The 115343-nt window shown below is 70.4% G+C and carries 102 protein-coding genes, 1 tRNA gene and 1 riboswitch (2 of these 104 cut by a window edge); of the genes, 65 read left to right on the forward strand and 38 right to left on the reverse strand.

The window, feature by feature from the left end; genetic code table 11:
- On the forward strand, window positions 1–346 hold the final stretch of the coding sequence (locus tag OWR29_RS31730) for a hypothetical protein (RefSeq protein ID WP_267567050.1). Its footprint begins 1562 nt before the window's first position; the window shows 346 of its 1908 coding nt (coding positions 1563–1908); its start codon lies off the left edge, out of view; its stop codon occupies window positions 344–346.
- 7 nt (window positions 347–353) lie between these two features.
- Here the strand turns inward: OWR29_RS31730 and OWR29_RS31735 are convergent, their stop codons facing one another.
- Window positions 354–1478, reverse strand: a complete 1125-nt coding sequence (locus OWR29_RS31735) for an NADH-quinone oxidoreductase subunit D (protein WP_267567051.1) — start codon at window positions 1476–1478, stop codon at window positions 354–356.
- 59 nt (window positions 1479–1537) lie between these two features.
- On the reverse strand, window positions 1538–2506 hold the full coding sequence (locus OWR29_RS31740; RefSeq protein ID WP_267567052.1) for an SAM-dependent methyltransferase: 969 nt from the start codon (window positions 2504–2506) through the stop codon (window positions 1538–1540).
- A 120-nt stretch (window positions 2507–2626) separates the two neighbouring features.
- Between OWR29_RS31740 and OWR29_RS31745 the strand changes: the two genes are divergently transcribed.
- The 11 genes from OWR29_RS31745 (at window position 2627) to OWR29_RS31795 (ending at window position 15705) form a co-directional block, all read left to right on the forward strand.
- Entirely contained in the window at window positions 2627–3484 is an 858-nt protein-coding gene (locus OWR29_RS31745; RefSeq protein WP_267567053.1) for a Rossmann-like and DUF2520 domain-containing protein, read from the forward strand.
- Window positions 3481–4305, forward strand: a complete 825-nt coding sequence (gene panC, locus OWR29_RS31750; RefSeq protein WP_267567054.1) for a pantoate--beta-alanine ligase — start codon at window positions 3481–3483, stop codon at window positions 4303–4305. Before OWR29_RS31745 ends, panC begins: the two co-directional genes overlap by 4 nt.
- Window positions 4305–4733: an aspartate 1-decarboxylase gene (gene panD / locus OWR29_RS31755; RefSeq protein ID WP_267567055.1), complete on the forward strand. Its 429-nt coding sequence runs from the start codon at window positions 4305–4307 to the stop codon at window positions 4731–4733. Before panC ends, panD begins: the two co-directional genes overlap by 1 nt.
- A 100-nt stretch (window positions 4734–4833) precedes the next feature.
- The gene (locus OWR29_RS31760; protein WP_267567056.1) at window positions 4834–5739 is read left to right on the forward strand and encodes a septum formation family protein; all 906 of its coding nucleotides are present in this window, start codon (window positions 4834–4836) and stop codon (window positions 5737–5739) included.
- A gap of 61 nt (window positions 5740–5800) precedes the next feature.
- Entirely contained in the window at window positions 5801–7453 is a 1653-nt protein-coding gene (locus OWR29_RS31765) for an L-aspartate oxidase (protein ID WP_267567057.1), read from the forward strand.
- Window positions 7454–7467: 14 nt separating this feature from the next.
- Entirely contained in the window at window positions 7468–8319 is an 852-nt protein-coding gene (gene nadC, locus OWR29_RS31770; protein ID WP_267567058.1) for a carboxylating nicotinate-nucleotide diphosphorylase, read from the forward strand.
- A 12-nt stretch (window positions 8320–8331) separates the two neighbouring features.
- The gene (locus OWR29_RS31775; protein WP_267567059.1) at window positions 8332–9090 is read left to right on the forward strand and encodes a type III pantothenate kinase; all 759 of its coding nucleotides are present in this window, start codon (window positions 8332–8334) and stop codon (window positions 9088–9090) included.
- A 93-nt stretch (window positions 9091–9183) separates the two neighbouring features.
- Window positions 9184–10692: a lysine--tRNA ligase gene (gene lysS, locus OWR29_RS31780; protein WP_267567060.1), complete on the forward strand. Its 1509-nt coding sequence runs from the start codon at window positions 9184–9186 to the stop codon at window positions 10690–10692.
- A 156-nt stretch (window positions 10693–10848) separates the two neighbouring features.
- Window positions 10849–11205 carry a histone-like nucleoid-structuring protein Lsr2 gene (locus tag OWR29_RS31785; protein WP_267567061.1) on the forward strand — a complete coding sequence of 119 codons (357 nt, stop codon included), beginning with the start codon at window positions 10849–10851 and terminating at the stop codon, window positions 11203–11205.
- A 376-nt stretch (window positions 11206–11581) separates the two neighbouring features.
- Window positions 11582–14104, forward strand: coding sequence for an ATP-dependent Clp protease ATP-binding subunit (locus OWR29_RS31790; RefSeq protein WP_267567062.1), 2523 nt, complete (start codon window positions 11582–11584; stop codon window positions 14102–14104).
- 1235 nt (window positions 14105–15339) lie between these two features.
- Window positions 15340–15705 carry a hypothetical protein gene (locus OWR29_RS31795; RefSeq protein ID WP_267567063.1) on the forward strand — a complete coding sequence of 122 codons (366 nt, stop codon included), beginning with the start codon at window positions 15340–15342 and terminating at the stop codon, window positions 15703–15705.
- Here the strand turns inward: OWR29_RS31795 and OWR29_RS31800 are convergent.
- The 3 genes from OWR29_RS31800 to OWR29_RS31810 all read right to left on the reverse strand — a co-directional run bounded on the left by OWR29_RS31800 (window position 15691) and on the right by OWR29_RS31810 (window position 20623).
- On the reverse strand, window positions 15691–17085 hold the full coding sequence (locus tag OWR29_RS31800; RefSeq protein WP_267567064.1) for a glycoside hydrolase family 43 protein: 1395 nt from the start codon (window positions 17083–17085) through the stop codon (window positions 15691–15693). The genes OWR29_RS31795 and OWR29_RS31800 overlap by 15 nt on opposite strands.
- A complete protein-coding gene (locus tag OWR29_RS31805; RefSeq protein WP_267567065.1) occupies window positions 17082–19580 on the reverse strand; it encodes an alpha-L-arabinofuranosidase family protein in 2499 nt (832 codons plus the stop codon). The genes OWR29_RS31800 and OWR29_RS31805 overlap by 4 nt, the downstream gene beginning before the upstream one ends.
- Window positions 19581–19726: 146 nt before the next feature.
- Window positions 19727–20623 carry an HhH-GPD family protein gene (locus OWR29_RS31810; RefSeq protein WP_267567066.1) on the reverse strand — a complete coding sequence of 299 codons (897 nt, stop codon included), beginning with the start codon at window positions 20621–20623 and terminating at the stop codon, window positions 19727–19729.
- Window positions 20624–20644: 21 nt separating this feature from the next.
- On the opposite strand from OWR29_RS31810, the gene OWR29_RS31815 reads away from it, so the two are divergent.
- The 4 genes from OWR29_RS31815 (at window position 20645) to OWR29_RS31830 (ending at window position 23101) form a co-directional block, all read left to right on the forward strand.
- The gene (locus OWR29_RS31815; protein WP_267567067.1) at window positions 20645–21148 is read left to right on the forward strand and encodes a glycine cleavage system transcriptional repressor; all 504 of its coding nucleotides are present in this window, start codon (window positions 20645–20647) and stop codon (window positions 21146–21148) included.
- Window positions 21145–21681 (forward strand): peptide deformylase, encoded by a 537-nt coding sequence (def, locus tag OWR29_RS31820; RefSeq protein ID WP_267567068.1) that lies wholly within the window; start codon window positions 21145–21147, stop codon window positions 21679–21681. The genes OWR29_RS31815 and def overlap by 4 nt, the downstream gene beginning before the upstream one ends.
- An 82-nt stretch (window positions 21682–21763) precedes the next feature.
- Window positions 21764–22582 (forward strand): adhesin, encoded by an 819-nt coding sequence (locus OWR29_RS31825; RefSeq protein WP_267567069.1) that lies wholly within the window; start codon window positions 21764–21766, stop codon window positions 22580–22582.
- Entirely contained in the window at window positions 22583–23101 is a 519-nt protein-coding gene (locus OWR29_RS31830) for a 2'-5' RNA ligase family protein (protein WP_267567070.1), read from the forward strand.
- A 93-nt stretch (window positions 23102–23194) separates the two neighbouring features.
- Here the strand turns inward: OWR29_RS31830 and OWR29_RS31835 are convergent, their stop codons facing one another.
- The 6 genes from OWR29_RS31835 to OWR29_RS31860 form a co-directional block, all read right to left on the reverse strand.
- Entirely contained in the window at window positions 23195–23812 is a 618-nt protein-coding gene (locus OWR29_RS31835) for a DUF6518 family protein (protein ID WP_267567071.1), read from the reverse strand.
- Window positions 23813–24300: 488 nt separating this feature from the next.
- Window positions 24301–24669, reverse strand: coding sequence for a hypothetical protein (locus tag OWR29_RS31840; protein ID WP_267567072.1), 369 nt, complete (start codon window positions 24667–24669; stop codon window positions 24301–24303).
- A gap of 32 nt (window positions 24670–24701) precedes the next feature.
- The gene (disA, locus tag OWR29_RS31845; RefSeq protein WP_267567073.1) at window positions 24702–25892 is read right to left on the reverse strand and encodes a DNA integrity scanning diadenylate cyclase DisA; all 1191 of its coding nucleotides are present in this window, start codon (window positions 25890–25892) and stop codon (window positions 24702–24704) included.
- Window positions 25893–25965: 73 nt separating this feature from the next.
- Window positions 25966–27384, reverse strand: coding sequence for a DNA repair protein RadA (radA, locus tag OWR29_RS31850; protein WP_267567074.1), 1419 nt, complete (start codon window positions 27382–27384; stop codon window positions 25966–25968).
- 31 nt (window positions 27385–27415) lie between these two features.
- Complete coding sequence (locus OWR29_RS31855) at window positions 27416–28153, reverse strand: hypothetical protein (protein ID WP_267567075.1); 738 nt, start codon at window positions 28151–28153, stop codon at window positions 27416–27418.
- Window positions 28154–28236: 83 nt separating this feature from the next.
- Window positions 28237–29064, reverse strand: coding sequence for a UbiA family prenyltransferase (locus OWR29_RS31860; protein ID WP_267567076.1), 828 nt, complete (start codon window positions 29062–29064; stop codon window positions 28237–28239).
- A gap of 46 nt (window positions 29065–29110) precedes the next feature.
- On the opposite strand from OWR29_RS31860, the gene OWR29_RS31865 reads away from it, so the two are divergent.
- From OWR29_RS31865 to OWR29_RS31880, 4 genes are read left to right on the forward strand one after another with little or no spacing between them, the layout of a single operon-like run.
- A complete protein-coding gene (locus OWR29_RS31865; protein ID WP_267567077.1) occupies window positions 29111–29836 on the forward strand; it encodes a methyltransferase domain-containing protein in 726 nt (241 codons plus the stop codon).
- Window positions 29833–30987, forward strand: coding sequence for an acyl-CoA dehydrogenase family protein (locus tag OWR29_RS31870; RefSeq protein ID WP_267567078.1), 1155 nt, complete (start codon window positions 29833–29835; stop codon window positions 30985–30987). The genes OWR29_RS31865 and OWR29_RS31870 overlap by 4 nt, the downstream gene beginning before the upstream one ends.
- 51 nt (window positions 30988–31038) lie before the next feature.
- On the forward strand, window positions 31039–32100 hold the full coding sequence (locus tag OWR29_RS31875; RefSeq protein WP_267567079.1) for a type III polyketide synthase: 1062 nt from the start codon (window positions 31039–31041) through the stop codon (window positions 32098–32100).
- Window positions 32097–32555, forward strand: coding sequence for a DUF6023 family protein (locus OWR29_RS31880; RefSeq protein ID WP_267567080.1), 459 nt, complete (start codon window positions 32097–32099; stop codon window positions 32553–32555). The genes OWR29_RS31875 and OWR29_RS31880 overlap by 4 nt, the downstream gene beginning before the upstream one ends.
- 12 nt (window positions 32556–32567) lie before the next feature.
- On the opposite strand, the gene OWR29_RS31885 is transcribed toward OWR29_RS31880, so the two are convergent.
- On the reverse strand, window positions 32568–33338 hold the full coding sequence (locus OWR29_RS31885; protein WP_267567081.1) for a hypothetical protein: 771 nt from the start codon (window positions 33336–33338) through the stop codon (window positions 32568–32570).
- A 335-nt stretch (window positions 33339–33673) separates the two neighbouring features.
- Between OWR29_RS31885 and OWR29_RS31890 the strand changes: the two genes are divergently transcribed.
- From OWR29_RS31890 to OWR29_RS31905, 4 genes are all read left to right on the forward strand, one after another.
- Window positions 33674–34159: a CarD family transcriptional regulator gene (locus OWR29_RS31890; RefSeq protein WP_030443670.1), complete on the forward strand. Its 486-nt coding sequence runs from the start codon at window positions 33674–33676 to the stop codon at window positions 34157–34159.
- Window positions 34160–34193: 34 nt separating this feature from the next.
- Window positions 34194–34886 (forward strand): 2-C-methyl-D-erythritol 4-phosphate cytidylyltransferase, encoded by a 693-nt coding sequence (gene ispD / locus OWR29_RS31895; protein WP_267567082.1) that lies wholly within the window; start codon window positions 34194–34196, stop codon window positions 34884–34886.
- A gap of 172 nt (window positions 34887–35058) precedes the next feature.
- Window positions 35059–35532, forward strand: coding sequence for a 2-C-methyl-D-erythritol 2,4-cyclodiphosphate synthase (ispF, locus tag OWR29_RS31900; RefSeq protein ID WP_267567083.1), 474 nt, complete (start codon window positions 35059–35061; stop codon window positions 35530–35532).
- Between the two features lie 197 nt (window positions 35533–35729).
- Window positions 35730–36905 (forward strand): tetratricopeptide repeat protein, encoded by a 1176-nt coding sequence (locus OWR29_RS31905; RefSeq protein ID WP_267567084.1) that lies wholly within the window; start codon window positions 35730–35732, stop codon window positions 36903–36905.
- A 6-nt stretch (window positions 36906–36911) separates the two neighbouring features.
- Here the strand turns inward: OWR29_RS31905 and OWR29_RS31910 are convergent, their stop codons facing one another.
- The 6 genes from OWR29_RS31910 to OWR29_RS31935 all read right to left on the reverse strand — a co-directional run bounded on the left by OWR29_RS31910 (window position 36912) and on the right by OWR29_RS31935 (window position 43516).
- Complete coding sequence (locus OWR29_RS31910; protein ID WP_267567085.1) at window positions 36912–37922, reverse strand: N-acetylglucosamine kinase; 1011 nt, start codon at window positions 37920–37922, stop codon at window positions 36912–36914.
- Complete coding sequence (locus tag OWR29_RS31915; RefSeq protein WP_267567086.1) at window positions 37919–39175, reverse strand: family 4 glycosyl hydrolase; 1257 nt, start codon at window positions 39173–39175, stop codon at window positions 37919–37921. Before OWR29_RS31915 ends, OWR29_RS31910 begins: the two co-directional genes overlap by 4 nt.
- A complete protein-coding gene (locus OWR29_RS31920; protein ID WP_267567087.1) occupies window positions 39172–40056 on the reverse strand; it encodes a carbohydrate ABC transporter permease in 885 nt (294 codons plus the stop codon). Before OWR29_RS31920 ends, OWR29_RS31915 begins: the two co-directional genes overlap by 4 nt.
- On the reverse strand, window positions 40053–40991 hold the full coding sequence (locus tag OWR29_RS31925) for a carbohydrate ABC transporter permease (protein WP_267567088.1): 939 nt from the start codon (window positions 40989–40991) through the stop codon (window positions 40053–40055). The genes OWR29_RS31920 and OWR29_RS31925 overlap by 4 nt, the downstream gene beginning before the upstream one ends.
- Before the next feature lie 5 nt (window positions 40992–40996).
- Entirely contained in the window at window positions 40997–42202 is a 1206-nt protein-coding gene (locus OWR29_RS31930) for an ABC transporter substrate-binding protein (RefSeq protein ID WP_267567089.1), read from the reverse strand.
- A 132-nt stretch (window positions 42203–42334) separates the two neighbouring features.
- Window positions 42335–43516 carry an ROK family transcriptional regulator gene (locus OWR29_RS31935; RefSeq protein ID WP_267567090.1) on the reverse strand — a complete coding sequence of 394 codons (1182 nt, stop codon included), beginning with the start codon at window positions 43514–43516 and terminating at the stop codon, window positions 42335–42337.
- 203 nt (window positions 43517–43719) lie between these two features.
- On the opposite strand from OWR29_RS31935, the gene OWR29_RS48075 reads away from it, so the two are divergent.
- Window positions 43720–44934, forward strand: a complete 1215-nt coding sequence (locus OWR29_RS48075) for a chitosanase (RefSeq protein WP_324291285.1) — start codon at window positions 43720–43722, stop codon at window positions 44932–44934.
- 712 nt (window positions 44935–45646) lie between these two features.
- Here OWR29_RS48075 and OWR29_RS31950 read toward each other — a convergent pair.
- Complete coding sequence (locus OWR29_RS31950) at window positions 45647–46303, reverse strand: ribonuclease FAU-1 family protein (RefSeq protein WP_267567091.1); 657 nt, start codon at window positions 46301–46303, stop codon at window positions 45647–45649.
- An 11-nt stretch (window positions 46304–46314) separates the two neighbouring features.
- Window positions 46315–47199 carry a GNAT family N-acetyltransferase gene (locus OWR29_RS31955; protein ID WP_267567092.1) on the reverse strand — a complete coding sequence of 295 codons (885 nt, stop codon included), beginning with the start codon at window positions 47197–47199 and terminating at the stop codon, window positions 46315–46317.
- A 42-nt stretch (window positions 47200–47241) separates the two neighbouring features.
- Between OWR29_RS31955 and OWR29_RS31960 the strand changes: the two genes are divergently transcribed.
- Window positions 47242–47910, forward strand: a complete 669-nt coding sequence (locus OWR29_RS31960) for a hypothetical protein (RefSeq protein WP_267567093.1) — start codon at window positions 47242–47244, stop codon at window positions 47908–47910.
- Here the strand turns inward: OWR29_RS31960 and OWR29_RS31965 are convergent.
- Window positions 47907–49064 carry a homogentisate 1,2-dioxygenase gene (locus OWR29_RS31965; RefSeq protein WP_267567094.1) on the reverse strand — a complete coding sequence of 386 codons (1158 nt, stop codon included), beginning with the start codon at window positions 49062–49064 and terminating at the stop codon, window positions 47907–47909. The genes OWR29_RS31960 and OWR29_RS31965 overlap by 4 nt on opposite strands.
- A 75-nt stretch (window positions 49065–49139) precedes the next feature.
- On the opposite strand from OWR29_RS31965, the gene OWR29_RS31970 reads away from it, so the two are divergent.
- The 4 genes from OWR29_RS31970 to OWR29_RS31985 are packed head-to-tail and all read left to right on the forward strand — an operon-like array spanning window position 49140 to window position 52612.
- Window positions 49140–49985: a hypothetical protein gene (locus OWR29_RS31970; RefSeq protein WP_267567095.1), complete on the forward strand. Its 846-nt coding sequence runs from the start codon at window positions 49140–49142 to the stop codon at window positions 49983–49985.
- Complete coding sequence (locus OWR29_RS31975) at window positions 49982–51079, forward strand: fumarylacetoacetate hydrolase family protein (protein ID WP_267567096.1); 1098 nt, start codon at window positions 49982–49984, stop codon at window positions 51077–51079. The genes OWR29_RS31970 and OWR29_RS31975 overlap by 4 nt, the downstream gene beginning before the upstream one ends.
- Window positions 51080–51112: 33 nt before the next feature.
- A complete protein-coding gene (locus OWR29_RS31980; protein ID WP_267567097.1) occupies window positions 51113–51571 on the forward strand; it encodes an SRPBCC family protein in 459 nt (152 codons plus the stop codon).
- A 33-nt stretch (window positions 51572–51604) separates the two neighbouring features.
- Complete coding sequence (locus OWR29_RS31985) at window positions 51605–52612, forward strand: outer membrane protein assembly factor BamB family protein (RefSeq protein WP_267567098.1); 1008 nt, start codon at window positions 51605–51607, stop codon at window positions 52610–52612.
- On the opposite strand, the gene OWR29_RS31990 is transcribed toward OWR29_RS31985, so the two are convergent.
- Complete coding sequence (locus tag OWR29_RS31990) at window positions 52596–53915, reverse strand: aspartate aminotransferase family protein (protein WP_267567099.1); 1320 nt, start codon at window positions 53913–53915, stop codon at window positions 52596–52598. The genes OWR29_RS31985 and OWR29_RS31990 overlap by 17 nt on opposite strands.
- A 75-nt stretch (window positions 53916–53990) precedes the next feature.
- On the opposite strand from OWR29_RS31990, the gene OWR29_RS31995 reads away from it, so the two are divergent.
- The 4 genes from OWR29_RS31995 to OWR29_RS32010 all read left to right on the forward strand — a co-directional run bounded on the left by OWR29_RS31995 (window position 53991) and on the right by OWR29_RS32010 (window position 57334).
- Window positions 53991–54875, forward strand: coding sequence for a LysR family transcriptional regulator (locus OWR29_RS31995; RefSeq protein ID WP_267567100.1), 885 nt, complete (start codon window positions 53991–53993; stop codon window positions 54873–54875).
- Between the two features lie 90 nt (window positions 54876–54965).
- On the forward strand, window positions 54966–55451 hold the full coding sequence (locus OWR29_RS32000; RefSeq protein WP_267567101.1) for a GNAT family N-acetyltransferase: 486 nt from the start codon (window positions 54966–54968) through the stop codon (window positions 55449–55451).
- 679 nt (window positions 55452–56130) lie between these two features.
- Window positions 56131–56505 carry a hypothetical protein gene (locus tag OWR29_RS32005; RefSeq protein ID WP_267567102.1) on the forward strand — a complete coding sequence of 125 codons (375 nt, stop codon included), beginning with the start codon at window positions 56131–56133 and terminating at the stop codon, window positions 56503–56505.
- Window positions 56506–56896: 391 nt separating this feature from the next.
- Window positions 56897–57334 (forward strand): hypothetical protein, encoded by a 438-nt coding sequence (locus OWR29_RS32010; RefSeq protein WP_267567103.1) that lies wholly within the window; start codon window positions 56897–56899, stop codon window positions 57332–57334.
- Between the two features lie 239 nt (window positions 57335–57573).
- On the opposite strand, the gene OWR29_RS32015 is transcribed toward OWR29_RS32010, so the two are convergent.
- Together OWR29_RS32015 and OWR29_RS32020 are read right to left on the reverse strand one after the other, a co-directional pair.
- A complete protein-coding gene (locus tag OWR29_RS32015; RefSeq protein ID WP_267567104.1) occupies window positions 57574–59241 on the reverse strand; it encodes a fumarate hydratase in 1668 nt (555 codons plus the stop codon).
- 70 nt (window positions 59242–59311) lie between these two features.
- A complete protein-coding gene (locus tag OWR29_RS32020; protein WP_267567105.1) occupies window positions 59312–60616 on the reverse strand; it encodes a PQQ-binding-like beta-propeller repeat protein in 1305 nt (434 codons plus the stop codon).
- Between the two features lie 207 nt (window positions 60617–60823).
- On the opposite strand from OWR29_RS32020, the gene hppD reads away from it, so the two are divergent.
- From hppD to hisC, 4 genes are read left to right on the forward strand one after another with little or no spacing between them, the layout of a single operon-like run.
- Entirely contained in the window at window positions 60824–61978 is a 1155-nt protein-coding gene (gene hppD / locus OWR29_RS32025) for a 4-hydroxyphenylpyruvate dioxygenase (protein WP_267567106.1), read from the forward strand.
- A 10-nt stretch (window positions 61979–61988) separates the two neighbouring features.
- Entirely contained in the window at window positions 61989–62576 is a 588-nt protein-coding gene (locus OWR29_RS32030) for an RDD family protein (protein WP_267567107.1), read from the forward strand.
- Window positions 62573–63679, forward strand: a complete 1107-nt coding sequence (locus tag OWR29_RS32035; RefSeq protein WP_267567108.1) for an RDD family protein — start codon at window positions 62573–62575, stop codon at window positions 63677–63679. Before OWR29_RS32030 ends, OWR29_RS32035 begins: the two co-directional genes overlap by 4 nt.
- Window positions 63680–63681: 2 nt before the next feature.
- Window positions 63682–64764, forward strand: a complete 1083-nt coding sequence (hisC, locus tag OWR29_RS32040; RefSeq protein WP_267567109.1) for a histidinol-phosphate transaminase — start codon at window positions 63682–63684, stop codon at window positions 64762–64764.
- On the opposite strand, the gene OWR29_RS32045 is transcribed toward hisC, so the two are convergent.
- A complete protein-coding gene (locus tag OWR29_RS32045) occupies window positions 64761–65978 on the reverse strand; it encodes an MFS transporter (RefSeq protein WP_267567110.1) in 1218 nt (405 codons plus the stop codon). The genes hisC and OWR29_RS32045 overlap by 4 nt on opposite strands.
- A gap of 51 nt (window positions 65979–66029) precedes the next feature.
- Here OWR29_RS32045 and OWR29_RS32050 point away from each other — a divergent pair, with 51 nt between their 5' ends.
- The 4 genes from OWR29_RS32050 to OWR29_RS32065 all read left to right on the forward strand — a co-directional run bounded on the left by OWR29_RS32050 (window position 66030) and on the right by OWR29_RS32065 (window position 68824).
- On the forward strand, window positions 66030–67139 hold the full coding sequence (locus tag OWR29_RS32050) for an ROK family protein (RefSeq protein WP_267567111.1): 1110 nt from the start codon (window positions 66030–66032) through the stop codon (window positions 67137–67139).
- A gap of 54 nt (window positions 67140–67193) precedes the next feature.
- Window positions 67194–67523: an ArsR/SmtB family transcription factor gene (locus OWR29_RS32055; RefSeq protein WP_267567112.1), complete on the forward strand. Its 330-nt coding sequence runs from the start codon at window positions 67194–67196 to the stop codon at window positions 67521–67523.
- Window positions 67523–68200, forward strand: a complete 678-nt coding sequence (locus OWR29_RS32060; protein WP_267567113.1) for a cation efflux transmembrane domain-containing protein — start codon at window positions 67523–67525, stop codon at window positions 68198–68200. Before OWR29_RS32055 ends, OWR29_RS32060 begins: the two co-directional genes overlap by 1 nt.
- 114 nt (window positions 68201–68314) lie before the next feature.
- Window positions 68315–68824 (forward strand): GNAT family N-acetyltransferase, encoded by a 510-nt coding sequence (locus tag OWR29_RS32065; RefSeq protein ID WP_267567114.1) that lies wholly within the window; start codon window positions 68315–68317, stop codon window positions 68822–68824.
- A 145-nt stretch (window positions 68825–68969) separates the two neighbouring features.
- Here the strand turns inward: OWR29_RS32065 and OWR29_RS32070 are convergent, their stop codons facing one another.
- The gene (locus tag OWR29_RS32070) at window positions 68970–69191 is read right to left on the reverse strand and encodes a hypothetical protein (RefSeq protein WP_267567115.1); all 222 of its coding nucleotides are present in this window, start codon (window positions 69189–69191) and stop codon (window positions 68970–68972) included.
- Window positions 69192–69601: 410 nt separating this feature from the next.
- On the opposite strand from OWR29_RS32070, the gene OWR29_RS32075 reads away from it, so the two are divergent.
- Window positions 69602–70789, forward strand: a complete 1188-nt coding sequence (locus tag OWR29_RS32075) for a M20 metallopeptidase family protein (RefSeq protein ID WP_267567116.1) — start codon at window positions 69602–69604, stop codon at window positions 70787–70789.
- Here OWR29_RS32075 and OWR29_RS32080 read toward each other — a convergent pair.
- Window positions 70756–71697, reverse strand: coding sequence for an NADP-dependent oxidoreductase (locus OWR29_RS32080; RefSeq protein WP_267567117.1), 942 nt, complete (start codon window positions 71695–71697; stop codon window positions 70756–70758). The genes OWR29_RS32075 and OWR29_RS32080 overlap by 34 nt on opposite strands.
- 85 nt (window positions 71698–71782) lie before the next feature.
- Between OWR29_RS32080 and OWR29_RS32085 the strand changes: the two genes are divergently transcribed.
- Window positions 71783–72679, forward strand: coding sequence for a LysR family transcriptional regulator (locus OWR29_RS32085; protein ID WP_267567118.1), 897 nt, complete (start codon window positions 71783–71785; stop codon window positions 72677–72679).
- On the opposite strand, the gene OWR29_RS32090 is transcribed toward OWR29_RS32085, so the two are convergent.
- Window positions 72664–73176: a hypothetical protein gene (locus OWR29_RS32090; protein ID WP_267567119.1), complete on the reverse strand. Its 513-nt coding sequence runs from the start codon at window positions 73174–73176 to the stop codon at window positions 72664–72666. The two genes, OWR29_RS32085 and OWR29_RS32090, sit on opposite strands and share 16 nt — an antisense overlap.
- Window positions 73177–73478: 302 nt before the next feature.
- Between OWR29_RS32090 and OWR29_RS32095 the strand changes: the two genes are divergently transcribed.
- From OWR29_RS32095 to OWR29_RS32115, 5 genes are all read left to right on the forward strand, one after another.
- Entirely contained in the window at window positions 73479–76481 is a 3003-nt protein-coding gene (locus OWR29_RS32095; RefSeq protein WP_267567120.1) for an AfsR/SARP family transcriptional regulator, read from the forward strand.
- Window positions 76482–76519: 38 nt separating this feature from the next.
- A complete protein-coding gene (locus OWR29_RS32100; protein ID WP_438872688.1) occupies window positions 76520–77875 on the forward strand; it encodes a class II fumarate hydratase in 1356 nt (451 codons plus the stop codon).
- Between the two features lie 29 nt (window positions 77876–77904).
- Window positions 77905–79317, forward strand: coding sequence for a cysteine--tRNA ligase (gene cysS / locus OWR29_RS32105; protein WP_267567122.1), 1413 nt, complete (start codon window positions 77905–77907; stop codon window positions 79315–79317).
- The gene (gene rlmB, locus OWR29_RS32110; RefSeq protein WP_267567123.1) at window positions 79317–80441 is read left to right on the forward strand and encodes a 23S rRNA (guanosine(2251)-2'-O)-methyltransferase RlmB; all 1125 of its coding nucleotides are present in this window, start codon (window positions 79317–79319) and stop codon (window positions 80439–80441) included. Before cysS ends, rlmB begins: the two co-directional genes overlap by 1 nt.
- Before the next feature lie 205 nt (window positions 80442–80646).
- Entirely contained in the window at window positions 80647–82503 is a 1857-nt protein-coding gene (locus tag OWR29_RS32115; protein ID WP_267567203.1) for a restriction endonuclease, read from the forward strand.
- Window positions 82504–82643: 140 nt separating this feature from the next.
- Here the strand turns inward: OWR29_RS32115 and OWR29_RS32120 are convergent.
- A tRNA-Thr gene (locus tag OWR29_RS32120) sits at window positions 82644–82717 on the reverse strand.
- A gap of 137 nt (window positions 82718–82854) precedes the next feature.
- On the opposite strand from OWR29_RS32120, the gene OWR29_RS32125 reads away from it, so the two are divergent.
- Window positions 82855–83940, forward strand: a complete 1086-nt coding sequence (locus OWR29_RS32125) for an ABC transporter ATP-binding protein (protein ID WP_267567124.1) — start codon at window positions 82855–82857, stop codon at window positions 83938–83940.
- A 58-nt stretch (window positions 83941–83998) separates the two neighbouring features.
- Here the strand turns inward: OWR29_RS32125 and OWR29_RS32130 are convergent, their stop codons facing one another.
- Window positions 83999–86905 (reverse strand): Hsp70 family protein, encoded by a 2907-nt coding sequence (locus tag OWR29_RS32130; protein ID WP_438872683.1) that lies wholly within the window; start codon window positions 86903–86905, stop codon window positions 83999–84001.
- A 47-nt stretch (window positions 86906–86952) separates the two neighbouring features.
- On the opposite strand from OWR29_RS32130, the gene OWR29_RS32135 reads away from it, so the two are divergent.
- The 3 genes from OWR29_RS32135 (at window position 86953) to OWR29_RS32145 (ending at window position 92053) form a co-directional block, all read left to right on the forward strand.
- Complete coding sequence (locus OWR29_RS32135) at window positions 86953–87375, forward strand: GNAT family N-acetyltransferase (protein ID WP_267567126.1); 423 nt, start codon at window positions 86953–86955, stop codon at window positions 87373–87375.
- A gap of 23 nt (window positions 87376–87398) precedes the next feature.
- Window positions 87399–88547 (forward strand): low temperature requirement protein A, encoded by a 1149-nt coding sequence (locus tag OWR29_RS32140; protein ID WP_267567127.1) that lies wholly within the window; start codon window positions 87399–87401, stop codon window positions 88545–88547.
- A 260-nt stretch (window positions 88548–88807) separates the two neighbouring features.
- A complete protein-coding gene (locus OWR29_RS32145) occupies window positions 88808–92053 on the forward strand; it encodes a S8 family serine peptidase (protein ID WP_438872684.1) in 3246 nt (1081 codons plus the stop codon).
- A 95-nt stretch (window positions 92054–92148) separates the two neighbouring features.
- Here the strand turns inward: OWR29_RS32145 and OWR29_RS32150 are convergent, their stop codons facing one another.
- On the reverse strand, window positions 92149–93249 hold the full coding sequence (locus OWR29_RS32150; protein ID WP_267567129.1) for a hypothetical protein: 1101 nt from the start codon (window positions 93247–93249) through the stop codon (window positions 92149–92151).
- A 114-nt stretch (window positions 93250–93363) separates the two neighbouring features.
- Here OWR29_RS32150 and OWR29_RS32155 point away from each other — a divergent pair, with 114 nt between their 5' ends.
- A complete protein-coding gene (locus OWR29_RS32155) occupies window positions 93364–95139 on the forward strand; it encodes a potassium channel family protein (protein ID WP_267567130.1) in 1776 nt (591 codons plus the stop codon).
- Here the strand turns inward: OWR29_RS32155 and OWR29_RS32160 are convergent.
- Entirely contained in the window at window positions 95116–96336 is a 1221-nt protein-coding gene (locus OWR29_RS32160; RefSeq protein WP_267567131.1) for a DUF4032 domain-containing protein, read from the reverse strand. The two genes, OWR29_RS32155 and OWR29_RS32160, sit on opposite strands and share 24 nt — an antisense overlap.
- A 120-nt stretch (window positions 96337–96456) precedes the next feature.
- On the opposite strand from OWR29_RS32160, the gene OWR29_RS32165 reads away from it, so the two are divergent.
- Both OWR29_RS32165 and OWR29_RS32170 read left to right on the forward strand, forming a co-directional pair.
- Window positions 96457–97875 (forward strand): trypsin-like serine peptidase, encoded by a 1419-nt coding sequence (locus tag OWR29_RS32165; protein ID WP_267567204.1) that lies wholly within the window; start codon window positions 96457–96459, stop codon window positions 97873–97875.
- 11 nt (window positions 97876–97886) lie between these two features.
- On the forward strand, window positions 97887–98609 hold the full coding sequence (locus OWR29_RS32170; protein ID WP_267567132.1) for a phosphatase PAP2 family protein: 723 nt from the start codon (window positions 97887–97889) through the stop codon (window positions 98607–98609).
- On the opposite strand, the gene nagA is transcribed toward OWR29_RS32170, so the two are convergent.
- Genes nagA through OWR29_RS32185 form a run of 3 tightly spaced genes read right to left on the reverse strand, consistent with a single transcriptional unit; the run spans window position 98572 to window position 101503 of the window.
- Window positions 98572–99663: an N-acetylglucosamine-6-phosphate deacetylase gene (nagA, locus tag OWR29_RS32175; RefSeq protein WP_267567133.1), complete on the reverse strand. Its 1092-nt coding sequence runs from the start codon at window positions 99661–99663 to the stop codon at window positions 98572–98574. The two genes, OWR29_RS32170 and nagA, sit on opposite strands and share 38 nt — an antisense overlap.
- On the reverse strand, window positions 99660–100583 hold the full coding sequence (locus tag OWR29_RS32180; protein WP_267567134.1) for an ROK family protein: 924 nt from the start codon (window positions 100581–100583) through the stop codon (window positions 99660–99662). Before OWR29_RS32180 ends, nagA begins: the two co-directional genes overlap by 4 nt.
- Window positions 100580–101503, reverse strand: coding sequence for an SIS domain-containing protein (locus OWR29_RS32185; protein WP_267567135.1), 924 nt, complete (start codon window positions 101501–101503; stop codon window positions 100580–100582). The genes OWR29_RS32180 and OWR29_RS32185 overlap by 4 nt, the downstream gene beginning before the upstream one ends.
- Before the next feature lie 186 nt (window positions 101504–101689).
- Between OWR29_RS32185 and OWR29_RS32190 the strand changes: the two genes are divergently transcribed.
- The 4 genes from OWR29_RS32190 to OWR29_RS32205 all read left to right on the forward strand — a co-directional run bounded on the left by OWR29_RS32190 (window position 101690) and on the right by OWR29_RS32205 (window position 104945).
- Window positions 101690–102475, forward strand: coding sequence for a DeoR/GlpR family DNA-binding transcription regulator (locus tag OWR29_RS32190; protein WP_267567136.1), 786 nt, complete (start codon window positions 101690–101692; stop codon window positions 102473–102475).
- Window positions 102476–102527: 52 nt separating this feature from the next.
- The gene (locus OWR29_RS32195) at window positions 102528–103517 is read left to right on the forward strand and encodes an ATP-binding cassette domain-containing protein (RefSeq protein ID WP_267567137.1); all 990 of its coding nucleotides are present in this window, start codon (window positions 102528–102530) and stop codon (window positions 103515–103517) included.
- The gene (locus tag OWR29_RS32200; protein WP_267567138.1) at window positions 103514–104524 is read left to right on the forward strand and encodes an ABC transporter permease subunit; all 1011 of its coding nucleotides are present in this window, start codon (window positions 103514–103516) and stop codon (window positions 104522–104524) included. Before OWR29_RS32195 ends, OWR29_RS32200 begins: the two co-directional genes overlap by 4 nt.
- A gap of 97 nt (window positions 104525–104621) precedes the next feature.
- The gene (locus OWR29_RS32205) at window positions 104622–104945 is read left to right on the forward strand and encodes a DUF3263 domain-containing protein (protein ID WP_267567139.1); all 324 of its coding nucleotides are present in this window, start codon (window positions 104622–104624) and stop codon (window positions 104943–104945) included.
- 18 nt (window positions 104946–104963) lie between these two features.
- Here the strand turns inward: OWR29_RS32205 and OWR29_RS32210 are convergent, their stop codons facing one another.
- The gene (locus OWR29_RS32210; protein ID WP_267567140.1) at window positions 104964–107168 is read right to left on the reverse strand and encodes an AAA family ATPase; all 2205 of its coding nucleotides are present in this window, start codon (window positions 107166–107168) and stop codon (window positions 104964–104966) included.
- 111 nt (window positions 107169–107279) lie between these two features.
- Here OWR29_RS32210 and OWR29_RS32215 point away from each other — a divergent pair, with 111 nt between their 5' ends.
- The 4 genes from OWR29_RS32215 (at window position 107280) to OWR29_RS32230 (ending at window position 113642) form a co-directional block, all read left to right on the forward strand.
- Window positions 107280–110030: an alpha/beta fold hydrolase gene (locus OWR29_RS32215; protein WP_267567141.1), complete on the forward strand. Its 2751-nt coding sequence runs from the start codon at window positions 107280–107282 to the stop codon at window positions 110028–110030.
- Window positions 110027–110896 carry an ABC transporter permease gene (locus OWR29_RS32220; protein WP_267567142.1) on the forward strand — a complete coding sequence of 290 codons (870 nt, stop codon included), beginning with the start codon at window positions 110027–110029 and terminating at the stop codon, window positions 110894–110896. Before OWR29_RS32215 ends, OWR29_RS32220 begins: the two co-directional genes overlap by 4 nt.
- Before the next feature lie 82 nt (window positions 110897–110978).
- Window positions 110979–111114: riboswitch (SAM riboswitch) on the forward strand.
- A 12-nt stretch (window positions 111115–111126) separates the two neighbouring features.
- A complete protein-coding gene (gene thrC, locus OWR29_RS32225; protein WP_267567143.1) occupies window positions 111127–112407 on the forward strand; it encodes a threonine synthase in 1281 nt (426 codons plus the stop codon).
- Between the two features lie 257 nt (window positions 112408–112664).
- Window positions 112665–113642, forward strand: a complete 978-nt coding sequence (locus tag OWR29_RS32230; protein WP_267567144.1) for a GNAT family N-acetyltransferase — start codon at window positions 112665–112667, stop codon at window positions 113640–113642.
- Here OWR29_RS32230 and OWR29_RS32235 read toward each other — a convergent pair.
- Both OWR29_RS32235 and OWR29_RS32240 read right to left on the reverse strand, forming a co-directional pair.
- Window positions 113581–114066 (reverse strand): hypothetical protein, encoded by a 486-nt coding sequence (locus tag OWR29_RS32235; RefSeq protein WP_267567145.1) that lies wholly within the window; start codon window positions 114064–114066, stop codon window positions 113581–113583. The two genes, OWR29_RS32230 and OWR29_RS32235, sit on opposite strands and share 62 nt — an antisense overlap.
- Window positions 114066–114575, reverse strand: a complete 510-nt coding sequence (locus OWR29_RS32240) for a GNAT family N-acetyltransferase (protein ID WP_267567146.1) — start codon at window positions 114573–114575, stop codon at window positions 114066–114068. The genes OWR29_RS32235 and OWR29_RS32240 overlap by 1 nt, the downstream gene beginning before the upstream one ends.
- A 96-nt stretch (window positions 114576–114671) precedes the next feature.
- Between OWR29_RS32240 and OWR29_RS32245 the strand changes: the two genes are divergently transcribed.
- On the forward strand, window positions 114672–115343 hold the 5' portion of the coding sequence (locus OWR29_RS32245) for a hypothetical protein (protein WP_267567147.1). It continues 246 nt past the right edge of the window; the window shows 672 of its 918 coding nt (coding positions 1–672); its start codon is at window positions 114672–114674; its stop codon lies off the right edge, out of view.

Raw genomic sequence — 115343 nt, forward strand, 5'->3', positions numbered from 1 at the left:
CAGCAACGGCTACGCCGCCCAGTCGCCCGCTGTCTACGGCACCCCGCCGGGCGGCAACACGTACGGCGCCGCCAGCACGTACGGCAGTTCGAACGACGACTTCGACTCCGATGAGTACAGCGGCTACGGCGCCCCCCGCTACGGCTCCGAGCAGGGCGACTACGGCTACGGCGACGCCGACGGCGGCTACGAGGCTCCCCGCGAGCCCGGCACCACCACCGGCGACCCCAACTACAAGGCCCGCCGCCACCGCCCGTCGGCCAACGACACCAACGTCGGCTCGCTCAGCGACTTCGCCCAGTACGGCGGCTACACGCCCGACCAGGACGGCTACGGCCGCCGCTGACCAGCCGTTACTTGTCGATGTCCCCGACCACGAAGAACATCGAGCCCAGAATGGCGATCAAGTCGGGCACCAGGCAGCCCGGGATCAGCGTCGACAGCGCCTGCACGTTGGCGTACGACGCCGTCCGCAGCTTCATGCGCCACGGCGTCTTCTCGCCCCGCGACACCAGGTAGTAGCCGTTGATGCCGAGCGGGTTCTCCGTCCAGGCGTAGGTGTGCCCCTCGGGCGCCTTGACCACCTTGGGCAGGCGCACGTTGACCGGCCCCGAGAGCTGGTCGACCCGGTCCAGGCACTGCTCGGCGAGGTCAAGTGACACGTACGTCTGATCGAGCAGCACCTCGAACCGGGAGTGACAGTCGCCTGCGCTCCGAGTCACCACCGGCACGTCCAATTGGTCGTACGCCAAATAGGGCTCGTCCCGGCGCAGGTCGAAGTCGAGCCCGCTGGCCCGCGCCACCGGCCCCGACGCCCCGAACGCCGCTGCCTGCTCGGCCGTAAGCACCCCGACCCCGACCGTGCGGGCCAGGAAGATCTCGTTGCGCCGGATCAGATTGTCCAGGTCGGGCAGTCGCGTGCGGACCGTCCGGATCGCCTCGCGCGCCCGCCCCGTCCATCCGGCCGGCACTTCTTCCTTGAGCCCGCCGACCCGGTTGAACATGTAGTGCATGCGGCCGCCGGAGACCTCTTCCATCACGGCCTGCAGGGTTTCGCGCTCGCGGAACGCGTAGAACATGGGCGTAATTGCGCCGATCTCGAGCGGGTACGAGCCCAGGAACATCAGGTGGTTGAGCACCCGGTTGAGCTCGGCCAGCACCATCCGCAGCCAGGTCGCGCGCTCGGGCACCTCGATGCCCATCAGCCGTTCGACGGCGAGCGCGACCCCCAGTTCGTTGGAGAAGGCGGAGAGCCAGTCGTGCCGGTTGGCCAGCATGATGATCTGCCGGTAGTCGCGCACCTCGAACAGCTTCTCGGCGCCGCGGTGCATGTAGCCGACGATCGGCTCGCAGCTGACCACCCGCTCGCCGTCGAGCGTGAGCTTGAGCCGCAGCACGCCGTGCGTCGAGGGGTGCTGCGGGCCGATGTTGAGCACCATGTCGGCCGTCTCGAGCCCGGCCCCGGTCCCGACCGTCATTTCCCGCGTGGGCGCAGCCTTCAGTCCGGTTAAGGGTGGTGGTGGGGTGGTTGGACGGGTCACAGCAGAATGCTCCCACGCTCGTCGAGGCCGATGCTGTGCAGCAGCCACCAGTGACCGCCCAGTCCGGACGGTTCGATCAGCTCGGCTTCGGCGCCGGCCGCGGCCAGCGCCCGCACGTATCCGGCCGGGTCGCTTCGCGCCAGATCGAGCGGTGGTCGTCCGCCGTCGATCCCGAGCGCTTTCAGCGCCTCCCGCTGCCGAATTAACACGTACGGCTCTCCCGCGGCCGCCGCGGCCGAGTCCACAGCCACGTGGGCCGTCACGTCACAAGATCCGTCCGGCACCGGTGTGACCTGCCGCCCCGCCCGGAACCCGGTCAGCGTCCCCAGCGCCGGCCGCTCGTCCCGCCGATGCCCGTAGTCGATCGCCAGCGCGCACCCCCGCCGCACCTGCCCAACCGCATCGGCCCAGGCGGCATCCCGCGGCCACCCGATCTCGGCCCGGCCCGGCTGCGGCCACCACCGCCGCAACCAGAACAAGTCGGCCGCGTCGACGAGCCCGCCCAGCGACTCCACGCCCGTGGACGGCTCGACCAGCACCTTCCGCAGCCGCCCCTCGTCATCCAGGTCGGCCACGTCCAGCGGCACATTGTCGAGCCATTCGGTGGCGATCAGCAGCCCGACGATCCCGTCCGGCAACTCCCGCTGCCACGCGATGCTCCCCGGCAGCCCGCTGGGCCGGGGCGCCACCTCGACCGCGGTGAGCCGGACCCGCTCGGGAAGTAGCGGCCGCAGCGCGGCAAGCAGCTCACCCCGCCCCGCACCCACGTCCACCAGGTCGAACACCTTCGGCCGGCCCAGAGCGGCGTCCACCCGTTCGATCAGCCGCAGCAGGGCCCCCGCGAACAACGGCGACGCGTGCGCACTCGTCCGGAAGTGATCGCCTGGCCCTTCGGCGGCGCGCACGAAGAAGCCCCCAGGCCCGTAGAGCCCCGCCTCCATCGCCACCCGCCACCCGGCTTTCACACCCGCAACCCTAGGCGCTGGAGCGGTGATGGGGTTGTTCACATGGTCTTGTCACGGGCATGTTTCGGCGGCGCATACTTGCGCTCGACCGGTACCCCTTCTTGAGGACTGGATCCTGATATGAGCGCATTGACCGTGGGCGTTGTCGGAGCGGGCCGGGTGGGCGCCGTCCTCGGCGCGGCCCTGACCGCCGCGGGCCACCGCGTGGTCGCCGCCGCGGCCGTGTCCGCGGCCTCGCGTGACCGGGCCGCCCGCCTGCTGCCGGGCGCGGCGATCCTGCCCGCCGACGAGGTCGCCCGGGCCGCCGATGACCTTCTCCTTCTTTCCGTGCCCGACGACGCGCTCGCGAGCGTCGTCTCCGGCCTTTCCGCCACCGGCGCGCTGCGAGCGGGACAAATCGTCGCCCACACCTCCGGCGCGCACGGGCTGGCCGTACTCGGTGACCTGCACGGCATGGCCCTGCACCCGGCGATGACCTTCACCGGCACCGACCACGACCTCGAGCGCCTGCCCGGCATCGCCTGGGGTGTCACCGCGACCGACCGCGCCTTCGCGGCCCGGCTCGTGGCCGACCTCGGCGGCATCCCGGAGTGGGTGGCCGAGGACGCCCGGCCGGTCTATCACGCGGCCCTCGCCCACGGCGCGAATCACCTGGTCACGCTCGTGAACGAGGCAGCCGACCTGCTGCGCGCGGCGGGCATCGCCGAGCCCTCGCGCATTCTGTCGCCGCTGCTGCACGCGGCGCTCGACAACGCTCTGCGGATGGGCGACGCGGCGCTGACCGGGCCGGTCTCGAGGGGCGACGCCGGCACCGTCGGCAAGCATCTCGACCGCATGCCGGCCGAGGCCGTGCCCGCGTACCTGGCCCTGGCCCGCCGCACCGCCGACCGGGCCATCGCCTCGGGCCGTCTGCGTCCGCAGGACGCGACATTGCTGCTTGACGTTCTGTCCCGCGCCGCGGTGGGGAGCCCTTCATGACGTACGTGATCCATACCCGCGCCGATTTGGCCGGAGTGCCCAAAAACGGGACGCGCGCCGTCGTCATGACCATGGGCGCACTCCACGCGGGTCACCGGCAGCTCATGCGCGAGGCCCGTCGGCGCGGCGATGAAGTGCTCGTCACGATCTTTGTGAACCCGCTGCAGTTCGGCCCGAACGAGGACTTCGACAGGTACCCCCGCACGCTGGAGGCCGACCTCGAGGCGTGCCGGGCCGAGGGCGTCGACATCGTGTTCGCGCCCAGCCGCGGCGAGATGTACCCCGGCGGCGCGCCCTCGATCACGATGAACGCCGGGCCGCTGGGCGAGATCCTGGAGGGCGCCAGCCGCCCCGGCCACTTCGCCGGCATGCTCACCGTCGTCCAGAAGCTGCTCATGCTGACCCGGGCCGACCTGGCGTTCTTCGGCGAGAAAGACTTCCAGCAGCTCGCCCTGATCCGCCGGATGGCCGCCGATCTCGAGCTCGGCGTCGAGATCGTGGGCGTTCCCACCGTACGCGAACCGGACGGCCTGGCCCTGTCGAGCCGCAACCGGTACTTGTCGGCCGGCGAACGCCGGTCGGCCCTCGCCCTGAGCCGGGCCCTGCGTGAGGGCGCCACCCACACCGAGGCCGCGTCCGCCCTGGCCGCGGCCCGCAAGATCCTGGCCGACGAGCCGGGAGTGCAGGTCGACTACCTGGAACTCACCGGCGCCGACCTCGGCCGCCCGGAACCCGGCCCGGCTCGCCTGCTCGTCGCCGCCCGCGTCGGCCGCACCCGCCTGATCGACAACGTCGCCCTGACTCTGGAAAAGGTCGCCTGATGGTCCGCACCATGCTCAAGTCCAAGATCCACCGGGCCACCGTGACCCAGGCCGACCTGCACTACGTCGGCTCGGTGACGATCGACCTCGACCTGCTCGAGGCGGCCGATCTGCTGCCCGGCGAGCAGGTCGCCATCGTCGACGTGACCAACGGGGCCCGCCTCGAGACGTACGTCATTCCGGGTGAGCGCGGCAGCGGCGTGATCGGCATCAACGGCGCCGCCGCCCATCTCGTGCACCCGGGCGACCTGGTCATTCTCATTTCGTACGGGCAGATGGACGACGCCGAGGCGCGGGAGTATCAGCCGAGGATCGTGCACGTCGACGCGGCCAACAAGATCATCGAGTTGGGCGCCGACCCGGCCGCGGCCGCCGACGGCATGCCCGGCGGCCTGGTTCGCGGCGACCGGACGTTGTCGGCGGCCTGAACCGTCGGAGTGGCGATTTCCTGAACGCCGCCGATCCCGTTTTCCGTCCCCATATGATCGGAAAACGGACATCGGCGGCGCGCGGGGAAGGCTTAAGTTCATGCGACACCGGCTCGGGCTCACCGCTGTCCTGGGTTTGGTGCTGCTCGTGGCGGGCTGCGGCAAGCCGGGCGGGGTCGACGGCGACCTGACCAACGGCTGGGGCGCGATGGCCCCCGCGACCGGCTTCGAGCCGAACGACGGCGCCTGCCACAACGCCAACTTCAACCCGGTCGGCCCGCGCGGCACCTATGAAGAGGTGGACTGCGCGGCCAAGCACCGGACCGAGACCGTGTACGTCGGCACGTACGAATCGCCCGCGGCCGACGCCGACGTCCCGCCGGCCGACGGTTCCGCGGGGGCCAAGGCCGCGTACTCGATCTGCGACCAGAAGACGACCACCTTCGCCGGCGGGCCCTGGCGCAACGCCCGCCTGTGGATCGGCGTGACCCGCCCGACCGAGGCGGCCTGGAACGGCGGCGCCCGCTGGTACCGGTGCGAGGTGCTCGAGCTCAACTCGGTCGAGGACGACGGCGGGCTGGTGCAGCGCGAGGGCAGCCTGCGCAACTCGCTGGCCGGCGGTGCCTCCGACATCCAGCTCGGCTGCTACGCGATCCAGCTCGACGGCAACGGCGCGATCGCCACCATGCCCGCGGTGAGCTGCACAGCCAAGCACAACGGGGAATTCGCCGGCGTCTGGTACGCCAAGGGCCTCGACTACCCCAAGGACGACGCCGGCTGGGCGAAGTTCCACGACGGGTGCCGCGACCTGATCGCCGATTATGTGGGCGTGCCCAAGGACGCCGACCTGCAATACCGTACGGGCGTGGTGTCCCTGCCGGGCGGCGCCGACGTCTGGGCCCTGGGCGATCGTGGTGTGCGTTGCTACCTGTGGCTGGAGGGCGTGGAGCTCACGTCCACGGTCAAGGGCAAGGGCACCAAGAGCCTGCCGGTGCAGTACAAGTAACGGTGACCACGAATGTCTACCCCGGCGCCGCAGTGTCGTACCGGCGGAGTGTACTGAGCGGATGTATCTCGCCGACCTTCCGGAGCTGCCTCGTCGGCTCGCCGCCGCCGACCCCGGCTGGAGCGAGACCACCGACGTGCTCGTCGTGGGTTCCGGGGTGGCCGGCTTGACCGCCGCGCTGCACCTGCGTGAGCAGGGCCTGCACGTCACCGTGGTCACCAAGGTCAACATCGACGACGGCTCGACCCGGTGGGCCCAGGGCGGCATCGCGGCGGTGCTCGACCCGCTCGACACCCCGGCCGCCCACGCCAACGACACCGAGATCGCGGGCGTCGGCCTGTGCGACCCCGAGGCGGTGCGCGTCCTGGTCGAAGAGGGGCCGGCCCGGGTCCGGGAACTGATCCGCCTCGGCGCCGCCTTCGACCGCAACGCCGACGGCTCGCTGATGCTCACCCGCGAGGGCGGCCACCGCGCCGACCGGATCGTGCACGCGGGCGGCGACGCGACCGGGGCCGAGGTGCAGCGGGCCCTGCACGAGGCGGTGCACCGCGACCCCTGGATCCGCCTGGTCGAGCACGCGCTCGTGCTCGACCTGCTGCGCGGGGCCGACGGCCGGGCCTGCGGCCTGACCCTGCACGTGCTCGGCGAGGGCAGCGAGGACGGCGTGGGCGCGATCCTGGCCCGCGCGGTCGTGCTGGCCACCGGCGGCATGGGCCAGATCTACTCGTCGACCACCAACCCGTCGGTCTCCACCGGCGACGGGGTCGCGCTGGCGCTGCGGGCCGGGGCCGAGGTCACCGACGTCGAGTTCGTGCAGTTCCACCCCACCTCGTTCGTCAGCGCCGGCGTCACCTCGGTCCAGCGTCCGCTGATCTCCGAGGCGCTGCGCGGCGAGGGCGCCCACCTGGTCGACGAGTCCGGCACTCGGTTCATGGTCGGTCAGCACGAGCTGGCCGAGCTGGCCCCGCGCGACGTGGTGGCCAAGGGCATCCACCGGGTGCTGCTGCGCACCGGGGCCGACCACGTCTACCTCGACGCCCGCCACCTGGGCGGCTCGTTCCTCGAGCAGCGCTTCCCGACCATCATGGCCTCGACCCGCGCGGCCGGCGTCGACCCGGCGACCGAGCTGATCCCGGTCGCCCCGGCCGCCCACTACGCGTCCGGCGGCGTCCGCACCGACCTGCACGGGCGTACGACGATCCCCGGTCTCTACGCCTGCGGCGAGGTCGCCTGCACGGGCGTGCACGGCGCCAACCGCCTGGCCAGCAATTCCCTGCTCGAGGGCCTGGTCTTCGCCAAGCGGATCGCCGACGACATCGCCCGCGAGCTGCCGCCGCAGGACGAGCCGGCGCCTGGCTCCCTGCTCGGCGCCAAGAGCGGCTGGGTCGTCGATCCCGACGTACGGGCCGAGCTGCAACGGGCGATGACCCGGGGTGCCGGGGTGCTGCGCTCGGCCGCCTCGCTCGAGGACACGGCCGGCGAACTGACCCGGCTGGGCGCGCGGCGCGATACCCCCCGCAACGCCACCTGGGAGGCGACGAACCTGCTGACCGTGGCGACGGTGCTGGTCGCGGCCGCCCGCACCCGCCGCGAGACCCGCGGCTGCCACTGGCGCGAGGACCACCCGGTTGCCGAGGACGAGTGGCGCGGCCACCTGGTGCACGCCCTCGATCACCAGGCCCGGTTGTCGCAGACCTTCGAAGAGATGGCCTGATCACAGGGGGATCCATGAACGAGCTGGACGTAGCCGAGGTCGAACTGATCGTCCGTACCGCGCTGGCCGAGGACCTCGGCTCGCCGCCGCACGACGTGACCAGCGAGGCCACCATCCCGGCCGATCAGGTCGACACGGCCGAGCTGGTGGCCCGGGCCGACGGCGTGGTGGCCGGCCTGCCGGTGGCCGCCGTGGTCTTCAACGACACCTCGGGCGGCGCCGACGTCTTCGAGCAGCGCGTGGCCGAGGGCGACCGGGTCACCCGGGGCGACGTGCTGGCCGTCGTCAGCGGGCCCACCCGGGCCCTGCTCACGGCCGAGCGTACGGCGCTGAACCTGCTCAGCCGCATGTCCGGGGTGGCCACCCACACCCGCCGCTGGGCCGACGCGCTGGCCGGCACCAAGGCCACCGTCCTCGACACCCGCAAGACCACGCCCGGCCTGCGCTACCTCGAGAAGTACGCGGTGCGCATCGGCGGCGGCACCAACAAGCGCATGGGCCTGTACGACGTGGCCATGATCAAGGACAACCACAAGCTGGCGGCCGGCAGCATCACCGCCGCCTACCGGCTGGTCCGCGAGAAGTTCCCCGAGGTGCCGGTCCAGGTCGAGGTCACCACCCTGGCCGAGGCGCGCGAGGCGGTCGAGGACGGCGCCACGTTCCTGCTCTGCGACAACATGACACCCGACCGCCTGCGTGAGGTCGTGGCCGAGGTCGGCGACCGCGCCGAGCTCGAGGCCACCGGCAACCTACGCTTGGAGACGGTCGCCGAATACGCCGCCACGGGCGTCAACTACCTGTCCGTCGGCGGTCTCACCCACTCGTCGCCCATTCTCGACATAGCCATGGACCTGCGCCCCCGGTAAGGAGCCCCCACCTTGCTGCTCTGCATCGACATCGGTAACACCAACACCGTCCTCGCCACGTTCGACGGCGACAAGCTGGTGCACAACTGGCGCATCAAGACCGACGCCCGGTCCACCGCGGACGAGCTCGGCCTGATGTTCCGGGGCCTGCTGGCCGGCGACGCGGTCGAGATCACCGGCGTCGCCGCCTGCTCGACCGTGCCGGCCGCCCTGCGCAGCCTGCGCACCATGCTGGCCCGCTACTACGGCGACCTGCCGAACGTGATCGTCGAGCCCGGGGTCAAGACCGGCGTCCAGCTGGCCATCGACAACCCCAAAGAGGTCGGGGCCGACCGGGTGGTCAACACGCTCGCCGCGCACGCCCTCTACGGCGGCCCGTCGATCGTCGTCGACTTCGGCACGACCACCAACTTCGACGTGATCAGCGAGCGGGGCGAGTTCCTGGGCGGCGCCTTCGCCCCGGGCATCGAGATCTCGTTCGACGCCCTGGCCGCCCGGGCCGCCCAGCTGCGCAAGGTCGAGCCGGCCAAGCCGCGCTCGGTGATCGGCAAGAACACCGTCGAGTGCCTGCAGTCCGGCATGTACTTCGGCTTCGCCGGTCAGGTCGACGGGATAGTCAGCCGCATGATCGACGAGATCGGCCCGGTGCAGGCCGTCATCGCCACCGGCGGCCTGGCCTGGCTGGTCAAGGACGAGTGCAAGACGATCACCGCCCACGAGCCGATGATCACGCTGATCGGGCTGCGGATGGTATATGAGCGGAACGTTTGAGAGCTCCATCGGGGTTTCTTTTATGTTTTCCGCCGCGGGCAGGCTCTGAGTAGGCTTTACGCGCCTTCATCCACTCTTACAGAGAGTCGTGCCGTGACCGAGCAGAATGTCGCCGTCCCTGATCCCGCCGAGGACCTTCCCGAGCAGATGCGGGTCCGCCGGTCGAAGCGGGACCGGATGCTCGCCGAAGGGGTGTCCCCCTATCCGGTGACCGTCCCTCGGACGGCGACGCTGAAGCAGGTGCGCGAGCAGTACGCCGACCTGCCCATGGACGCGGCCACCGGCGACCACGTGTCGATCACGGGCCGGGTGATCTTCGTGCGCAACGGCGGCAAGCTGTGCTTCGTCACGTTGCGCGACGGCGACGGGACCGAGCTGCAGGCCATGCTGTCGCTGGCCAAGGTGGGCGAGCCGAGCCTGACCGACTGGAAGCAGCTGGCCGACCTGGGCGACCTGATCTCGGTCACCGGTGAGGTCATCACCAGCCGCCGCGGCGAGCTGTCCGTCCTCGCCGATTCGTGGGCCATGAGCGCCAAGGCGTTGCGCCCGCTTCCGGTGGCCCACAAGCCGCTTTCCGAAGAGACGCGGGTCCGTCAGCGCTATGTCGATCTGATCGTCCGCCCGCAGGCCCGCGACACCGTTCGCACTCGGGCCACTGTCGTGCGCAGCCTTCGCGAGTCGCTGTTCCGGCGCAATTATCTCGAGGTGGAAACGCCAATGTTGCAGTTGCTGCACGGCGGCGCTGCGGCCCGGCCCTTTGTGACACACAGCAACGCCCTCGACACCGATCTCTATCTGCGGATCGCGCCGGAACTGTTTTTGAAGCGGGCCGTCGTGGGTGGCATCGATCGCGTCTTCGAGATCAACCGGAACTTCCGCAATGAGGGTATGGACTCGACCCACTCGCCGGAGTTCGCGATGCTCGAGGCCTACGAGGCGTACGCGGACTACAACGTCATGCAGCGGCAGGTGCGCGAGTGGATTCAGGAAGCCGCCATCGCGGTCGCCGGATCACACATCGTGACGCACTATGACGGTACCGAGTTGGACCTGAGTGGCGAGTGGACATCGGTAACGCTCTATGGCTCGCTCTCCGCGGCGCTCGGTGAGGAAGTCACTCCGTCCACCGATATCGCGCAACTGCTGCGTTATGCCGAAAAGCACGACCTTTCCGTCGACCCGAAGTGGGGCCCGGGCAAGCTCGTCGAAGAGCTGTTCGAGCACCTGGTGCAGCACACGCTGCAGGCGCCGACCTTCGTGCGGGACTATCCCGAGGAGACCGCGCCGCTGACCCGCGCGCACCGGGAAACGCCAGGTCTCACCGAGAAGTGGGATCTCTACGTGTCCGGCTTCGAACTGGCCACCGCCTATTCCGAGCTGGTCGACCCGGTCGTGCAGCGCGAACGGCTGGTGGCCCAGTCGTTGCTGGCGGCCGGCGGCGACCCCGAGGCGATGCAGCTGGACGAGGATTTCCTGCGCGCCATGGAGTACGGAATGCCGCCCACCGGTGGCATGGGAATGGGAATCGACCGTCTCTTGATGGCCCTCACCGGCCTGGGCATTCGCGAAACGATCCTCTTCCCGCTTGTGCGGCCGGAGTAAGCGTCGCGGGCCACTTCGGCGAGAAAGCGCACGACTAGTGGCCGGAACAAGCCCGTACCGGAAATGTTCTGACCGCCATTGACGCACGATGCCGCCTTGGCGTTATTGTCTGTGCGTTGCATTGGGGAGAACCTGTGTTCGGGAGGATAGTGGCGCGTGGCCAAGCAGATCATTCACAAGCTGGTCGATGACATCGACGGGGGCGACGCCGACGAGACGGTGAAGTTCGCTCTCGACGGCATTCAGTACGAGATCGACCTCTCGGAGAAGAACGCCACCAAATTGCGGGAGCTGTTCGACCCGTACGTCGACGCCGGCGCCAAGGTCGCCCGGGGCGGCGTTGTCGTGGGTGGCCGGGCCGCCCGCGGCCGGGGCGGCGCGACCGCCGACCGCGAGCAGAACAAGGCGATCCGGGAGTGGGCCAAGAAGGCCGGCAAGGACATCTCCGACCGGGGCCGGATCCCGCAGGAGATCGTGGACGAGTTCCACGCCAAGGGGCCGGGTCGTAACTGACCGGCCACCCCGAGCCCCCGGACAGACGCAGCCGGGCCCGTCGCACTTCGTGCGGCGGGCCTGCTGCTTTTCGCTCGATCTTCGGTGTCCCGCCGTAGGGTTATCCACAGGTAGAGACGACGTTGTCCACAGGCTGTGGATGCGCGTAACCGCGATTTCGCTGTCCGCGTAGCCGTTCCACTGGGGGAACAGCGGGTGAGCGTGCGAAGTTGGCTAAATCAACGTTGCGGAAGGTTTCGAGGGGCCGTGAGGGCCCAGCAAGACCACCCAGCGGCGATAGAGTTGTCAGTACGGGTATCACCGATGCCCGTGCGCTGGCCCCGCCTTGTTGGGACGAGCTCAGCATTGGCGCACGGCACGTGAGGAGCACGAGGGCATGTTCGAGCGGTTCACCGACCGAGCGCGACGGGTTGTCGTCCTGGCCCAAGAAGAGGCCCGGATGCTCAACCACAACTACATCGGGACCGAGCACATCCTGCTCGGCCTGATCCATGAGGGTGAGGGCGTCGCCGCCAAGGCTCTCGAGAGCCTGGGCATCTCTCTCGAGGGTGTGCGGCAGCAGGTCGAAGAGATCATCGGCCAGGGTCAGCAGGCGCCGAGCGGGCACATCCCGTTCACGCCCCGAGCCAAGAAGGTTCTCGAGCTGTCGCTGCGTGAGGCGCTGCAGCTCGGCCACAACTACATCGGCACCGAGCACATCCTGCTCGGCCTGATCCGCGAGGGCGAGGGCGTCGCCGCCCAGGTCCTCGTGAAGCTGGGGGCCGACCTCAACCGGGTCCGCCAGCAGGTCATCCAGCTGCTCTCGGGCTACCAGGGCAAGGAGCCGGCCGCGGCCGGCGCGGCGGCGGGCGAGGCCGCGCCGTCGACGTCCCTGGTCCTCGACCAGTTCGGGCGCAACCTGACCCAGGCCGCCCGCGAGGGCAAGCTCGACCCGGTCATCGGGCGCGAGAAGGAAATCGAGCGGGTCATGCAGGTGCTGTCCCGCCGCACCAAGAACAACCCGGTGCTCATCGGTGAGCCCGGCGTCGGCAAGACCGCTGTCGTCGAGGGGCTGTCCCAGTCGATCGTCAAGGGCGAGGTGCCCGAGACGCTCAAGGACAAGCAGCTCTACACGCTCGACCTCGGTGCGCTCGTCGCCGGTTCCCGCTACCGCGGTGACTTCGAGGAGCGCCTGAAGAAGGTGCTCAAAGAGATCCGCACCCGGGGCGACATCATCCTGTTCATCGACGAGATCCACACCCTGGTGGGTGCGGGTGCCGCCGAGGGCGCGATCGACGCGGCGAGCATCCTGAAGCCGATGCTGGCCCGCGGCGAGCTGCAGACCATCGGCGCCACCACCCTCGACGAGTACCGCAAGCACCTGGAGAAGGACGCCGCTCTCGAGCGCCGCTTCCAGCCCATCCAGGTCGGCGAGCCGTCGCTGGCGCACACCATCGAGATCCTCAAGGGTCTGCGCGACCGCTACGAGGCTCACCACCGGATCAGCATCACCGACGCCGCCCTGGTGGCCGCGGCGACGCTGGCCGACCGCTACATCTCCGACCGCTTCCTGCCGGACAAGGCGATCGACCTGATCGACGAGGCCGGCGCCCGGATGCGCATCCGCCGGATGACCGCGCCGCCAGACCTGCGTGACTTCGACGAGCGCATCGCCCAGGTGCGCCGCGACAAGGAGTCCGCGATCGACGCGCAGGACTTCGAGCGGGCCGCCCAGCTGCGCGACAAAGAGAAGCAGCTGCTGGGTCAGAAGGCGCAGCGTGAGAAGGAGTGGAAGGCGGGCGACCTCGACGTCGTGTCCGAGGTCGACGACGAGCAGATCGCCGAGGTCCTGGGCAACTGGACCGGCATCCCGGTCTACAAGCTGACCGAGGAAGAGACGTCCCGGCTGCTCCGCATGGAAGATGAGCTGCACAAGCGGGTCATCGGCCAGGAGGACGCGGTCAAGGCGGTCTCCAAGGCGATCCGGCGTACCCGGGCCGGCCTGAAGGACCCGAAGCGCCCGTCCGGCTCGTTCATCTTCGCCGGCCCGTCCGGTGTCGGTAAGACCGAGCTCAGCAAGGCGCTGGCCGAGTTCCTGTTCGGCTCGGAAGACGCGCTGATCCAGCTCGACATGTCCGAGTTCCACGACCGGTACACGGTGTCCCGCCTCGTCGGTGCCCCTCCCGGCTACGTCGGCTACGACGAGGGTGGCCAGCTGACCGAGAAGGTGCGACGCAAGCCGTTCTCCGTGGTCCTCTTCGACGAGATCGAAAAGGCCCACCCGGACGTCTTCAACACGCTCCTTCAGATCCTCGAGGATGGTCGCCTGACCGACGGTCAGGGCCGCATCGTGGACTTCAAGAACACGGTCATCATCCTGACCACCAACCTCGGCACGAGGGACGTGGCCAAGGCGGTGTCGCTGGGCTTCCAGGCCTCGGAAGACGTCGAGAGCAACTACGACCGGATGAAGGTCAAGGTCAACGACGAGCTGAAGCAGCACTTCCGCCCGGAGTTCCTGAACCGCATCGACGACACGATCGTCTTCCACCAGCTCCGCCAGGACGAGATCCTGCAGATCGTCGACATCTTCACGTCGCGCATCGAGTCCCAGCTCAAGAACAAAGACATGGGCCTCGAGCTGACCGACAACGCTAAGAAGTACCTGGCCAAGAAGGGCTTCGACCCGGTGCTGGGCGCGCGGCCGCTGCGTCGCACGATCCAGCGCGATCTCGAGGACACCCTGTCCGAGCAGATCCTGTTCAACGAGCTGCGGCCCGGTCAGATCGTGGTCGTGGACTGCGAGGGCGACCCGGAGAACATCGAGAAGTCGAAGCTCGTGTTCAAGGGTGCCGACCGCGGGGTTGCTGTTCCGGACGCTGTTCCGGCTGACCTCGGGGCTGCTACGACCGAGGAGTAAGCCTGTAGTTCGAAACGGCCCGGCGCGGTTTGCGCCGGGCCGTTTTGGCGTTCTGACGGGAGGTTGCGTCGGGGCTGCTCTGGCGTTCTGACGGTGTTTGCGGGGGGACGGTTTGGGGGCGGGGGATGGCCCCCTACGGGCGGTCAGGCTTGATCCCTGCGTGGGCCATCCCCCGCCCCCAAACCTCGGTTCGCTTGCGCTTGGCGCCGGGTCACTCTCACCTAACCCTGGAGACCAGTCACGCTCCGCCTCGGCTGACCGGCGTGCTTCCCGCGATGCCGCCCCCGCCCGGGCGCCACCGCGATGGCTCGATCGGATCCGCTGCCTCGTCCAACGCCGCGCGGGCCTCGCCTGGCACAGCCCCGCTAGGCGTGCCTGGTATCGCCGGCGTCGCCGTGCCTCGCCTGACATCGCTCCATCCGGCCCCGCCTCGCGTCGCGCCAGCCCGCCGGGCGGTGTCGCGCTTGACTGTGCCGTGCCATGCCTGGCCCAAGCCGGCGCCGTCGCGCCTTACCCGGCACAGCCTCGCTTCGCCGCGCCTAGCGTCACCTGCACTGGCGTGGCTCACCTGGCATAGCCTCGCTTTGCCCCACCCAGCGTCACCGCAGCGGCGTGCCTCGCCTGACACAGCCTCGGCTCGCCGCGCCCGGCGTCGCCTGCAGCGGCGTGGCTCAGCTGGCGCAGCCTCGTTTCGCCGCGCGCAGCGTCACCTGCAGCGGCGTGGCTCACCTGGCATAGCCTCGTTTCGCTGCGCGCAGCGTCACCTGCAGCGGCGTGGGTCACCTGGCATAGCCTCGGCTCGCCGCGCGCAGCGTCACCTGCAGCGGCGTGGCTCACCTGGCACAGCCTCGCTTCGCCGCGCTCGGCGTCACCTGCCTGCACCGCCGTGGCTCGTCTGGCAGCGTTCCACCCACCCGGCTGGCCTCGCGTCGCCGCGCCTCGCCCGAGGCCCGCCTATTTCCCGCTGTGCTGTGCGTCGCCGTGCCTGGCGTCGCCTGCACCGCTGTGTCTTAGTCAGCCGCCGGCCGTACGCCGGACAACGCGGGCATCGCATCGCATCGCCTCGTCCGCTACGCCCGACCACCCGCTCCCACCCAAGGCGGGCTGGCCCGTTCTGCCTGGCCGCACCGGACCGTGGCCGGTCGCCGTGCCTCGCATTCCGGTGAATCGCCTGGCATCGGCCAATCAGCCCGGCACCGCGACCACATCCACGTCCTTGATCCGGATGGGGAGCCTTGGCTTGCCATGCGTCGTGCGGCTTTGCCCTGGGCAGCCATGGGCTCGTCCCGCCCGGCTCGTCCACCTCGGCCCGGGCCCGTTTCACCAGCCTCGCGCGGGCCGGCCCGGGGCTCGTCCTACGCAGCTTCACCTGCCTCAGCCGGGTATGCGTCGCCTTGCTCAGCCCCACCATCGTCGCCCTGCTCGGCCCGACCATCGTCGCCCTGCTCAGCCTGGCCGTCGTCGGGCGTGGGTGGGGGTGGGGCAACGGCCCGGCTGGTGGGCAGCCGGGCCGTTGCGTGTCCCGGGGCGACTCCGGGACGGCCCGCGTCGGCGTCGGGGGGAACGCCGGCGTGGGCGGGGGGCCGTCAGCTCAGTCGTAGGACTGTTCCGGTTGAGCTGACGGAGACTGTGGAGCCGGAGATGTGCAGGTAGCCGCCGGGCTCTGCGCGTAGCTTGAGGCCGGTTCGGACGGGCTCGCGACGGAACTTGAGGGGGGTGGTGGCCAGGTGGAGGCCGGCTGCCCCGTCGGCGGCTATGAACTGGGTTGGGTGGTCTACGGAACGTAGGGCCTCGGTGCCGTCCGGTTGTTGGTCGAAGCGGAACTGGGTGGGGGCCAAGTCGTGTGGGGCGCGCTGCACGATGATCTTGCCGTCGGTTGTGTGGCGGATGTAGTCGTCGGGGCGGGTGGCGGGGGACAGGCGGATGATCGGGCCGCCGTCGCCTACCGGGACTCCGAAGAGGGGGGTGCCGTCGGGGTGCCAGTAGAGGCGTTGGACCCTCGCGTGGCGGTTGGGGTCGTAGAGGGGATCGCCGGTTATGTCGCGGTAGTCGCGGGCGTGGTACACCAGCACGTCGGTGCGGCCGTCCTCGGCGACGGTGAAGGAGTTGTGGCCGGGGCCGTAGCGTGAGGTTTCGGTGTTGGTGACGAAGATCGGGTCGGGGGTTTTGGTCCAGCTTTCGCGTCGTAGCAGGTCGGCGTCGGCGTTGGCGGTCAGCAGGCCCATGCAGTAACGCGCGTCGGTGGCGCTGGCCGAGAACGTCAGGAAGACGCGGCCGTTGCGGATCAGGACGGCTGGGCCCTCGTTGACGCGGAAGCCCTGGATCTCCCAGTCGCGGGTGGGGGTGGTGATCCGGGTCGGTTTGCTGGCCAGCGAGTAAGGGGTGCCCATGCGGGCGATGTAGAGGCTGGTGTTCACCGCGATCTCGGGCTCGCTCTGCGCCCACACCAGGTAGCGGCGGCCGCGGTGGGCGAAGGTGGTGGCGTCCAGCGTGAAGCCGTCCCATTCGGTCATCAGCTGGGTCTTGAGCTGCCAGCCGCTGGCGTCCAGGGGGTCGGCCAACGGTGATTCCAGTACGTACGTGCGGATGCGGAACACGTCGTCGGAGTCGCCGGCGGCGAAGTAGACGTACCACTTGCCGTCGATGCGGTGCAGTTCGGGCGCCCAGATGTGGCCGGCCATCTTGCCGGTCGCCGGGCGCCGCCAGATGACGGTCTCGGCGGCGGTCGTCAGCCCGGCCAGGGTCGTGGCGCCCCGCAACGCGATCCGGTCGTACTCGGGAACCGAGCCGGTGAAGTAGTACTTGCCGTTGGTGCGGGGCGTGATGAACGGGTCGGCCCGCTGGGTGACCAGGGGCTGGACGGTCGGCACGCCGTAGATTTCAGCGTCGGTGCGGGGCACCACGGCCTCGGCCGCGCCGGCGCCGGCCAGCCCGGCCACGCTCGCGCCGGCCGCGGTGGCCAGCAGGGTGCGCCTTCTCATCGGATCTCCAAACGCAGGAACGTCACGGAACTGGCCGGGAACTCGCGGGTGAAGGTCGAGCCCAACCCGCGGACGGTGCTGGTCACGGGCCGGATCGGCTCGGCCGAGCGGGTGTTCTGCTCGCCCGGGTCGCCACTGAGCACCGTCATGCGTCCGGTGGGAAGGACTTTGATCTTTCCCAGGTCGATTTTGGTGAGAGCGGGCGACGCGGAGGCGTTGACCACCTTGACGATCAGCTCGCGAGCCTTGGAGTCGCGGGTGACGACCTGGGCGAACGGCTCGGTGACGGCGTTGTCGTCGAAGCTGCCCCACACCTGGCCGTCGCGGATCAGGGTCACCTTCGTGCCCCGCACCTCGATCTTCAGGTCGTACGTCTGACCGGTGACGACCGTGTCCGGCCGGGTGAGCAGCTGTTCCTTGGCGGCGGCGGACCCGGTGGCCTTCTCGATCGCGCCCTGCGTGTTGTTCCAGCCGCCCAGATTCCACCAGTACCAGGTGCCCGAGTCCTTGATCCCGAACGGGATGAGGAAGCCCTCGTCGCCCGCGGTCTTGGTCGCCTTGACCGTGATGTCGTAGTCGGTCGCGGTGATGTTCGTGGCCGCCGCGACCATCGTGTCCTCGGCCGCGACGTCCGTCTGCGTGTAGGCGCCGTCGGTGACGGCCCACGTTCCCCGCCCGGTGAGAGGACTCCAGCCGTCCGCGTTGCCGTCGTTGAAGTCGTCGCTGAGCAGCACGGCGCCGTCGGGTGTGGTCACCTTCAGATCGTCGTAGCGAGCGGCCGTACGCCAGGTGGAGAGCCCGACCCGGCCGGTGATCGGCTGCGGCTGGACGACCCGGCCGCCGCTCACCTTGGTGGGCACCACGCGATCGCCGACGTTGGTCATGAACAGCTTCTGCATCTGGTAGCTGGTCGAGCCCCACGACTCGTCGTTGTCGAACCAGATCAGATCGGGCCGCCACTGCACGTTGTCGATGTTGGCGAACAGCGGCGCGTACGAGGCCATCTTGACCACGTCGGCGTTGCGCTCGAGCCCGGTCATGTAGGCCGCCTCGGCCAGCGAGTTGAAGAACTTGGCATCCTGCGACGCGTACTCGCCGAGGAAAACCTTCGGACCACTTCGGTCGTACGAGTCGTAGCGCTCGTTGTTCTGCAGGAACCAGTTCGGGCTGTTGTAGTAGTGCTCGTCGACCATCTCGGTGCCCGCGGCCCTGTTCTTGGCCCACAGGTTGTCGAACGTGACGCCCATGTCGTCCGGGCCGGAGTTGCTGATCACCGTGATGGCCGGGTACTTCGCCTTGATCGCGTCGCGGAACTTCAGGAAATTCGCGAAGTACTCGTCGGGCAGGTTCTCCTCGTTGCCGACCGCGACCATGGTCAGGCCGAACGGCTTCGGGTGGCCCATCTGCGCCCGCAGCTTGCCCCAGGTCGTCGTGACCGGCCCGTTGGCGAACTCGATCAGGTCGAGCGTGTCCTGGATGTGCCGCTGCAGCAGCGCCGGGTCGTCGGTGGCGCGGTTCTGCCCGCAGCCGGTGACCAGCGCCGGCACGACGGGCAGGGGGGCCGCGCCGATGTCCTCGCTGAACTGGAAGTACTCGTAGTAGCCGAGCCCGTAGCTCTGGTTGTAGCCCCAGAAGTTGGCGTTGGTGGCCCGCGTCTCGACCGGCCCGACCGTGTCCTTCCACTGGTACGAGCGCGCCCGCGGGAAGTTCGAGGCTTGGTCGTACGCGTAATGGCTGCCGGTGTTGACCAGGCATCCGCCCGGGAAGCGCACGAAGCCGGGGCGGAGGGCGGCCACTTTCTCGGCCAGATCCTTGCGCAGCCCGTGACCCTTGTACGTGTCCCGCGGGATCAGCGACACCATGTCGAGCCGGTGCGTGCCGCTTCCGGTGACCGACACCGACAACCGCCCGGTGTCGCTCGTGCTCGTGGCGCGCAGTGTGCCCGCGTACCGGGACCAGGTGTTGCTCTTGACGTTGATCTTCAGCGGCGTGGCCAGTGCGGTGCCGTCGGCGGTCGCCAGCGAGATCGTCAGCGCCGAGGCGGAGTCGCTGCGGGCCCAGACCGAGAAGTCGTACGCCGCGCCCCGCGAGACGGCGATGCCGCTGTTGTAGCCGGCGTTGGTCACGCCGCCCGGGCCGGTCAGCCGCAGGTAGGTGCGGTTGCGTTCGTTGAGGCGGGCGTCGTCGTCGACGGTCGCGGCGGCGCCGGTGGCCGTCCAGCCGGTCAGGCCGGTGTAGGAGCGGTTGTCGGTGGCGTTGAACTCGAAGGAGCGGTTGCGGACCAGCTCGGCGTAGAGCCCGCCGTCGGCCGCGTAGTTGATGTCCTCGAAGAAGACGCCGTACATCTCGTCGCCGATCGCCGCGCCGGCGGCGCCGGAGTCGACGGTGATCGTGTAATCGGGGTCGGCGGCGGCGACGGCCGGTGGGGCGACCGCCAAGGGAAGGGCGGCCAGGGCGGCAACGGCGCCGGCCGTGCGGGTTCGGAAGCGGGACACGCAGGTCCTCCTTGTTCGCGCGAACAACGAGGTATCCAGTGCATGGCCGGTGGCGCCATTACTGCACCTAGACGTAACTGTCCGCGTGAGACCGGTCGATGTTAGCGTTCACCATAGACGCAAGCCCGCGGAAAGTCAGGTGCCAATTACAGAGATTGCGGCGGTACGCGCGGAGCGTCCCCGGCGAGCACGAACACCTCCGCCGCGAGCGGCTCGACCAGCCCGTCCTCGACCAGCCCGGCCAGCGCTCGCGCCCGTTGCACGTCGTCGTTCCACACCAGATCGAGGCGCTGCCGCGGGACCGGGCCGGTGGCGTGCCGCAACACCTCCAGCAGCAGCCCGCGCACCTGACGGTCGGTTCCCGCGTACCGCTGCGGCTTGCGGCTCGGCCCCTCCAGCGCGGGCGAGCCGCTGAGCCGCCAGGCGCAGACCGCCTCGAACGGGCACTCGGGGCAGCGAGGCGAGCGGGCCACACAGACCAGGGCGCCCAGCTCCATGAACGCGATGCTGGCCCGCGCCGCCCGGGCCGGCTCCTCGGGCAGCAGGTCGGCCATGGCGACCAGGTCGGCCGCGGTGGTGGACGGACCCGCGTCGGGCTTGCCCTCGACGGCCCGGGACACCACGCGGCGGACGTTCGTGTCGACCACGGGGTGGCGCTGGCCGTACGCGAAGGTCGCCACCGCCCGGCCGGTGTAGGTGCCGACGCCCGGCAGCGCCAGCAGCTGCTCGAGGTCGGAGGGCACCTCACCGCCGTGCCGCTCGACCATCGCCACCGCGCAGGCGTGCAGCCGCATCGCCCGGCGGGGATAGCCGAGCCGGCCCCACATGCGGATCGCCTCGGACGGCGGGTCGGCGGCGAGGTCGGCGGGGGTGGGCCAGCGGGTCATCCAGGAGCGCCAGGCGGGCTCCACGCGTACGACCGGGGTCTGTTGAAGCATCACCTCGCTCACCAGGACCCCCCAGGGAGTGGTGTCGGGCTGCCGCCAGGGCAGATCGCGGGCGTTGTGGTCGAACCACGTGATGGCGTCATCGGCGAGAGTCATGGCAGGTCTTACTGTAAGCAGGTGCATGAGCTCGCCATCACCGTCATCGGTCCCGACCGGACCGGCATCGTCGCCGACGTGGCCGAGGCCCTGGCCGGCGTCGGGGCCAACCTGACCGACTCCACCATGACCCGCCTGCGCGGCCACTTCACGATGACCCTGATCTGCACGGGTCCCGCCGTGGACGAGGCGAGCGCCGCGCTGTCCTCCCTCGGCGACGTGGTCACCTCCGTGCGGTCGGTCGCCCCCGAGTTTGACAAATCGGACGGCGGTGATCCGTACGTCGTGAGTGTGCACGGCGCCGACCGGCTCGGCATCGTGTCCGCGGTGACCCGCGTGGTCGCCGCCGCGGGCGGAAACATCACCGATTTGAGTACGCGGCTGACCGGCGCCCTCTACGTGCTGATCGCCGAAGTGGACCTGCCGGCCGGCGTCTCCGACGAACTCGCCGAGCAGCTGGCGGTGGCCGCGGCCGAACTGGGCGTCGAGGTGACCCTGCGCCGCGCCGAGTCGGAGATCCTGTGACCGCGCCCGTGGCATGGGACGGGCCGCAGGGCAACGTCCTCCCGGTGGTCACCGCCCCGGCGACGGTGCTGAGCACGGTCGGCGACGAGGTCGACCCGGCCGACCCGGCGGTCGTGCAGCTCGCGGCCGACCTGGTCGCCACCATGCGGGTCTCGCCCGGGTGCGTCGGCCTGGCCGCGACCCAGGTCGGCGTGGGCGCCCAGATCTTCGCCGTCGACGTCACCGGCCACCCCAAGGCGGCCACCACGCACGGCACGTTCGTCCTCTGCAACGCCAAGATCATCGAGGCCAGCCGGTGGAAGGCCGGCCGCGAGGGCTGCATGTCCGTTCCCGACCTGACCGGCGACGTGAAACGGGCCGGCCGGATCGTGGTGTCGGCGGCCCTGCCCGGCAGCGGCGAGCCGGTCGAGATCACCACCGACGCGTTCGAGGCGCGGGCCCTGCAGCACGAGATCGATCACTGCGCCGGAAAGTTGTTCCTCGATCGGGTCGCCGGCGCGCACGCGATCTACCAGCGCAAGGTCTACTTGTAGCGATTTTTGCGAGTCGTTGTCGCATACGCCCCGGCGCGTCGCGTCCTCCCTCGCGGGCGCGCGGGTTTAACGTGTGCCCATCATGCGAGCGACGGTTGGTCCCCTTCCATCCGCCGTCTATTGGCGGCGTCGTGCGGTCGTGCTGGGCGCAGTGCTGCTCGGCATCATCGTGCTGTTCGTATCCTGCACCGGTGGCGGCGACGACGACTCCCGGAAGGGCCAGAGTCCGACGTCGGCCTCGACGCAGCTGCCCAGCTCCGAGCCGGAATCGCCCGGCCCGTCCTTCCTCGACGGTGTGCCTGGCGGCACCAACCCCTCCCTGCCCGCGCCCGGCGACCTGCAGACCCAGCCGCCCGGCAACGACGGTTCACAGGCGACGCTGCCTCCCACCGGCGGCACCGGAACCGGCACCGGCACCGGCACGGGAACAGGCACCGGAACGGGCACGGGCGCCAACCCGGGCACGGCGACCGGCCAGAACAACAACGTCAACGTCCCGGCCGACGGCTCCTGCGCCGACGGTGAGCTGGCCGTGACGCCGGTGCCGGCCTCGACCAACCTCAAGCGCGGCGCGCCCGTCCAGATAGAGCTCAAGGTCAAGAACGTCAGCCAGCGGACCTGCGCGCGCGATGTCGGCGCCGACCCGCAAGAGCTCTACATCGACCAGGGCGCCCACAAGTACTGGTCGTCCGACACGTGCAGCAACGCCAAGGGCGGCGACGTGCGCCAGCTGCCGGCCGGGCAGGAACTGACGTACAAGGTGACCTGGAACGGCCGCCAGTCGAGCACCTGCACCGGTGGCTCGCCGGCCGGCCCGAACCCGCCGCCCGGCCAGTTCGAGCTGCGGGCCCGCCTCGGCACCCTGGTCAGCAACCCGGTCACGCTGACCATCACGCAGTAGGTGGTCGCCGCCCTCGAGCTGTACCTGGACGTCGACGCCACCCGCCGGGTACGCACCCTGTGGCGCGCGTTGGAGGCCGAGGGCATCCCGACGATGGCCTCCCTGCTGCAACAGAAGCATCGCCCGCACGTGTCGCTGGCCGCCGCCCGCACTCTGGCCCCGGCGGCCGTGGCCGAAGCCCTGGACGGTCTGCCGGTCGGGCGCGGGCTGACCCTCGACCTCGACTTCGTCGGCCAGTTCGTCGGACGGGTGCTGTGGCTCGGTGTCACGCCGACGGCCGAGCTGCTGGACCACCATCGCCGGGTGCACGAGCGCCTGGACCAGGCCGGGGTCGAGGTGTGGGACCTCTACCGGCCGGGCCGCTGGGTGCCCCACTGCACGGTCTCGATGCGCGTGCCCAACCCGCACATGGCCACCGCCGTCCGGCGCTGCCTCGAAATCCTTCCGGTACGCGCGACGGTCACCGGCGCCGCCGTCACCGACCACGCCAACGACATCGACGAGCCCCTGCCGTTCTGAGCGACCGCGTCGGCGGCTGCAGTTTTTGCCGTAGCGTCGGCGCGCTGCTGCTGTCCGCGCGGCTTGCGATGGGCGGAGTCACCGCCGCTCGTATCAGCGGAACCCGGTGACCGACAGCAGGACGTAGCCGATCACGGTCAGCGGCAGGGCGTAGAGCAGGACCAGCCCTTGCCGCCGCCACGAGCGGCCGGCCAGCGGAATGAGCACCACACCGAGGAAGACCAGCACGGCCATGACGCCGATCTGGTCGGAGCCGTCGTACGACGGATCACCGACCCGCCGGGCGTTGATCACCGCCTCCGCGAACAGGACGGCGACGGGAACCGCCACGGCCACGGCCTGCCACCGCCCCGGCGTGCGAGCGAACACTCCGGCCGCGCCGAACACCAGCCCGGCGATGACGCCGAAGCCCATCCAGACGAATGCGTTCGTGTTGTAGAGGTTCGACCAGTCATCGTTCTGGATCAGCGCGGCCGCCAGGTAGTAGCTGGGCCCGGCGACGACCAGGCAGACGACCGCTGCCGCCAGGCTGACCGGCAGCGACCACCAGAAGCGCCAGGTGAGCAGGAACGCCACGACCGCCCAGACGGCCATCGAGTTGCCCAGCTCCCCGAACGGCGAGGGCACGTACTTGATCCAGACGAAGTCCAGCACCCCCAGCAACAGACCCGCCAGAGGCGCCACCCAGACCACGTTCCGATTCCCCGCCATGGCAGTTGATCTTAAGAATGTCCGCCCGTCTCCCACATCGAACCCAGGACAGACCAAGCCACCGGGCGATCAACCCAAAGGTGGACCCGGTGCCGGACGGAGCGGAAGCGGTCCGGCGCGAAGGACAGTCGCATGCTTGCTAACCAACCGGTTGGATTGCCGACCCGGCGGCGCAGCGCACGAGCTCGGCCGCGCGCTCGCGCAGCCAACCAACCAATTGGATTGCCGCCCGGGCGGCGCAGCGCAGCGCAAATGGGGGGCCGCCTGCTGGCGCAGCCAACCAACCGGTTGGATTGCCGACCGGGCGGCGCAGCGCAGCGCAAATGGGTGGGCCGCATGCTGGCGCAGCCAACAACCGGTTGGATTGCCGACCGGGCGGCGCGACGCGAAGATGGTCCGCACGCTCGCGCGGCCAACCAACCGGTTGGATCGCCGACCGGGCGGCGCGGCGGGGCGGGTTTGGTGGAGCGGTGCAACAGCGCGCGCGGTCAGACCGCAGCCGGCTGCGTCCGAACGGCGCGCAGCGTGCGGGGGAGGACAACTACGAGAGCCACGGCCAAGGCGCTGATCACCGCTTGGCCGATCCGCCCCGGCGTCACGCCGCCCGCATGGTCGACCACGTAGTTGGCGTAGCCGTTGGCCAATGCGTCAGTGATCAGGATGAACGCCCCCAGCACCAACCCCGCGGCCGGTCTGAACAGCAGAAGCACGACCGCCGCCGCGTCGAGCGCCGTGAGCGACACGAAATAGACCGCCAGCCAGCCCGGCATCGTGGGATATGGGTCGAGCCCGCCCACCGCCAGCTGCACGACATGAGCGCCCGTGCCGTAGGCGAAGACCACCAGCGCCGCCGTCATCACCACCGGGGCCGGGCCGGCCCAGGGCAGCCTCAGACGTACCGTTCCAGGATGGACGCCTCGGCCAGGCGGGACAGGCCCTCGCGGACGCCCCGGGCCCGCGCGTCGCCGACGCCGTCGACGGCCTGCAGGTCTTCGACCGTGGCGCCCAGCAGGCGCTGCAGGCTGCCGAAGTGGTCGACCAGGCGGTCGACGATCTGGGTGGGCAGGCGCGGCACCTTGGCCAGCAGGCGGAAGCCGCGCGGGGAGACGGCCGCGTCGAGCGAGTCGCTGGCGCCGGGATAGCCGATCGCCTTGGCCACGGCCACCAGGTCGATCATCTCGGTCGCGGTGAGCAGGTCGAGTTCGACCAGCGCCTCGTCCAGCGTGCGGGCCTTGCGGCCGGTGGGCAGATAGTCGCGAATGACCAGCGTGCGGTCGGAGTCGACGCCGGCCATCAACTCGTCGAGCTGGAGGGCCAGCAGGCGGCCGTCGGTGCCCAGCTCGACCACGTAGCCGGAGATCTCGTCGGCGATGCGGCGCACCATCTCGAGCCGCTGCACGACCGCGACGGCGTCACGCACAGTCACCAGGTCTTCGATCTCGAGCGCCGACAAAGTGCCGGAGACCTCGTCGAGCCGCAGCTTGTACCGCTCGAGGGTGGCCAGGGCCTGGTTGGCCCGGGACAGGATGGCGGCCGAGTCGTCGAGGACGTGGCGCTGCCCGTTCACGTACAGGCCGATGATGTGCATCGACTGGCTCACCGAGATGACCGGGAAGCCGGACTGCTTGGCCACCCGCTCGGCCGTGCGGTGGCGGGTGCCGGACTCTTCGGACGGGATCGCCGGGTCGGGCATGAGGTGGACGGCGGCCCGCACGATGCGGGTGCCGTCGCTCGACATGACCACGGCGCCGTCCATCTTGCACAGCTCACGCAGCCTGGTCGCGGAGAATTCGACGTCGAGCGGGAAGCCGCCGGTGCAGATGCTCTCGACGACGGCGTCGTGCCCGAGCACGATCAGCGCGCCGGTGCGCCCGCGCAGGATGCGTTCCAGCCCGTCGCGCAGCGCCGTTCCGGGCGCCATCAGGGCCAGATTGGCGCGGAGCGGATCGGCGCTCACCCCGCCGCCCGTGAGACCGGGACCGGCGCCGGTGGCTGCCGGACGGTGCACCGACCCGTTGACGCCGGGTCGTGGCGTCGGGCTGGCGGCGGCGGGTTTGGAACCATCGCGGTCGAGCGGCACCTGGACATTCTACGGACTGTCATCCACAGCAACGAGCCGTGGTTCGATGAATGCTCCGTAGCGTGATGAAACGTCACCGTCGGTCACCGCCGGAGGCGGCCGACGCCCGGGCCGCGGACTGCAGCGCCGAGCGCAGATCGCTCACTTCGATCACCTCGATGCCACGCGGAGCTTCGGGGGCGCAGCCGGGCGGCACGAGGGCCACCTTGAAGCCGAGCCGGGCCGCCTCGGCCAGCCGCCGGCCCACGGCGCCGACCCGCCGGATCTCGCCGGTGAGGCCGACCTCGCCGATCGCCACCAGGTGGGGCGCCATCGCCAGGTCGAGACCGCCGGAGGCCACGGCCAGCGCCATCGCGAGGTCGGCCGACGGCTCGATCAGCCGGATGCCGCCCACCGTGGCCGCGAAGACCTCACGGTTGTAGAGCTTGAGCTGCTTGGTGCGGCGTTCGAGCACGGCCAGCACCATGGCCAGCCGGGCGCTGTCGAGGCCCGACACCGTACGCCGGGGGGAACCTTGCACCTCGGCCCCGATCAGGGCCTGCACCTCGGTGACCAGCGCGCGCCGGCCTTCCATGGCCACGGTCACGCAGGTGCCCGGCACGGGCTCGTTGTAGCGGGTCAAGAAAAGGCCGGACGGGTCGGGCAGGCTGGCGATGCCGCTCTCGTTCATCTCGAAGCAGCCCACCTCGTCGGCCGCGCCGTACCGATTCTTCACGCCGCGCACCAGGCGTAGCGAGGAGTGCTTGTCGCCCTCGAAGTGCAGCACGACGTCGACCAGGTGCTCGAGGACGCGAGGGCCGGCGACCTGACCGTCCTTGGTGACGTGACCCACCAGCACGGTGGCGATGCCCCGCTCTTTGGCCACGCCGACCAGCGCCGCGGTGACCGCCCGGACCTGGGTGACGCCGCCCGAGACGCCCTCGGTGCCAGGGGCCGAGATCGTCTGCACCGAGTCGACGATCAGCAGGCCGGGCTTGACCGCGTCAAGGTGGCCCAGCACGGCGCCGAGATCGCTCTCGGAGGCCAGGTAGAGCTGGTCGTGCAGGGCGCCCAGACGCTCGGCCCGCAGGCGCACCTGGCTCACCGATTCTTCGCCGCTGACCACCAGGGACGGGGTGCCGGCGCCGGCCGCCCACTGCTGAGCCACATCGAGCAGCAGAGTGGACTTGCCCACACCGGGCTCGCCGGCCAGCAGCACCACCGCGCCCGGCACCAGGCCACCGCCCAGCACGCGGTCGAGTTCGCCCACATTGGTCGGCACGGCCTTGGCCGGGGCGGCACTGATCTGGGCGATGGGACGGGCCGGTTCGGCCGGCAGGCGGGAGCTGACGACCCGGCCGGCGCCGAGCGGAGTGCTCACCGTGGACTCGATGACCGAGCCCCACTCGCCGCACTCGGGGCAGCGGCCCAGCCACTTGGGCGGCTGGTGGCCGCAGGCGTCACAGACGTAGGCGGGGCGGGCGGCCTTGGCCGCCGTGCGGGACGATGTCACCCCGCAAAGCTAGCGGGGCGGTACGACATCTTTACTCGTTCTCCTCGCTGTCCACCGGCGCGCGGGAGGCCGGGGAAAGCGGGATGGCTACGGGGGCCAGCACCTCGAGCGGCTGCGAGTAGCCGCTGATCTCGAAGACCAGGCTCAGCGAGTTGCCGGGCTTGAGCTCGTCGCTCAGGGCGGCCGCGACCAGCTTCTGGTCGTCGTCGGGCAGGAACGTCGCGCTGCTCAGGGCCGGGATGGTGATGCGGGCCGGCTGCAGGGTAGCGGCGGCCGGAGCCGACGTCGGGGCGTTGCTGGGCTCGCTCGGCCGGCCCGACGGGTCGGGGATGCTGCCGGCCTGGTTGGGGTCGCCGGGTTGGGCCGACGAGCCGGACGGGCCGCCCGACGGCTCGGGGTTCGCGCTCGGCGACGCGGCGGCGGAGCCACCGGAGAGGCCGATCTGGCGGGCCGACACGACGCCCTCGGTCTCGTTCTGCAGCGGCTTGCTGCTGATCAGGATGGTGACCGGCTCGGTGGTCTGGTTGTACAGGCCGACCTCGATCGGGGCGTCGCCGTTGGCCGGGTAGCCCTCGGGGTCGCTGTAGATGACCTGGAGGTTGCGGATCTGCACGCGGCCGTCGGGGCTCTGCGTGCTCAGGCCCGAGACCGGCGCCTGCAGCAGGGCCGTCTCGGCGACCTGGCCGGCCGAGCAGGCGCCCAGCGCCAGCACGGCGACCGTCGCGGCACCCGCGGCCAGCGCCACGCGACGGGTTCCCAGCGAGCGCATCACGATCCTCCAAGCAGAGCTCGATACCTCGAACACGCTCAGCCTAGAGGTCGGCGATCGAGCGCGTGCGGCGACCCGTCCAATCACACCACCCGGCCGCTGAAGATGAGCAGCAGAACGTCGATGAGGGCGACCACGATCACGGCCCGGAACATGGCGACTCCGCGTCCCCGTGCGCGCGTGGTGGCGTACCACCCGAAAGGAAGGACCACGACGGCGGCCGCGGCGCCCGCCCAGCCGGCCCACGACGGCGGCCCGGGCGGCCCGAAGACCAGCGTGAGGGTGGCGCTCAGCAGAAGCAGCGCGGCCGCGACGGTGGAACCGGTGGCGCCGAGGCGGTGCGGAAGACCCCGTACGCCCGTGGCCGCGTCATCCGCGAGATCGGGCAGCACGTTCGCGAAGTGGGCCCCCGCCCCCAGCAGCGCTCCCGCCGCGACCAGCCACGCGGGCGGGGCCGGTCGGCCCGGCAACGCCACCACGACGAACGCCGGCAGCAGCCCGAACGCCACGATGTAGGGCACCACCGACAGCGCGGTCGACTTCAGCGGCCAGTCGTAGAGCAGCGCGAACACGCCCACCAGCGTGATCAGGATCGTCGGCCACAGCCCGAACGGCAGCCCCAGCAGCGGAATGGCCAGCGCGGCAACGAGCCCGGCGATGCCGACCGTACGCCGGGAGACCGCCCCCGAGGCGACCGGCTTGTCCGTCCGCCCGGTGACCCGGTCGCGGTCGGCGTCGAGCCAGTCGTTGACCCAGCCCACGGCCAGCTGGGTCGCCCCCACGGCCAGGAAGACGCCCAGGATCGACCAGCCCCGGTGACCGACCCCGATCGCCAGCAGAGTCATCGCCACGGTGACGGCCCCGCCGGGCTCCGGATGAGACGACTTGATCACTGCCAGCGCTCGGGACATGCGAGCAGTGTGGCGGGTGTGCCGTTGTCATGCCACGCTCGATCACATGCCGTCGATGCCGCGTAACGATCCGCGTCAGTACGACGACCTGGCCGGCGAGTGGTGGCGTCCCGGCGGCCACTTCGAACTGCTGCACTGGCTGGCCGCGGCCCGCGCGCGGCTGATCCCGCCGGCCGGTTCGGCCGGGGCCGTGCTCGTCGACGCCGGCTGCGGCGGCGGCCTGCTCGCGCCGCACGTGGCCGGAAAGGGTTACCGGCACATCGGGGTCGATCTGCGCTCGGTGGGGCTGAGCCAGGCGGCCGCCCGCGGCGTCGAACCGGTGCGCGGCGACGTGACGGCGCTGCCGCTGGCCACCGCCTCGGCCGACGTGGTGGCCGCCGGTGAGATCCTCGAGCACGTCACCGACCTGCCGGGCACCGTGGCCGAGCTGTGCCGGGTGCTCAAGCCGGGCGGCCTGTTGGTGCTCGACACCGTCAATGACAACCCGCTCAGCCGGTTCGTCACGGTCACGCTGGGCGAGCTGATCGGTCTGGCCCCGGTCGGGCTGCACGATCCGGCGCTGTTCGTCGACCCGCGCCGGCTGGCCGCGGAGTGCGCTTCCCATGGCGTACGGCTGGAAGTGCGCGGCGCCCGGCCGAGTGTTCCCGGGTTGATCCGCTGGCTGAGCCCGGGCGTGCAGCCCAACGGCCGGCCCCTCGGCAGCATCGTCCCCACCCGTTCCACCGCCGTGCTCTATCAGGGGCGCGGCCGCAAATCAGAGGAGCCCGCATGACCACGGAAGCCCGTCGGCTGGCGCCCCGGTTCGCGGCCCGTGCCGCCGCGCACGACCGGGACGGCAGCTTTCCCGCCGACGACTTCGCCGACCTGCGGGACGCGGGCCTGTTCGGGCTGATGGTGCCGGAAAGACTCGGCGGGCGGGGCGCCAGCTTCGCCCAGTACGCCGCGACCGCGTACGAGCTGGCCCGGGGCAACGGCGCGACCGCGCTGATCTTCAACATGCACGCCTCGGTGACCGGCGCCCTGGCCGGCGTCACCGACGAACTGGCCGACGCCCTGGGCCTGCCGCCCGAGGCGCTCGCGGCCCGGGACGACGCGCTGCGGGCGGCGGCCGAGGGCAAGTGGTACGCGGTGGCCATGAGCGAACGCGGCGCCGGCTCCCGGCTGTCGCAGCTCAGCACCTCGTACGAGGCGGTCGACGGGGGCTTCCACATCCGTGGGTCCAAGACGTTCTGCTCCGGGGCCGGGCACGCCGACGCCTATCTGGTCGCGGCGCGCAGCCTCGCCGACCCCTCCCAGGTCTCGCAGTTCCTCGTGCCCGCCGGCGAGGGCCTGCGGGTCGAACCCACGTGGGACGCGCTCGGCATGCGGGCCACCGGCTCTCACGACCTGCACGTCGACGTCACCGTGCCGGCCGGCGCGCTGCTGGGCGGGGTCGAGGGCCTGGCCCTGGTGGTGGCCCAGCTCGCCCCGCACTGGATGGTGGCCAGTTACGCCGCCGTGTACGTCGGGGTGGCCCGGGCCGCCGTGGACGCGGCGGTCGAGCACGTCAACGAGCGCAAGCTCGGCCACCTGCCGGCCATCCGGTCGCGGATCGGCCGGGCCGACGCCGCCGTCGCCGCCGCCCACCTGGCTGTTCTGGAGGCCGCCCGCCGGGTCGACGAGCAGCCCGGCGAGGCCGAGACGAACCGCTGGGTGTGGCGGGCCAAGCTGCTCGCCGGCACCACCGCGGCCGAGGTCGCCGCGTCGATGCTCGAGGCGGCCGGCACGTCGGCGATGCGCCGCGGCCACGCGCTGGAAAGGCTCTACCGGGACGCGAGAGCCGGATCACTACAGCCGGCGACCAGTGATGTGTGTGCGGACTGGCTCGGGGTAGACGCTCTTGGCGGCGACGCGGACTCGGAGGGCTCGGCACCGCGCTGGTGACAGGTTTCCACTTTTGGCAGGGGCGGCGGGGTTCAGGCCGGGGAGGCACAAATGAATCGCAACGCGACCATCGCAGGGCTGGGGACAGCGCTGCCGCCGCCTGCCGTGCAGGACGAGCTGTGGGAAGGCTTCTTCGCGCAGCACTACACCGACGCCAAGCGCGCGCTGGCCAAGCGGATCTTCACGAACTCCGGGGTGCGCACCCGGCAGGCGGCGGTCAGCCCGCTGATCGAGGACGTCTCGGAGTGGACCACCGAGCAGCGGATGCGCCGCTACCAGGTCGAGGCGGTGCCGCTGGGCAAAGAGGCGGTCGGCCGGGCGCTGACCGACGCCGGGATCCGGGCCGACGAGCTGGGGTTGTTCGCGGTCTGCTCGTGCACCGGGTACGCCACCCCGGGGCTGGACATTCTGCTCGCCCGTGACCTGGGCATGTCGCCGTCCGTGCAGCGGCTCTTCGTCGGGCACATGGGCTGCTACGCGGCGCTGCCCGGGCTGGGCACGGCGGCCGACTACGTGGTGGCCCGGGAACGCCCGGCCCTGCTGCTGTGCGCCGAGCTGACCAGCCTGCACCTGCAGCCGGCCAGCACCCGCACGGATCTGCAGCAGATCGTGTCGCACGCGTTGTTCTCGGACGCGGCCGCCGCGGTCGTCCTGACTCCCGAGGGTCCCGGGTACGCCGTACGGGATGTAGCCGCAGTCACCGACACCACCACGGCCGACCACATGACGTGGGAGGTGACCGACCTCGGCTTCCGGATGGGTCTGTCGCCGCGGGTGCCGGCCGTGCTCGAACTGCACGTCCGCAAGCTCGTCGACGACCTGCTGGGCCGGCACGGTCTGAGCATCGGCGACGTGGACGGCTGGGCGGTCCACCCCGGCGGTCCCAAGATCCTCGACGTGGTCCAGCAACAACTCGGTCTCGACGACGAGGCAATGGCCCCTTCGCGGGGTGTGCTTTCTTCGTACGGGAATTGCTCCTCACCCACCGTCCTGCTGGCGCTGGACGCGCTGCGCAGCCGCCCGATCCCGCCCCGCCGGGTGGTGATGCTGGCCTTCGGCCCGGGGCTCACGCTCTACGGAACGCTGCTCGAGGCCTCTACAGTCACAGCGTGACGGGTGAGCGGGCGCGAGGCGCCGTCCTGTACGCGACGGCCGGTCTGGTCGTCGCGGGCGGCGGCGTCTGGTGGTTCCTGTCGGCGCCCCCCGAACGCGGCAACGCCCAGATCAACGAGTGGCGGGCGGCGGTCGAACGCGAACTGCCCGACACCAGGAGCCAGGCCGACGCGGCCACGGCCGTGCTCGGGGCCGGAGCCGACCAGTCCTTCGAGGCGTCGGTCGAGACAGGCGAGTACCGGGTGTCGCTGATCTGCCGGGGCGGTCCCGAGACTGTCGTACGGGTCAGCCTGAGCCAGTACGGGCGGGATTCCGGGCTGGGGCTGCAGTGCTCCGACCAGCGCCCGCCCAACACCTTCAAGGTCGGCCTGGGCGACGTGGTGCGCCTGAACGTCGTGGTTAGCGACGACGGCCCGGTGGTGTTCCGCTACTCCGTCGAGCGCGTCTTCGACTGAGCTTTCAGCGCCTCAGAGCCGGGCCAGGTCGGACTTGAAGTCGTCGACCGACAGCGTGCGCGGGATGACCCGGACGATGTTGGTGCCGTGGTCGACCAGGACGGCGGCGGCCGTGGTGTCGGGGGCTTCCAGGCGCAGATGAGTGCGCAGGCTGCCGGCCGGATCGTTCAGCATGCGCACGGTCTTGCCGTTCGCCTGGGGCGTGGCGCCGGTGGGCGGGGTGCCCGCGGCCGACGCGGACGCGGTCGCCGCGGACACCGTGATCACGGCGATCTCGGGCCCGACGGCGTCGATCGTGTCGGAAATGAGCGCCGTGCAGGCGCAGCCGTCGACGAGCAGGATGACAGCCGGTAGCCGGCCCCGCAGCGGCACCATCTGACCGTCGGAGGCCACCAGCTCGAGCGCGGGCAGGGTGGACGCCCGCTCGGGCGTGGTGGAGGCCGTGCGCTGGGCGGCCGGCTGACGCGGCGGCCCGGGCCAGGCCGAAGCGAACAGGCTGGCCACGGTGACCAGCACGGCCAGCGAGATGATCAGCACCGGAGCGCGCAGCGTGGTGGCGGCGAAACGGCGCAGCCGGCGGACCGCGGGGCGGCGCAGCAGGCGTTGCCAGCGATTGGGCGGACCGGACAGCCGAAGCTCGGCCCGGATGGCGTCGACCTCGTCGGACAGCTCGGAAAGATCGTCCGGGATGACGATGACGCCCCACTCTTCGGGCAGGTCGGGCAGGTCGTCGGGCGAACCGCCATCCGACGACCATCCGCCGTTGTCGCTCGCACCAGCCATGACACACCCTCCCCCCAGGCCGACCAGTCGTTCTTCGGTCGGGGACCTCGAACCCCAGCCTTCCTCACGCGAGGCTCGACCGCCAGTAGTGCGCGCTTCCGGACCTTAGCGATAAGCTTGACCACACAAACGCCGTAGGTGCGAAATATCCGACTCCATCGGGAATGCCGTCACCAAGCCGTCACCGTGAGTTACTGAGGCAGCTCCGGGCGCTTCTGTCAAGCCGCAGAAACGCCCATCACAGGGCCTCTGAGCTGCACTAACAGTCACCGGCTGGGCGGGACATAGCTGCCTGAGCGTGTTACCCTAGACACAGCGAAAGGGGCTTCGAACCTATGGTTTTCAGTGTCGGCGAGACCGTTGTTTACCCCCACCACGGGGCCGCACTCATCGAGGCAATCGAAACAAGGGTCATCAAGGGCGAGGAAAAGCAGTATCTCGTGCTGCGAGTCGCTCAGGGCGATCTGACCGTGCGGGTGCCCGCTGAGAACGCCGAGATCGTCGGCGTGCGCGAAGTGGTTGGCGAGGAAGGCCTGGGCAAGGTCTTCGACGTCCTCCGCGCTCCGCACACCGAGGAGCCGACGAACTGGTCGCGGCGTTACAAGGCCAATCTCGAAAAGCTCGCTTCCGGTAACCCCCTCAAGGTTGCCGAGGTTGTTCGTGACCTCTGGCGTCGTGAGCGTGAGCGCGGCCTCTCGGCCGGCGAGAAGCGCATGCTCGCCAAGGCTCGCGACATCCTTGTCGGTGAGGTCGCTCTGGCGGAAAAGAGCACCAAGGACGAGGCCGAGGTTCTCCTCGACAAGGTCCTCACCGAGGCCTGATCAACACCCCCACCTCGAACAACAGGACCGCGACGTGACCGCGAAGCTCAATGCCCGCGGTGACGTCGCGGTCCTGGTTCCGGCGGCGGGTGCCGGCCTGCGGCTCGGCCCGGGCGGGCCCAAAGCGTTGCGCCTGCTCGCTGGTGAGCCGCTGCTCGTCCATGCGGTTCGCCGGGTGGCGGCCTCCCCGTCGGTCCATCTGATCGTGGTCGCCGCTCCCGCGACCGAGGTCGAGGCGGTGCGTTCTCTGTTGGCGCCGGTCGCGCCGGTCACCGTGGTGGCCGGCGGGGCCGAACGTCAGGAATCCGTCGCCCGGGCCCTGGCCGTCGTGCCGCCCGAGGTCGGCATCGTGCTCGTCCACGACGCCGCGCGCGCCCTCACCCCACCCGACGTGATCGAGTCGGTGGCGGCAGCCGTGCGCGGAGGCCTTCCGGCGGTCATCCCGGTGCTGCCCGTGGTCGACACCATCAAAGAGGTCGCGCCCGACGAAACCGTGCTGGGCACGGTCGACCGGTCGGTGCTGCGCAGCGTGCAGACCCCGCAGGGCTTCCGCCACAACGTGCTGGCCGAGGCCCACGCCGCCGCGGCCGACCCCCTCACCGACGACGCCGGCCTGGTCGAAAAGGCCGGCCTCCCCGTCACCTGCGTCCCGGGTTCCGAGCTGGCCATGAAGATCACCCGGCCGCTCGACCTGATCCTCGCCGAGGCCCTGCTCAAGCTTCCCTGAAGCCCGTTCGGCTCGAGAGCCTGTGGACAAGTTCTCTGGGCCGGCCGGTGGGCCTGTGGATGGCGCCCTTCGTTCGAGCGAGATTTCGCCTACTCTCCGCCCATGCCCTTGGGTGGGTGGGGGAGGCGGTGGCACACCGGAAGATCGAAAAGCGGGTCAGTAGCCTGGCTGGGTGATCAATCAGCGGGTCGGGATCGGGACTGATGTGCACGCCTTCGAGGCGGGGCGGGCCTGCTGGGTGGCTGGGCTGCTGTGGCCGGGCGAAGTGGGGCTGGCTGGGCATTCGGACGCCGATGTGGCTGCGCATGCTGCTTGCGATGCGCTTTTCGGGGCGTCGGGGCTGGGTGATCTCGGCAGCAACTTCGGCACGTCGCGGCCGGAGTGGGCGGGGGCGTCGGGGGTTGCGCTGCTGACCGAGACGGCTCGGCTGGTGCGGGCGGCGTCGTTCGAGATCGTGAACGTGTCGATCCAGGTGATCGGCAACCATCCCAAGATTGGTAAGCGGCGGGCCGAGGCGCAGGAAGTGCTGTCGGGCGCGGTCGGAGCGCCGGTCACGGTTTCCGGCACGACCACCGACGGGCTCGGGCTGACCGGCCGCGGCGAGGGCCTGGCCGCCACCGCCATCGCCCTGATCGCCCAAGCCTGAGCCGGGCCGAAGGCTGATCGCCCGAGCTTGAGCCGGGCCGAAGGCTGAGCGCCCAAACCTGAGACGGCCCGTGCCGGCCGCGGGCTTCGCGGCGGCGTCGCCCTGATCGTCCGCGTTTGCGGGGGCGGGAATGAAGCATCGGGTATCGGAGCAAGCCCCGGACCGCGGCGTTTCGTGGTACCGCCTACGCTCGAAGTGTGGCCGCGCCCCTGGAACCAGAGACCACCCCTGAGGAGTACCGCCAGCGTGCGCTGCTGCTCGCTGATCTTGGACGGTACGACGAGGCGGCGCAGGAGGTGGCGGCCGGCCTGACCGGCGCGCCCGAGGAACCGAGCCTGCTGGCCACTCTGGCCCGCATCCACCTGGCCGCCGAGCAGCCGGGGGAGGCGTTGCGGGCGGCCGACAAGGCGGTGGCGGCCGGGCCCGAGACGATCACCAACTTGGTCGTACGGGCCATGGCTCTCTCGGACAACCAGCGGTACGGCGACGCGGCCCGGGTCGCCAACGACATCCTGCGGCAGTGGCCGGCCGACGCCTACGCCCAGCGCACCGGGGCCGCCCTGCTCAGCGAGTCGCGGAACGGGCAGGAAGCGCTCAACGCCGCCTGGAACGCCGTCCGGGTGGCGCCCGACGAGGCCGAGGCTCACCTGGTTCTGGCGGTCGTGGCGGCTCGGCTCCGGCTCTTCGACCTGGCCCAACGGGCGTACGCGCAAGCTCTTGACCTGGATTCGGCGATCGGCGACGCCCAGCACGACATGGGCATCGTCCGGTTCGAGCGGCGGCGCTGGGCCAAGGCGCTCGAGTCGCTGGCCGACGAGGCGGCGCTGCCCGCCCAGACCGAGCCGGAACCGCGCGAAGATCAGGCGGGGGACTATCCCGAGCCGTTCCCGCGGGCCTATCAGGCGCCCGACCGGCCCGAACCGGAAGAGAAGCCCAAGCGCGGTTCGGGCAGCTGGACCGAGGAGCCCGTGATCAGCCGGCCGTCGGGTCCGGTGCTCGATCCTTCGGAGTCGTCGACCGAGGCCGTGCGGCGGGGTGTGCTGTACGGCGCCAACGCGGCCCTGATCACCGGGGTCATGGCCGGGTTCATGACGCTGACCAGCGAGGGCATCTCGCGGGTGTGGGCCGGACTGGTCGGGGTGCTGATCGTGCTCGGCGTGCTGGTCGCGTTGAAGCGGATGGTGCCCGAGCCGCTGGGGACCGCCCTGGGCCGGTTGCGGGCGCACAACCGGCCGCTGGCCGGCGCCACCTACATCGGTTTCGTCGCGCCGCTCGTCATGCTGGTCTACGCGCTGGTCGGCGGCGTCGTCTCACTCGTCGCCGCCATGGTCCTGGCCGCCATCGCCGAACTGTTGATCATCAGCCGCCGATAAGACCCGTCAGCTGACGATGAAGCCGATGGACGTGAGCGGCCGCGAAAGCGCAGCTCGCAACTTGGCCTCGACGTCGACCGGCGTACGGCCCAAAGCGTCCAGAGCCAATAACGCAGCCCCGGTGATCGGCGGATCCTCCGGCACGGAGATTTCCACCAGCGGAGCCTGTCGCCGAGCCCCCTCCACCACCTGACTGTGCAGCTGCGGGTGACGCGCCCTCAGCACGCTGCCGCCCAGCACCAGCGCGTGCGGCCGGTCGAGCAACCCCAGCCGCCCTGCCGCGACGCGATGCTGCCCCAGGATCTCCGCCGCCTGCCGCGTGATCAACGCGCCCGCCACCTCGTCCCCCGTGGCCGCCGCCACCTCGAACAGCAGGTGTGACAGCTGCGGAATCTCTTCCCGCGGGAGCTCGCCGAGATGCAGTCCGATGGAAACTTCCTCCACAGTGGCCCGCTCGAAATGTCCGGCCACCGCGGCACTCAACGCCGTCGGCTTCCCGCGCCCGTCCTCGCCCCGAGCGGCCAGCCGCAGCGTGTGGTCGGCCAGGTCGTGCCCGCCACCCCAGTCCCCGGAGATCGGGCCCAGAGCAACAAACCGCGCCGTACGCCCATCGGCTGCCCGCCCCACGCAGTTGTTCCCCGCCCCGCAGACCACGGTGACCGCGTCCGGCATCGACGTGCCCGATCGAAGCAAAGCGAAGCAGTCGTTGTCGACAATGGTGCGCTTCGCCCAGGCTTGCGCCGACAGTGCCTCCTGCAACGCCGCCACCTCAGCCGGCAGATCCGCGCCGGCCAGATACGCGGCGACCACGTCGATCACCTGGTCCGGTGCCAGCCCGGCCTGCGCGCGGGCCGCCTGAACCAGCTGGTCAAGCACCGTGACCGCGCCGGCCAAGCCGATGTTGTGCGGCGACGACGTACTCCCGCGAACCGACGCCAGCACCTCGCCGTCGTCGGTCCCGAGCACCACGTCGGTCTTGGAGTTGCCGCCGTCGATGGCCAGATAGAGCGCTCTCATCGCGCCCACGCGAGATGAGAGCGGCCACTGGCAATCAAGCGGTCGGTCAGCAGCGAGGCCTTGTCGTGCTGGCCGACGAGCGGGTGCGCGAGCAGCGCGTGGTACACCCTTTCTCGCCCGCCCCGAAGGGCGGCGTCCAGCGCCAGTTCCTCGTACCCCCAAACGTGCGCGACCAGACCGGCCAGGTCGGGTGGCAGGGGGTTGAGCGGCAGCACCTCGGGACCCTTCGTCGTGGCCCGCGCCGAGACCTCGATGACCGCGTCGTCCGGCAGAAACGGCAAAGTTCCTTCATTGCGTACGTTGACCGAGTGCACACCCTGGTCGTCGAACCCGTGCAGCGACGCGATGAGCCCGACCGCCGCCTCGGAGTAGTAGGCGCCACCCCGCTCGCCCAGCAGAGCCGGCTTTTCGACCAGCGCCACATCGCGGTACATCTCGAGCAGTGTCGCCTCGATCTCGGCCACCCGCTGCCCGCGCGTCGGCCCGTTCATCAGCTCGCGGACGTGCCGGTCGTGGGCGTAGAAGTACGACAGGTAGTACGAGGGAACGTTGCCCAGCGTGCGCAGCACCTGCTCCGGCAGGTCGACCTCGGCCGCCAGCTCCGAGAGGTGCGCATCGAGCAGACCGGGCAGCCGGTCGACGCCGTCCACAAAGGCCGCCCGCTCCCACGTCAGGTGGTTGAGGCCGACGTGTTCCAGGGTGACCGCCGACGGCTCCACCCCCAGGTGGGCGGCGAAGCGGCGCTGGAAGCCGATCGCCACGTTGCACAGCCCGACCGCCCGGTGGCCGGCGTCGAGCAGCGCGCGGGTGACGATGCCGACCGGGTTGGTGAAGTCGACGATCCAGGCGCCCGGCTTGGCCCGCTGCCTGATCCGCGACGCGACGTCGAGCACCACCGGCACCGTACGCAAGGCCTTGGCCAAGCCGCCGGCGCCGGTCGTTTCCTGACCCACGCAGCCGCATTCCAGCGGGAACGTCTCGTCGCCGATCCGGGCCTGCTGACCGCCGACCCGCAGCTGGATGACGGCCACGTCGGCGTCGGTCACGCCGGCGTCCAGGTCGCTGGTCCACCAGATCTTGGCCGGGTGCCCGTACTGCCGCAGGATGCGGGCCGAGAACGCACCCACCACCTCGAGCCGGTCGGCCGCCGGGTCGATCAGCACCAGCTCGGTGACCATCGACCCGAGCCGGGCGAACCCGTCGACCAGCTCCGGCGTGTAGGTGGATCCGCCACCGATGACAGCGATTTTCAACCCTTGAATCCCGTCAGTGTGATGCCCTGGACGAAGGCCCGCTGGGCGAAGAAGAAGATGACGATGAGCGGGGCCATGGCCAGCACCGTGGCCGCCGTGACGAGGTTCCAGTCGACGTGGTGGACACTGTGGAACGACGCCAGCCCGAGCGACAGTGTCCACGAGTTCTCGTTCTCGCTGGTGTAGAGCAGCGGGCCGTAATAGTCGTTCCAGCAGTAGAAGAACTGGAACAGCCCGGCCGCCGCGATTCCCGGGCGAGCCATCGGCAGCACGACCCTCAGCAACGTACGCCATTCGCCGCAGCCGTCGACCCGGGCCGCATCGAGGTATTCGCTCGGGATGGTCAGCAGGAACTGGCGCAGCAGGAAGATGCAGAACGCGTCGCCGAACAGCGCCGGGATGATCAGCGGCCACAGCGACCCGGTCAGGCCGGCGTTGGCCCACATCAGGTACAGCGGCACGGTGACCACCTGCGGCGGCAGCATCATCACGCAGATCACCAGCAGGAACAGCGCGTTGCTGCCGCGGAACTTCAACTTCGCCAGCGCGTACGCGGCAGGAACGCTCGACAGCAACACCAGCACAGTCGACGACACCGCGTAGACCACCGTGTTGAGCAGGTAGTGCGGCAGCGGGGTCACCTCGAAGACCCGGATGTAGTTCTCGGGGTGCCACGAGTTGGGCCAGTAGTCGGCGGTCAGCGCCTGGTCGCTGGTCATCAGCGAGAGCAGCACCAGGTAGACCACCGGCGTCACGAACATGACGCCCAGCGCGATCGCGATGCTGTGCTTGGCGATCCAGGCCAGCCGCCGCTGCCGCTTGATCTTCCGATCGGGCGGCGGCGCGGTCAGCACCGAGGGCGCGTCGAGGACGGCCGTCACGATTCCTCCCCACTGAATGCCTTGGCCCGGCGCAGCAGGATCAGCGTGACCCCCAGCGCGACCACGAAGAGCCCGATGGCCAGCGCGTTCGCGTAGCCGAGGGCGCTGTACCGGAAGCCGACGGTGTAGAGCCAGAGCGGGTACGTGAACGTCGAGCCCTCGGGGAAGCCGAAGTTCGACGAGATCCCGCCGCCGACGGTGGCCTGCCCGCTGGCGATCGAGCCGGCCACCGCGGCCTGGTCGAAGTACTGCAACGTGTAGATCACGCCGGTGACCGCCGCGAACAGCACCACCGGCCGGATCGTCGGCAGCGTGATCGACCGGAAGCGCTGCCAGGCGTTGGCGCCGTCCAGCGACGCGGCCTCGTAGAGGCTCGACGGCACGCCCAGCACGGCGGCCAGGAAGATCACCATCAGGTCGCCGATGGCCCAGAGGCCGAGCAGCACCAGCGACGGCTTGGCCCAGGCGGGCGAGTTGAACCAGAGCGGGCCCTCGATGCCGATCGCCGACAGGAAGTGGTTGACCGGTCCCGTACCCGGCTTGAGCAGGTAGACGAACGCGATGGTGGCGGCCACCGGCGGCACCAGAGCGGGCAGATAGAACAACGTACGGAAGAAGCCGGCACCCCGCCGCAGCTGAGTGAGCAGCATCGACAGGCCGATCGCCCCGATGATCCGCACCGGGACGAACACCACCACCATCCACAGTGTGTTGCGGATCGACTGCAGCAGGAACGGGTCGTCGGCCATCCGCCGGTAGTTGTCCAGCCCCACCCACTCCGGGACCGAGAGCAGGTCGAACTTCGTGAACGAGAAGTAGACCGCCGAACCCAGGGGGTACAGGAAGAACACCGCGATGCCGATCAGCGCCGGAGCCAGGAACGACAGCGTCGTCGCACCTTTTCTCACCCGTACGCCCATGGGTTTGGCACTCATGTCGGTCAGCCGCCCAGCGTCATCACGCTGTTGACCTGCTTGTCGGCGTCGGCCAGGCCCGCGTCGAGGTCCTTGACCTTGCCCGCCTGATAGCTGTTCAGGAACTGCCCGAACGTCTCCTGGTAGGCCGGGCCGGAGGCCGACGGCGGGGTGGTCGACGAGTTCGGGTTGTTGAAGATGTCGATGAACGTCTTGAAGTCGGCGTCCGAGTTCAGCCCCGGGTCGGCGATCGAGGCGGTCGTGGTCGGGATGTTCTTGAGCAGCCCGGACAGCTTGATGATCGCCTTGTCGTCGGTGGTCAGGTACTTGATCAGTTCCCAGGCCGCCTCGGGGTTCTTGGCGTTCTTGCTGATCCCGAGGATGTTGCCGGTGACGTAGCCGCCGCCGTAGTGGGCCGCGTCGCTCGTCGGGATGGGCGCCACGCCGTACTTCAGGTTCGGGCTCTGGTCCTTGACGAAGGCGAGGCGGTACTCGGCGTCGATGTTGATCGCCACCTGGCCCTTCTGGAACGCGTTGTCGGCGCTGTACTCGTCGCCCAGGCCGGCCCGGAACTTCTGCAGCTTGTCGTAGCCGTACCAGTCGACCAGCTGCTTCTGCCAGGTGATCAGCGTCTTCCAGGCCGGGTCGGTGCCGACCGCGGACTTGCCGTCGTCGGTCAGCCACTTGGCGCCCACGGCCGGGGCCAGGTGCGAGGCGGCGTTCTCGTAGAAGTCGTACAGCGGAAGGAAACCGACCGTCTTCAGCGAGCCGTCCGCGTTCTTCACGGTCAGCTTCTTCGCGTACTCGGTCAGCTCGTCCAGGGTCTTGGGCGGGCCGCTCAAGCCGGCCTTGGCGAACAGGTCCTTGTTGTAGAACATGCCGTACGCGTCGGCCAGGAACGGCATCGCGCAGCGCTTCCCGTCGAACTCGGTGTACGAGCGGGTGGTCGCGTTGAGCTTGTTCAGGTCCACTTTGTCGCGGTCGATGTACTGCTTGAGGTCGACCCAGGCGCCGGACGAGCAGAACTTGCCGACGATGTCGGTGGAGTACGAGAGTCCGACGTCGGGCCCGTTGCCGGCGCCGATGGCCTGGGTGACCTTGGAGTCGTCCTGGCCCGCCTTGACCGTCACCTTGATGTTCGGGTGGCTGCTCTCGAAGTCCTTGATCACCTGGGCGATGGCGTCGGCCTCGCGCTCGGTGAAGAAGTGCCACAACTCGACCGAGCCCGACACCTCCGTACCGGGGTCGGCGATCTTGTTCTCTTTAGGAGCGGGAGTGCAGCCGGTCGCCAGTAAAAGCGCCGTTCCTAGGGCAAAAAGGGCATGGGGTAGCCGTTTGTTCACTGTGGGCCTCTCAGATGGGGGTTAAGAGGAGCGGATCGAGTCGATGAGGGCTTCGTGCACCGCGGTGAGGCCGGCGTCGAGCGCGCCGAGCAGCACCGCGTCGTCGTCGATGGAAGTCACGGCGATCGAGCTCTCCAGCGGGGCCGCCCGGCGTACGGCGAAAGTCACCGCGGACAGCAGCGGCGCCCCACCGGCCTGGGCGATCGGGCCGGACAGCACCACCAGGTAGGGGTCGAGCACGGCGATCACGGCGGCCAGACCGATGACGATCCGGTCGGCCAGCGCGATCAGGAAGTCGCCGCCGTTGGCCGGGTCGGCCGCCGCGGCCCGGACCACCTCGGCCGGCGTACGCCCGGGAACGCCGCTGTCCCGGGCGAGCTCGAGGATGGCCGCGCCGCCGAACAGGTCTTGCAGGTCGAGCTTGCGGTGCGAGGAATCGGGTGAGTAGAGCGGCATGTAGCCGATCTCGCCGGCCCCGCCCCGCGCGCCGCGCATGAGCGTGCCGGCCATGTCGATGGCCAGACCAAGGCCCTCCTCGCCCAGCCACAGCAGGGCGAAACCCTCGGCGTCACGGCCCACGCCCCGCTGCCGCTCGGCGATGGCGGCCAGGTTGACGTCGTTGTCGACGCCCACGTGAGTGCCGAGCGCCGCCGCCAGCTGGGGGACCAGGCCCGTACGCCCGAAGCCGGGCACGTCGACGTGCCGGATGGTCTCGGAGTGCGGGTCGTACGAGCCGGCCACGCCGAACTGCACGTGCCGGATCCGATCGGCCGGGACGCCGGCCTCGTCGCTGAGCCGGGCCACCACCTCGACCAGGGCGGTCAGCGGGTCGGTGGTCAGGAAGTCGATGCGCGACTCGACCCGCCCGCGCACCTCGCCGGTGAGGTCGCACAGCGCGGCCACCACCGAGGGTGCGCCGCTGGCCCCGATGTCGCGCACCGAGACGGCGGCCGCATAAGCCGCGTCCGGGTTCGCGTTGTAGATCTCGGCGTTCGGACCGGGGCGGCCGCTGTTGTGGCCGACCACGTTGACCAGCCCGGCCTCGGTGAGCCGGCGCAGCACCTCGCTGATCGTGGGCGTGGACAGCGCCGTGAGCTTGCGCAGGTCGGCCCGCGTGAGCATGCCGGGGTCCAGCAGGTGAGCCAGCGCCGCGCTCTCGTTCATGGCGCGCAGCAGTTTTGACGAACCAGCCAGACGGGTCACGGCGGCTCCCGGTGCGAGACGGCGATAGGCAAACTGACTAACAGTTAGCCCGGACGGTAGGCGGACCGTAGACGGGTGTCAAGGGTCCGGACGACAGCCTAGAACAGTCCATCGAGACCTATTGATAAACCTTTTTAACAGTTGTAGCGTCTCTCCTCGTCGCGGCGATCCACCCCCACGAATCCCCCCTCTCGAGGAGCGCCATGATCCGCGCAAGGAGAGTCCTCTACGCCTCCGTCGCCCTGGCCGTCCCCGGCGCAGCCATCATCTACGGGCTGCTTCCGGCCAGCGCGGCCACGGCCGGACCGATCAAAGGCCTCGGCGGCAAATGTGTCGACGTAGCCGCCGCCAGCTCGGCCAACGGCACCGCCATCCAGCTCTACGACTGCAACAACACCGGCGCCCAGCAGTGGACCGTCGGCAACACCGACGGCAGCCTCCGGGCGCTCGGCAAATGCCTGGACGTCACCGCCGCGTCGACCACCAACGGCGCCAAGATCCAGCTGTACGACTGCAACGGCACCAACGCCCAGAAGTGGTCGGTGGCCGGCAGCACCCTGGTCAACGCGGGCAGCGGCAAATGCCTCGACGCGACCGGCAACACCAGCGCCAACGGCACCCGCCTGCAGATCTGGACGTGCTCCGGCACCGCCAACCAGAATTGGACCCTGCCCGGCGGCGGAACCACGCCCACCACCCCGCCGCCGACCAACCCGTCGGGGGTCAACTTGGACAACCCAGCCAAGAAAGACGTCGCCATGCAGCTCGTGTCGGCGGCCGAGAACTCGTCGCTCGATTGGCGGGCCCAGTTCCGCTACATCGAAGACATCAAGGACGGGCGCGGCTACACGGCCGGCATCATCGGCTTCTGCTCCGGAACCGGCGACATGCTCGAGCTGGTCGAGGCATACACGGCCGCGGTGCCGGGAAACGTGCTGGCCAAGTATCTTCCGGCGTTGCGCAACGTCAACGGAACGGCCTCACACGCGGGCCTGGACCCGAACTTCACCAACGACTGGCGTACGGCAGCAGCCGACAGCCGATTCCAGGCCGCACAAGAAGCAGAACGCGACCGCGTCTACTTCAACCCGTCAGTGCGAGACGGCAAGAACGACGGCGTGCGGGCGCTGGGCCAGTTCGCCTACTACGACGCGGCGGTCATGCACGGCTACGAAGGCATGCGGGCCATCCGGTCGCAGGCGTTGAAGCGGGCGAAGCCGCCGTCCCAGGGAGGGGACGAGCGCACCTGGCTCGGCGTGTTCCTGGATGAGCGGGTTATCGAAATGAAGAAGGAGGCGGCGCACGACGACACGACACGTGTCGATACAGCGCAGCGACGCTTCCTCAACAACGGGAATTTTGATCTGAACACGCCGTTGGATTTCGCTGTCTACGGGCAGAGCTTCCACATCGGATGAGATCTTTTGATCCGGGGATAATGGGCCGGGTCCGCTCTCTTTGGGCGGGCCCGGCCTTGCCCGTTAGAACCGCGGCTTTCTTACGCTTTGACGGCCGGGGACGAGGGCGATCACGCAAGCTTGAAAACCGTCTCTATGCTTTGCGTGATCGCCCTCGTCCCCGGCCTTGCCGGGGAATTGGCTGCGGCTTTTGTTGTGGTTGGTGCTTCTCTGATTGCATGGCTGGGCTGGGGAAATCCGTGCGGGATCTGGTCTGGCTGCCGCGATGGGGATGGAACTGGGACTTTTTCTTACTCGGGCCGGCCTTTGTGGTGGGTTGCGCGTTCGCACCGTGCCGGTTGCGGTCGCCTTCGGCTCCGTCGTAGCAAGGGCATTCCCTGCGGGTGGCATCGAGGTGGGTAAGGCAGAGAGTCGGCGTGCTTTAAAAGACACGTAGGCTCAGTGGGTGCGTTGGCCCCACAGCGACGTGAACGTGGCTGGGTTTGCCTTTCTTTTCCCGCAGTTGACCTTGGCTTGGGTGCTCTCCGGGCGACGGCAGTCGCCGCTCATCGTAAGGGTGAGAAGGACGCAAGCCGCCTTTTGCTTGCGTCCTTCTCACCCTTACGATTTGCTTTCGGCTGTCGTTGCCCGGAGAGCACCCAAGCCCCCTGGCGTCACCATCGCCAGGGAGCTCTCCAGCGATGCGCCGGGGTCTGGGGCAGAGCCCCAGGGTCTACCCACTTTCCCCGCGGGGGCGGTTCCAGCCAGTAGAAGGCAAAGCGGGCACGGCCCAAGCGCGGTCGGGGCGGAAGTCGAGCCACGTACCGTCGAAGGGAAAGGCGGCGGCCTCGATGTCTTTGGTGACGCGGTCGCCTTCGGCGCGGATTTCGGCTGCCTCTTCGGCTGTCCAGTAGTCGGGGTGGCCGACGCGCTCGAGGTATTCGTCTTCGTCTTTCCAGTGCCACTGGCGATCGGGCATGACCACGATGTCCAGGGCGTGGTCGAACGTGTCGATGCCGGCCAGCTCGCCGTCCCTCCACGGCACCGGTGGGGCTTCGAGGTTGACGTACCAGCGGTTCAAGGAGAAATCGGGGTTGAACATCCACCACACCGAGTGGGCGCGGCCGGGCCGGAACAAATGCAGCACGTGCAGGCCGGACCACGTCAGCGGGGCCAGGTGCCATTCGACGGTGTGCCGCATGTGGAACGGGATCTCACGGCGGTCGCGGCCGTCGGTGGTGCGGCGGAACAGCCATGGGGTGCCGATCGGTCGCCAGGTCAGCACGCCCCGCTCGTCCTCAGCGACGACTCGTTGCGGCATGACGGCGACGAGTTGGCCGCCGCCGCGGTAGTCCCGGTAGAGCAGGTCCTGTCCGACGGTGAAGGTCACGACCGCGAAGGCTATCGGCGGTAGGCAACAGTGCGGCCGGCGTCGCGGAAACCTATGCGGTGGTAGAGGGTGCGGGGGACCGGGTAGGCGTCGTCGCCGCGGGGGCAGACGACGGCCAGGGTGGCGCCGGCGTCGCGCATGGCGTGCAGGCAGGCGAGACTCACGGCGGCGCCGAGGCCGCGGCGGGCGTGGTGGGGGTCGGTGCCGACCGGCTCCAGCAAGGCGGACTGGTTGACGTCGTCGTACCAGCCGAGGGCCGAGGCGGCCAGGGTGCCGTCGGGGGCCTCGACGACCAGGTCCAGGTCGCGGCGGTAGGGCCACGTGTCGGCGATCTTCGCATAGCGTTCGGTGGTCATGCCGGACTCGCCGTCGCCGAGGTCCACCGGTGGCACCTGCAGCGAGCCGATCCACTTCGGACGCCACGCGGCCCGATGCACGGCCGCTCGGGCCGCGAGCTCGCCGGGTTCGACGGTGCGCACCCGGTAACCGCTGGGTAGCACCGGTTTCGGCAGGTGGCCGTCCAGATCCCGTACGCAATGTTGGAAGAACGGCTCGGCCGCCTCTTGATAGCCGGCCGCTCGCAGGGCGGCGATCAATTCGGCGTCGCTGTTCATGGCCGTGACCGTCTGCTCGACCTCGCCGGTAGTTGCGTGGAACCAATCGAGGACGGCGGGTAGGAGTTCGGGCGGGGCGTGCATGTCGAGGTGAGCCGGCGCCGTCAGCCTGGCCCAGGCTTCCACCTCGCCGTCCGAGCCGCGCCACAGCTTCACTGTGCGGTCGGGCAGGGACGGGGACTGCCAGGCCAGGTCGCCGATGTGCCAGTGGCTGTCGGGCGTCCACGTGCGCTGGACGGCTCGCTGCATGGCGGTCAGGTCGCTGTCCGGGGGAGTGGTCACAGGGGAATTGTGCCCGTTGCGGGGTGGGCTACCTTATCCGCCATGGTGGATCTTCTGATCGCTGTGGCCGCGGTCGTCGTGCTGATCGTGGTGGCCGTGGTGCTGGTGCGGGCGCGGCGATTGAGCCGGGCCGGCATCTCGGCCGCGCTGGCGGTGGCCGTGGTCGCGGCGGGGGCGTTCGCGGTTTCGCTCTATCGCAGCCAGACCACCTCGGACGAGCATGATCTGCCGCGGGTGATCGGGTCGACCGCGCCGGCCGAGCAGGGGCTGGGCACGGCGGTTCTCAAGATCCAAGTTCCCATGGGTACGGGTGACAAGTACCCGCAGGGGGCGGTGTGGCTGCAGCCCCCGCACCCGGGCACCGACGCGTACACCGGTGATGTCTCGCTGCTCTGTTCCACGCCCGGCAAGGACGAGAAGGTGCAGAACTGCACGGGCGGTGACCAGCGGATCTGGAGTGCCGAGCCACTCGAGGGCCGCGCGACGATCGGCGCGGCCAGCGGGGACCCGTTCGCCGACCCGGCCGCCTGCGCCGAGAGCAACGGCGTCAAGTATCAGGACGGCTACCTGCAGCTGACCGCCGGCCGCGCGTACTGCCTGCACAAGACGGGCGACGACGGCGAGGTGTTCGCCCTGCGCATCCCGTCGTTCCCGGCCGAGAAGCCCCTCCCGGCCAGGATCGACGTGGAGATGTCGGTGCTCAGCGCCTAGCGGTTCCAGGTCCAGGCGTACGCCGTGTCCTCCACGGCCACGGCGGCGTCGCACAGGTCGAGCGGGCGGAACGTGTCCACCATGACGGCCAGCTCGTCGAAGGCTTCGACACCCAGCGCCCGCTCGACCGCGCCGGGCTGGGGTCCGTGGGTGAAGCCGGACGGGTGCAGCGAGATCGAACCCTGCTCGATGCCGGAGCCGCGCCGGGCCTCGTAGTTGCCGCCGGTGTAGAACATCATCTCGTCGGAGTCGACGTTGTGGTGGTTGTACGGCACCGGGATGGCCAGCGGGTGGTAGTCGACCTTGCGCGGCACGAACGAGCAGACCACGAAGTTGGGGCCCTCGAACGTCTGGTGCACGGGCGGCGGCTGGTGCACCCGGCCGGTGATCGGCTCGAAGTCGTGGATCGAGAACGCCCACGGGTAGAGGCAGCCGTCCCACCCGACCACATCGAACGGGTGTTGCGCGTACACGTGCCTGGTCCACCCCGCCCGGTGCTTGACCAGCACTTCGACGTCGGTCTCGTCGACCAGCAGCGGTTCGGCCGGCCCGCGCAGGTCGCGCTCGCAGTACGGGGCGTGCTCGAGGAACTGGCCGCGCACCGAGAGGTAGCGCTTCGGCGGTCCGATGTGGCCGTTGGCCTCGATGGTGAGCAGGCGGGCCGGCCCGTCCTGGGGCACGATCCGGTGCACGACCGAGGTCGGGATGATCACGTAGTCGCCCGCGCCGGCCTCGAGCGCGCCGAAGCTGGTCTCGACGACGACGCGGCCGTCCTCGACGTACAGGCATTCGTCGCCGACGGCGTCGCGGTAGAGCGGGGACGGGCGGTCGGCCACCACGTAGCCGATCCGGACGTCGTCGTTGGCCAGCAGCGCGCGGCGGCCCAGCACCGCGTCCGCCGGGCCGGCGTCGAGCTTGTGGGTGCGCAGGTGACGGGGCTTGAGCGGGTGGTTGGCGGACCGGTTGAGGGCCGGAGTCTCGTACACCTCGGCCGAAGCGATAGCCGTGGGCGGGTGCCGGTGATAGAGCAGGGAGCTGTCGGACGAGAAGCCTTCCTGGCCCATCAGCTCTTCGGAATACAGCCCGCCGTCAGGCCGCCGGAACTGCGTGTGCCGCTTGTGGGGCACCTCGCCGGCGCTGCGGTAGTAGGGCATCGTTGCCACCCACCTTAATTACGACATTCTGGACGTGGTTGTCCGCTTCTCGAAGCGTCTATTAGGTTCGGATTCGTGTCAACGCTGGTGCCTCCGCTCTTCGCCGGGCTGGTGGACGACGCGTCCCTGCTGCCGCCGAGCCCCACCGGCGTCGCCGAGGCCGTCGCCAAGCACGACGAGCACCGTGCAGGCTGGTTCGCCGGGCTGCTCGGTCCCTTGCTCGTGCCCGCCTCGCTGATCGGCGCCGACCTGATCGCCCGTGACGTCCCGGTCGCCCTGGTCGGCGACGTCAGCGTGGGCGCGTTGCCGATCGCGGTGGACAAGCTCCGCGCGGCCGGCGGGCTGGTCATGCACATCGAGGCCGCGGTGGCGCGTCGCGGTGAAGACCCGCAACCGGGCCTGGCCGCGCTGCGGGCGCTGGCCGAGGGCGACGAAAACCTGGTCGTGTACGCCGAGATCCCGCTGAGCTGGGGCCTGCTGGGCGCGCTGGATACGGTGACCGAGGCGCGGGCCGCCGGTCTGCGGATGGCCCCTAAGTTCCGCGTCGGCGGGCTGGCCGCCGAACTCTTCCCGACCCCGGTCGAGCTGGCCGCCGTGCTGTGCGCCTGCCGCGACCGTGAGCTGCCGTTCCGGCTGGCCGCGGGCCTGCGCCACGCCATCCGGCACACCGACCCGGAAACCGGCTTCACCCATCACGGCTTCCTGAACGTGCTCACGGCGGCGATCAGCGCGCACGACGGCGGCGAGGTGGCCGAGGTGGCCGAGGTGCTGGCCGCGACCCATCCGGTGCCGCTGGTCGAGGCCTGCCGGGCCCGGCGGAGCGAGCCGCGGCCGCTGTTCACGGGATTCGGAGCGGTCGGCGTGGTCGAGCCGCTGACCGAGTTGGTGCGTCTCGGCTTGATCAACGGGGGATTCGAGTGAGCGGCTTCGGGTTGGACAATCTGCCTTACGGAGTGTTCAGCCCGCCCGCGGGTGAGCGGCGGATCGGCGTACGGCTGGGAACTGACGTCGTTGATCTTTCGAGCCTGGGCGGGCACCTGGCCGCGACCTCGCTCAACCCGCTCATGGCGGCCGGCCGCCGGGAGTGGCAGGCGGCGCGGGAGGCCGTGGTCGCGTACGTGACGGCCGGCCCGCCGCTGATCCCGCTGCGCGATGTCACTCTGCATCTGCCGTTCGAGGTCGCCGACTACACCGACTTCTACTCCTCCGAGCAGCACGCGCTGACCGTCTCCAAGATTCTGCGGCCCGAGTCGCCCGGCCTGTCGCCGCAGTGGAAGCACCTGCCGATCGGCTATCACGGCCGGTCGGCCACCGTGGTCGTCTCGGGCACCCCGATCCAGCGGCCGTCGGGCCAGACCGCCGCGGGGGTGTTCGGCCCGTCGCAGCGGCTCGACGTCGAGGCCGAGGTGGGTTTCGTGGTGGGCGTGCCCGGCCGGCGCATCGCCACCGCCGACTTCGCCGAGCACGTCTTCGGCGTCACGCTGGTCAACGACTGGTCGGCCCGTGACCTGCAGGCCTGGGAGTACCGCCCGCTCGGCCCGTTCCTGGCCAAGTCGTTCGCGACCTCGGTGTCGCCGTGGATCGTGCCGCTGGACGCGCTGGCCACCGTGCCCGCCGTCGCCCAAGATCCCGAACCGCTGGGCTATCTGCGGCCGCCCGGCCCCGGCTACGACCTGCGCCTGACCGTCGAGTGGAACGACACGCTGGTCAGCCGCCCGCCGTTCGCCTCCATGTACTGGACGGCGGCCCAGCAGCTGGCCCACCTGACCAGCAACGGCGCCTCCGTCCGTACGGGCGACCTCTACGCCTCGGGCACGGTGTCCGGGCCCGATCGGGACCAGGCCGGCTCGTTCCTCGAACTGACGTGGAACGGCGCCGAGCCGGTCAAACTGGCCGACGGATCGCTGCGCGGGTTCCTGGCCGACGGCGACCGCGTGCGCATCGGCGGCACGGCCCGGTCGGCGGCCGGCACCGAGATCTCGCTCGGCTCGGTTTCCGGGACCGTCGTGCCCTGAGTTCTGTCGTACGGTGTACCCGGGGGTGACGCTATGTCGACGGTCGTGGTGACCCGCCTGATCGACGCGCCGGTCGCGGCGGTCTGGCAGGTGTTCACCGATCTGAACCGGCGCCGCGAGTGGCTCACCGCCGTCACCCGGGTCGAGGTGCGCAGCCACGGGCCGTTCGGCGCGGGCACGGTGTGGCGCGAGACCCGCCGGATGGCCGACGGCGGCGAGGTCACCGAAGAGTTCCGGGTGCGCGAGTGCGAGATACCGGAGCGGTTCGTGGTCGCGTCGCCCGGGATCGGGGCCGACTACCGCATGACGTATTCGTTCGTGCCGGTCATGTCGGGCCGCCACCGCGGCGGCACGATGGTGACCGTGAAGCAGGACGGCTCGGCCACCGCGCCCGCCGCCCGCATCCTCGGGCTGATCTTCGGAGGGCTGGCCGCCGAGACGGCGGAAGGGGCGCTGCGGCGCGACCTCGACGATCTGGCCGCCGTCGCCTGAAAGAGGCTGCGCGGCCTGACATAGGCTGCCGGGGTGTCCCGGGTGCTGCTGCGATCGCTGGTGGCGCTGGTCCTGGTGGTCGCGGCCGGTCTGATCGGGTGGCGGGTGCTGAAGCCGGCCGAGGTGCTGTCGCCGGCGTCGGCGGCCTACCCGGCGGCGGCTTCGCGCGGGGCCGGGGTCACCGGGCGTACGAACATGGCGCCCTTGATTGTCGACAACCGCCTTCGTGTGTACGCGGGACAGCGGCAGGTTCGGGCGGACGCCCCGGTCGACGCCAAGAGCGTGAACACCGCCCGGTGGTCGCTGCGCAGGTGGCCGGCGCAGGTCTCGGGTGTGGTGGCCTCGGGAACGACGGTGATCAGCCGGTGGTCCGACGGTCAACTGATCGCGATCGACGGGCGTACGGGGGAAGAGGCCTGGCGCGTGGGCACGGAGTTGCCGGCGCCGGGGTACGAGGGGCATCGGACGGGAGCTTCCACCGTCTGGGCGCCTCCGGGGCTGCTGGTCGGCGACGGAGTTGTGCTGGTCAGCGGGGGTGGACGGCTGGCCGCGTACGAGGTGGCGAGCGGGGCCCGGCGCTGGGTGGCCGACGTGCCGTGCGCGGACGGGTTCACCACGGCGGGCGGGCAGGTGTTCTGCGGGGCCGGTGCGTACTCCCTGGCGAATGGTGCGGCTCTTACGACGTACCCCAATGGGCTTGTGCCTTTGACTTGCGAAGTTGGCCGGTCGGGCTGCGCGTATCTGCGTGGCCCGGACAACCGCATCTACCGGGCCGACGCGGCGAAACCGACTGCCCTGGACAAGTTGGTTGTGCCGAGTGGTGAGCAACTGCTCGGGATCTCGCGCGGACGGCTGGTGACGCTCACCGCCGACCGCCATCTGCGAGTCGGCGATGAGCAGGCCTTTCCGCTGGCCGTGGGCACCGAGAAGCGAGATTGGGAGCCCGGGCTCTGGCAGGTCACCGACGATTTCGTGGCGATCGAGCGGCTTAAAGGGAAAGACTATTTCACCCTGGACACCGTGATCATCGCGTCCCTGTGAAGCGGGGCGCGACGTCGCCGATTGCCTGATCAAGGATTTCCAGGCCGAGGTCGAGCTCGGTCTTCGACGAGGTCAGGGCGGGGGCGATCCGGAAGACGCCGCCCATGCCGGGCAGCTGGACCACGTTCATGTGCAGGCCCAGCTCGAGGCAGCGCCGGGTGACCGCCGCGCCCAGTTCGTCGGCCGGCTGCTTGGTCTGCTGGTCGAGCACCAGCTCGAGCCCCACCAGCAGGCCACGCCCGCGCACGTCACCGATCACGGCGTGCCGGGCCTGCAGCTCACGCAGGCCGTCGGCCAGGTGCGTGCCCAGCTCGGCGGCCTGGTGGTCGAGCTTGTCGGCCTCCAGGACGTCGAGGACCGTGTTGCCGACGGCGGCGACCAGCGGGTCGGAGACGTGCGTGGTGAAGAACAGGAAGCCGCGGTCGTGGGCGGTCTGCTCGATCTCGGGGGTGGTGATCACAGCGGCCAGCGGCAGGCCGGCGCCCAGCGTCTTGCTCAGCGTCAGAATGTCCGGCGTCACGGCGTCGCGCTCGAAGGCGTACCAGTCGCCTGTCCTGCACAGACCGGTCTGTGCTTCGTCGAGGATGAGCAGTCCGCCGCGCTCGTGGCACTTGTCGCGCAGCGCGGCCAGGTAGCCCGGCGGCGGGTCGAGCACCCCGCCCGAGCTGAGGATCGGCTCGACGATGACCGCGGCCAGGCTGCCTACCGACTGGGCGTCGAACAGCTCGAACGAGAAGTCCAGCTGCCGCTTCCAGTCGAGCTCGCCGTTCGCGTCGGTGAAGTCCGGCCGGTACGCGTTCGGAGTGGGGATGGCGAAGTTGCCGGGGGCGGCCGGGCCGTAGCCCTTGCGCCCCGAGCTGTACGTCGCGCTCGCCGCCGCCTGCGTCATGCCGTGCCACGAGCGGCCGAACGAGATCACCTCGTGCCCGCCCGTGACCAGCTTGGCCATCCGGATCGCAGCCTCGTTCGACTCGGCCCCCGTGGTCAGCAGCAGCACCTTGCTCAGCGGCTCCGGCAGCGACTCGGCCAGGCGGCGGGCCAGCTCGACGACCGGGCGGCTGAGCATGCCGCTGAACAGGTGGTCGAGGGTGGCGATCTGGCGCTGCACGGTCGCGACCACGGCCGGGTGCGAGTGCCCGAGGATCGCGCTCATCTGGCCCGACGTGAAGTCGAGCAGCCGGCGGCCGTCGGCGGTGAACACGAAGCTGCCCTCGGCGCGCTCGATGATCTCGGGGCTGAACCGACCGGCGCCGGAGTAGCGGACGAGGTGACGCTCGGCGTCGGACCAGAACGTATCTGTCATACCCCGACGCTAGGAGGTGCTCTAGCGTCAGGTCCATCTCGCATTTCCGCGCTCGCTGTTAAGGAGAGCCGCACAGTGACGCTCAATCCGTGGCGGCTGCGGTTGCTGGTCGACCTTTCCACGTACGGGACGGTCCGGGCCGTCGCCCAGCGCGGCAATCACAGTCCGTCGGCCGTCTCCCAGCAGCTCGCCACCCTCGAACGGGAAACGGGCACCGCGCTGCTGGAAAGAACGGGCCGTCGCGTACGGCTCACCGCGGCCGGGGTGCTGCTGGCCGGCCGGGCCCGCGAGATCCTGGCCGCCATGGACGCGGCCGAGGCGTCCCTGCGCGGCCTGACCGACGAGCCGGCCGGCACGGTGACGCTGGGCGCGTTCCAAAGCGCCGTGCCCGCCCTGGCCGAACCGGCCGTCGCCCGGCTGGCCGCCCGCCACCCCGACGTGACGGTGGTCCTGCTCGAGATGGAACCGCACGTCAGCATGCCCGCCCTGCGCCGCGGCGACGTCGACGTCATCGTCACCACCACCGACTTCGCCGGCGCCGAACTCGACCCGGCGGTCGACCTGGTGCCGCTGGCCGAGGACGAGATCGTGCTGGTCCTGCCGGTCGACCACCCGCTGGCGGCGCTGGACGCGGTGGGGCTGGAGGCGTGCACGGATCAGCGCTGGACGTTCGACGTGGCCGGCGCCTACATGTCCGAGCTGGCCACCCGGCTGTGCCGCGAGGCCGGCTTCGAGCCGACGGTGATCGGCCGCTTCAACAACTACATGCTGACGCTGCGGCACGTGGAAGCCGGGCGGTCGATCGCCTTGCTGCCCAGCCTGGCCGTCGACCCGCGCTACCGCGTGGTGACCCGCCCGCTCACGCCGTCGGTGACCCGTCGCATCACGGCGGCGGCGCGGCGCCCGTCCACGCCGAGGCCGGAAATAACTGCGGTGCTGACCGCCCTCCGCAGCCGGTAGCCTGAGTTGGTGGAATGCTTCGCCGCTGGGCGCACGCGTAGCTGAGGTTGATGCCCGTTCATATCGACCTCAGCCTCGAAAGGCATTCCCATGCACATCCGTACGTTCACCGAGAACGACCTGGACAACGTGATCGACCTGACGATCGAGACGTTCGGCCCGTTCTTCGAAGAATCCTTCCGCCCCTTGATGGGCGAGCTCATCTACACCAACCAGCACGCCGACTGGCGGGACGACTACCGCCGCGAAGTCCCTAAGCTGCACGACCCCGAGCAGCACAAGTACGTCGCAGTAGCCGAATCCGACAGCGGTGACCTGGCCGGCTATGTCGCGTGGAGCGTCGACCTGCCCCGCCGCAACGGCGAGATCAGCCACCTGGCCGTAGCCGCCACCCACCGCCGCCAGAGCCTGGGCGCCACCTTGTGCGAACACGCCTTCACCAACATGCGAACCCAAGGAGCCGAGGTAGTCATGATCAGCACCGGCGGCGATCCATTCCACGCGCCGGCGCGGGCTCTCTACGAAAGTCTCAAGTGCACAATGCTGCCGGTGTCCGTCTACTACCGACAGCTCTGACGGCTTGATGTGAGCAGGCGAGGGCCCGGCGCGGTGTCACCGGCCGGGCCTTCGCCCCGGCCACGGGCACAGATGGAACGGTAGGCCGCGCTGTCCGACGGCTGCTGCGAGAATGGCGTCGTCACGATGGCTCATGGCGTTGGACCAACGCGAGGCAGGCTGCGAGGTATTTAGCCTAAGCCGAGCTGAAGTCCTGAAGTCGGCGCTGCTGCCACGGGCATGAACTTGTAGGCGAGCTCCGAGCTCCGGCACCGGATGATGCCGAGTGTCGGCACTGCCAAGATCCCGCGTTCCGCGATGTTCGCGAGTGCTGCATCACTCCCTCCGCGAGAAGCGGCTCGAGTATCGACAGCAAGACCCTACGCAACGTGACGGGGCGTCGAGGAGAGGATGCGTCATGTCTGCGCAAGAGCCGCGTGTCCGATCCTGGCATGCGCGTGGCTGAAGGATAAACAGATACGCGATCGAAGCGCGTCATCGTCCAGACCTGCCGGTCAAGGGCTTTTAGCCAAGATACGAGGGGTCGCAGAGGAGACGCACCGCACTATGAGCAAAAGTGGATGATTTACGTACCTAGCGGACCGTCGACGAATCTCCCAGTCCTTAGGTGTCGCCTGCTTACGGTAGATCGGGCCGAGGGTCGGAGGCTCGACGGCAAGGCGGCCGAGTGAGATCGTTGATGGATGAGTACCGTGAAGCGGCTTTCATGATCCAGTGGTGGCTGGGCCTTGTGCTTGGCATTCTTGGCGGAGCCGTGGCAGATGGCACGAAGTATGGCGCCCTCATGATCAAATTGAAGAAGTTTCCGTTCAGCGGTCGAGGTCAGCGGTCACCGTTCATACTGGGCCTTGCTATCCGTTGGGCTTGCGCTGGCGTGCTTGCCGCCGTGGTGGCGCTTCAGAAGCATGTCGGTTTGTCGGATCAGCCGCTCGTGTTGTTCCTTATTGGCCTCGCAGCCCCTACGGTGGTGCAGCAAGCGACGCGCCTCGGACGTGCGATCGTTAGAGCAATCTTAAGCGAGTTCTTCGGAGGGGGCAGTTCCAGTGGAGCGTAGGGCGACCCCCCGTCGCTTCGGGGCACAGCTGTTCAATGCCGTAGCAGGTTACTGGGGCGAAGAGCGTGATCCGGTGTTGAGCGAGAGCGAGCAGCTCCCGGGCCACTTTTGCCAGGTTCTAGGCAGGACCTTGGCTGGCGACTGGGAATCCGGGAAGCCGAGTGATGCTTACTCGACCGACGGACCTAGGCGCGGCAGACCGAGAGGCTACGGCCCAGGCTCGCCTCCCCCTAAGTCAGCGCCGTTAGCTGACCTCTATACGTGGCTCAGAAGCCATCCGATCGACGATTTACTGGATGTGCGGACTCATACTGAAGCTCCGACGCAGACTTGCGGATGCACCGCGGTTCGGCACCGCACTTTCGAAAAGTTCGCCCAAAAAGTAGCATCCGTGGAGGACGCGGTCCACGAGGATGGGCACACCTCGGAGAAATCGAGCGCGGTTCAGAGTATTGATATTCTCGCGACGTTTCTTGAGGACGCGCTGCGTGGAAAGAAGCCGTGGTCGCACGACTTAACGGTCTTCCGTCGTCTGCTTAATGAAGCGCTCCAAAAGACGACGGATGGCGCTATCGCAGAAGACCAGCGGCAAGTACTTCTTGAGCTTGCAAACGATCTAAGAAATCTGGACTCTCTCCTTAACGACTTCACTGGTCAAGACTTGCGGCAAGCTAAGTTGGAGCGGCACCGCTTAGCGGGAATGCGGTGGGATGGTCAGACGCGGTGGCCAAAATCATGGCAGCGACGTATCGCTGAAAATTCTGACGAGGTGGCGCCAGGGGTATTTGTTGTCCGTGAAGACTTTCCACCATCTGGAGGTCATAGCTAGATTCGGAATAGGCTGACACGTCGTCCTGGCCGCCGGTGGACCGAGCATTTACGCCGTCATTCGAGTCGAGCCGTCAGTCAACCGTGCCCGCCTACGCCAGTGAATCGAAGTGATGGGCACCTCGCGTATCCACCGACCTTAGCCGAGTACGAAGTGCTCGCCGCCAATCGTCCGTCGCTCCACCACTAGTGATCACGCGTACTTGCGCACGTGTTAAAGCCTCTCCTAGTGGAGCGACATCAGGGGCGGCTGCCGATGCGGAGCAGGGGGTTGGGGCGGGTGACGTCGGCGAAGAAGTCGTTGCCCTTGTCGTCGACGACGATGAAGGCGGGGAAGTCCTCGACCTCGATCTTCCACACCGCTTCCATGCCCAGTTCGGGATACTCGAGCACCTCGACGTGGCGGATGCAGTCCTGGGCCAGGCGGGCCGCCGGGCCGCCGATCGAGCCCAGGTAGAAGCCGCCGTACGTGTTGCAGGCCTGGGTGACCTGGGCCGAGCGGTTGCCCTTGGCCAGCATGACCAGGGAGCCGCCGGCGGCCTGGAAGCGTTCGACGTACGAGTCCATCCGGCCGGCCGTGGTCGGGCCGAACGAGCCCGACGCGTATCCCTCGGGCGTCTTGGCCGGGCCGGCGTAGTAGACGGCGTGGTCGCGCAGGTACTGCGGCATCGGCTCGCCCGCGTCCAGGCGTTCGGCGATCTTGGCGTGGGCGATGTCGCGGGCCACGACGAGCGGGCCGGTCAGCGAGAGGCGGGTCTTGACCGGGTACTTGGAGAGTTCCTCGCGGATCTCGGCCATCGGGCGGTTGAGGTCGACCTTGACCATCGGCTCGCTGTCGAGGTCGACCTCGGGCAGGAAGCGGGCCGGGTCGGTCTCGAGCCGTTCCAGCCACACCCCGGACGGCGTGATCTTGGCCAGGGCCTGGCGGTCGGCCGAGCACGAGACGGCGATGGCGACCGGGCAGGACGCGCCGTGCCGGGGCAGGCGGATGACGCGTACGTCGTGGCAGAAGTAGCGGCCGCCGAACTGGGCGCCGATGCCGAAGTCGCGGGTCAGCTCGAGCACCGCCGCCTCGAGTTCGACGTCGCGGAAGCCGTGCGCGGACATCGTGCCGTGCCGGGGCAGGTTGTCCAGGTATTTGGCGCTGGCCAGCTTGGCCGTCTTGAGCGCGTACTCGGCGCTGGTGCCGCCGATGACCACGGCCAGGTGGTACGGCGGGCAGGCCGACGTGCCGATGAGCCGCAGCTTCTCGTCCAGGAACTCCATCATGCGGGCCGGGTTGAGCAGCGCCTTGGTCTCTTGGTAGAGGTACGACTTGTTGGCCGAGCCGCCGCCCTTGGCCATAAAGAGGAACTTGTACGCGTCCGGCGCGCCGCCCGGGTCTTCGGCGTACAGCTCGATCTGGGCCGGCAGGTTCGATCCGGTGTTCCGCTCGTCCCACATGGTGAGCGGCGCCAGCTGCGAGTACCGCAGGTTGAGCCGGGTGTACGCCTGGTAGACGCCCTGGGCGATGGCCTGCTCGTCAGTGCCGTCGGTGAGCACGTGCCGCCCGCGCTTGCCCATCACGATGGCCGTGCCCGTGTCCTGGCACATGGGCAGCACCCCGCCGGCCGCGATGTTCGCGTTGCGCAGCAGGTCGATGGCGACGAACCGGTCGTTGGCCGACGCCTTGGGGTCGTCGATGATCGCGCGCAGCTGGGCCAGGTGGGCCGGGCGCAGGTAGTGCGCGATGTCGTGCATCGCCTCGGCGGTGAGCTGGGCGATCGCGCCCGGTTCGACGGTGAGGAACCGGCGGCCGCCGGGGCCGTGCACGACGTCGACACCCTCGTCCGTGACCAGTCGGTATTCGGTCAGGTCGTCGCCGATGGGCAACAGCGGCGAGTACGAGAATGCGGCCCCTTTGCTCATGAGCGGCAAGCCTAGACAAGCCGCCCCGGCATCGGCGAACCGCTCCGCCTGTCCGCGCATACCAGTTCGGTCAAGCAAACGGGATATAGGCCATCTCACGCCCGGACACCGCGATCAGGCCACCCGGTCCGACGGCAAAAACTTCCGCGTCCGTACGCACGTCGGCCAGCACCCGCCCCGTCCCGGGTGACACGGCCACTATGCGCTCCGGTTTGCGACTCGTGATCACCGCGGCCGACTGGGTGAGCGCGGCCGCCCCGCCCTCGCCCACCGGCCGTGACCAGTTCGTCCGGCCCCGGCTGAAGCCGTAGCCGCGCAGTGTCCGGCCGTCGGCGCTGCGGATCACGGCGTGGCTGTCGTTGACCGCGAGCACGGTCTCACCCTTCGCCCCACGCCACAGCAGCCGGCCGTCGTGGGCCGCCAGCAGTTCCTGGCGGCCGGTGGGGTCGACGCCGAGCACCACGTCCTCACCCCCGGCCGGGTCGTGTTCCTGCTTGCAATTCGAGCCGTTGTCGGCCGTACGCAGATTGAGCCCGTCGCGCCGCCAGACCACCCCCGGCGCCGGTGGGTCGGTCGCCACCACGCCGTAGTAGCAGGTGCCGTCCTGTGCCGTTCCGGTCACCGTGAGCACTCGGCCGCCGGCGATCGCGATGCGCTGGTCGGCCGTGGGCTCGGCCACCTGCACGACCCGGCCGGTGGCGGTGTCGATCACCCGGACCTTGCCGTCGTCGGGCAGCCCGATCAGGCTCGGCATCAGCCGGGGCCGGGACACGTCGTCGTCGACCCGGTCGGCCGTGAGCGGGCGGGTGTCGGGCAGGTCGGGGTTGGCCGCGTTGAGCACGAAGCCGATGCCGCCGGTGTCCACGGTCCAGAGCGGCTTGCTGCCGCGCGGGGCCCACGCCGTGAGCTGGCATTCGCCGCCCTTGGCGCAGTGCAGGTCGAGCAGCGCGTCGCGGTAGGTCCAGACGGCGGTCGCTTCGGTGTCGGCCCGCAAAACGGCGCCGCTGCGCGGGTCGAGCACCTGGTAGCCCTTGGTCAGCAGCCGGCCGGTGGCCACCACCGCGTCGTTGCCGCTGCCCGAGACGGCGGCCCAGTCGGCGTCGTTGTCCCACAGCTTGATGCCGGCGGTGATCCCGTACGCCTCGACGGAGGTGCGGTATTCGACGACGACCGCGTCGCCGACCACCGAGACGCTTTGCGGGCTGCCGCCGATGCGCTGCTGCCAGCGGGCCGCGCCGCCCGCGATCGGCTCGCTGGTGTTGACCCAGCCCCACACCTTGGGCCAGGGGTTCCACACGCCGGTGGTGGCCAGCACGATCACGATCACGACCGCGACCAGCGCGTACCCCTTCCAGGGGCTGCCACCCGACGCCATGCGCGACACGCTAGCCAGGTCAATCACCCGGACGAAGGATCTTGATTCGCCCGTGTCGATACGATTTGCCGGATATAACGGACAGGCCGCTCTCGGCGTTGTGCAAGTTGCACCGGCCGACCGGCCGTCACGCAGCCGAGAAGGGCACGCTGCGCAGTTGCGCGGACACATGTTGAAACGGCCTGTGAGCTGCGACAACCTCGGTCAATGACGCAGACGATGGCACATGAGACCCGTACGGACGACGTCTTTCCCGTCAAGGGCGTCGACCACCTCAAGTTCCTCGTGGGCAACGCCAAGCAGGCGGCCCACTACTACTCCACGGCCTTCGGCATGACCTGCGTGGCCTACCGCGGGCCCGAGCAGGGCTACCGCGACCACGCCGAATACGTTCTGACCAGCGGCGGCGCCCGGTTCGTGGTGACCGGCGCGGTGCACGCGGGGGCGCCCGGCGCCGACCACGTGACCAAGCACGGCGACGGCATCCAGGACATCGCGCTCGAGGTGCCCGACGTCGACAAGGCGTACGCGCACGCCATCGCGGCCGGCGCCCGCAGCGTCGCCGAGCCGTACGACCTCAAGGACGAGCACGGCACCGTGCGCGTGGCCTCGATCGCGACGTACGGCGACACCGTGCACTCCCTGATCGACCGCTCCGGCTACGACGGCCCCTTCCTGCCCGGCTTCGTCAGCCGCGCGCCGATCGTCGACCGGCAGCCCGCCATCGACGCCGGCCTGCAGCCCAAGCGCTTCTTCCAGGCCGTCGACCACGTGGTCGGCAACGTCGAACTGGGCCGCATGGACGAGTGGGTCGAGTTCTACCGCCGGGTCATGGGCTTCACGAACATGGCCGAATTCATCGGCGACGACATCGCGACCGACTACTCGGCGCTGATGTCCAAGGTCGTGGCCGACGGCACCCGCAAGGTCAAGTTCCCGCTCAACGAGCCGGCCGTCTCGCAGCGCAAGTCGCAGATCGACGAGTACCTCGAGTTCTACGACGGCCCGGGCGCCCAGCACATCGCGGTGGCCACCAACGACATCATCGCCAGCGTCGACGCCATGCGCGCGGCCGGCGTGCAGTTCCTGGACACCCCCGACTCCTACTACGAGGACCCCGAGCTGCGGGCCCGGATCGGCAACGTGCGGGTGCCGATCGACGAGCTGCAGAGCCGCAAGATCCTGGTCGACCGGGACGAGGACGGCTACCTGCTGCAGATCTTCACCTCGCCCGTGCAGGACCGCCCGACGGTCTTCTTCGAGCTGATCGAGCGGCACGGTTCGCTCGGCTTCGGCAAGGGCAACTTCAAGGCGCTGTTCGAGGCGATCGAGCGGGAGCAGGAACGTCGCGGCAATCTGTGACACTGGTCGCGTGAATCAACCACCTGGGTACGGGCCGCCGCCGGGCTATCCGGCGGGGCCCGGTTACCTGCCGCCCCCGCCGCCTCCGCTGAGCCCGGCCGGGGTGCCGCTGGCGGGGTTCGACCAGCGACTGCTCGCGTACATGATCGATATCGCTCTGCTGTCCGCGGTGAGCTTCGTGGTGGCGATCCCGGCGGTCTTCGTGGTGCTGGGCCGGATCACCGAGGCTCAGCAGGATCAGCCGGTGGTCGATCTGAACGACTTCGTCAGCGACTACTTCATGCCGCTCCTGCTGCTGGAGATCGGGCTGTTCGCCCTGCTGCTGGTGCTTTATTACGTGTACGTCGTGGAATTCATGCACCGCACCGGCCAGACCGTAGGGAAGAAGGCCATGAAAATCCGGGTCGTGCCGATCGACCCGTCGCGGCGGCTCACCCGGGGCATGGCGGCCAAGCGCTACCTCATCGAATACGTCGTCGGCACCATCGTTCCGTTCTTCAGCTGGGTCGACGGACTGTGGCAACTCTGGGACAAGCCGTACCAGCAGACCCTGCACGACAAGTTCGCTCAGACGGTGGTCGTTAAGGTTCTTCCATGAGTTCGCTGCCCGCCGGTTGGTACAAAGACCCCGCCGAGCCCGATACCCAGCGTTACTGGGACGGGGAGGGATGGCTGGGCAAGGCCATCCCGGCCGACGCGGTGCCACCCGACGGGCCGCCGCCGGTCGAGGAAGAGCCGGCTCCGGCGCCCGACCCCACGGCCAACCCGCATTCGAGCGCGCCGCCGGCCGTGTCGCCGGCGCCGCAGGCACCCCCGGGCCCGCCGCCCGGCTGGGGCCCGCAGCCTCCGCCGCCGCCCGGCTGGCAGCCTCCCCCGGGATGGCAGCCCCCGCCGGGGTGGCAGCCTCCGCCCGGCCAGCAGCCTCCCGCGGGTTCGCAGCCTCAGCCCGGCACGCAGCAACCTCCGCCCGGCACGCAGCAGCCTCAGCCCGGCTGGCAGCAGCCGCCGGCGGGATGGCAGCCGCCTCCGGGATGGCAGCCGCCGCCCGGCTGGCAGCAGATGCCGCCCGGCATGCGCGCCGGCATGTATCCCCCGGTCCAGGCCCGGCCGCACGGGTTCGCGCTGGCCGGGCTCGGCCCGCGGCTGGTCGCCCGCCTGCTCGACATTCTGGCCGTGCTGCTGCTCAACGTCGTGATCAACGGCTGGTTCGCGTACCAGTGGGCCCGCGAGTTCGTGCCCATGTACCGGGCCACCCTCGACGAGATGGCCAACGGCGGCAGCGCCTGGGACGTGCAGGCCTCGGGCCGCATGGACGGGCTGCTCTGGGCCATGCTGATCATCGCCACCCTGCTGTGGCTGGCCTACGAGGCTCCGGCGATCGGCAGCAGCGGCCAGACGCTGGGCAAACGCGTCATGCGCATCAAGGTCGTGGCCGTCGAGGACACCAAGCCGCTCGGCTTCGGCCGCGCGTTCGGCCGGTGGGCCCGGCTCGGCCTGTGGACGCCGGCCTGGGGCTGCGCCGGCATCGGCTTCGTGCTGCAGCTCATCGACTGCGTGTCGCCGGTCTTCGACCAGCAGCTGCGCCAGGCCTTCCACGACAAGACGGCGCGCACGGTTGTGGTCGCGCTGCCGCCCGACGACCGCCAGCCTGTCGACGCCACCACCGGCGGCGGCAACGGCTCCACCGGAACAGGGGACTGAAGATGACCCGTCTCACCCGCGCCGACCTCGACGGCCTGCCCGCCTACGTTCCCGGCCGCAGCCTGGCCGACCTGACCCGTGAGCTGGGCATCGCCGAGGCGATCAAGCTGGCCAGCAACGAGGTCCCGTACGGCCCGCTGCCCGGCGTGGTCGAGGCGGTCACCGACGCGATGCTGCACTCGCACCGCTACCCCGACATGGGCGCGACGGCGCTGCGGGACGCGCTGGCCGAGCGGTTCGGGGTGGCCGTCGAGCGCATCGTGACCGGCTGCGGCTCGGTGGCGCTGGCCGAGATCCTGGTCAAGGCGACATGCCTGCCGGGCGACGAGATCGTCTATTCGTGGCGCTCGTTCGAGGCGTACCCGATCATCTCGGCCGGTGTGGGCGCGACCAGCGTCCGGGTGCCGAACACGGACGGGCACGGGCACGACCTCGACGCGATGGCGGCCGCGATCACCGACCGGACCAGGCTCGTCATCGTCTGCAACCCCAACAACCCGACGGGTACGAGCGTCCGGAAGGCCGACCTCGACCGGTTCCTCGCTTCGGTGCCCTCCGACGTCCTCGTGGTGCTCGACGAGGCGTACCGGGAACTGGTCACCGACCCCGACGTGCCGGACGGTCTCAAAACGTACGGCGATCGGCCCAACGTCCTCGTGCTGCGCACCATGAGCAAGGCGTGGGGGCTGGCCGGCCTGCGGATGGGCTACCTGGTGGCCCAGCCCGAGGTGGCCGCGGCCATCCGCAAGGTGCTCACCCCGTTCTCGACCAGCCTGGTGGCCCAGGCGGCGGCGATCGCGGCGCTGGCCCAGGAGGCGGAGGTGCGCCGCCGGTGCGCCCTGGTGGTGGCCGAGCGTGACCGGGTCACCGAGGCGCTGCGGGCCATGGGCGCGGACGTGCCGACGAGCCAGGCCAACTTCGTCTGGCTGCCGCTGGGCGACGGCGCGGCGGCGTTCGGCCAGGTGTGCGAGGGTCGTGGGGTCATCGTGCGACCGTTCCAGGGGGACGGCGTACGCGTGACAATCGGGACCCCCGAAGAGAACGACGCCTTCCTGGCCGCGGCCGAAGTGGCCCTGAAGAGCTAACCGACCAGTTCCGCTTCCGTCCGGTGGTGGTCTTCCTCGCTCAGGCGAGCGGGGAAGGCCCGCCGGCCGATCGTCACGATCAGCACCACCGCGAGCACGGCCAGACCCGCCGTGATCAGGGGCAGCACGCCCAGGTGACCGGCCCGGACCATCCGCTCGCCGAGCAGCGCCCCGCCGCCGATCCCGATCTGGAACGCCACCACGTAGAGGGCCGAGGCCGCGTCGCGGGCCCGGGGTGCGATGCGCAGCGGCGCCGAAGCCAGCACCACCGGGATGGCCGTGAACGCGCCACCCCACAGCAGCGACACGATCACGGTCGGCACGACGCCCAGCACCGGCGCCAGCAACGCGACCGACACCGCCAGCACGCTGAGCAGGCCCACCAGCACCGTGCCGGGACGCCGGTCGACGAAGCGGCCGACCGCGAAGTTGGTCAGCAACCCCATGAACCCGTACCCCAGCAGCAGCACGCTCAGCCCGGCGCCCTCGAGCCCGGCGTCGCGGCGCACGAGCGGGGCGATGTAGGTGTAGGCCGAGAAGTGGCCGATCACCAGCACCGCCGTGATCAGGCAGAGCAGCAGCACCTGCCGGTCGCGGGCGATGCCGAAGGCCGCCCGCAGCTGGGCAGCCGGCCGCAGTTTCAAGTCGTGCTCCCGCGGCGGCAGCTTCGGCAGCACCTTCATCAGCCCGATCACGCAGATCGTGCCGCCGATGACCATCGCCGCCAGGGCGGCCCGCCAGCCGAGCCACTGGCCCAGTGCGGTGCCGAGCGGCACGCCGAGCACGATGGCCAGCGAGTTGCCCACGAAGACGAGCGCGGTTGCTCGCCCGGCCTGCCCCGGCGGCGCCAGACGGGCCGCGACCGGACCGATCACCGACCAGAAGACGCCGTGGGCCAGCGCGCAGATCAGCCGGGCCAGCACCAGCACCAGGAAGGTCGGCGCGAAGGTGGCCGCCGCCTGCGACACCACGAAGATGGCCATCGTGATCGCGAGCAGCAGGTGGCGCGGCACCCGCATGGTCAGCGCGGTCAGCGGGATCGTGCTCACCCCGGCCACGACGGCGTAGCTGGTCAGCAGCAGGCCGACGTCGGACTCGGCCACGTCGAGCCCGCGGGCGATCTCGGGCAGCAGACCCACCGGCAGGGTCTCGGCGGTCACGTAGAAGAACGAGGACGCACCGAGAATGGCCAGGGCCGGGCGGTTCAATGTCACGTCCGCAGAATAAGCTCTGAGTCAGAGTAAAAAGAAGAGGAGCGACCGACTGTGACGCGCACGACCGAGCTGCTGCGGGTCGCCCACGCCCACCCCGGCGTCACCCGGGCCGACGCCGCCCGCCACCTGGGCATCGGAACCGGCGCCACGACCGAGCTGGTCGCCCGCCTCACCCAGGCGTCGTTGCTCGCTGAGGTGCCCGCGGCTCGCAGCGGTACGCGGGGCCGTCCGACCACCGCGCTGGTCGCCCACCCGTCCGGCCCGCTGGTGCTGGCCGTCGCGATCAGCCACCGCGCCTGGCGGATCGACGTGGTCGAGCTCGGCGGTCACACCGTCGCGTCGGCCGATGCTCCGCACACCGGCCGGAGCTGGCCCGACGTTGTCGCGGGCGTGACCGCCGGCATCGCGCAACTGCGTTCCCGGTACGGCGATCGGCTGCGCGCCCTGGGCGTCTCCGCGCCCGGCCCCGTCACCGCCGAGTTCCGGCTCGACGCCACCACGTCCGGCTGGCACGACGTCGACCTGCACGACCTGTGGCCGGACGCCCCGCTGCTGACCGCCGGCAACGACGCCAGCCTGGCCGCCACCGCCGAATCGGCCCGGGGCGCCGCCGCCGGCGCCTCGGTGGCCCTGCACCTGCTCATCGAGTACGGCCTGGGCGGCGCCGTGGTCGACCAGGGCCGCCTGGTCATCGGCGCCCACGGAGCCTCCGGCGAATTCGGGCACATGCCGTTCGGTGACCCCGCCGTCCTGTGCCCGTGCGGAGCCCGCGGTTGCTGGGGCACCGCCGTCGACGGCACGGCACTGGCTCGCCACCTGGGTCAGCCGCCCCAGCCCGACCCCGTCGCGTACGCGAAAGGGGTCATCGCCTCACCCGCCCCGGCCGAACGAGCCGCTGTGGCGATGGCCGCCGCCGCCCTCGGCCGGGGAATCGCCGGTCTGGTCAACGGCCTGGACGCCGACCTGGTCACCCTGGGCAGCATCGCGGCCGACCTGCTGGCCGCGGCCCCCGCCGAACTCGAGTCGGCCTATCACTCGGGCCTGATGGCCATCCGCCGCGACTCCCCGCCCCCGCTCGTGCCGGCCGCCCTCGGCCCCGACGGCCCGATCGCCGGTGCTGCCGAAGCCGCCTGGTTCCACCTGCTCGATCACCTCGGATAGCGATCATGTCGATACATCTTCCGCTGAATACAGGGTCGGCTGTACTTTGAGCCGATGGAGACGGTGACCCACGGCCACGTCCTGGCCCGCTTCGGCCACGCCCTGTCCGACCCGACCCGGGCCCGGCTGCTGCTGGCTCTGCGCGAAGCCCCCGGCTATCCGGCCGAGCTGGCCGACCTGCTCGGCGTCACCCGGCAGAACCTGTCGAACCACCTGGCCTGCCTCCGCGGCTGCGGCCTGGTCGTGGCGGTTCCGGAAGGCCGGCGTACGCGCTACGAGCTGGCCGACAGCCGCATCCGCCACGCCCTGACCGACCTGCTCGGCCTGGTGCTGGCCGTCGACCCGGCCGCCTGCCCCGACGCCGCCGACCAGGACTGCTGCTGATGAGCCTTCCCCTGCTGCCCATCGCGCCCGCCGGACGCCAGGCCCTTCTCGCCCGGCGCATCCGGCTGCTGGTCGCGGCCACGATCGCCTACAACGTCGTCGAGGCCGTCGTCGCGATCACGGCCGGAACCATCGCCTCGTCGACCGCGCTGATCGGCTTCGGCCTGGACTCGGTCATCGAGGTCTCCTCGGCCGCCGCGGTCGCCTGGCAGTTCGCCGGTCGCGACCCCGAAGCCCGGGAGAAGACCGCGCTGCGCATCATCGCCGTGTCGTTCTTCGCCCTGGCCGCCTACGTCAGCGTCGAATCGGTCCGCGCCCTGATCAGCGGCGCCGACGCCGAACACTCCACCGTCGGCCTCGTGCTGGCCGCGCTGTCGCTGGCGATCATGCCCGGCCTGTCCTACGCCCAGCGCCGCGCCGGCCGCGAGCTCGGCTCAAGGACGGCCGTCGCCGACTCCAAGCAGACCCTGCTCTGCACCTACCTGTCCGCGGTCCTGCTCGTCGGCCTGGCACTCAACAGCCTGTTCGGCTGGAGCTGGGCCGACCCGATCGCCGCGCTGGTCATCGCCGCGGTAGCCGTCAAAGAGGGCCGAGAAGCCTGGCGCGGCGACACCTGCTGCACGCCGCCCCTCGCCGCCGCTACCACCGGCGGCTGCAAAGACGGCTGCTGCGACTAGGCCTTCCTGCGATCTCGTTGGCCCGCAGCCCCGGCGGGATCGGCAGGACAGGCCCTGGTCTTCCGTGCAAGGGTCGTGATTCTCCCGACGCCAACAGGAGGTGGCTGCACCGCGATGAGCACACCGACCCCACCGATCCGCATCGCCCCGATGCTCGACGACCACGCCGACCAGGTGCTGGCGATCTACCAGCTCGGCATCGCCACCGGCAACGCCACCTTCGAGACCGAACCACCCGACTGGCCCCGATTCACCGCGACCCGGCTGCCCCGGCACCGCTTCGCAGCCCTCGACACCGACGGCGCGGTGCTCGGCTGGGTCGCCTGCAGCCCCGTCTCAGACCGATGCGTCTACGCCGGCGTAGTCGAGCACTCGGTCTACGTCCACCCCGACGCCCACGGCCGCGGCATCGGCCGAGCCCTGCTCGACGCGCTGATCACTTCCACCGAGGCCGCCGGAGTCTGGACTATCCAATCCGGAATCTTCCCCGAGAACACCGCCAGCCTCGCCCTGCACACCGCCTGCGGCTTCCGCATCATCGGCACCCGCGAACGAGTAGGCCGCCACCACAACACCTGGCGCGACGTCATCCTCCTCGAACGACGCAGCCCCACCGTCACCTGACGACCCCACAGCGAATACGCCCGGAGGCCGCCAGAGCTGCCACCGCTGAGCAAGCGAGTGCGTCAGGATGGCCAAAATGTGACTGATCATCATCATTCCATTACGGATAGTCAGCCAATAGCGTCGTTTCATGGCTCGACGTCGGTCATCTGGAGTTGCCGAGCGCGCGACCGTCGGATTTGTGCTGGTCGCTCTGACCGCTCTTTTCTGGTTCTCTGACGAACGCCGCTTGGCGCTTTTCGTCGCCCTCGGCCTGCTCGTTCCGTACCTTGCCGTGATCGCCCCGTTCCGATGCGGTGGCTACACGCGAGACCGCCGGGCATGCCGCTTCGTTGGCTATGGATGGCTTATCGGGTGCCACCATCATCGATTCGATCGTCTGGCAAGAATCTTCGGCAGGAACCGCGACCGTGCGGCGGCTCGTAGCCAACCTCCGCATCGATCAACCCGAGCGGCAGCCTCCGCTGGAATACCTCACCGGCGGGCCGCGGGGGAGCCCAGTCGACCTCGGGGCTTCGACGTGGTAACCCTGTTGATCAGCCTGAGCAGCATGATCGCCGGATGGCTGGCCCTGTGGATAGGCCCTTAAGGCAGGGTTTTCAAAACAACATCCGCCAAGCTTGCCGTCCACATCGTCATGAAGGCATCCCGGACACGTCCGGCAGTTGGCGGAACTCGGCTGATGAGGCTTAAGCACGAGCTAGCCGAATGCTCGTCGGGCGGGCCAACCCCGAAATGGTGGTGCGTCGGATAGACCGCTGTGCGCAAGATCTGCCGGTGGACCTTGACGACGAATTGATCGAGCTGCGCCGGCAGATTCACCGCCACCCCGAACTGGCTGGGGAGGAACGGCAGACGGCCGGGCTGGTCGCCGAGCAGATGCGTGCGGCCGGGCTCGAGGTGACGACCGGTGTCGGCGGGCATGGGGTTCTCGCGGTGCTCGACGGTTCGGCGGACGGGCCGACGGTGGTCTATCGAGCCGACATGGACGCCGTCGACGCCGAGCGGAACGTGCTGTTCATTCCGCGGTCCGACCGGGTCTTCGATGACGGCTTCGCCTCTCGCGTGCCCGGTGTCGCGCACCTGTGCGGGCATGACCTGCACACCGCGATCGGCGTTGGCGTGGCCAAGACTCTGGCCCGCAGCTCCGGGCCGGTCCCCGGCCGGGTGGTGTTCGTCTTCCAGCCGGCCGAGGAACCCTTGAAAGGCGCCCGGGCGATGCTCGACACCGGGTTGGTGCAGAAACTCAGGCCGCGCGAGAGTTATGCGCTGCACTGCGCCCCGTTTCCGAGCGGCACCATTGTGGTGTCTCCGGGTCATGGCCTGCCCGGGCTGGACGAAATCCGGATCGTGCTGCCGGCTGGGGACGCCGCGGCCGTCGCTGCCGAGGTGGCGGAACTCGGGACCGTCGAGTTCCCGCGGAGCGTCGCCGACTATCACGCGCGCTTCCACTCTGTGCTGGAGCAGCATGTTCCCGAATCTGTGAGCGTCGGCCAGTGGACCGAGCGCACCTCCGACGGGCAGCCGGTCGTCACCATCATGCTGCGGGTCTGGCCGCAGGAGCGGTTGCCGGAGCTACGCGTACGGATCGAACGCATCGCGGCGCGGGCCGGTGGGCACGTCGAGTTCGCCGGTGAGCCGTTTCCGGCCCTGGTGAACTCGGCCGAGCTGAGCACGGCGGCCGGCCAATACCTGAGCGCGACCACGGGGCCGGAGTCCGTCCTGTGGGCCCGGGCGTCCTGGCCCTACAACTGCGAGGACTTCGCGCTCTTCCTGAAGGAGGCGCCGGGCGCTCAGTTCTACCTCGGCGTCGCGGATGCGGAGTCGGGGATGAACGGCGCGCCGCACACCCGCGACTTCGCCGCCGACGAGCGGGCGATCGGGTACGGCGTACGCGCCATGGCCGGCCTGCTGACGCACCGGCTGACGGCTCAGGGGACCAGCACCAGCTTGCCGGGTGTGTGACCGGTGAGGCCGGCCCGGTGGGCTTCGGCGGCCTGGTCCAGACCGAAGGTGCCGGCGACGATGACGCGCAGGTGACCGGCGCCGGCCTTCGCCGCGAGATCGTGCCGGGCGGCTGCTCGGAACTCGGCGCCGGCATCCTCGCCGGGGCCGTAGCCGAGCACCTTGATGCCCTCCTTGGCCCGTCGGGGACCGCCGTTGATCGACGCGATCCGGTCGCGGTCGGTCACCAGCGCGAGCGACGTGTCCAGGGCTTCCTCGGTGCCGATGAGGTCGAGCGCGGCCGTGACGCCACCGGGGGCTGCGGCCCGGACGCGGTCGAGCAGACCCGGCCCGTACGCGACAGGGGTGGCACCCAGGTCGCGCAGCACGTCAAAGTTGCGCTCGGAGGCCGTGGCGACCACCGTCGCGCCTCGGGCGGTTGCCAGTTGGACGGCCATCAGACCGACCCCGCCGCTGCCGTTGTGGATCAGGACGGTGTCGCCCTCGTGCACCCCGGCCGCGTGCAGAGCGTGCGCGGCGGTCAGTCCCGTCAGCATCAGGGCGCCGGCTTCGGCCCAGCTGATCGACGACGGCTTCGGGATCAACGAGCTCTTCGGGGCGACGACGTAGTCGGCGTAGGCCGCGGTCACTGGGTAAACGATCACCTCGTCGCCGGTTGTGGTGTCGATTCCGGCGCATTCCAGGCCGAGCTGCGGCAGGGCGGCCGCGTCGACCCCGGCTGCGTCGGTGTGCTCGTCGTCGATGTCGTGGAACGCGCCGCTGTAGAGCTTCCAGTCGATCGGGTTGACGCCGGCCGCCTTGACCCGGATCAGGGCCTCGCCGGTGGCGGGCTCGGGGAGGGGAACTTCGGCGACGGTGAGGACTTCAGGACCGCCGTACGCGGTGGGTCGAACGATTCGCATGCTCATGAACTCAGTGAACGGCGTCCTTGGCATGACGTCCACTGCAAAGATGGCAAGGCAGGATTGCGTTCAGCGCAAATGAGGAGCGACGGTGGCCGACGATCTCGATCTGAACCTGTTGCGGGTCTTCGACGCCTTGCTCGAGACCGGCAGTGTCTCGGCCGCGGCCGGGCGGCTGCACCTGTCCGTGCCCGCGACCAGCCGGGCGCTGAGCCGGCTGCGACGGGCGATGAACGACCCAATCATGGTGCGAGCGGGACGCGGGCTCGTCCCCACGCCGTTCGCGCACCAGTCGAGGGCGCAGGTCCGGGCCCTGCTGGACGCGGCAACGGCACTGCGGGCCGCTCCGGCCGACAACCCGGCCACGTGGCGGCGTACGTTCTCGATTCGCATCAACGACGGCCTGGCCCCGGTCCTGAGTTCCCGGCTGACCGCCCGCATAGCCGCCGAAGCGCCGGGCGTCACCGTCCGCTTCGTCGCCCAGCAGTCCAAGGACCCTGAGCCGCTGCGGGACGGGACGCTCGACCTGGACATCGGCGTCGCCGACCCGCCGCCGCCCGACGTGCGCTCGCGCACGCTGTTCAGCGATCACGTCGTCGCCCTGGTCGCGGCCGACTCCGACCTCGGCCGGGCAAGTGAGCTCACCCTCGACGACCTCGTGCGCTACCCGCACGTCTCGGCCTCACGCCGGGGACTCACCCGCGGCCCGATCGACGACGAGCTGGACCGGCACGGGCTCACCCGGCGCGTCACCGCCGTCGTTCCCAACTATGCGGTGGCCGCCCTGCTGGCCCTCGAGCCGGACATCATCAGCCTGGCGCCCCGGGTCCTCGCCGAGCACCTGACCCGGCGCGGCATGCCGCTGCGCTGGCACGAGTTCCCGTTGCCCCTGCCCGAGGTCGACGTCAACCTGCGATGGCATCAGCGGCTCGACGAGGATGTGCCGTCCCGGTGGTTGCGCGCGGTGGTCGCTCAGGCCGCGCAGTAGCCCGCGACCGGGCTCAGCCACTCTTTGAACTGGCCCTCGATCGTCGAGTTGAGCACCTTGAGGGTGCTCGCCTTCTTGATGTACGCCTTGTTGACCGCGCTCGCGTCGACCTTCGCAGCCGAGGTCAGCCCGGCCGCCTTGAACTCGGGGTTCTGCGCGGCCGCGGTCTCTTTGCGGATCTTCGCGGCCACCTGCTTGAGCTCGGTCACCGCCGTGGTCTCGGCCTTCTTGGCCTCGGCGGTCTGCTTGGCCTCGCGGTAGGTGATCAGCTTGCCCATCGCGGCGCCGAAGTCGCGCAGCTCGACGGAGTAGAGGCTCTGCAGCTTGCCGCAGACCGTGCGGGTGTTGGCCGTGTAGTCCGGCGGGGGCGGGCTGCTCGGAGCGGTGCTCGCGGGGGTGGCCTCGGGGGCCGCCTCGGTGCTCTTAGCGTCGCTGTCGCAGGCGGCGCCGGTCAGCAGGACGCTGCCGGCCAGCACGGCCAGGAGGGCGCGTCGCATGAGGTGATCCTGTTCGGTCGGGGACGGGAAAACGCTCCGCCGACGGTACGTTCCTCCTCGCCCCGTCGTCCAACCGACGGTGATCAGCGGGATACAACAGCCCGCCCGCCCCCGGTCACGGGCGGGCTGCGAGTCCCCCGTATCCCCGGGTGACCGCCGCACCGAGCTGGGGCGATGTGAGTACATCCTCGGTGCGACGGCGCCTGTGCCCAGGTTCGCCCATCGCGCTGTCGTTTCGCTATCGTCCCGCTCTCAACACCTCGGCTAGGCTCTATGCCTCACCGAGGGCTGTGGGGGACGGCATGCGGTATCGCATCCTCGGGCCACTGTCCGTCACCGTCGACGGGCAGGACGTCGCCATCACGGCCGGCCGTGATCGTGTCGTGCTGGCCATGCTGCTGCTCCACCCGGGTCGCGTACTGGGCGTCGGCGTTCTCGCCGAGGCCGTGTGGGGCGCCGACCCGCCGGCCACCGCCCGCGGCCAGCTGCAGACCTGTGTGTCCCGTTTGCGGCGATCGCTGCCGGTCGACGCGATCCGCAGCGACCCGGCCGGCTACAGCCTCGCCCCGGGCCCCGGCGAGCTCGACGCGGCCGAATTCACCCGGATGGCGGCCGAGGCGCGGGCCCAGAACGACCCGGTTCTGTTCCGGCGGGCTCTTGACCTGTGGCGCGGGGACGCCGCCGCCGGGATCGACGCTCACGGCGTACGACTGATCGCCTCGGTTCTCGACCAGGAGCACGTGGCCGCGGTCGAGGACTGGGCCGAACTCGAACTGGCCGCCGGCCGCGCGCGTGACCTGGTCGGTGAGCTGGCCGCCGTGATCGACCGGTTCCCGCTCCGCGAGCGGCTGAGCGGTCAGTTCATGCGGGCGCTGTACCGGTCCGGGCGGCAGGCCGAGGCGCTGGCCGAATACCGGCGGGCCCGGACCGCGCTGCGCGACGAGCTGGGCCTCGACCCCGGGCGCGAACTGCAGGAACTGCATACGGCGATGCTGACCGGCGGCCTTCGGGCCGCGTCGCCGGCGCCCGCGGCGGTCCGCTGCCTTCCCCGTACGGTCGGCGACTTCACCGGCCGCGTCGAAGCCGTCCGCCGCCTGGTCACCGCGATCGACGCCGCGGGCACGGGCGGCCCGGTCGTCGCGGTGATCGACGGGATGGCCGGCAGCGGCAAGACCACACTGGCCCTGCACGTGGCCGCGCTGCTCGGCGACCGGTACCCCGGCGCTCACCTGTTCGTCGACCTGCACGGGCACGACACCGAGCAGCCGCTCGAACCCGCGGCGGCCCTGCTCGTGCTGTTGCGGCAGCTCGGCGTGGAGTCCGAGCGCATCCCGCCCGGCCTGGTCGACCGGATCGGCCTGTGGCGCACCGAACTGGCCAAGCGCCGGGCGCTCGTGCTGTTCGACAACGCCGCCTCGAGCGCCCAGCTGGCCGACCTGCTGCCGACCGCGCCGGGCAGCCTCGCGCTGGTCACCGGGCGGCGGCGGCTGATCGGGCTGGACGGCGTGCACCCGGAGTCGCTGTCCGTGCTGACCCCGGACGAGGCGGTGACGCTGCTGGCCCGGATAGCCGGGGCCCGGGTGTGGGCCGAACCCGAGGCGGGGGCCGAGGTGGTGCGGCGGTGCGGCTGCCTGCCGCTGGCCATCCGGATCGCGGGTTCCCGGCTGGCCCATCGTCCACGCTGGCGGGTGGCCGATCTCGTCCGGCGGCTGGGTGAATCGGCGCTGCCCGAGCTCGCGGCTGAGGACCGGTCGGTCGCGAGTGCCTTCGCCCTCTCGTACGAGCAATTGCCGGAACCGGCCCGGCGGGTGTTCCGTCTGCTCGGGGTCAACCCGGCCAGCGAGTTCGACGCGATCACGGCGGCCGCGCTGACCGGGCTGCCGCTGCCCGAGGCCCAGGATCAGCTGGACGACCTGGTCGACGTGCATCTGGTCGACGAGCCCGAGCCCGGGGTCTACCGGCTGCACGACCTGCTTCGCGAGTACGCGGCCGCGCTCGCCGCCGAACTGCCGGCCGCCGCCCGCACCGAAGCGCTCCGCGGGCTGCTCGACCAGCAGCTCAACGCGGCCGCGGCGACCAACCTGCCGTCCTACCGCCGGTTCGTCGAACGCGACGTCGGCCTGCTCGTTCCGCTGCGGCCCGATCTGCTCGACGCGGTGACCGACCCGCTGGCCCGGCTCGAACAGGAGCGGCCGCGCCTCGCCGACTATGTGGACGCCGCGGCGGCCGTGCCGGAGTTGCTCGAGTTCACCTGGAAGCTGCCGCGGGCCGCCTGGCGCCAGCTGTTCATGCGGAACTACCTGGACGACGTGTACCGCCTGAACACGCGGGCCCTGGAGGTGCTGGAACGTACGGGCGACCGGGCCGCCATCGCCACCGTGCTCAACTATCTGGCCTCGGTGCACTACCGGCACTCCGAGATGGAGGAGTCGGCGCGGCTGCTGGAGAGGTGCATCGCGCTGCGCCGTGAGCTGGGCGACGAGCTCGGTCTGACCACGGCGAAGACCAACCTCGCCGTACTGCTGTCCGATTCGGGACGGTGGCAGGAGAGCATCGATCTCGTTCTCGAAGTGCGGCGGGCACTGGCCGGGGACGTCGGCCCCGATGTGCTCAACGCCCTGGCCAACAACTACCAGCGGCTCGGCCACTACCGGGAGGCGCTGCGTCACCACCGGCTGCGCCTGCTGGCCCAGCTGGAGGTCCGTGACCCGACCAAGATCGGCGACACCCTGCTCAACATCGCCGTCATCAAGCACCGGACCGGCATGGTGAGCGTGGCCGTCGCCCGCCGGCAGGTACGGGTGGCGCTGCGCCTGCTGCAGCGGGCGCTGAACCCGCACGGCGAGGCCGAGGGGCATCACGAGCTGGCGTTGCTGCTGGCCGCCGAGGGCCGGACGGCCGAGGCGATCGCCGAGCACCGGCGGGCCATCGAGATCGCCCAGCAGGTGCGCAACCGCGAACAAGAGTCGAGAACCCGTTGCGGTTACGGCAGCACCCTGCTGCTGGCCGGCGACGTCGCGGGGGCCCGGGCCGCGTTCGAGCACGCGCTCCGGGTCGCTCACGAGTCGCGCATGCCGCACCCGATCGCGGTGGCCCAGGCCCGATTGGGTGACAGCCTGATCGACGACTCCCCGGCCGAGGCGCGGCGGCTGCTCGAGCTGGCCGCGGCCGCTCTGGCCGCCCTCGACGCGCCGGAACTGCGTGACGTCGAGAAGTCGCTGGCCGCCCTGGGCGCCTCGAGGGCCGGGCCGGGTGCCGAGGATCATCTGCGATCGAGCGCGGTCGGAGGGACGATGGAACGGTGACGACTGACGAGAGCGGTTACCGGATCGAGAAAGACACGATGGGCGAGGTCCGGGTGCCGGCCGACGCCCTCTGGCGGGCCCAGACCCAGCGGGCGGTCGAGAACTTCCCCATCTCGGGCCGCGGCCTCGAACCCGCCCACATCAAGGCGCTGGCCCAGATCAAGGGCGCGGCCGCCCAGGTCAACGCGGCGCTCGGCGTGCTCGACGACGACCTGGCCCAGTCCATCGCCAAGGCCGCCGCGCACGTGGCCGACGGCGGCTACGACGACCAGTTCCCGATCGACGTCTTCCAGACCGGCTCGGGCACCTCGTCCAACATGAACGCCAACGAGGTGATCGCCACCCTGGCCGCCCGCGAGCTGGGCCGGCCGGTGCACCCCAACGACCACGTCAACGCGTCGCAGTCCAGCAACGACGTCTTCCCGTCGTCGATCCACCTGGCCGCCACCGAGGCCGTCACCAGCGAACTGATCCCGGCCCTGGAACACCTCGGGTCGGCGCTGCTGGTCAAGTCCGAGCAGTGGGCCGAGGTGGTCAAGAGCGGCCGCACCCACCTGATGGACGCCACCCCGGTCACGCTGGGGCAGGAATTCTCCGGGTACGCGCGACAGGTCGCCAACGGCATCGAGCGGCTCACCGCGACCCTGCCCCGGCTGGGCGAACTGCCGCTGGGCGGAACCGCGGTCGGCACCGGCGTGAACACCCCGCCCGGCTTCGCCCCGGCCGTGATCGAACGGCTGCGCCAGAGCACCGGCCTGCCGGTCACCGAGGCCCGCGACCACTTCGAGGCCCAGGGCGCCCGTGACGCCCTGGTCGAGGCGTCGGGCCAGCTCAAGGTGATCGCCGTCGGGCTCTACAAGATCGTGAACGACATCCGCTGGATGGGCTCCGGCCCCCGGGCCGGCCTGCGCGAGCTGCGCCTGCCCGACCTGCAGCCGGGCTCGTCGATCATGCCCGGCAAGGTGAACCCGGTCGTGCCCGAGGCGGTGCGGCAGGTGTGCGCCCAGGTGATCGGCAACGACGCCACGGTCTCGTTCGCCGGGTCGCAGGGCGACTTCGAGCTCAACGTGATGCTGCCGGTGATGGCGCGCAACCTGCTCGAGTCGATCCGGCTGCTGGCCAACGCGGCCCGGCTGCTGGCCGACAAGTGCATCGCGGGCCTCGAACCGAACGTCGAGGTCGCCCTCGCGTACGCGGAAGGTTCGCCCTCGATCGTCACCCCGCTCAACCGGTACCTGGGCTACGACGAGGCCGCCGCCATCGCCAAGGCCGCCCTCGCGTCGAACCGGACGATCCGCGAAGTAGTGGTCGAACGCGGGCATCTGGAGAGCGGGAAGCTGACCGAGCAGCAGCTCGACGAGGCCCTGGACGTCCTGCGGATGACGCGTCCTTAGTGATTTCCCACTGCCGGTAGTCTTGTACGGTGAGTTTGCGCTTGTATGACACCGCGACCCGATCGGTCCGGGACTTCGTCCCGATGACGCCCGGCCAGGTCGGTATCTACCTGTGTGGGCTCACCGTGCAGTCCACGCCGCACATCGGTCACCTGCGCTCGGCGGTGAACTACGACGTGCTGCGGCGCTGGCTGCTGCACACCAACTACGAGGTCACCTTCGTCCGCAACGTCACCGACGTGGACGACAAGATCCTCGAGAAGTCGAACTCGTCGGGCCGGCCGTTCTGGGCCATCGCGTACGAGAACCGGCTGGCGCTGGACGCCGACTACCGGGCTCTCAACGTGCTGCCACCCACCTACGAGCCGCTGGCGACCGGGCACATCCCCGAGATGCACGAGCTGATCGCCGAGCTGATCCGCACCGATCATGCGTACGCGGCCGCCGGGGGCACCGGCGATGTGTACTTCGACGTGCAGTCGTACCCGCAATACGGCGCCCTCTCGGGCCAGAACCCCGACGACATGCGCCCGCCGAGCGACGGCGGCGAACCCGACAAGCGCGACTACCGCGACTTCGCCCTGTGGAAGGGCGTCAAGGCCGACGAGCCGGCCGACGCGTCGTGGCCGTCGCCGTGGGGCCCGGGCCGTCCCGGCTGGCACATCGAGTGCTCCGCGATGGCCCGCCGCTACCTGGGCGACGAGTTCGACATCCACGGCGGCGGGCTCGACCTGACGTTCCCCCACCACGAGAACGAGATCGCCCAGTCGCGCTCGGCCGGTCTGCCGTTCGCCCGCCACTGGGTGCACCACGCGCTGCTCAACCTGGGCGAGGCCAAGATGAGCAAGTCGCTGGGCAACGTCATCGACCTTCCTTCCGTACGGGCCCAGGGCCTACGCCCCGTCGAGCTGCGCTATTACCTGGGCACCCCGCACTACCGTTCGCGCATCGACTACTCGGACGAGTCGCTGCGTGAGGCTGCGGTGGCGTACCGGCGGATCGAGGGCTTCGTGCAGCGGGCGCAAGAGATCGTGGGCCCCGGCCGCCCCAAGGACGTGCCGCCCGCGTTCGCCGCGGCCATGAACGACGACCTCAACACGTCGGCCGCGCTCGCGGTCGTGCACGACTGCATCCGCGAGGGCAACACCGCGCTGGCCGCCGGCGACGAGGCGGGCATCCGCGGGGCGCTCACCGCCGTCCGCGCGATGCTGGGCGTGCTCGGCCTCGACCCGCTCGACGAGGCGTGGACCGGCAACGCACCCCAGAACGACCTCAAGCCGGTGGTCGACTCGCTGGTCAAGCTCGCGCTCGAGCAGCGCACGCAGGCGCGGGCACGCAAAGACTGGGCGGCCGCCGACTCGGTCCGCGACCAGCTCAAGAACGCGGGAATTCAGGTGGAGGACACTCCGGCCGGGCCGCGCTGGACGGTAGGAGAGCACTGATGCCAGGAAATTCGCAGAACTTCAGCAAGCGCACCACGTCGAAGAAAGGCGCCTCGGTCGGCTCGGGCGGCAAGAACCGCTCGGGCCTCAAGGGCCGGGGCAAGACCCTTCCGGCGGACGAGCGTCCGTGGCACAAGGGTTACTCGGGCACCGAGAAGCTGCCCGACAAGACCGCCCGTAAGCAGGAGAAAGAGCGTCGCGCGGCGGCCGCCGAGGGCCGTGCGCCCAAGGTCGGCGTCCCCGGCAGCAAAGACACCACCTGGGGCCGCGGCGGCGGCCGGGCCTACGGCAAACAGGCCGCCCAGCGCGGCGGCGGCAAGTTCCCCGGCCGCGGCGGTCCCCGGGTCGCCCCCGGCCGGCGCTCCAACCCGACCAAGGAAGGCCCCGAGCTGTTGCTCGGCCGCAACCCGGTGGTCGAGGCGCTGCGCGCCGCGGTCCCGGCCACGGCGCTGTACGTGGCCCAGGGCATCGACATCGACGACCGCATCAACGAGATCGTCCGCACCGCCGGCGACCGCGGCATCCCGATCCTCGAGATCGGCCGCAACGAACTCGACCGGATGACCGGCGGCGTCCTCCACCAGGGCATCGGCCTGCAGGTCCCGCCCTTCGCCTACGAAGACTTCGACGACCTGGTGGCGGCGGCCCTGGAACAGACCGCCCCGCTGCTGGTCGCTCTGGACGGCGTGACCGACCCCCGCAACGTCGGCGCGGTCATCCGCTCGGTGGCGGCCTTCGGCGGCCACGGCGTCTTCATGACCGAACGCCGAGCCGCCGGCATCACGGCGACCGCCTGGCGCACCAGCGCCGGCGCCGCGGCCCGCGTGCCGGTCTCCCAGGTCGTCAACCTGACCCGGGCCATCAAGACGGCCCAGCAGGCCGGCTTTACAGCCATCGGCCTCGACGCCGACGGCGACACCGACCTCTACAACCTCGAGGCCGCGGTCGGCCCCCTGCTGGTCGTGGTCGGCTCCGAGGGCCGGGGCCTCTCCCGCCTGGTCGGCGAAACCTGCGACCTGCGCGTAAGCATCCCCATGGCCTCCGACGTGGAGTCCCTGAACGCCAGCGTCGCCGCCGCCGTCACCTTGGCCGAGGTAGCCCGCCGCCGCACCCACGGCGAGTAACGCAGCGTCCTGACCAGGAGCCACCCGCCCGGGACCACAGGGCGGGTGGCTCTTCAGTTTCGCCGATCATCGACGGTCCAGCCGAGCCTCCGTCGCAACCACCGCCGACGCTTTCGGCCCAGCGGCCGGCGCCCAGGACGCCACCGCAGCAGCGGGTGCCGGAAGCAACACCAGCACGACGACCGTCGAATACAACTTGATCTTCATGCCAAGATCAACGATTGTTTCCGGCGGAAGGCATCCCGTGAGCGCACCCTCAACGTCGCGGCCGTCCGCTGCCGGCTCGCCCGGAAACGGTCGCCTCGCCTTCGGCGTGCTCTTCCTCGTTCTCGCGTTCTTCCACCAGACGGCCGGCTACGTCACTCATCCGGTTTCCCGGCTGCTGGATCTTCTTCTGTTCGGCCTCGGCGGAGTGATGCTGATCCGGTGGTGGCACCTGCGCCGCAAGCGATTCCGCGCCGATCCGAACAGCGATCTGCCTGGACCGGGCGCCTTCGTGCTGACAACCGGTCTGCTCGGACTGGTGTGCGCCTTCGGTGCCATCGACACCCTGCTCAGCCGGTCCGGGCCGGCCGGCCTGTCCAGCGATCATGTGCAGGCGGTTCTGGGTCTGGGCACGGCCGGGGCGGTGCTCTTGTTCATCGCGCAGGCCCGGTTCGGCCGGGAGGCTCGTCTTCGCGCAGCTGGAGGAACGAGCGCAGCTTCCCCTGCCGCGGCGCCGCAAGAGTCACCTGTTCCCGCGTCCTTCCCGGCACCAGATCCCGATGTCAACGCCGACCAGGCGGAGCGGCTGGAGGAGGACGAAACTTCGGATGTGCTGCTGAATGGCCCCCGCACAGCTTGGGCGTACCGCAAATACCAGGCCCGGCGTGACGCGCAGGGGGTCACTGTTGCCGATGCGCGACTCCTGTTGGCCGCGCTGGAGCCCGGGGACCATGCCGAACTGATCCTTGACGCGGTGTCGGCCGAACTCACCGACATCAGGCTGGCGGCCGCCTGGCGGCGAAGCGACGCCGAGCCGGTCGTCGCCATGCGGACCCTCCGGCGGTGGGTTCTCGTCAGCCGGCGGACCGGGATGGTGATCACCGTTGATGGCGAGGTGGATCCGGGCGTGTCCTGCATGTCCGACTACGGCATAAATCGCCACGATATCGGCTGGGCCGCCACCCTGGAGACGGCGGACGGAGACTTCTTCACGATGAAGGTCTTCCTCGGTGGGCGAGGCACTGTCGAAGAGGCGATCATCGAGGATGGCGCGGGCGGTTACATCCGACGGCTGCCCCCGGCCGACGGCGTCCCGCCGATGCCCGACGCCGCCTCGATTCTCGCTGATAGTTCGCAGCCGATTGCTCCGCTTCAGCCCACTGCCCGACAGACAATGCTGCCGGTCGACTGGCGCACCGCGGAAGAACTGGCCCGCGCCCACATGCGATTTCTGGGCTTCGACGACGCCGAACTCACCTCGAGCGGCCGCGACGGCGGGCTCGATGTCGTCGCCCAAGGTGCGGTGGCCCAGGTCAAGATGCTCGCGCTGCCGGTCGGAGCCCCGCCGATACAGCAGCTACGCGGCGCCCGGCCGCTGACTGAGCAGCACTTGTTCTACTCGACCTCGGGTTACACCGCTGCGGCGATTACAGCCGCCGATGAGATCGGCGTTGCCCTATTCAAGATCGAGGCGGAGAGTTCGGTCCAAGAGGTGAATGCGGGGGCGGTCACCCTGGTCGAGGCCAGCGCACGGCCGGCGGAGGAGCTGCCAGTGACGACCCAGGAGGGCTTGACGCGCCATGTGACCCGCCTATGCGGAGGCTGTCGCAGCCCGAATCATCAGCGCGGCGGGCAACGTCGACCACGAGCGGGCCCACGACGCCGAGCGCTACCCCGGCCAGTGGAGACGCATGCGCGGCTATCTGAGTCAGGCGCTGACCGACCTGGAAAACCGCCCCGCCAATTTCCCCTCATTACGAGCCGCGACGGTCTACTACCACCACACCGAGCTGCTGGCCCACGCCTTCTTCCAGGAATTGAACATCCGCTACCCCGAGGGCGGCGCCCCCACCTCTGACGACCTGGCCACGTATTACACCTGACAAGAAGAGTTCAGGTCCCCCGCAGGTAGGGCCCGAAGGGCCTTCCAGCCCAGCCACCGACGAGGGCGGGCACCGTAACGTGGGGTCTGGGGCTCGGGCCCCAGGCGAGTACCAGAGCCCCCGGTCGGGATCGAACCGACGACCTCCCGTTTACAAGACGGGTGCTCTGGCCATCTGAGCTACAGGGGCAGTGCGTGCCAGCATAACGGCTGGGAACTTGCTGGCTGTCTTGGCATGTCGTGTAAAAAGCTTTACGTTTACAGGGCTGTTCCTCCACTCGGATCGTCCGGCACGTTCCTGCCGGTGGAAAGGAAGTCTGTTTCAGCATGGCTACCGTTACGTATGACAAGGCGTCCCGGATCTACCCGGGCTCCGAGCGCCCCGCGGTCAACGAGTTGAACCTCGAGATCGGCGACGGAGAATTCCTCGTTCTGGTCGGCCCCTCCGGTTGTGGCAAGTCCACCAGCCTGCGCATGCTCGCCGGGCTGGAGGATGTCGACCGTGGGCGCATCCTGATCGAGGGCAAGGACGTCACGAACCTCCCGCCGAAGTCCCGTGACATCGCGATGGTCTTCCAGAACTACGCTCTGTACCCGCACATGTCGGTGTATGAGAACATGGCGTTCGCCCTGAAGCTGCGGAAGACCTCGAAGGCCGAGATCGACCGCCGGGTCAAGGAAGCCGCCGCGCTGCTGCAGCTCGACGAGTACCTCTCCCGCAAGCCGAAGGCGCTCTCCGGTGGCCAGCGCCAGCGTGTCGCCATGGGCCGCGCGATCGTGCGTGAGCCGCAGGTGTTCCTCATGGACGAGCCGCTGTCGAACCTCGACGCTAAGCTCCGTGTCCAGACCCGTTCGCAGATCGCGTCGCTGCAGGCGAAGCTCGGCGTCACCACCGTGTACGTCACGCACGACCAGGTCGAGGCCATGACCATGGGTCACCGCGTGGCCGTCATGCTCGACGGTGTCCTGCAGCAGGTGGACACCCCGCGCGCCCTGTACGACACCCCCGGCAACGTTTTCGTGGCCGGCTTCATGGGCTCCCCGGCCATGAACATCAAGACTGTTCCGCTGACCGAGTCGGGCGGCCGGTTCGGCGCCTTCAGCATTCCGCTGACCCGCGAGCAGGTCGCGGCCGCGCAGAGCGGTGGCGGCAAGGTCACCATCGGCTTCCGCCCGGAGGCGGCCGAGCTGACCACCGAGTCGGCGGGCGCCCTGCCGATCGTCGTCGACCTGGTCGAAGACCTCGGTTCGGACGCGAACGTCTACGGTCACGCCGACCTGGACGGCACGCAGGAGCGGTTCGTGGTTCGTACGGACCGCAAGAACATGCCGAACATGGGCGAGACGGTCTACATCCAGCCGCAGACCTCGGGCATCCACGTCTTCAACGCGGAGTCCGGTATTCGCATCTGAACGACCCAGCATTGACGAACCGGGCGGTTCCCTTCGGGGGCCCGCCCGGTTCTGCGTTTCAGGACGCGTACGGGACGACGATGAAGTCTTTCTGCGTGGCGCAGGCCAGGTGGCTCGTGTTCCACGAGCAGGTGTCGGTCTGCACGTCGGCCAGCGGGCCCAGTTGCACCGGGTCGTCGCCGATGTGGCGCCCGGCCAGGGCGGGGTCGTCGGCGTAGCCGGCCAGCGGTTTGCTGAATTCGAGGACGTTGGTGGCGTTGAGCCGGGCCGCCGCGGCCTGCCGGTTCCAGACTTCTTTACCGTCGGAGTCGATCAGCCGGGTGGTGGTGGAGTAGCTGACGAGGACGGCTTCGCCCACGGGTACGAGATGGTCGGCGTCCGGCGCGGCCGCTTCCCAGACGCGTTTGCGCTCGGTGACGTCGACGGCGACCACCTTGGCCTGGTCGTCGCCGTAGCCGAGGCTTTCGATCATGCAGATCCGGTCGTCGCCGCAGGCGGTGAGGCCGGTGAGCCGGGCTTTCGACGAGCCCGCGGTGTAGGCGATCGTGTCGCCGTCGAGCTTTTCCAGGTCGTACGCGACGATGCGGTGAATGTCTTCGGAGCCGCGCACGATGAGCCGGCCGTTGTGGGCGATGACTTCGTCGTCGGGCCGGGCGACGTTGGCCCGGGAGGCGAGCACTTCGCCGCTGTCGGCGTTCACGACGCGGGCTGACCGGTCGGCTCCGATCTGTACGAGGCGGGGGTCGTCGCCGAGGTCGGGGGCCAGGGCGCGGCCTTCGGCGCTGGCCGGCCCGGCGAGGTCGGCCGGCGTGGTGACGGCGATCAGGGTGGGCGCCGGGGTGCCTTCCGGGTCGGGCAGCTGCCAGCGCTGGTCGCCGGTGGCGAGGTCGAGCCCGACGAGTTTCTTGCCGGCACGGTCGGCGACCACTGCCGAGTCGCCGGAGAAGTAGACGATGTCGTCCTGGCCGAGGGTGCGTTCCCAGCGTTTCTCGCCGTTGTCGGCGCCGAGCACGACGAGCTGGCTGCTGTCGGTGTCGTAGTCGGTCTCGCTGAACAGGGCGACCCCGTCGGGCAGGGCGGCCATGGATTCCCAGCGGTCGGCGGTGCCGGCGTCGGCGTTGGTCCAGGCGGGTTTGGTGGCGCCGGTGTCGATGGCGACGACCCCGACCTTGCCGGTGTCGTAGTCGGCGCTGCCCAGGTAGGCGCGGTCGCCCCGGATGGCGGCGTCCTTCCAGGCCGAGCCCAGAGGTATGGCGGGAGTGACGTGCACCGGATCGCCCAGGGCGCCGTAGTCGAGGGAGGGGAAGCGCGGCCAGAACGCCCAGGTGAGCGTGGCGCCGGCCGCCACGACCACCGCGACGGCGGCCGCTCCGGCGACGATCCAGGGCCGGCGGTTGCGCCGCGGCTTCTCGGCTTCGGATGGTGACGCCGGTGTGTCGGAGGCGAGCCAGGGTTCGGCGCTGGGCGGTCCGAAGGGGGCGGAGGGCCCCGAGTAGGACGGCGAGCCCGGCATGGCGTGCCCACCGGCGGCGATCGCAGCCGCTTCCCCGGTGGCCCAGGGGTCGACCGGCTCGGCGTAATGGCGGTCATCGCCCGTACGGCCGGCAGGCGCAGAAGGCGGCGGCGAACCCGCAGCAGGCTGCGCGGGCACAGGCGCCGCCGGAAGCGGAGTGGGCGGCCCAGCCGCGGCGGTGGGCGGTCCGCCAGCCGTGGTGGGAGGGCCGCCAGCAGCGGTGGGAGGGCCGCCAGCAGCGGTCGGTGGCTCGGCGGCGGTGGTGGCGGTCGGTGGCCCGGAAACAGGGCGCGAAGAGGACGGCGGGCCGGAGGAGGAAGCGGAGCGCGGGGCGGGCAGGGTCGCGCCCTCGGCGACCGGCAGTTCGGGCTGTTCGAGGACGGTGGGTGCGATGCCGAGCTCGGCGTGCAGCAGCCGGGCGACCAGGGGCACGCGCGACGAGCCGCCGACCAGGAAGAGCCCGGCCAGCTCGTCCGGCCGCAGCCCGGCCGCCTTGATCACCGCGCCGGCTTCGGCCACCCCACGCCGTACGAGAGGGTCGGCCACCGCCTCAAGTTCGTCGCGGGTCAGGTGCACCGCCTGTTCGACCCCGGGCACCGGCACCGGGGCGAACGAACTGCGCGACAGCATCTCTTTCGCGCCGCGGACGTCTTCCCAGAACTGCCGCCGGGCCCGCCACTGCGCGAGCGTCACCGGTTCGGTCAGGGCCCGCCACGCCTCCGGTTCGGCGCCGGCCAGCGACTTGCCCAGGTGGTCGACCAGGGCCGCGTCGACGTCGAGCCCGCCCAGGTCGTCGGCCCCGCCCGACGCCGTCACCGAAAAGGCCGCGCCCGAGGAGCCCGCACCCGAGAAGCCCGAGGAGGCCGCGCCCGGGCCGTCGTGGCGTACCACGGCGACGTCGAGCGTGCCGCCGCCGAAGTCGAATACGGCCAGCGACGCCCCGACCGGCAGCGGCCGCCGCAGCACCTCGGCGAAGTAGCGGGCGGCGGCCACCGGTTCGGGCAGCAGCGCCGTTTCGGCCGGCCACCCGGCCCGGCCCAGCGCCTCGATCAGCACGGCCCGTCGGGGCGCGCCCCACGAGGCCGGGTACGTGACGGTGGCCGGCGGCAGGAAGCCGGCGGTGGCCACCGCCTCCCGCGCGACCGCGCTGAGCAGGGCCGCGAGCAGATCTGCGACCGGAACGGTGGCGCCGTCGCCCAGCATCACCGACTCTTCGTCGATGTGGCGTTTCGGGTGGGGTTCGAGGCGGCCGGGGTCGGCGTGACCGAGCCGGATAGCGTCGGCGCCGACGTGCAGGCGGCCGGACGGGTCGAGGTGGACCGCCGACGGCAGCAGCGGGCGGCCGTCGAACAGCAGCGGACGGGTGCGCCCGTCGGGTCGTCGCAGCATGGCCACGGTGTGTGAGGTGCCCAGGTCGACGCCGAGCTCGAAGCCTTCGGTCACCCGCGTCATGCTACGACCCACTGACGACGACGGAACCAGCCAAGGGGGTGGTCGATGTGCGCATCGACCGGATTGTGGACGCGGCCGAGGTGCACGCGGCGGCGGATCTCTTCGACGGGCCGCCGCTGACCGAGGCGACCGAGCGCTTCCTGGCGACGGCCGGGCACCACTTGTTGCTCGCCTATGAGGACGACCGTGCGGTCGGGATGATCACTGGTGTCGAGATGACCCACCCCGACAAGGGCACCGAAATGTTCGTGTACGAGCTTTCCGTCGTACCCGAAGCAAGGAAACGAGGAATCGGGAGCGCGTTGGTGATCGAGCTCGCTGCTATCGCCCGCCGCAACGGCTGTTATGGCATGTGGGTCGGGACCGAGCCGGACAACGAGGCCGCGCTCGCCACCTACCGCCGGGCCGGCGCCGATGAGGAGGCGGCCTTCACCCTGCTGAACTGGGACCTGATCCGGAGCGCGAAATGACCACCCGCAGCTGGTTGTCCCCGATGCGTGCCCGATCCGCCGACGAGCCGCACCGGGTGGCGACGCCGCTCGAACTGTTCTTCGACCTGTGTTTTGTCGTGGCCGTGTCGCAGGCCGCGTTGCCGCTGCACCATTCCCTGGCCGAGGGGCACGTTCTGGTCGGCGTGCGCGGCTTCCTCATGGTGTTCTTCGCGATCTGGTGGGCCTGGATGAACTTCACCTGGTTCGCCTCGGCCTACGACACCGACGACGACGTCTACCGCCTGACCACGCTGGTGCAGATCGCCGGCGCGCTGGTGCTGGCGGCGGGGGTCGAGGACGCGTTCGACCACAGCGACTTCACGATCATCACCTTCGGTTACGTCATCATGCGGCTGGCCCTGGTCGGGCAGTGGTTGCGCGCCGCTCGGTCGGATCCCCCGCGCCGGGCCACTGCTTTCCGGTACGCGATCGGGGTGGGCGCCGTACAGGTGCTCTGGCTGCTGCGGCTCCTGCTACCGGCCGACACGGGCGCCACCGTGCCCGTGTTCCTCGGGTTGGTGCTGCTCGAACTGGCCGTGCCGGTGTGGGCCGAGCGAGCGCCCGGCGGTCCAACGACCTATCACCCGCACCACATCGCCGAGCGCTACGGCCTGTTCACCCTGATCGTGCTGGGTGAGTCGGTGGCCGCGGCGACGGTGGCCGTGCAGTCCGGGTTCGGGGCCGACATCGAGTACGAGGGTCCGCTGATCCGCCTGGCCGTGGCGGGCGTGGTGATCGTGTTCGCGCTGTGGTGGGTCTACTTCGACCGGTCGGCTCACAATTTGCTGACTTCGCTCCGTACCTCGCTTTTGTGGGGATACGGCCATTACTTCATCTTCGGTGCGGCCGCAGCGGTCGGCGCCGGGTTGGCCGTACGGGTCGAGTTCGTGGCGCACGACGCCGAGATCTCGACGATTCTGGCCTCGTACGCGATAGCAGTGCCGGTTGCCATCTATCTCTTTGTGGTCTGGTTGTTGCATCTGCGGCCGCACCAGACCGGCCCGGTCCGGCTCGTGTTCCCCGGCGCGGTGGTGCTGGTGCTGATCACCCCGTTGCTGCCGGCCTCGGTCGAACTGCTCGCCGGTCTGCTGGCCGTCCTGGTGGCCGTGCAGATTTCGCTCGGACGACGCATTCCGGATCCGGTGGGCTGAAGAAACGGAGAGTGCTCCCCGATTCCGACATTTGCTTTCGGATACGTCGATACGAAGTGACCTGCGGTAACACGCTTCAATTAATGCGCCGGACCGAATGTCACGGCCTCGTCACAACGTCATTGACCGTAGTGACTTCTATGCCGATCGATCGGAAGATCCGGGGATCGCGCCCAGTGAACCCCCGCTGGGGCGCCTTCCTTCCGGAGGACCCGTACGTGAGACAACAATCCACATGGGGCCGGCGAACGTTCACCTCTGTGCTCGCCGTCGGCGTGGTCGCCGGCGCTTCGCTCAGCAGTGCGCTTCCGGCCGCGGCAGCGCCCGGACAGGGCTCTGTCGCCGCCCTGCAGAAGGCGGCCGAGAACCCCGCCACCCCCAAGGAGTCGCCGGCCGACACGCTCGGCGCGCACGACGCCGAGCTGCTGGCCAAGGCCGAGGCGGCCAACAAGAAGTTCGTGACCGCGATCGTGGCCACCGACGCCGGTAGGTCGGCCGAGGTCGCGGCGAAGATCAAGGCGCTCGGCGGCGTCGTCACCCGCCAGTTCGACGAGATCGGCTACGTGCTCGCGTCCGTGCCGATCGCCAAGGTGCTGACCGCCGCCAAGCTGGCCGGCGTGGCCGCCGTCGACCTCGAAGAGACGATCAAGCTGCCCGAGACGCGTGCCCAGCGGGACAAGGGGAGCCCGGCCGCCGTGGCCGCGCCCGGCCCGTCGACGCCCGCCGCCAACCCGTACCTGCCGACCGACGAGACCGGCTCGGTGTCCTTCAAGAAGAAGAACCCGAAGTACGACGGCCGCGGCATCACGATCGGCATCATGGACTCCGGTGTGGACATCGACCACCCGGCCCTGGCCAAGACCACCACGGGCGAGCGCAAGATCGTCGACTGGGTCACCGCCACCGACCCGCTGCTCGAGAACGACGGCTCCTGGCGCGCGATGCTGACCGAGGTGGCCGGCCCGACCTTCACGTACGCGGGCTCCTCGTGGAAGGCGCCGGCCGGCACCTGGCGGATCAACCGCTTCAGCGAGGCCATCACCGCCAGTTCCGACGCCGCGGGTGACGTCAACCGGGACGGCGACGTCACCGACACGTGGGGCATTCTCTACGACCCGGTCAGCCACGACATCCGGGTCGACACCAACCAGAACCTCGACTTCACCGACGACGCCGTCATGCGTCCGTACAAGGAGAAGTTCGACGTCGGGCACTTCGGCACCGACAACCCGGCCACCGCGGTCACCGAGCGCATGCCGTTCGTCGTCGAGTACCGCGAGGACGTCGACCTGGCCCCGCTGGCGAACCCGGCCCTCCCGCCGACCGCCGACTTCGTCAACATCGGCATCCCGGAGAGCCTGCACGCCTCGCACGTGGCCGGCATCGCCGCCGGTAACGACCTGCTCGGCAACGCCGCGTTCGACGGCCAGGCGCCCGGCGCCAAGATCGTGTCGTCGCGGGCCTGCTCGTGGGGCGGCGGCTGCACGAACGTCGCGCTGACCACCGGCATGGCCGACCTGGTCATCAACCGCGGCGTCGACGTGATCAACATGTCGATCGGCGGTCTGCCCTCCCTCAACGACGGCAGCAACGCGCAGGCCAAGCTGTACAACGACCTGATCAACAAGTACGGCGTGCAGATGTTCATCTCGGCCGGCAACAGCGGCCCGGGTGTCAACACCATCGGCGAGCCGTCCGGCGCCACCGCCGTGGTCAGCGTCGCGGCCAGCATCTCGGACGACACGTGGAAGGCCAACTACGGCGCGGACACCCGCAAGCCGCTGCAGCTGATCCCGTTCTCGTCGCGGGGCCCGCGCGAGGACGGCGGCTTCAAGCCGAACATCGCCGCCCCCGGCTCGGCCATCTCGCTCTCGCCGACCTGGGAGGTCATCCCCGGCCTGGCCACCGTGCCGTACACCCTGCCGCCGGGCTACTCGATGCAGAACGGCACCTCGATGGCCTCCCCGCAGGCCGCCGGTGGTGCGGCGCTGCTGCTGTCGGCGGCCAAGGCCAACGGCATCAAGGTCTCGCCGCTGTCGCTGCGCCGCGCGATCTACTCGACGGCCGACTCGATCCCCGGTGAGCAGGTCAACGAGCAGGGCTACGGCCAGCTCAACGTGCCGGACGCGTGGAAGCTGCTGGCCAGGAAGTCGGCCACCCGCACGTACACGTCGTCGGCCCCGGTCTGCACGCCGCTGTCCGACCTGCTGGCCACGCCCGACCAGGGCGAGGGCATCTACAACCGGTGCGCCGTGGCCGCCGGTGGCCTCAAGCCGGGCCAGGTCAAGGTCCAGACCATCAAGCTGACCCGTACGTCGGGTCCGAGCTACCCGGTGCTGCACAAGCTCACGTGGCAGGGTGACCGGGACGCGTTCGTCTCGTCGCCGCTGGTGCTGCTGCCGCTGAACAAGACGGTCAGCGTGCCGGTCGTGGTGCGGGCCAAGAACGGTGTGGCCAGCGCGCTGCTCAAGGTCGACGACCCGGCGACCCCGGTGGTCGACTTCGAGGTGCTGAACACGATCGTCACCGGCGTCGACACGAAGAAGCCGTCGTACGCGACGACCTTCTCGGGCAAGGTCGACCGCAGCTCGACGACCTCGTTCTACGTCACCGTGCCGGAGGGGGCCAAGGCGCTGCAGGTGGACCTGTCCGGCATCGCCGCCGGATCGCAGACCCGCTTCATCGCGATCAACCCGTGGGGTGTGCCGGCCGACGACACGGCCAGCGCCAACTGCTACACCAACTACTCCGACGCGGCCGTCTGCAAGCCGGAGGAGCGGGCGTACGAGAACCCGATCCCGGGCGTGTGGGAGCTCGAGATCGAGGCGCGGCGCACCTCGCCCGAGCTGAGCAACCCGTTCAAGCTGGACGCCAAGATCCAGGGTGTGCAGCTCACGCCGGAGTCGGTGACCCTGCCCAGCGTGACGGTGAACCAGCCGGCGCCGGTCGGCTTCACCGTCAAGAACGTGTTCGGCCCGGTGACGGTGAGCGCGCAGGGCGGCCCGCTCGGCAGCGCGAGCCGTCAGCGTCCGTCCATCGCGGAGGGTGACAGCCAGGAGTACGAGATCGTGGTGCCCGAGGGCGCGAGCCGGCTCGACGTGACGATCGGCAACCCGGCCGACGCCACCGCCGACCTCGACCTGTCGCTGTACCGCGGCGAGACGCTGGTCGGCCAGGACGCCGACGGTGACTCGGACGAGTCGATCTCGCTGGCCAACCCGCCGGCGGGCACGTACACGGCCGTGGTGGACGGCTACGCGGTGCCCGCGGGCACGACGGCGTACGACTACCTCGACGTCTACTTCAGCCCGGCGCTCGGCTCGGTCACCGCGCCGGCCACGTCGGTCGCGCTGGCCAACGGCGCGTCGACCACGGTCAACGCCTCGGTCACCGCGCTCGCGGTGCCGCCGGCCGGCCGTGCGCTGTCGGGCGAGGTGGCCATCGTGACCAGTGAGGGCGCGGTCGTCGGCCGCGGCCCGATCGCGATCACGGCGGTCACCGGCTAGTCAGCCGCAGCAGCAAAGGCCCGTCCGGCTTCGTGCCGGGCGGGCCTTTTCGCGCGTACGGGTAGGTTGTGCTGCTTGTTTTTCCGAGTACGAGGTCAGCGGTACTGCTCGTCGACGCCGGCCACCGGGCGGCCGTCCTCCGTGAACGGGCGCTCCTCCGCAGCCTCGTCGTCGGTCTCGACCGGCTCCTCGTGAAGGCGCGGGTCGTCGGGCGTGGCGGTCGGCGCCGGCTTGGCGTGCTTCTGCGGCTTGGCGGGCTTGGCGTGCGCGGGCTTGGCAGGTGCCGGCTTGGCCACCGCCGGCGCCGGCGCTGAAGCGGCGGGCGACGAAGCGGCGGGCGACGAAGCGGAAGGCGACGAAGCGGAAGGCGACGAAGCGGCGGGCGCTGAAGCGGCGGGCGACGAAGACGGCGTGGCGGCGGGGAAGATGGCCACGCCGCCGGCCGGCAGGCCGGAGACGTCGGGCTCGCCGGTGGCCGGGAGCGTGCGCGGCGACGAGTTGGCCGGCAGCAGCCCGCCCAGTCCGCCCAGCAGCGGCATCCCGCCGCCGAACCGCTCGGCCTCGCGCGCCGTCGGCTGCTCGGTGAAGTCGCGGACCTGCCCGCTCGGCAGCAGGCCGCTGAGCAGCGGCAATGCGCCCGGGCCGAAGAGCGGGTCCTCGGCCGGATCCCCGGCGACATCGGCGTCCGGCTCGTCGGCGCCGAAGTCGTCGTCGAAGCCGGCACCGGTTTCGTCCCCGAGGCCGTCGTCTTGAGAGCCGAAGTCGTCGTCCTGAGAGCCGAGGCCGTCGTCTTGAGAGCCGAAGTCGTCGTCCTGGGCGCTGGGGTCGTCGTCCTGGGAGTCGAGGGAGTCGAGGTCGTCGTCGCCCGGGTCGCGCGCCGATTCGGCGCCGGGGATCAGCCCGCGCCGCTGACCGTCGCCCTCGCCGGGCAGCAGCGGCTTGAGGTCGGGGCTGTTCTGGCCGGCCTTGAACTGGGCGACGGGGCTCTTACCGGCCGGAGTGTCCTTCAGGCTGCTGTGCCCGAGCGGGTTGCCCAGGGTGAGCCCGTTGCTCTGTCCCAGCAGGTCGGCGAGCCGCGCGTCGGCCTGCTGGGCCGCGGCGTCCGTACCGGGCAGCCGGTCGGCCTGCGCGGGTGACGCCGCGAACAGGATGAACCCGCCGGTGAGGGCCGCTCCGGCATACCACAACTTGCGCACTGTGCTCCTCCTGGAAAGAGATCCAGACACGGAGAGCCCCGAATCCGGACTGAAGCGTCGGATGGGGCAACGAGTGGCCCCGGGAGCGGGTTCCGGCTGACTACCATCGCGAACGTGGCAACGGACGCGGCGAAGAACGGCGTACGACGGTCGCTGGTGGCCCGGTGGAGAGATCGCGCCGACGTGCGGCCGCACTTCGTCGTGTGTGGATCCGACTCGCTCGTCTACACCCTGGCCGACGAGCTAGCCACCTCGGGCCGCATCCGGCTGACCGTCATCACGCCGCCTGACCTGCGCCCCGGCGTGCCCGATCTGAACGACCTGCGAGCCCGCGGGGTCAAGGTGATCACCGCCGCCCGCCTCGACGAGCGGACGTTCCGTGACGCCGGTCTGGCCGGGGCCGACGCGCTGGCCCTGGTGATGCCGGACGACATGGTCAACCTGCACGCGGCGTTGTGCGCGCGGGCCGTCGAGGGCGACCTGCGGCTGGTCATCCGCATGTTCACGACCGGTCTGGCGTACGGCGTGAGGCGCTTGTTCGCCGACTGCGCAGTGCTCTCCGACGCGGCCATGGCCGCTCCCGCCTTCGTCGCGGCCGCGCTGGGCGAGGTGGCGCCGACCCATTTCCGGTACGCGGCCCGCACCCTGAACGTGGCCAAGCGAGCCGACGTTCCGGAGCACTCGGTGCTGCTGACCCTGGCCACCTCGAACGACGGCGGCCGGATGACTGTGTTGCCGGCCGAACCGGCACCCGACCACCAGCGCCCCACCGACCTGGTGCTGGCCGAGGCGACCGGAAGCCCCGCGGCCCAGGCGGTCACCGCGCGCCGCCTGGCCCGGGCCGGCCGCCGGCGCCGCCCGTGGCTGTCGATCGGCCGTGCCCTGCGCGTCGGGCTGACCCGCAAGCTGGGCATAGCCGTGCTGGTCGCGCTGGCTTTGACCGCGGTCTCGGGCGCCCTGCTGAGCCACTTCACGGGGGTGAGCGGGTTCTGGAGGTCGATCTACATCACGCTGCTGACCATGGTCGGGTCGTCCGATGTGGAGCCCGACAACACCCCGGCCGCGCAGGCCGCTCAGCTGGTGCTGACCGTGGCCGGGGTGGCGCTGCTGCCGCTGATCACCGCCGCGGTGGTCGACGGCGTGGTCCGTACGCGCCTGGCCCTCGACCGGGGCGAGGTGCTCAAGGTCCACACCGGCCACATCGTGCTGGTCGGCCTGGGCACGGTCGGCACCCGGGTGCTGCGCCAGCTGACCGACCTCGGCCTCGACGTGGTGGCGATCGACCGCAACCCGGCCGCCCGCGGCGTCGAGGTGGCGGCGTCGCTGGGCGTGCCGGTGATCGAGGGCGACGCGTCCCGGGCCGAGACACTGCGGGCCGCCTCGATCGAGCACTGCCAGGCGCTGGTCGTGGTGTCGACCGACGACTCGGTGAACCTGCAGGCTGCGCTGCACGCCCGGGCCGCCCGGGAGGACATCCGGGTCGTGCTCCGGCTGTTCGACGACGACTTCGCCCAGCGCGTCCAGGCCGCTTTCAATATCAACATCTCGCGCAGCGTCTCGCGGCTGTGCGCGCCCGCCTTTGCCGCCGCCATGCTCGAGCGCGAGGTGCTGGCCACGATCCCGGTCGAGCGGCACGCGTTGCTGGTGGCAACCGTGCCGGTGCGGCCCGGGTCGCCGTTGGACGGTTCGCCGCTGGGCAGCGCCGATCGGGTCGAGAGCACGCGGGTGATCGGCATGACCGCGGCCGGTTCGGAGTGGGTCGACTGGCTGCCCGATCCGCGCCGGGTGCTCGCCGCGGGCGACGAGATCGTCGTCGTCGCCCGCCGGGCCGGCCTGCGCGTGCTGCGCGAGCAGGCGACCCCGCCGTTAGCTGACGCCGCCGGCCAGTGAGCCCACCTCGACGCCGAGCACGGCCTGCTCGTCGGGCTTCTTGGCCAGTACGTCGGTGAGGTAGGACTGCACGGCGGCGGCCATGCCGACGTCCCGGCCGGCCTGCTCGGAGAGCAGCCACTTGTGCTGGATGACCTGGGTGAAGATCTCTTGCGGCTCGAGCTTGCGCCGCAGCGAGGCCGGAACCGCCCGGACGACCGGCTCGAAGACCTCGGTCAGCCAGCGGTGGGCCGCCTGCTGCTCGTCGGTCAGCAGGCTCTCGGCACGGTAGGTGTCGAGGTCGTTGAGCAGCTGGCGGGCCTGGTTCTCTTCGGCGTCGAGGCCGGTCAGGCGGAGCAGGCGGCGGGTGTGGTAGCCGGCGTCGACGACCTTGGGCCGGATGCGGTAGCCCTTGTCCACGGTGGACATGTCGACCTCGGCCACGTCGAAGCCGAGCTCGTTGAGCCGGCGGATGCGGCGCTCGATGTCGTGCCGGGCGTCACGCGGAACTTCCTGCTCGTACGTGACCTCGTGCCACAGCCGTTCGTAGCGGGCCACGATGTCGTCCACCACCACCTCGGGGTCGATCGACTCGTGCAGCAGTTCGGCCGCCTCGAGGTCGAGCAGCTCGCCGAAGATGTTCAGGCGCAGGATCTCGATGTCCTCGCTGCGCTGGCCCTCGGACAGCCGCGGGTAGAGGTTGCCCGTCTCGGCGTCGACCAGGTAGGCCGCGAAGGCGCCGGCGTCCCGGCGGAACAGCGTGTTCGACAGTGAGCAGTCGCCCCACGAGAAACCGGTGAGGTGCATGCGCACGATCAGCGCGGCCAGCGCGTCGAGCAGGCGGTTGAGCGTGTCCGGCCGCAGCGTGTGCGAGAAGAGCGCCCGATAGGGCAGCGAGAACTGCAGGTGCCGGGTGATCAGCACGGTCTCGAGCGGCTCGCCGGCCTTGTCCTCCCGGTCGTTGACGATCGCGACCGCCTCGACGGCCGGGAAGTCGATCCGCTCGAGCGCGCGGAGCAGGTCGTACTCCTTTTCGGCGATCCGCTCGCGGGTCTCTTTCAGGGCGTAGACCACGTCGTTGAGTTTCACGAACCGCACGACGTGGCGGGAGATGCCCTGGGGGAGGGCGACCAGGTGTTCGGCCGGCCAGTCCTCGAGCGGGACATCCCACGGCAGATCCAGCAGCGCTGGGTCGACGACAGCGGAAGTGATGCGCACGGAACCAGTGTGCACGTTCCGCTCGGCGCGTCGCTCCCGCAGGTGGCTCGTTACACAGGTACGAGAACGCCAGATTAGAACATATGTCCGCAAGATCACGCGAATGGCGGTTTGACGACAGTGCCCCTCAAGACCGGTCGACGTAAGGCAGGCATAGCGATCGCAGGGAGCGCCGCCCTGGTGCTGGCCGCCGCGGCCGGGACGACCGCCTGGCATGCCGCCGGCTCCCGGCAACCGGTGGGCTCCTGGCACGAGGCGCCCGCGGCCGCGGGCCGTACGCCGGTGGCGGCCGAACAACGGGCCGGGGAACGGTCCGACGAGCCGACAGCCACGCCCTCGACCAGCCCGGCGGAGACCCCGTCCTCGGAACCGCGCCTTGCCCCGGAAAGTGCGACCTTGTCACCCAGCACGGAAGCGACCACCGTCGCTCCCGCCGCCGGCAGCCCCGAGCGGCCGGTCGAGTCGGACACGGCGGCGAACGGCCGGCAGCAGGTCGGCGAGCTGGTCAAGGTCAGCAAGCTGCTCGGCTACCTCGAAGGCAAGCCGAAGAAGGAGACGTTCAAGTACCCCGGCGCTTCCTACGTGAAGCTGCACTTCGGGAAGATGGCGCTGGCCCCGGGCGACTACGTGACCGTCTCGGACGCCGACGGCACCGAAAGCTACCGGTACGACGCCGGCGAGCCGGGAGACCGCTGGGCCATGTCGGTCACTGGCGACACGGCCGTGCTCGAGGTGCACCGCAGCAGCGCGGGCGAGGGGGACGACCTCGGTGTGAACGTCGACCGGGTGGCCCGCGGATTCAGTCGTACGGAACAAGGCCGCCAGCCGGAGAAGCAGCTCAACCCACCCGGGCGCACCGGGCGTGAGGAATCGGTCTGCGGCGCTGACACGTCGAGCGACGCCGCATGCTACAAGTCGAGTGACCCCGTCGCGTACACGAAATCGAAGGCCATCGCCCGCCTGCTGATCAACGGCACCGAGCTGTGCACCGGCTGGCGGATCGGCCCGCAGAACCGCATGCTCACCAACAACCACTGCTTCACCACCACCGCCCAGGCCTACAACACCGAGGTCTGGTTCAACTATCAGTGCGCGCAGTGCGGCGGCTACGACGTCTACCAGCCGACCAAGGTCTGGGGATCCAAGGTGCTGGCCACCGACAAGACGTACGACTACACCCTGTTCTCGGTCGACAAGTTCGCCTCGGTGCAGAAGTACGGCTACCTGAACCTGGACACCAAGCGGCCGGCCAAGAACCAGGAGCTCTACGTGCCGCAGCACCCGGCGGGCGAGCCGACCCGGATCGCCGGATCGCTGGGCGAGAAGGCGGGCAACTGCGCGGTGGCCAACCCCGGCTACGACGGCTACGCGCCCGGGTCGGACGTGGCCTACTACTGCGACACCGAGGGCGGCTCGTCAGGATCGCCGGTGATCTCCCGGGCAACTAACAAGGTGGTTGCACTGCACCACTTCGGCGGCTGCCCCAATTCGGGCGTACGCGGGGACCTGCTCGCCGCCAAGCTGGGCAAGCTCCTCTAACCTCGGATGGCGTGAGACCGCACAAGAGCTGGTGGCTGGACGTCGTCCTGGTGGCGGCGTTCGTCGCGATCACCGTGGCGCTCATGCGGGGCCACCTGCTGCGTCTCGACGAGCGGGTGGCCGACTGGTCGCTGAGCCACCAGCCGGCCGTGCCGTACTGGACGGCCCGGGTGCTCAACTATCTGGGTCAGGGCGGCCAGATCCTCATGCCGCTGTCGTTGCTGCTCAGCGGGTGGCTGGCCTGGCGTACGCGCTCGGTCCGGGCGGTCCTGCCGTTCGTGGCGGCGTTCGTGCTGACGTACGTGACCATCGGCCCGCTGAAGATCTGGGCCGACCGGGCCGCGCCGCGCTTCGACGGGCCCGACCGCGTGATCATGCACAACCCGTACGCCGAGGGCGCGTACGCGATGAGCTACCCCTCGGGTCACCTGGGCAACTCGCTCGTCTGGTACGCCGTGCTGGCCATGCTGGCCGCGGCCCTGCTGCGGCGGCCGCTGCAGCGCTGGGAGACGTGGGCGCTGCGGGTGGCGCCGGTCGCGATCGTTTTCTGTACGACGGTCTACACCGGCTTCCACTGGCTGACCGACTCGGTGGCCGGCCTGCTGCTGGGCGTGGTGCTGGCCCGGCTGATCGAGCGCATCCCGTTCGACCGCCTGCCGCTGCCCGCCCTCAACGGCTGGGAGAAGCCGGCCGGATTCACTCGATCCAGCGACCGGAGCGCATCACCCGCTTGACGTGCAGGTCGGCGTCGAGCACGACCAGGTCGGCCCGCAGCCCGGCCTCCAGCGCGCCCACCTGGTCGCTCAGGCCGAGCACCCGGGCCGGCGTGGTCGAGGCCATCGCCACCGCCCCGGCCAGCCCGATGCCCGCCGCTACCGTGTTGCGCAGCGCCTCGTCCATGGTCAGCGTGCTGCCGGCGATCGAGCCGTCCCGCACCAGCCGGGCCACCCGGTCGGCCACCACCACCTGCTGACCACCCAGGTCGTACGTGCCGTCGGCCATGCCGGTGGCGTCGATCGCGTCGGTGACCAGCGCCGACTTGTCCGGCCCGGCCGTACGCGCGGCGAAGCCCAGCATGCCCGGGTGCAGGTGGATGTTGTCGGCCACCAGCTCGCACACCACCGGCGAGGACAGCAGACCGATCACCGGGCCCGGTTCGCGGTGGTGCGGCGGTCGCATGCCGTTGAACAGGTGGGTGCCGACGGTTGCGCCCGCGGCCACGCCGGCCAGCGTCTGCTCGTACGTGGCATCGGTGTGGCCCACCGCGGCGGCCACACCCCGCTCGCGCAGGAAGCCGATCGCCTCCAGCGCGCCCGGCAGCTCGGGGGCGATCGTGACCAGACGAACCGAGCCCAGCTCGATCAGCTCGGTCAGCTCCTTGATCGACGGGTCGCGCAGGAACTCCGGGTTCTGCGCGCCGCACCGGACGCCCGAGAGGTACGGCCCCTCGTAGTGCACGCCGCCGATGACCCCGGCCTCGACCAGCGGGCGGTAGGCCACGGTGGCGTCGCGCATCAGCTCGAACGGGGAGCTGACCAGGCTGGCCAGCATCGTCGTGGTTCCGTGGCCCAGGTGGAACGCGGCCGCCCCGCGCGCCGACTCGACGTCGCCGGTGGTGAACGTGTGTCCGCCGCCGCCGTGACAGTGCAGGTCGACGAAGCCCGGCACGACGATGTCGTCGCCCGCGCCGCCGGCCGCCTCGACCGACAGGATGGCCGGCCCGTCCACCTCGACGTACCCCTCGACGACGGCGCCGGGCCGGACGATCTTTCCGCCGATGCGGGTCATGCCAGTTTCTCCAGGTGGTCAAGGGCCAGCAGGGCAGCGCCGATGCACCCGGCTTCGTCGCCCAGACCGGCGCGGACGAAGGCCGGCGGGCGGTGGAAGGTGATCCGCTCACGGAACGCCGACTCGAGCGGGTGCAACAGGGCATCGCCGGCCTCGGCCAGTCCACCGCCGATCACCAGGACGTCCACGTCGTACAGGGCCTGGGCGGTGACCAGACCGTCGGCCAGCGCCTCGATCGCCTCGCGCCAGACCGTGGCCGCGAGGTGGTCGCCCTGGCCGGCCCGGGTGACCACGTCGAGCGCGGTGGCGCCGGGCGCCCCGGCCAGCTCGGCGTAGCGCTTCCCGACCGCCCGGGCCGAGCCGTAGGCCTCCATGCAGCCGCGCTGCCCGCACGGGCAGGCCTCGCCGCCGGGCCGGACGACGATGTGGCCCAGCTCGCCGGCCGCGCCGTGCGCCCCGGAGTAGCCCTCGCCCCCCACGACCAGCGCGGCGGCGATGCCGGTGCCGATGGCCATGAACAACACGTGCCGGTGACCGCGGCCGCCGCCCAGCCGGGCCTCGGCGATGCCACCGACCCGTACGTCATGACCCAGCGCGGCCGGCAGGCCCAGCCGCTCCTCGATCCGGGCGCGCACCGGCACGTCGCGGAAGCCGATGTTGGAGGACCAGGCCGCGATGCCGTTCTGCTCGTCGACGACGCCGGGCACGGCGATGCCCACCGCCACCGGTTCGAGACTGTCGGCGCGGGCCTTGGCGGCCAGCCCCTCGGCGACGTCGAGGATCGTGCCGAGCACCGCCTCCGGGCCACGCTCGGCCCGGGTGGGGTGCCGCTCGGCGTGGTGAACCGTCCCGTCCGGCCGGACCAGCGCGCACTTCATGCCCGTCCCGCCCACGTCCAGGGCGACCACCACGTTCGTCATCGCAGGACGATCGAACGGGTCAGGTGGCGTGGGTGGTCGGGGTCGAGGCCCTGGCTGGTGGCCAGCAGAACGGCGACGCGCTGGGCCACGATCAGGTCGGCCATCGGGTCGAGCGGGGCCCGGCCGCCGCACCAGCTGCCCAGCGCCGCGTAGCCGCCGTGGTGCCGGCTGTGCACGAACAGGGCGCCGGTCGCCTCGACCTCGTCGGCCAGGCCGGTCGGGATGTCGCCGAACGCCCACACCGCGCGGCGCGGGGCGGCGATCGAGATCGGGCCGTGCCGGTAGTCCATGGCCGGGTACGCCTCGGCCCAGAACGACGCGGCCTCGCGGCACTTGAGCGCGGCCTCCTCGGCCAGGCCGACAGTCCAGCCCCGGCCCAGGAACGTGATCTGCTCGACCAGCGCCGGGTGGACCGGCAGCGGCAGGCGCACGGCGACCTCGGCGTCGGTGGCCACGGCCTCGATGTCCTCACCCAGGTGGGCCCGGAGCAGCGCGAGGGTGCTGGTGGCGAACCGGGTCTGCACCACCGACTGCTCGTCGGCGAAGTCGAGCAGCACGGTCTGGTCGGCGATCCGAGCCGCGGGCTGGGCGCCGTCGGCCGTCACCACGGTCGTCGGGGTGCCGCCGGCCAGGTCGTTGAGCAGGTCAAGCACCTCGGTGGTGGTGCCGGAGCGGGTGATCGCCACGACCCGGTCGTACCGGCGGCGGCGCGGGAACTCCGACGCCTGGAACGCGTCGGTCTCGCCCTGACCGGCCCGCTCACGCAGTGCCGCGTACGCCTTGGCCATGAACCACGACGTGCCGCAGCCGACCACGGCCACGCGCTCGCCACGCTCGGGGAGGCCGGGCGCGTCGGCCAGCTTCGCGGCCTGACGCCAGCACTCCGGCTGGCTGGCGATCTCCGCCTTGACGTACGTCATGGGCCACCCTTCACACCGCGTGCGCATAAGCGCTCGGTACCCGGCACTTTCGAGCGCCATTCTGCGTGGAAGCCCGGCGCGGACGCAACCATCGCCGCCGCACCGCGCAGCGCTGAGCTTTGCTTCCCGGGCTTTCGCGCACTAATGTGCACACTCTTATCACGGAACGTGCAGCGGGGAGTCTGGGTGGACCGGTACGCGCGGTGGAATGCCCTGCTCGAGTTACTGGCCGAGAGCGGCCGGGTCAGCGTCGAGGACGCGGCCGAACGCCTCGACGTCTCCCAGGCCACCATCCGCCGCGACTTCGACCAGCTCGCCCAGCAGCAGATGATCACGCGTACGCGCGGTGGGGCGGTCGCCAACGGCGTCTCCTACGACCTGCCGCTGCGCTACAAGAGCGCCAAGCACTCGGCCGAGAAACAGCGCATCGGCGAGGCGGCGGCCGGCCTGGTCACCCCCGGCACGGTGGTCGGCCTCAACGGCGGAACCACGGTCACCGAGGTCGCGCGCGCTTTGGCCGTACGCCCCGACCTCAACGCCGGCAGCGAGGGCTCCCAGCTCACGGTGGTCACGAACGCCCTCAACATCGCCAACGAGCTGCTGGTCCGCTCCCGCATGAAAATCGTGGTGGCCGGCGGCGTGGTGCGCCCCCAGTCCTTCGAGGTGGTCGGCCCGCTGGGCGGCGCGCTGCTGAAAGAGGTAACGCTCGACATCGTCCTGCTGGGCGTCGACGCGGTCGACGTCGAGCTGGGCGCCGCCTCCCACCACGAGGGCGAGGCCGCCATGAACAGCCTCATGGTGGCCCGAGCCAAACGCGTAGTGGTGATCGCCGACTCCTCGAAGCTGGGCGGCCACGCTTTCGCCCGCATCTGCCCCATCACAAAGATCGAAACCCTGGTAACCGACTCCGGCGCCCCTGCCGACGTGGTGGCCCGCTTCCAAGAAGCCGGAGTCCACGTCGTAACAGCGTGACGGCCAGCCGTTCGAGCAGTGCATATTGACGGGTCTGTCTAGAGTCTCGCCCGTGACTGCCGTATTGGAGATAGCGGGGCTGCAGAAGACGTACCGCAGCCGTAAAGGGGTGCGAAGAGCGCTCGACGGGTTCGACATGACTGTCGAGGCGGGGCAGGTGCACGGCTTCCTCGGGCCCAACGGCTCGGGCAAGACGACCACGTTGCGGACGTTGCTCGGGCTGATCAGGCCGAACGGCGGGCGGATGGCGATCCTCGGGCGCGAGGTGCCCGAGAGCCTGCCCGACGTGGCGGGGCAGGTCGGCGCGATCGTGGAGAGCCCGCAGTTCTTCGGCAACTTCACCGCGCAGGACACGCTTTCCCTCCTGGCCGACGCGGGCGGCGTACGGAAGGAAAGGGTCTTCGCCGTTCTCGAGCTGGTCGGGCTGCGGGACCGCGCCAAGGACCGGGTCAAGACCTACTCGCTCGGCATGAAGCAGCGGCTGGCGGTGGCGTCGGCGCTGCTCAAGGAGCCGAAGCTGCTGATTCTGGACGAGCCGGCCAACGGCCTCGACCCGGGTGGCATCCGCGAGATGCGCACGCTGATGCGCAACCTGGCCGAGTCGGGCATGACCGTGGTGCTCTCCAGCCACATCCTGGGCGAGATCCAGCTCATCTGCGATTCCGTCACGATCATCTCGGCCGGGCGCCGGGTGGCCGCGGGATCGGTGGCCGACGTGCTGCGGAGCAATACCTCGTCGGCGGTGAAGGTGAGCCTCGAGCCGGGGGTGGACATGCGCGGCGCTATTGAGCTGCTGCGAGCCAACGGCGCCCAGGTCACCGTCGAGCACGATCACTTCATGGTCGGCAACGCCGGCAACCCCGCTCAGATCACCCGGATCCTGGCCGAGCGCGAGATCTACGTGAGCGAGCTGACCCCGGTCTCGGCCGACCTGGAGAGCGTCTTCCTGCAGCTCACCGGCACCGCGCCGGTCGAGGGGCAGAACCGCCAGGTCGACCAGACGGCGGCTGCGGCCCCGGCCAGCGGAGGGTGGGGACAGTGAGCCTCTACAGTGCTGAGACCCGGCGGCTGACCAAGCGCCGCTTCACCAAGCTGTTCCTGCTCGGCGTGACGCTCATCCTGGCCGCCGTCGCGGTCGGCATGTTCTTCACCAACGAGAAGGTCGGCCCCGAGCAGATCGCGTCGGCGCAGGCCCAGGCGCAGCAGGACTATCAGCGCTCGCTCGAGCAGTTCCAGAAGGACATGGCCGACTGCCAGGCCGCCCAGGGCACGGCCCAGGCGAGCAACTGGCCGCCGGGCTGTGAGGGCATGGTCGAGCCGACCATCGACAACTTCCAGACCCAGTGGTACATGCCGCCGACCTTCAACTTCCGCGAGAACTTCGGCGACATGGTGACCACGCTGGCCGCGTTGCTGGCGCTGGTGGCGTTCATCGTGGGCGCGTCGTTCGTGGGGGCCGAGTGGAGCAGCGGCGGCATGATGAACCTGCTGCTCTGGCGGCCGCAGCGGCTGCGGGTGCTGGGCATCAAGCTGGCCGCCCTGCTGGTCTTCTTCACCGCGCTGACGGTGGTGTTCTCGGCGATCTGGACGGGGCTGTTCTATCTGATCGCGCAGGCCCGCGGCACGACCGACGGCATGACCTCGGGCGCCTGGCAGTCGATCGCCCTGATGGAGTTGCGCGGGCTGGCGCTGGTGATCGTGGCCGGCGCGGTCGGTTTCGGGCTGGCCTCGCTGGGCCGGCACACGGCGATGGCGCTGGGCGTGACGATCGGCGCGGTCATCGTCTTCCAGTTCGGACTCGGAACCGTGCTGGCCATGGCCGACGTGAAGTTCGCCGAGGCCTACCTGATCCCGATCTGGATGATCGCGTGGATGAACAAAGAGGTGAAGATCGAGGACTACAACTCCTGCGACTTCAACTCGGCGACCGGCTGCGTGCCCGATGCGCTGACGCTGACCTGGCCGATGGCGGGCGGCATCCTGGCCGGCGTGTTCGTGCTCATCGTGGTGGCGTCTATGTGGACTATGCGTAGCCGGGACGTCACCTGAGGTAACGTCGACCGCGCATGCGAGGCGGGGACCGTCGGACTTATGCTGACGGTCCCCGCTTAGTACATCTGTGCTTGTCATTCTTCTTTGGAGCGTCATGCAGCCCGCCGCGGACTCGTCCGAAGACCAGCAGCACATCCCGGCCCCCCGGGAAGAGGCCGAGCCGGTGCCGGCCGAACAAGTCGAGCAGAGCAAGCTGGGCGAGCGTGAGCAGCAGATACTCGCCTTCGAGGCCCGCTGGTGGAAGCACGCCGGCTCGAAGGAGCAGGCCATCCGCGACACGTTCGGCCTCGGCTCGACGCGCTACTACCAGCTGCTCAACGCGCTGCTCGACGACCCGGCCGCGCTCGAGCACGACCCGGTTCTGGTCGGCCGCCTGCGGCGCCTCCGCTCGACGCGGGCCCGGACGAGGCGTCGCTAACGGCGCCTCGCAAACCGGTTAGGGCTGGTGCGTTTCCGCGTACGCGGCCAGCCAGGCCACCTGCCCGGGGTCGAGTGAAGCCCGGACGCGCGCCCGAGCCGTCGCCACGTTGGCCGCGGTGACCGTGGTGGCCTCCAGCGACTCCCGCATCGCCGACAACGCCGACTCGCGGATCAGCGCCGCACAGTCGGCCGCCGAGAAACCTTCCAGCTCGGCCCCGAGCTCGACCAGGTCGACCTCGTCGGCCAGCGGCACCGACTTGGCCGACGCCTTGAGGATCTCGGCCCGCGCCTCGGCGTCCGGCGGCGGCACGTAGACCAGCCGCTCCAGCCGCCCGGGCCGCAGCAGTGCCGGGTCGATCAGGTCGGGCCGGTTGGTCGCGCCGATCACCACGACGTTGCGCAGGTCTTCCACGCCGTCGAGCTCGGTCAGCAGCGCCGCCACCACCCGGTCGGTGGTGCCGCCGTCGTTGGCCTGCCCGCGGGTCGGCGCCAGCGCGTCCACCTCGTCCAGGAAGACCAGCGTGGGCGCCGCCTCGCGGGCCCGGCGGAACAGCTCACGGACCGCGCGCTCGCTGTCGCCGACCCACTTGCTCAGCAGCTCGGCCCCCTTGACCGAGAGCACGTTGGCCTTGCCGGTGCCGGCGATCGCCTTGACCAGGTACGTCTTGCCGCAGCCGGGCGGGCCGTAGAGCAGCACCCCGCGCGGCGGCGAGACGCCGAGCCGGGCGAACGTGTCGGGGTAGGTGAGCGGCCACAGCACCGACTCGGTCAGCGTCTGCTTCACCTCGACCATGTCGCCCACGTCGTCGAGGGTCACCGCGGCCACCTCGAGCGTCGAGTCGGCCATCGAGGTCGGCCGCACCACGTCGAGCGCGCCCTCGAAGTCGGCCATCACCACCTTGGGCGCGTCCGCCTCGTCGGTGGTCTGGCGCAGGGCGGCCCGGACGCCGGCCTCGCGGGCCAGCGCGCCGAGGTCGGCCGCGACGAACCCGGGCGTACGGCCGGCGATGTCGTCGAGGCGGACGTCCTCGGCCAGCGGCATGCCGCGGGTCAGCACCCGCAGCTGTTCCAGCCGCATGGCCGTGTCCGGCAGGGGCACCGCCAGCTGCAGGGCCAGCAGGTCGGGCGAGCGCAGCGACGTGTCGACCGATTCCGGGCGGCTGGTGGTGGCGACCACGGCCACCCCGGCCCGCAGTGTCTCTTCGAGCACCTGCCGGAAGACGATCGAGATCGGGCCCGGCTCGTCGCGGGGCGCGATCGCGTCCACGTCCGAGAAGAGCAGCACGCTCGGTTCGCCCTCGCGGGCCTCGGCGGCGACTTCGCGCAGGCGGCCGGCGGCCGCGGTGTTGGTCAGGGCGGCCAGGCCGGGCGCCCAGACCGGCACGACGCGGGCCTTCACCTGGGCCGCGACCGCACGGACGAGCGCCGACTTGCCCGAGCCGGCCGGGCCCGAGATCAGCACCCCGAGCGAGATCTTGGTGCCCAGCCGGGCCAGCACCTCGCCGTGGTTGAAGCCCAGGTCGAGCAGTTCTTCCAGCTCTTTGGCCTGCGCGCGCATGCCGGGCAGGTCGTCGAGACTCAGCGGCGGCACCTCGGGGTCGGTGGTGGCCGGCGCCTCGGGGCGGGCGGCCGGGCCGGGCACCGGCGTCGAGACCGGGCCGTCCTGCCAGCCGACCACGGTGTCCATGGTGACCACGGCGGCGTCGGTCTCGGCCACCTCGATCACCGTGAGCAGGGCGACGTTCCACTGGTAGCCGAGCCGGTTCTGCAGCCGCCGGCCGATGTCGGGCACCTGGGGCCGGTCACCCTGCGGCAGTACGTCCTGCGGGCGCAGCGAGACCTGGTCGCCCACGCTGACCACCTTGCCGAGCAGGGCCAGCCGCAGGATCTCGGGCGACACCAGGGCCACCACGTCGGCCGCGCCGGCCAGCGTCACCCGGCGGGCCCCCACCGCGGGCTGCCGGGCGATGGTGACCTGGCCGCCGTCGCGCAGGCCGAGGTTGCCCAGCGTGAGATCGTCGGCGTACAGGAACTCGCGGCTCGCGCCCGGTTCGGCCTTGGCGGCCAGCGCGGCCGTCGTGGTCACCCCGGTCAGGCGTACGGGATCGCCGGCGTTGATCTCGAGGGCGGTCATCACCTCGGGGTGCAGCCGCACGATGCCGCGGCGGTCGTCGAGCCCGGCCGCCCGCAGAGTCGCGGTCAGCTTCAGTTCCTCATCCACGCGCGCAGGCCCCTGTCGATAGATCGTCTGATCCCAGCGTCCACGCTATCGTCCGATAACACCTGAGAAGTTTCACAGGATCGCTCCGGCCGCTCGGGCTAGCTTTTGTGCATGTCTTGGACCAGCCGGCTGCCCCGGCCCACCCGCGGGCGGATCCTCGCCGGCTCGGCCGTTCTTCTGCTGGTCGCCGGGCTGGTCGGCTGGGCGGTGTGGCCCGAGCGCGACGCCTGGACCACCCAGGACGAGATGATCACCGTGGTCACCGGCCCCGAGCGCAACGAGAACGTCACGCTGGACGCCCGGCTCTACCTGCCCCGCGACCGCGACGGCAAGGTGCCCGCGGTGCTGCTGGCCCATGGCTTCGGCGGTACGAAGGAATCGGTCGCCAGTGACGCGGAGTCGCTGGCCGAGCGCGGTTACGCCGTGCTGGCGTACACCGCGCAGGGCTTCGGGCGCAGCGGCGGCCAGATCCACCTCGACAGCCCCGACTACGAGGTCCGCGGCGCACAGGGCCTGCTCGACTGGCTCGCGGCCCGGCCCGAGATCCGGACCGACGCGGCCGGCGACCCGCGGGTGGGTGTGGTCGGCGGCTCGTACGGCGGGGCCCTGGCGCTGATGCTGGCCGGGCAGGACCAGCGGGTCGACGCGATCGTCCCCTCGATCACCTGGAACGACCTGACCACCGTGTTCCTGCCGCAGTCGGCCGACACGTCGGCCACCGGCGTCTTCAAGAAGGGCTGGGCCGGGGTCTTCTTCGGCAACGGCGGGGCGGTGCCGTCCGAGGGTGCGGTGGCCCCGCCGACCGGCATCAATGTCGACCCGGCCTGCGGGCGGTTCGCCGCCGACGTGTGCAAGGCCTACCTCGACGTGGCCACCAGCGGCAGCCCCGACCAGTCGACGATCGACCTGCTGCGCCGCTCGAGCCCGGCCGCCACCGTCGGGCAGATCAAGGCGCCCACGCTGCTCGTCCAGGGCGCGGTCGACACGCTCTTCCCGCTCAGTGAGGCCGACGCCAACGCGCGCTCGATCGCCGCGACCGGCACGCCGGTGCGGGTCGCCTGGTTTGCCGGCGGGCACGACGGCGGGGTGGGGCCGCAGAGCGACCAGGACAGGGTGAAGTTCCTGACCGCGCAGTGGCTCGACCACTACGTGAAGGGCGAGGGCGACGCACCCTCCGACAGCTTCACGTACTCGCGGGTGGCCGGCTTCAGCGCGCTCGACCGAGGGCTCGTGACCAACGGGTACTCGACCGACTCGTACCCGGGACTGGCCGGAACCGGAAGCACCCGGCTCGAGCTGCAGGGCCCGGCGCAGCCGATCGCCAACCCGCCGAACGGGAACCCGGGCGCGATCTCGTCGCTGCCCGGCACCGGCGGACGGCTGAGCGAGCTGCTGTCCGGCGTCGCGGCCGACATCCCGGGACAGTTCGCACGCTTCGAGACGCAGCCGGTGAGCACCGCCATCGACGTGGTGGGCTCGCCGACCGTACGGCTGCGGGCTGCCTCACCGACCGGCGAGGCCACCCTTTTCGTCAAGCTTTACGACGTCGACGAGTCCGGCGCGGCCACGCTGAGCGCCGGTCTGGTCGCCCCCGTGCGGCTGACCGACCTGCCGGGCTCGATCGACGAGGCCCAGGAGCGCACGATCCGCCTGCCCGCGATCGTCCGCCGGATCGAGGCCGGTCACACCGTACGCGTCGTGGTGGCCACGACCGACCAGGCGTTCCTCTCGCCGGTGCAACCCGCCACGTACACCGTGCAGGTCGCCTCGAACCTGGAACTGCCGACCGCGGTGGGCACGCCGATCGCCAACCCGCAGACCGTCTGGCGCTACGTGCTGGCCGGGCTGCTCGCCGCGATCGTGATCGGCCTGGTCGTGGTGCTGCTCGTACGGCGGCGACGGCAGCGCGGCCGGCAGACTCCGACCGTGCCCGAGCACGCCGAGACGCCGCTGGTGGTCAGTGGGCTGCGTAAGGCGTACGCGGACGGGTTCGTGGCCGTCGAAGAGATCAGCTTCACCGTCCAGCGGGGTCAGGTGGTCGGCCTGCTCGGGCCCAACGGCGCCGGCAAGACGACGACGCTGCGGGTGCTGATGGGCCTGACCATGCCGACCGCGGGCGAGGCGCTGGTGTTCGGCCACAAGCTGGTGCCGGGCTCGCCGGTGCTGTCGCGGGTGGGCGCGCTGGTCGAGGGGCCGGGATTCCTGCCGCACCTGACCGGACTGGAGAACCTGAAGGCGTACTGGAAAGCGACCGGCCGGCCCGAGGCGGACGCGCATTTCGACGAGGCGCTCGAGATCGCCGGGCTGGGTGATTCGGTCCACCGGCGGACGAAGAAGTACAGCCACGGCATGCGGCAGCGGCTCGCGATCGCCCAGGCCATGCTCGGGCTGCCCGAGTTGCTGGTGCTGGACGAGCCGACGGACGGCCTCGACCCGCCGCAGATCGCCGAGATGCGCCGGGTGCTCAAGCGCTACGCCACCGACGGCCGGGCCGTGCTGGTCTCGAGCCACCTGCTGGCCGAGGTGGAGCAGACCTGCACGCACGCCGTCGTGGTCAACAAGGGCCGGATCGTCGCGTCCGGCCCGGTCGAGGACATCGTCGGCGAGAGCCCGTCGGTGCAGCTCGAGGTGTCCGACGTGCCGGCCGCCGAGCGGGTGCTGGACGAGCTGGGCGTGCGTTCGGTGCTGCCCGACGGGCCGTCCGGCCTGATCGTCGACATGAACGGCACGCCCCGCTCCGAGGTGGTGGCGTCGCTGGTGCGGGCCGGGGTCGCGGTCGACCGGGTGGTGCCGCGGCGGCGGCTCGAGGACGCCTTCCTCGCGCTGGTGGGGGAGAACTCGCGGGGGAGTGGAGACCGATGAGCGTTGCTACCAGCGCGGGCGCCACCGGCTACCGGCCGTCGCGCACGCTGCCGATCTGGGCCGAGGTGCGCCGTCAGGCGTCCCGCCGGCGCACCCAGCTGGCCCTGGGTTTCATGGCCGCGCTGCCGTTGATCATCCTGATCGCCTTCGAGTTCGACAGCGGCGGTGACGACGACGGGAACGGCGGCGGCGCGTTCGGCAGCCTGGTCGACCTGGCCACCTCGGGCGGGCTCAACTTCACGCTTTTCTGCCTGGCCGTCTCGGCCGGCTTCCTGCTGGTGGTGGTCGTGGCCCTGTTCTGCGGCGACACGGTGGCCAGCGAGGCGAGCTGGGGCAGCCTGCGCTACCTGCTCGCCGTTCCGGTGCCGCGGGCGCGGCTGCTCGCGGTCAAGCTGATCGTCGCGCTGGCCTACTCGGCCGTGGCGCTGGCCCTGCTGACCGCGGTCGGGCTGATCGCCGGGACGCTGCGCTACGGGTGGCATCCGCTGGGCAGCACGGTGGCGGCCGAGATCGCCCCCGGCGCGGGCCTGCTGCGGGTGCTCGGCATCGCCGGCTATCTGGCCGTCACGATGCTGATCGTGGCCGGGCTGGCATTCCTGCTGGGCGTGCTGACCGACGCGCCGCTGGGTGCGGTCGGCGGCGCGGTGATGATCTGGATCCTGTCCAGCATCCTCGACCAGATCACGGCCCTGGGCAGCATCCGGTACCTGCTGCCGACCCACTTCAGCGACGCCTGGCAGGGGCTGCTGTCGACCCCGGCCCAGTCGGACGACCTGGTCAAGGGGGCGATCAGCGCGGTCGCCTACGCCACCCTGTGCTGGGGCATCGCGTTCTGGCGGTTCACCCGCAAGGACGTCACCTCGTAGAGCCAGGGTCTTGCTCACACCTCGGGATCCGTCGCGCTGTTTCGAGGGATCCCGTCGTAAGGTGTTGGAAACACAACTGAATACCTCATCCAGAGGGGCAGAGGGAACGGCCCGTTGAAGCCCCGGCAACCACCGCGATCACCTCGATGAAGAGGCCGCACGCGGCAGGTGCTAATTCCGTCCCCGGTCCGGCAGGTCGCCGCGGGGAAAGATGAGAGGGAAGGCCTCTAATGACGTCTGCCGTCAGTGCACCCACTGCTACCTCTTCGCCGGCCACGGGCCTGGTCTGCCGCGCCTGTGGCGCGGAGTACCCGCTGATCGCCCAGCACGCCTGTTACGAGTGTTTCGGCCCGCTCGAGGTGGCCTACGACCAGGCTGCCCTCGCGCGGGTCACCCGTGAGCAGATCGAGGCCGGGCCGCAGAACATCTGGCGCTACGCGGGCCTGCTGCCCGCCGGCCAGGACCCGGCCACCCGCGTCACCCTCGACCCCGGCCTGACCCCGCTGGTCAGCGCGCCCGCCCTGGCCGCCGCGGTCGGCCTGCGGGCCCCGCTGTGGGTCAAGGACGACTCGGCCAACCCGACCCACTCCTTCAAAGACCGGGTGGTCTCGGTGGCCCTGACCGCCGCCCGCGGCCTCGGCTTCACCCGCTTCGCCTGCGCCTCCACCGGCAACCTGGCCAACTCGGTGGCCGCTCACGCGGCCCGGGCCGGCGCCCCCAGCATCGTCTTCATCCCGTCCGACCTCGAGCAGGGCAAGGTCATCACGACCGCGGTGTACGGCGGCGAGCTGGTGGCCATCGAGGGCTCGTACGACGACGTCAACCGCCTCTGCGGCGAGCTGGTCGAGACCGACGAGTTCGAGGACACGGCGTTCGTCAACGTGAACGTGCGGCCGTTCTACGCCGAGGGCTCCAAGACCCTGGGCTACGAGGTGGCCGAGCAGCTCGGCTGGCGCATCCCGGCCCAGGTGGTCATCCCGATGGCCTCGGGCGAGCTGCTGACCAAGGTCGACAAGGCGTTCTCCGAGCTGGTCGAGGCGGGCCTGGTCGAGGCGCCCGAGGGCGGCTGGAAGGTCTTCGGCGCGCAGTCGGCCGGGTGCAACCCGATCGCCACCGCGCTGCAGGCCGGCACCGACGAGATCGTGCCGGTGAAGCCGACCGGCATCGCCAAGTCGCTCAACATCGGCGACCCGGCGGCCGGGGCGTACGCGATCGAGGCGGTCCGCCGCACCGGCGGCTGGATGGACTACGCCGACGACGACGAGATCCGGGCCGGCATCCGGCTGCTGGCCGAAACCACCGGCGTGTTCGCCGAGACGGCCGGGGGCACGACGGTCGCCGTACTCAAGAAGCTGGTCGAGAGCGGCAAGCTCGACCCCGAGAAGGAGACCGTCGTCTACAACACCGGCGAGGGCCTCAAGACCCTCGACGCGGTGGCCGAGCAGGTCGGGCCGACCCACCGGATCAAGCCGTCGCTGCGCGGCGCGCGCGAGGCGGGCCTGCTGGGATGACGCTGCGTAACCGGCGATCCGCCAGGAAGTGAGAATTCCATCGCTGGAGGACTTGCGCCGGGATCGCCGGGTCGGCAGGATGCTCTCTGCGGGAGGGCGTGACGCCGTACGCGGCCCCTCACCTTCGAGCTTGGCGACAATCTCTCGAGGTGCCCAACGACCCAGTGCCGGAGGCGCTGTGCGTCCGCCATCCCGACCAACTTGCAGCGACGGAAAATCGCTCGCGTTCATGGCCGTCACCGAGCAGGGTGGCGGCCATGCGCATTTCTACGGGGCCCCTCACCTCACCCGAGATCGCCTACAGCATCGTCCGGGCCGGAGTGGAGCACGACACTCCTGACATCCCCTATCAGTCGCAGAAGACATTTGTCGCGGTCCTCGACAATCCGGCGCCCGGCTTCACGTTCGAGCGCTACCTGGGTTACCTCGACGACGAGCCAGTCGGTTATCTGGAGCTCGAGTACCCGCAGCTCGACAACTTGTCCAACCTCGACGTCACGCTGTTCGTCCGGCCGAGCCATCGGCGCCGCGGGGTGGGCCGGGCCCTGTACGACCTCGCCGTCGAGCGCGCGCATGCGCACAACCGCAAACACCTGCAGTCGTCCACGGTTGACCGGCACCCCGACGGCGGCGCCTTCGCCGCGGCCGTGGGGGCCAACGCCGGGCTGGCCGAGACGCGCAGCCGGCTCGACGTCACCGCCCTCGACGAGCCCAAGCTGGCCGAGCTGCGGGCCGAGGCCGAGAAGAAGGCCCAGGGCTACCACCTGCGCCGCTGGATCGGGGTGGCGCCGGACGACATCATCGACGACCTGGCCTACCTCGAGGCCCGGCTCAACGTCGACGCCCCCAGCGGCGACATCAACTGGGAAGCCGAGAAGCTGGACGCCGACCGCATGCGCAAGAGCGAGCAGGCGCGCGAGAGGCGCGGGCGTCGCAGCTACTTCTCCGGCGCTTTGATCGGCGACAAGATGGTCGCCTTCACCTGGCTCGTGGTCGACCTCGACCGGCCATCCCACGCCTGGCAGAACACGACGCTGGTCGACCCGGACCACCGCGGCCACCGGCTCGGCATGCTGGTCAAGCTGGACAACCTCGACCACATCCGGGAGAACCGGCCGCAGCTCAACGGGATCGACACGTTCAACGCGACCGAGAACGCCTTCATGCTGGACATCAATCGGGCGATGGGCTTCCGCGCCGTCGACGCCTGGATGGAATGGCAGAAAGACCTCTGACGACCCACGGGCGCAGCGGAAGGTCGGTCGGATAGCCGCCGGCCTTCAGCCCCGCGTTCCGCTCGAGGAAGTTGCGGGCGCCCCACGACCCTGTCGTGGCGTACGACCAGCCGCAGGCCGCCCAGTAGGCGGGCCAGAACAGCGGGCCCAGCACCGCGTACTGCTCGGCGTGGCGGTGCTCGTGGCCGAAGAGCGCGGCCCGCTGCTCGTCGAGCAGCCATTCGGCGCTGCGCCGGGTCAGGATCACCGAGCCGACGGTGAAGCAGGAGGCGGGCGGCACGGGCAGGCGGTAGCCCTCGGCGATCAGCACGCCGTGCCGGCCCCGGCGCAGTTTCGTACGGGTGGCCAGCGCGATCAGCACGCCCGCGCCCGTGGTGCCGTTCAGCGCGGTGAGGATGCCCCGGGCGACGTGCCGTGCGGCCATCACAGGCTCCGGCGCATCCGCAGCTCGGTCAGGGTGGGGATCACCGGGTGCGGCACGCGCTCACCCGTATCGGTGAAACCCAGCTTCTCGTACGCGCGGACCGCCCGGCCGTTGCCGACGACCACCTCGAGCAGCGCCCGCCTGCGCCCAGCGGCCCGGCCCCAGTCGGTGACCGCCCCGATCAGGTCGGCCAGCACCTTGCCGCCGCGGTGGGCCGGGGTGACGTACACCGCGAAGATCACCGTCTCGCCCGGGAACTCGGGCATCACCGTGCCGCCGGCGTGCCCGATCAGGCGGCCGCCGTCGCCCGGATCGGCTACGAAGTTGGCGAAACTGTCGCCCTTCGAGGCCTCGATGATGCGCCGCCGGTAGGCCGCGTGGGAGCGCGCGGCCGCGTCGGCCAACGTCTCGAGGTAGGCCAGGGGGCTGTCGGCGAGCATCTCGAGCCGGAGGGCGCGCATGCGAGCCGCGTCGTCCGCCGTCACCCGGTGCACATTCCAGCTCCCCATGCCGTCCTGACTACCTCGCGCGAGGCCGGGCGACAAGCGGATTGCCGCACATCGGACGGGGTGGCGGCCCGGCCCCGGCTCGGGCAAGGTGTCCGCATGGACCACGGCGAGGCTCGCATCTTCATGGTCGAGGCGCCGGTGGTGGCGGCCGCCGACCCCTTCGACGCCGAAGGGCGCACCGCCGACCTCACTCTCTCCCGCGCCTACGTCCCGGCCGCGCCGCCGTCCGACCCTCTCGTTCCCGGCCCCGGCCCGGGCAGCTGGTCGCAGCGGTACGGCGCGGTGCTCGGCCGCAACGTGCTCGCCCTGCTGCCGGTGGCGGTGCTGACCGCCCTGCCCCTGCACTTCTTCGTCGGCCGGCTCGACGAGGCGGTGGTGGCCGCGCCGTATCTCTCCGACCTGGCCGGCGGCCTGGGCCTGCTGCTGCTCCCGTTCATGTGGCTGGCCTATCTCGCCGTCTCCGCGTTGCCCCAGGTGATCGCCCTGGCCGGGCTGACCGGCATCGCCGTGCCGCGGGCGGCCGACGGCTCCCGGCCCCGGCTGCGCCGCGCCTGGTCGCTGGTCGCGCTGCGGCTGCGGGCCCTCTGGCTGTGGTTCGCCGCCTTCTCGGTGCTCACCGGCAGCCTGCCGCTGCTGGTGAGCGAGGATCAGCTGGGCCTGACCGCGGCCGTGCCGCTCGCCCTGGTGCTCGGGGTCGTCTCGACCGGGGTGCTCACCTTCGGCGGCGTGCTGGGCTGTGTCGTGCTGATCGAACGCGGACACGGGCGG

The sequence above is a fragment of the Paractinoplanes pyxinae genome (genome assembly GCF_026626335.1).
In the GTDB taxonomy this organism is placed as follows: Bacteria; Actinomycetota; Actinomycetes; order Mycobacteriales; family Micromonosporaceae; genus Actinoplanes; species Actinoplanes pyxinae.

Bases quoted from the DNA above. Each gene is read 5' to 3' on its own strand.
- OWR29_RS31885 (WP_267567081.1), bottom strand. From the start codon at position 33,338: ATGGCTGGTGCGAGCGACAACGGCGGATGGTCGTCGGATGGCGGTTCG.
- OWR29_RS31790 (WP_267567062.1), top strand. From the start codon at position 11,582: ATGTTCGAGCGGTTCACCGACCGAGCGCGACGGGTTGTCGTCCTGGCC.
- OWR29_RS31875 (WP_267567079.1), top strand. From the start codon at position 31,039: ATGAATCGCAACGCGACCATCGCAGGGCTGGGGACAGCGCTGCCGCCG.
- OWR29_RS31870 (WP_267567078.1), top strand. From the start codon at position 29,833: ATGACCACGGAAGCCCGTCGGCTGGCGCCCCGGTTCGCGGCCCGTGCC.
- OWR29_RS31765 (WP_267567057.1), top strand. From the start codon at position 5,801: ATGTATCTCGCCGACCTTCCGGAGCTGCCTCGTCGGCTCGCCGCCGCC.
- OWR29_RS32065 (WP_267567114.1), top strand. From the start codon at position 68,315: ATGAGCACACCGACCCCACCGATCCGCATCGCCCCGATGCTCGACGAC.
- OWR29_RS31990 (WP_267567099.1), bottom strand. From the start codon at position 53,915: ATGACAGATACGTTCTGGTCCGACGCCGAGCGTCACCTCGTCCGCTAC.
- OWR29_RS32095 (WP_267567120.1), top strand. From the start codon at position 73,479: ATGCGGTATCGCATCCTCGGGCCACTGTCCGTCACCGTCGACGGGCAG.
- OWR29_RS31800 (WP_267567064.1), bottom strand. From the start codon at position 17,085: ATGAGAAGGCGCACCCTGCTGGCCACCGCGGCCGGCGCGAGCGTGGCC.
- OWR29_RS31745 (WP_267567053.1), top strand. From the start codon at position 2,627: ATGAGCGCATTGACCGTGGGCGTTGTCGGAGCGGGCCGGGTGGGCGCC.
- OWR29_RS32125 (WP_267567124.1), top strand. From the start codon at position 82,855: ATGGCTACCGTTACGTATGACAAGGCGTCCCGGATCTACCCGGGCTCC.
- OWR29_RS48075 (WP_324291285.1), top strand. From the start codon at position 43,720: ATGATCCGCGCAAGGAGAGTCCTCTACGCCTCCGTCGCCCTGGCCGTC.
- OWR29_RS31825 (WP_267567069.1), top strand. From the start codon at position 21,764: ATGCGAGCGACGGTTGGTCCCCTTCCATCCGCCGTCTATTGGCGGCGT.
- OWR29_RS31925 (WP_267567088.1), bottom strand. From the start codon at position 40,991: ATGAGTGCCAAACCCATGGGCGTACGGGTGAGAAAAGGTGCGACGACG.
- OWR29_RS31855 (WP_267567075.1), bottom strand. From the start codon at position 28,153: ATGCGCTCGCTGGGAACCCGTCGCGTGGCGCTGGCCGCGGGTGCCGCG.
- hppD (WP_267567106.1), top strand. From the start codon at position 60,824: ATGACGCAGACGATGGCACATGAGACCCGTACGGACGACGTCTTTCCC.
- panD (WP_267567055.1), top strand. From the start codon at position 4,305: ATGGTCCGCACCATGCTCAAGTCCAAGATCCACCGGGCCACCGTGACC.
- OWR29_RS32005 (WP_267567102.1), top strand. From the start codon at position 56,131: ATGGATGAGTACCGTGAAGCGGCTTTCATGATCCAGTGGTGGCTGGGC.
- OWR29_RS32090 (WP_267567119.1), bottom strand. From the start codon at position 73,176: ATGCGACGCGCCCTCCTGGCCGTGCTGGCCGGCAGCGTCCTGCTGACC.
- hisC (WP_267567109.1), top strand. From the start codon at position 63,682: ATGACCCGTCTCACCCGCGCCGACCTCGACGGCCTGCCCGCCTACGTT.
- OWR29_RS32080 (WP_267567117.1), bottom strand. From the start codon at position 71,697: ATGAGCATGCGAATCGTTCGACCCACCGCGTACGGCGGTCCTGAAGTC.
- OWR29_RS31965 (WP_267567094.1), bottom strand. From the start codon at position 49,064: ATGCCCTACTACCGCAGCGCCGGCGAGGTGCCCCACAAGCGGCACACG.
- OWR29_RS32180 (WP_267567134.1), bottom strand. From the start codon at position 100,583: ATGACGAACGTGGTGGTCGCCCTGGACGTGGGCGGGACGGGCATGAAG.
- OWR29_RS32060 (WP_267567113.1), top strand. From the start codon at position 67,523: ATGAGCCTTCCCCTGCTGCCCATCGCGCCCGCCGGACGCCAGGCCCTT.
- OWR29_RS31890 (WP_030443670.1), top strand. From the start codon at position 33,674: ATGGTTTTCAGTGTCGGCGAGACCGTTGTTTACCCCCACCACGGGGCC.
- OWR29_RS32115 (WP_267567203.1), top strand. From the start codon at position 80,647: ATGCCAAGATCAACGATTGTTTCCGGCGGAAGGCATCCCGTGAGCGCA.
- OWR29_RS32055 (WP_267567112.1), top strand. From the start codon at position 67,194: ATGGAGACGGTGACCCACGGCCACGTCCTGGCCCGCTTCGGCCACGCC.
- nagA (WP_267567133.1), bottom strand. From the start codon at position 99,663: ATGACCCGCATCGGCGGAAAGATCGTCCGGCCCGGCGCCGTCGTCGAG.
- OWR29_RS31960 (WP_267567093.1), top strand. From the start codon at position 47,242: ATGGTGGATCTTCTGATCGCTGTGGCCGCGGTCGTCGTGCTGATCGTG.
- OWR29_RS32215 (WP_267567141.1), top strand. From the start codon at position 107,280: ATGTCTTGGACCAGCCGGCTGCCCCGGCCCACCCGCGGGCGGATCCTC.
- rlmB (WP_267567123.1), top strand. From the start codon at position 79,317: ATGCCAGGAAATTCGCAGAACTTCAGCAAGCGCACCACGTCGAAGAAA.
- OWR29_RS32100 (WP_438872688.1), top strand. From the start codon at position 76,520: ATGGGCGAGGTCCGGGTGCCGGCCGACGCCCTCTGGCGGGCCCAGACC.
- OWR29_RS31810 (WP_267567066.1), bottom strand. From the start codon at position 20,623: ATGACTCTCGCCGATGACGCCATCACGTGGTTCGACCACAACGCCCGC.
- OWR29_RS32035 (WP_267567108.1), top strand. From the start codon at position 62,573: ATGAGTTCGCTGCCCGCCGGTTGGTACAAAGACCCCGCCGAGCCCGAT.
- OWR29_RS32220 (WP_267567142.1), top strand. From the start codon at position 110,027: ATGAGCGTTGCTACCAGCGCGGGCGCCACCGGCTACCGGCCGTCGCGC.
- thrC (WP_267567143.1), top strand. From the start codon at position 111,127: ATGACGTCTGCCGTCAGTGCACCCACTGCTACCTCTTCGCCGGCCACG.
- OWR29_RS31910 (WP_267567085.1), bottom strand. From the start codon at position 37,922: ATGAGAGCGCTCTATCTGGCCATCGACGGCGGCAACTCCAAGACCGAC.
- OWR29_RS31735 (WP_267567051.1), bottom strand. From the start codon at position 1,478: ATGACGGTCGGGACCGGGGCCGGGCTCGAGACGGCCGACATGGTGCTC.
- OWR29_RS32070 (WP_267567115.1), bottom strand. From the start codon at position 69,191: ATGATGGTGGCACCCGATAAGCCATCCATAGCCAACGAAGCGGCATGC.
- OWR29_RS32185 (WP_267567135.1), bottom strand. From the start codon at position 101,503: ATGACGTACGTCAAGGCGGAGATCGCCAGCCAGCCGGAGTGCTGGCGT.
- nadC (WP_267567058.1), top strand. From the start codon at position 7,468: ATGAACGAGCTGGACGTAGCCGAGGTCGAACTGATCGTCCGTACCGCG.
- OWR29_RS31865 (WP_267567077.1), top strand. From the start codon at position 29,111: ATGCCGTCGATGCCGCGTAACGATCCGCGTCAGTACGACGACCTGGCC.
- OWR29_RS31860 (WP_267567076.1), bottom strand. From the start codon at position 29,064: ATGTCCCGAGCGCTGGCAGTGATCAAGTCGTCTCATCCGGAGCCCGGC.
- OWR29_RS32230 (WP_267567144.1), top strand. From the start codon at position 112,665: ATGCGCATTTCTACGGGGCCCCTCACCTCACCCGAGATCGCCTACAGC.
- OWR29_RS31760 (WP_267567056.1), top strand. From the start codon at position 4,834: ATGCGACACCGGCTCGGGCTCACCGCTGTCCTGGGTTTGGTGCTGCTC.
- OWR29_RS32140 (WP_267567127.1), top strand. From the start codon at position 87,399: ATGCGTGCCCGATCCGCCGACGAGCCGCACCGGGTGGCGACGCCGCTC.
- OWR29_RS31980 (WP_267567097.1), top strand. From the start codon at position 51,113: ATGTCGACGGTCGTGGTGACCCGCCTGATCGACGCGCCGGTCGCGGCG.
- OWR29_RS32130 (WP_438872683.1), bottom strand. From the start codon at position 86,905: ATGACGCGGGTGACCGAAGGCTTCGAGCTCGGCGTCGACCTGGGCACC.
- OWR29_RS32240 (WP_267567146.1), bottom strand. From the start codon at position 114,575: ATGGGGAGCTGGAATGTGCACCGGGTGACGGCGGACGACGCGGCTCGC.
- OWR29_RS32015 (WP_267567104.1), bottom strand. From the start codon at position 59,241: ATGAGCAAAGGGGCCGCATTCTCGTACTCGCCGCTGTTGCCCATCGGC.
- OWR29_RS32205 (WP_267567139.1), top strand. From the start codon at position 104,622: ATGCAGCCCGCCGCGGACTCGTCCGAAGACCAGCAGCACATCCCGGCC.
- OWR29_RS32020 (WP_267567105.1), bottom strand. From the start codon at position 60,616: ATGGCGTCGGGTGGCAGCCCCTGGAAGGGGTACGCGCTGGTCGCGGTC.
- OWR29_RS32235 (WP_267567145.1), bottom strand. From the start codon at position 114,066: ATGGCCGCACGGCACGTCGCCCGGGGCATCCTCACCGCGCTGAACGGC.
- OWR29_RS31840 (WP_267567072.1), bottom strand. From the start codon at position 24,669: ATGACGGCGGCGCTGGTGGTCTTCGCCTACGGCACGGGCGCTCATGTC.
- OWR29_RS32000 (WP_267567101.1), top strand. From the start codon at position 54,966: ATGCACATCCGTACGTTCACCGAGAACGACCTGGACAACGTGATCGAC.
- panC (WP_267567054.1), top strand. From the start codon at position 3,481: ATGACGTACGTGATCCATACCCGCGCCGATTTGGCCGGAGTGCCCAAA.
- OWR29_RS31835 (WP_267567071.1), bottom strand. From the start codon at position 23,812: ATGGCGGGGAATCGGAACGTGGTCTGGGTGGCGCCTCTGGCGGGTCTG.